Source organism: Paraburkholderia sp. HD33-4, assembly GCF_021390635.1.
Classification (GTDB): domain Bacteria; phylum Pseudomonadota; class Gammaproteobacteria; order Burkholderiales; family Burkholderiaceae; genus Paraburkholderia.
The window spans coordinates 1,479,126-1,594,468 of the sequence record NZ_JAJEJS010000002.1 but is presented as its reverse complement, the minus strand read 5'-3'; the positions used below and the strand labels follow the sequence as shown (position 1 = coordinate 1,594,468).

Genomic DNA, 115,343 nt, shown 5'->3' with positions numbered 1-115,343 from the left:
CCTCACCGGCGGCATCCTCGACGTGGCCGACGACGCGCGCATCCAGACCTTCATCAAGGACGGCTTGCGCGACGTGCTCGCGAAGGTCGATCTGTCGCAATCGCTCGGCGCGATTCTCGACACGCTGACGCGCGACGGCCGGCACCAGGAATTGCTCGACACCGCGATCGATCAGGTGATCGCGGTGCTGCGCGAGGCGCCGGCGCGCGAGTTCATTGCCGCGCGCATCGTCGATTGGGTGAAGAGCGAATACCCGACGATGGAGAAGTTCCTGCCGTCGGCGTGGCTCGGCGACAAGGGTGCCGAAGCGATCGCGAGCGCCGCGAACCGCATGCTCGAACAGATCGCGCAGAACCCCACGCACGAGCTGCGCGACAGGTTCGACGAGGCGGTGCGCAAGCTGATCGTGCGGCTGAAGACCGATCCGGCTTTCCTGCAACAAGGCGAAGTGCTGAAGCGCTATCTGGTCGAAGGCGAGGCTTTCAGCAGCTACGTGAAGGACATGTGGGGGGAGCTGCGCGCGTGGCTCAAGCGCGATTTGCAAAGCACCGATTCGGCACTGCATGCGCGGGTCGCCGCGATGGGCGCGTGGGTCGGCCGCGAACTCGCGCGCGATCCGGCGCTGCGGCAATCGCTGAACGATCATCTCGAGGAAGCGGCGCGCGCGATGGCGCCGGACTTCGCGCAGTTCCTGACGCGCCATATCAGCGATACCGTGAAGAACTGGGATGCTCACGAAATGTCGCGGCAGGTCGAGGAAAATATCGGCAAGGATCTGCAGTACATCCGCATCAATGGGACGATCGTCGGCGGGTTTATCGGCTTGTTGCTATATGTGAGTTCGCAGTTGCTGGAGATGCTGCGGGTGCATGTGGGGTGACGACCTGGCTGTAATACGTTGGGGGATATTCGGCCTTCCGTCGCGCTATGAACGGCCAGTTACACCAGCTTGTTTCGCCGCTGCCGGGAAGCGGTCAGGGAGAACCCAAAGACCGCTTTCCCTCGTGCAGCCGTCCCCCTTTATGTGACACGGCTCACAATGACGACGCCGTACGAGATTGCAGCGCTTGTCGCCGTGCGCTCATTTGCGCCTGATTGCAAACCTTGCCTGCTCTTATTGCCCTGCTGGCGACTTTGCGGACGGAGTGGCCAGTGTGTTGTTAACCCCGAAAGCGGGCATGGGAGTGGGAGACATCGTGCTATTGTTCGCGCCGGTGGGCTGGCTCGAATCCCGCGACCCGGAGCCGCTGTCAGTGTTGGTGACGGTAGGCGTGCCGTAGCCACTCGTTGCAGCGGCCGGCGACTTCGTGGTCGGGGTCGCCAGCGTGTTGTTCTGCGCATGGGCGCCGCCCGACAGCGTGAGTGCGGCGACCGCCGCGATTAATGTGCTGGTTACCTTGTTCATGACCCGTACTCCTTGGTTTGGAATGGTATGTCGACGCAACCGACCCTTTCGCATTTTCCCTGGCGGTCGTTATGCGCATGGCTAGCGGCGTTCAGACTCGAGTGACCATTTGCAGTGCCAGACGTGAAGCAAACCACAGATCACCGCTCAGGGCTTGCAACGAGACACTGACTTCATTCATTGAAATAATCTGCGCCCGCCTAACGCATATCCGGGTGACCGGAACTTCGTTTTAGACCACGATTTCTCGCTATGTCCGAATCAGTTCGAGCGGCGCGCGATCAGGCTTATCAAGCTCAAATTGCATGGTATCGACGTGATGCCGTTCACCGACAGCACGGGATCGAGTCCGTGCCACTTAATAGCAAGTTTAGGAAAGCTGTTTGCTGATAGTTACGCATTATTCGCAATGGTGAATTTCAATTTTCGGGCTAACCGGCCGGCGATCAAATTTGTAAACGAATAACAATTCATTATTACCGCAGACAGCAATGCTTTAGCCAATCCGTCCACCTGGTAATACAACGGTGGGTTTCCTATGCCGTTTTAATCCATTCTCTCTTTGCGCTGAAATCACGAATATGCAAAGCCTCGCAGCCGCCAGGCATGGAAAGTCATGCCGGAGCTTTCATTCAGATGCGACGAACCAGCAGTTGACGCTGCCACGGATAAAGTGCTCTGGCGCACCGCCGACCCGCAGCGGATGATGGCCACGTTTGCGATGTCCGAGGCGTAGCCGATGGCGAAGGACCCGCGCGCTAACCCTCAACCCTGTCAACGCGCACCACGCAGCGAAAACCGATATGGCTCGCCGACGTGTCGATCGCTTCGGCATGCCGTGCCGCTGGGCGGTAGCGACGGCAATAGTTCGGTGCGCAAAGGTGCGAACCGCCTTTCAGCACTCTGCGGGGAATTCGGATCTCGGGCTGGCAAGGGTCATAGCTGCGTTCCTGCGCGCCGCCGCGCGGGTTCTGAGGGACGCAGCACGCCTTGGGAGCGTCGGCCGTGTGGCGGGTCGACCAGAAATCCGCGGTCCATTCCCACACATTGCCGATCATGTCGTAGATGCCGTAACCGTTCGGCGGGAAAGACCTCACCGGCGAAGTGCGCTCGAAGCCGTCCTGCATCAGATTCTGGTGCGGAAAGGCGCCCTGCCATGTATTGGCCATCTGCTTTCCGGCTGGCGTGAACTCGTCGCCCCATGCGTATTCCGTGCCATCGAGGCCGCCACGCGCCGCAAGTTCCCACTCGGCCTCGGTCGGCAATTCCTTGCCAGCCCAGTGCGCATACGCCTCGACGTCGCACCAGGCGATATGCACCACGGGATGGTCGTCCTTTCCGCTTATCGAACTGCGCGGCCCGTAGGGCCTTCGCCAGTCAGCACCGAATTTGAAGCGCCACCATTGCGTCCAATCCTGCAGGTCGACGGGCCCCGTGGGAGGGGAGAAGACGAGCGACCCGGCCTGCAGCATGTGTGGAAGCGCGCCCGGATAGTCCTCCGCCTTCGGCGCGATCTCGGCGAAGGTCACATAGTTCGTGGCCTCGACGAACCTGCGGAACTGGCGGTTCGTCACCGGCGTACGGTCGATCCAGAACCCATCGACTCTGACCCGGTGCACCGGCGCCTCCTCGGGGTAGTGCCGGTCCGAGCCCATGCGAAATTCGCCGCCGGGGACAAAGACCATCTCGGCGAGCGGATCCCGCTGAGCGGATTGGATTCCTTTAGAAGGCTGGCTCTGTGAACTCATGGTATCCGGCTGTCCTGTCCGTCGTCGTGGCGTCCGTGTCGTTCGAACGCTGCGTTTTGAGGATCCCTACTGGACCGACATCATGGCTTTCGCCAAACCGTCGCGTAAACCCTTTTGCTCCTCTTCGCTGAGCTTCTGCGGTTGCAGTACCACGACGAATCGCTTGAGTTCGCCTGTGAACCTGAAAGGCATCTTGTCCGCGTAATCCTCGATCACGGGGGTTCCCGTATCCTCCCCGACGTCGAAGGTCTCATCAAGGGAAAATCTCACCCCCACCGTCCTTGAAATCTTGACTTGTCCAACCGGCTTTTCGTCCACCAGCAGCGTCGCCATGGCTCCTTTTCCGATGCCGCCGCCGTCGTAGTCGAATTTGGTCCGGATGATGTGATGGCCCGGGGCCAGCGGTCGATTGGACGACACCACGAACTTATGTTCCGGCTGGTTCGAGAACGCATAGGCGAATTCAGGCTTGCCATCCTGCATGAGCAGAGCCCAACCGCCGTACCTGCCGCCTATCGTTCCCAGTACCCCGTTGGCACCGCCTTCCGGGACGACCACTTCGGCAGCCACGGTCCAGGACTTGTTCTTGAAGTCCGGAGCCGATCCCTCCGGAATGCGGATCATGCCCGGAAAATAAGTGAACTCGCTACGGCCCCGGGTCAGACTTGGTCGAATCGCAGGATCAGCGCGTGACGCGAAACTCGAGTCGAGCGGATAGACGTTGTACTTTTTGGCCTCCACGTCAAAGGCGGCCTGAAGCTCCTTCAGCTTCTCGGGATACTTGCTGGCAAGATCATTAGCCTGGCTGAAATCCGCGTTGATATTGTAGAGTTCCCACTTGTAATCGTCGGGACTAGGCTCGGCGCCAACCGTCACCCAAGGCAGGCGAAGCGGCGTCGTGCTTGCCATCCAGCCATCCTTGTAGATCGCGCGGTTGCCCACCAGCTCGAAATACTGCACGGGATGCCGGGTCGGCACCTTGGCGGCGTCGAACGTGTACACCAGACTCACGCCTTCGATCGGCTTCTGCTTCACGCCGTCGAGCATGACCGGTGGCGTAATTCTGGCCGCCTCATAGATCGTGGGGGCAATGTCGATCACGTGGCTGAACTGTGAGCGCAGACCGCCCATGTCCTTTATGCGTGCTGGCCACGAGATCACCATGCCGTTGCGAGTGCCGCCGAAGTGGGACGCGACCTGTTTGGTCCATTGCATGGGGGCATCGGTGGCGTGCGCCCAACCGACCGGGTAGTGGTTATAGGTCTTCGGGCCACCGAGTTCGTCGATCATCGAAAGCAGAAACGGGATGCTTTCCGGGACGCTGTTTGCGGCGGTCCCGACCTCATTGGTTGTGCCTTGCAGCGTACCCTCGGCACTCGCTCCGTTGTCGCCCATGATGAAAATGACCAGCGTGTCGTCTTTCTGCCCCGTTTCCTCGACGGCGTCGAGCAAACGGCCAATGTGGTAATCGGCATGCGACAACGCGCCCGCATAGACTTCCATCATCCGCGCGTAGAGACGCTTCTGATCACCCGATAACGTATCCCAGGCAGGTATCTGCTCCGGCCTTCTGGTCAGTTGCGTATCGGGCGGGACAACGCCGAGCTTGATCTGTCGGGCGAGTGTCTCCTCGCGCACCTTGTCCCAGCCCTGATCGAACTGGCCCTTGTATTTTGCGATCCAGTCCTTCGGCGCATGGTGTGGGGCGTGCGCGGTGCCGGTCGCGTAGTAAAGAAGCCAGGGCTTGGTCGGCGCGAGTGCATGTTGCATCCGCATCCATGCAATCGCCTTGTCGGCAAGATCACGATCGAGTATGTAGGTTGGATCGCCGAGATAAGGCTCGATCGGCTTGGTGTTTTCGTACAGCGCCGGATGCCATTGGTCACTGTCGCCACCGATGAATCCATAGAAGTGTTCGAAGCCCAGTCCGTTCGGCCACAGGTCGAATGGGCCAACCTGACTGGACATCCAGTCCGGCACGTTGTGCATCTTGCCGAACCATGAGGTGTTGTACCCGTTCTCCTTGAGAACTTCGCCAATCGAGCCGGCGCTCTTTGGAACAAGCGAATCGTAGCCAGGATAGCCGGTCGCGAATTCGGTAATGACGCCGCTGGCGACTGAATGGTGATTGCGACCGGTGATCAGCGCCGCGCGCGTGGGCGAGCAAAGCGCGGTGGTGTGAAACATGTTGTAGCGCAGGCCGCTGTCCGCAAGCCGCTGGAAATTCGGTGTCTGGATCGGGCCGCCGAAAGTGCTGCTCGCCCCAAAGCCGACATCATCGGTCAGGATCAAAAGAACGTTCGGTGAACCGGCGGGCGCGGCGTATTCCTTAGGAAAGTCGGGTGTCGAATCCTTGGCCAGGCGTTCGATTTTGCCGTGAAAAGCTGGCGCAGGCCTCGGCAAGACGGACCCGTCCTCAGGTGTAGCGGCAGAGGGTGAGACCTCAGCGCCAGCGGATCGCGGCAGCGCCGCTGCCGCGGCGATGAGCGATGCGGATCCGAGCAAGCGGCGACGATTGATCCCGTCGGGTGACAGTTGCGAGTCCGAGTTCCCATCTGACTTGTTCTTGCCCATCATTTTCTCCTTCGATGTGCCACCTGGATGTGACTTCGTGCCACGTGCACGCCAACGCGCCGGGTCGACGACACTCACACTCCTCGAGAACCAAGACCTGGGCTTCTCACTCGCCACGCTTTCCTGTTCAACCTCCGCCGTTCCGTGGATACAGGACACTAATACTATGGAACAATTTCGCCTGACCGGCGGGCAAAATCTGGCGGCTTACCGCGCGTACCACTCGTGAGCCCGCCTCGCACCAAAGCGCCTACAATTCGGGCATATGTCTTGCTGACGACCTATGCTCCGCTCGGTCGTCTACGCGGCCCAACCGGAATTCCGTTCACATGAAAATATCGCTACCGCCGCCGCAAGGACGGCCGAACCGCGTTTACCCGCCGGGCACGCCGGGCTTGCATGGGCTCGTGTCGCTGATCACCGGCGTGGTGGTCGTGTGCGGGCTGTACTTCGGCCGGGAGGTATTGATTCCGATCACGTTGTCGGTGCTGCTGAGCTTCCTGCTCGCGCCGCTCGTGCAGATGCTGCGGCGTCTGCATATGGGCCAGTTGCCGTCGATCTTCATCGCGGTGCTGTTCGCGCTCGCCTCGCTGCTCGCGGTCGGCGCTCTGATCGGCGCGCAGCTCGTGCAGCTTGCGGGCGCCCTGCCGCAGTACCAGGAAGCGATCGAGCAGAAGATCGAAACGGTGCAGGAAAAGACCGTCGGGCGCGCCGATTCGCTGATGAGCAGTGCCGCCAGCGCGCTGCAGCGCATGGCGCCGTCGCCCCGTCCTGCCCCGCCCCGCCCGACTGGCCGCGCGGCGCGCAACGCGCCGCAGGTGCCGCAACAGGTCGAGGTGCACGAGCCCGCGCCGACGCCGGTGCAACTCGCGCAGCGCGCGCTGACGCCGGCCATCGCGCCGATCGAGACGACCTTCATCGTGCTCGTCGTGACCATCTTCATCCTGTTGCAGCGCGAGGATTTACGCGACCGGCTGATCAGCCTGTTCGGTTCGCGCGACCTGCACCGCACGACCACCGCGATCAACGACGCCGCGGGACGCCTGTCACGCTATTTCGTCGCGCAGCTGGGCGTGAATCTGAGCGCGGGCGGCATCATCGCGATCGGGCTGGCGATCATCGGCGTGCCGGGGGCGCTGCTGTTCGGCGTGATCGCCGCGCTGTTGCGCTTCGTGCCGTACATCGGCATCTGGATCGCGGCGATCCTCGCGGTGTTTCTCGCGGCCGCGATCCAGCCGCAATGGACGATGGCGGTGCTCACGCTGATTCTGTTCATCGTCGTCGACGTGGTCGCCGGGCAGATCGCCGAGCCGCTGCTGTACGGCCATCGCTCGGGCCTGTCGCCGCTCGCGGTGGTGGTCGCGGCGATTTTCTGGAGCTGGCTGTGGGGGCCGATCGGCCTCGTGCTGTCGACGCCGCTCACGCTGTGCGTCGTCACGCTCGGGCGCTACGCGGACCGGCTGAACTTCCTGACCGTGCTGCTCGGCGATCAGCCCGCGCTGTCGCCCGCGCAGAACTTCTATCAGCGCCTGCTCGCCGACGATCCGCACGAGGCGATCGTGCAGGCCGAGCGGCTGCTGCGCGAGATGTCGCTGATCGACTATTACGACAAGGTCGCGCTCGAAGGGCTGCGGCTCGCGCGCAACGACGCGCAGCGCGGCGTGCTGATGCCCGACCAGTTGCAGCGGATCAACGACGCGCTCGTCGATATCGTCGAGAACCTCGAAATCGCCGAAGGGCTGCGCGATGCGCTGTCGCCAGTCGAACCGGCGCACGCGGGAAACGCGCTGCTCGCCGCGACGCCGGACCTGGCGCCGCCGGGCGCCGGTGCCACGGAGCGCTATGGCGGCGATCCGCTCACGCGCTCGCAACAGCCGGGTGAAGCGGGCAAGGAGACGGTGTTGTGCGTGCCTGGCCGCGGCGCGTTCGACGAAGTGACCACGGCCATCGCCGTGCAACTGCTGAACCGTCAGGGCTTCGCGCCGCTGATGGCGACGCACTCCGGATATCGCAGCGCGCGCGCCGACGAGCCGAGCTTCAAGGACACGTCGATCATCTGCATCGTGTCGCTCGACGCGCCCGAGTCGCCGCCATATCTGCGCAACATGCTGCGCCGCACGCGCGAATGGCGGCCGCGCGCGACGCTGGTGGTCGGCGTCGGCGACGCGCCGGAGGGCAGCGTCGAACTCGATGCGGGCGGCGAACTGCATGCGTCGCCAACGTTCCGCGCGATGATCGAGGCATGTCACGCGGCGACCAGCGGGCAGGTGATACGACAGCCGTCGCAGGCGGCCGGCGCGGGCTGAGAGATGCGCTGGCTGACGCCGCGCCAAACCGACGGCGACAGTCTGCCCCCGGGACTCACTCCGAAAAGCTGAATCAGCCCGTGCGCCCACTGTTCAGCAATCGCTCGAGCGGTTCGGGCAGGCCCCGATTCGGCTTGACCGGCGGCTGGGCGAAACTGCCCTTGGTCGCCTTTTTCGGCCCCAGGCGGATAAGCCCCTCGAGCTGCGTAATCGCACTCGACACGCCATCGACCACCGGCACCGGCAATTCGTCACGGATCTCACGCGCGAGACCCGCAAGCGGCGCGCCGGCGATGATGATGACGTCGGCGCCGTCGTCGTCGACAACCTGATTGCACAGCGTCTTCAGTCTCGCCGCGTAGTCCTGCTGCACGCTGCCGATATCGCGCAACGGCTCATCGAGTGCGCGGATGCTGGCGAGCCGGCTCGCAAGATGACTGCGTTCGACAGTCTCGCGATACCACGCCTTGATTCGCGGCGAGATCGCGATGATCGAGAAGCGCTGCCCGAGCGTTGCAGCGGTGACGAGTGCGGACTCGGTCAGCCCCACTACCGGCACGTCGATGAGTTCCTTGATGCCTTGCAGGCCCGGGTCGCCGAACGCCGCGACCACGACACCATCGTAGGTGCCATGGCGTTCGGCCGCCACGCACGAGGTCGCGTACCCGCCGACCAGCGCTTCGAACCGGGTCTCGATGTAGGCGACGCCGAACGGCGCGGTCGCCACCTCGATCTCGGTGTCAGGCGAAGCACTGCGTTGCGCCTCGGCCTGAATCAGAGCCGAGACACTCTCGGAGATGTTGGGGTTGATCACCAGGATCTTCATGCTGCTCTCCAATGTCACAGGTCGACGTACTGCGGCTTGCCAGCGGCGAGAAAGCGGCCCCGGCCCGCCTCCGGATCAAGGTAGCGGCCACTCTCTACCAGCAGTTCGCCACGTGACAGACAATGCTTTGGCCACCCCTGCACGGTGCGGCCCTCGTATGGCGTGTAGTCGACGTTGTGATGCAGCGCGTCGTTCGCGATGATGATCTGCCTGTGTGGGTCCCAAAGCACGATGTCGGCGTCGGCGCCGACCGCGATCGTTCCCTTGCGCGGATAGAGGCCGTACAGCTTCGCGGGATTCAATGACGTCAGTTCGACGAACTTGTGCAGCGATAGCTTGCCGCGGTTCACACCATCGAACAGAAGCGCCAACCGGGTTTCGATGCCGGGGATGCCGTTCGGGATGTGCTCGAACGACACCTCATTGCCGCCAGGCTTTTTGCCCTGCGGATCGTCGTATGAAAACGGCGCGTGGTCGGACGAGAAAACGCTGAACACGCCACGCTTTAGTGCGCTCCACACAGCCTTCTGGCTGGACGCGTCGCGTGGCGGCGGACTGCAAACGCACTTGGCGCCGTGATATTCGTCCTCATGGCCAAGATCTTCGGCCGTCAGGTAAAGATATTGCGGGCAGGTTTCGGCGTAGATATTGAGGCCGCGCTGCTGCGCCCATTCGATCTGCTCGATCGCGTCCTCACCCGACACATGCACGATCAGGATCGGCACGTCGACCAGTTCGGAAAACGCAATCGCCCGATGCGTCGCTTCCCGCTCGACCACCGCCGGGCGAGAGAGCGCGTGGTACTTTGGCGCGTGCTTACCGGTTTCGGTGAGCCTGTCGGTCAGCCACGCGATGCAGTCCGAATTCTCGGCATGCACCATGACCAGCGCCTCGTTGCGGCGCGCAACATCCATCACTTCGAGGATCTCGCGGTCGCTGAGCTTGAGATCGTCGTAGGTCATATAGATCTTGAACGACGTATAGCCGGCGGCGATCAGTTCAGGAAGTTCGCGTTCCAGCACCTCGGGCGTCGGATCGGAGACGATCAGGTGGAATGCGTAGTCGGTTACCGCGCGGCCTTCGGCGCGGCTATGGTAGTCGGCCACCGCGGCCTTCAGCGACTGCCCCTTTGCCTGCGCGGCGAACGGGATCACGGTCGTGGTCCCGCCGCACACGGCGGCACGGGTGCCGCTGTTGAAGTCATCGGCCATCTTCAGCCCGTCCGGCATCGGTTGGTCGAGATGGCAATGGGCGTCGATACCGCCAGGCAGCGCCAACAGGCCGGTGGCGTCGATCTCGCGCCTGCCTGCGTCGAGATCGCGGCCCAGCGCGACGACGATGCCGTCCTTCACGCCAATATCGCAATTGAAGCGCTCGGACGCGGTGACCACGTCAGCGTTACGGATTACCAGGTCGTACAGGGTTGTCATGACAGTCCTCTCACGCGACTTCGGAGAACAGGCGGCCCCAGCCCGCAAGCCGGGTCGTATCGTAGCCAGCGAGCTTCAACGACTTCCACACCACGGTGGAGATCGTGTCGTAGAGCGGCACACCATGATGCCGCTCCACTTCCGAGGCCAGATGGGCGGCGTGCAGGTTGGTGCAGAAGGTGACGATCGCCTCCGGTCGGTGCTCGGCGACTTCGCGGATCTGTGCGCGCAGCGTCTCTTCGGTCACTTCGGAAAACTGATAGTTCACCTTCAGGCCGAGGTGGTTTTCGGAAGAGCAGTCGATGCCGTTGTCGCGGTAATTGGCGACGATCTTCTGCTGAACATCCTTCAGGTACGGGCTGACCAGACCGAATTTCTTCACGCCAGTCTTGTCCAGAATCTCGTTGAGCGCCAGCACCGACGTGGTTGCGCGGATGCCGGTCGCATCCTCGATTTCGCGGCACAGGCGGCGGTCGGTTTCGAAGCCGAGCCAGCCGGATGAAGTGCCGTTCCATGCGATCACGTCGACCTTGGCGTCGGCCAGCAGCCTGGCGGCTTGAATGATGTTGGTTGTGTCGAACTGCCCGAGCGCCTGGTCGGACAGCGAGATTTCGGTGACCCTGAAGCGGGAAAAATGGGCACTAACACCGGGCAACTGGGCCACCATCGCGCTCGTGATCGGTTCGAGCGCGGTGTTGGACGACGGTGTAAGCATGCCGAGCATGACGCGTTTGCTCATGATGAAGTCAGCAATCAAGTGTTAAGGGTGAAGAAAGTCCGGCTTAGACGGGCAATTTGCGTTCGTAGTCGATCAGCGTCGAACAGACGAGAAGTCCTACGCCTGCGGCGGCGAAAAACATCAGGGCCAGAAAATAGGAACCGGTGGTCTGCACGATCAGGCCGACGATGATCGGCACGAGAACGCCGCCGATATTGCCGCCCAGGTTCATGAAACCGCCCAGAAAGCCGACCTTGTTGCGGGTCCCGAGGATGGAAGGCAGGACCCAGAACAGACCGCACCAGCGCAGGAAGAACAGCGTGGAGGCCAGCAGCACCACCACCGTCGCCGGGTTCCCGACATAGGCGACCGAGAAGATCGACACGGTTGCCGCCACGGCGGCGATTCCGAACAGCGTGCGCATCACGCGGTTGGGAGAACCGCCCGCGGCCTTCCACTTGTCCGCGATCCATCCGCCGATCAGTTCACCCACGAAGCCGCTGAAGAAGATCGCGAAACTGGCGCCGCCCATCTGCTGGATGTTGAAGCCGTGAACCTTGTTCAGATAGTTCGGCATCCAGGTGAGCAAGCCGTAAAACAGCGAGTTGAAGCACATCCAGCCAAAGAACATGCCCCACACCGAGCGATACCGGAAAAAATCCAGGCTGCGGCCGCTGGCATGAACCGGCTCGCCAAGGTGTTCTTCCTGCAGGGACGCTTCGAGATAGTCTGCTTCGGCCTGATTCACGGCCGGATGCTCACTCGGATTGTTGCGGATGTAGTACCAGGCAAACAGGCCTGCAAGCATGGTTCCGATACCGGCCACCACGAACGAGGTGCGCCACGATCCGAATTCGGTGATCAACCCGGAGATGATCACCGCACCGAGTGCCGCCCCCAGCGGCGCGCCACCGTCGAGCAGCGTCGCGCCGCGGCCGCGTTCGTGACGCGTCATCCACATTGCGTTGAGCTTGCCGCCGGCCGGGTATATCGGTGCTTCGGCGGCGCCCAGACCCAGACGGGTGAAAATCAGCGCGGTCGCGCTCGTGCAGACGGCGGCAATGCCCTGGAAGAAACCCCAGAACAACGTCGCGCACGCGATCACGATGCGCGGCTTGAACCGATCAGCCAGCATGCCCCCCGGGATCTGCATGAGTGCGTAGGTCCAGAAGAACGAGCTGAGGATCAGTCCCTGCACGGCCGGGGCGATATGAAATTCCTTGGCGATAAGGGGCATCGCGACGGACAGCGAGGCCCGGTCCACGTAGTTGATCGAAATCAGCATCAACATGATGAGAAAGATCTTCCAGCGTACGCCGGTCCTGACCTCGGCCTGCACGGCCGCATTTACGGTTTGCATCTGTGTCTCCTCCGTTCGCCTGATCATGGCTGTCGGGTTTCATGTTCGCGTCCGGGACCGCTCCCGGACCGGTGCGCTGCATGCGCCAGCGCAGTATATGATGCCTAATTATGAATTACAAGCGTTGTATTTCATTGATTTTATTGAGTGTTTTATTTTTTGTGGATAGCGGGTCGAACCTGTAAGACAATTAAGCAACGACGGAAGATGCAATAACGGAAACAGGCGACATGGACCTCAAGTCACTACCGGCAGATACACGCAAGCGCGTCAGCCTGCGCGGCACGGGTATGTACGCGGCGATCGCGGAGCAATTGCGCGAGATGATTCTCGAAGGTGAATTGCCACCCGGCGGCCGTATCGACGAGAAAGCGCTGTGCGAGCGCTTTGACATCTCCCGAACGCCTTTGCGCGAGGCGCTCAAAACGCTGGTGACCGAGGGTTATGTGACCCACCGGCAGCACATGGGCTTTCAGGTCGCGCCGATCAACAAGGACGAGATCGCCGCCATCTTTGAAGTGCTGCATGGACTGGAGGAAACGGCCGGACGACTCGCTGCGCAGCGTATCGACGACAAGCAGATGAAGGTGCTGATGGAGCGCCATCGCACCATGGAGACATATCACCGCGACGGCAAGCGCACGGCCTACTACCGCGCCAACCAGAAAGTGCATCAGCACATCGTCGACGTCGCCGGCAATCCGGTGCTATCGGACATGTATGCATCGTTGATGAGCAAGATTCACCGCGCGAGAGGGGCGGCTAATGCTGATGTGCTGCGCTGGGCCGAATCCCTCGGCGAACACAGTGAAATACTGGACGCGCTATCCAGACGCGATGGAGCATGCCTCGCCCGGTTACTGCGCGAACATTCGGAACACACCGCCGCGGAAGTGATGAAAGTGCTCGAGACCACAAATGGGAACGAGTAGCGAAGGTCTGTGAAAGGACGCTCGGCGATACCGGATCATGTGTTCGCTATCGGAATAACAAAGGGCACCGCCTTACGGTGCCCGCGCAAGACTAGCGACCAGCGCTCTGACCGCCGTCGACGTGCAGAATTTCTCCCGTGATGAACGGCGCGGAATCAAGGAAAAGAATCGCGTCGGCGATATCGCTCATCTCGCCCATGCGCCCCAGCGGATGAAACGCGCCCAACGTCTCATGTGTTTGCGGCGCGTGCATCGGCGACTTGATGATCCCCGGCGCGACGGCATTCACGCGAATACCCTTCCTCGCATACTCGATTGCCAGCGACTTGGTGGCAGCGTTCAGACCGCCCTTCGTCAGGGCTGCCAGTGTCGAATACACACCGCTGATCGCCGCATCGACGGTGCTGGACGTCACGCTAACCACGTGGCCGCTCGAATGCTTTTCCATTTCGGCGATGGCGAGTTGGGTGATGTGGTAGAAGCCCGCCATGTTCACGTTCATCACCGCGGCGAAGTCTTCGGCAGTGTGTTCGGTGAAAGGCTTCCCGATGTAAATGCCGGCGTTGTTGACCAGCGTGTCGATCCGGCCGAATCGTGCGACGCCCTCGGAAATGACGCGCTGAGCAGTTGCCGGGTCACCAATATCTCCCGCGACGCTCAGAATGTTAGGGTCGTCCGACGGCTTGATCGAGCGTGCCGTCGCGACGATGCGATAGTCGAGCCTGCGAAATGCCTTGACGACTTCGGCGCCTATGCCTTGCGAGGCGCCGGTCACGACGACGACTTTCTGTGATGTGCTCATGCTTTGCCCAAAAGATTATTCGCTCGGCTTCGACGCCTACCGGGTCGATCGCCGCTATCAAATGAGACGCGGACCTGCCGATTCAGGGTTCGCAAAGACCTGAAATCACGCTTTCTTGTTTTGCGCCAGCCACTGGTCGAGGCTCACTCGGCCAATCCGCGCGTCGCCGAGCGGTACGAGCGACTGTTCCTCGACGCGACCGCCGTAGTAGCGCGCATCCTGATCCGTCACCACCGGGCGCGGGTCGCCGACAGACTTCAAATAACGTCCGACGATTGTGGCGAACGGTTCACGGTCCGGGCCCGCGATATCGACGGTGCCGTTCAGCGGCGCGGCGAGAGCGACCTGCGCGAGGCTCGCTGCGACGTCATCCGCGGCGATCGGCTGGAACAGTCCGTCCCCGACGCGCACCGTCCCGCCTTCCGTGCCGTAATCGGCAATAGCGCCGATGAATTCCATGAACTGGGTCGCGCGCACGATCGTGTAGGGCACGCCCGCCGCTTCAACCGCCTCTTCCTGCGCGACCTTGGCAACGAAATACGCGTTGTCCGGACTGCGCTCGCAGCCGACGATGGAAAGCGCGACGTGATGGCGTACCCCGGCAGCCACTTCGGCTTTGCCGAGGTTGCGCGTCGAGGTGCGGAAAAAGTCGAGCACAGCCTGAGGCTCCCACGAGGGCGCGTTCGCCACATCGACTACGACGTCCGCACCCGCTAGCGCATTGCTCAGGCCTTCGCCTGTCACGGCGTTCACACCGGTTCGCGGTGACGCGGCAAATGCGTCATGACCAGCCTTGCCAAGCAGTGTGACGACGCGCGAGCCGATCAGGCCGGAACCACCGATTACGACGATCTTCATGGCACATTCTCCAGATGAGAGTCAGATAGCACGAGTACGCGGCAGGCGACCGTTGCATCGCGGGGAAGCACTCGCGGCCGTCGCATCGTGTGAGGCTATTGTGGGAAGATCATGAACTATCGAAAAGTGCCAAGAATTGTCGATTCGACCAGGACATGCTGATTCCGGTCGACTTGCAGGCCAGACCGTCATGACCATGCCGTCCACCGAATTCACCGTCGATATCGATCGGCAACTGCAGTTGCCGATCTACCTGCAGATCTGTGCGCGCTTCAGAACCGCGATTACCGCGGGGCATCTGCGTCCCGGCGATCGCGTGCCCGCGCTGCGCAGCCTCGCCACGCAACTGAACACGGCGCGCGGCACGATCGAACTGGCGTATACGATCCTCGTCGACGAAGGCTATCTCCAGATGCGCGGTGCGGCCGGCACGTTCGTGTCGCCCTCGTTGCCAGCTTCGGTGACGCGCACGCGGACGCAAGGCGCAAAGGGCTCGACCGGCACGCAAAGCGCTAATGCGGCTGCCCCGCCTCAGAAGCCAGGCCAGTCGGACGGCGCTCCGCGCCAGCTTGCCATTGCCGCCGCCATGAGCGGCGAGCCCCGGCCGTTGCAGCCCGGGCTGCCCGCGCTCGACGCGTTTCCGGTCAAGGTCTGGAATCGTCTCGTTTCACATCGCGCGCGCAGCGGCGAGCGGGCGATGCTCGCGTACCCGGATCCTGCCGGCTACCGGCCGCTGCGCGAACACATCGCAACGTATCTTGGGCTGTCGCGCGGGGTGACCTGCCTGCCGGACCAGGTGTTCGTGACCAGCGGCTACCGTGCGACGCTCGAGCTCGTGTTGCGCAGTCTCGCCCGCCCGAACGACAGCGTGTGGTACGAAGATCCGGGCTATCTGCTCGCGCGCGGTTTTCTCGCCGAAACCGGCGTGCAGCTCGTCGCGGTGCCGGTGGACGAAGCAGGCATCGACGTCGAACGCGGCACCCAGCTGGATGCGCAGGCGCGCTTCGCGCTGGTCACGCCGTCGCACCAGAGCCCGCTCGGCCACACGTTGTCGCTGCCCCGACGCATGGCGCTGCTGGACTGGGCAGAGCAAGCGTCCAGCTGGATCATCGAAGACGATTACGACAGCGAGTTCCGCTATCTGGGCCGGCCATTGCCGGCATTGAAGAGCCTCGACCGCCACGATCACGTGATCTACTGCGGCACCTTCAGCAAGGTGATGTTTCCCGGCTTGCGGCTCGCGTATGCGGTGGTGCCGGAGCGCGCTGTCGAGCGCGTCGGGCGGGTGGCGCGCAGCATGAATGCCGGATCGTCGACGCTGTTGCAGGCCGCTTTGGCCGACTTCATCGAGCTGGGGCATTTTGCGCGACATCTGAAGCGCATGCGTGCGTTGTACGGCGAGCGGCGCGTGCTGGTGGTGCGCGCGCTGGAGCAGGTGTTCGGCGAACGGCTCAGCGTCGAGTTGCCACCTGGGGGAATCCAGTTCGCGGCACGCTTCGCCGAGGGCCCTGATGGCCCGGTCGACGACGTCGCGGTTGCCGCGCGCGCCCGCGACGCGGGGCTCGCCGTGCTGCCGCTTTCGATCTGGTACGCGAATGGCCGCACGCGTCTCACGCCGCGTGGCCTCGTGATGGGCTTCGCGAACGTCACCGATGCACGCGAAGCCGGCCGTCTCGCGCGGATCTTGCGCGCGTGTCTGGACGACTAACGAGGGGGCGAAAGTCCACTTCTCCACTGCCTGATCATAAAAAGCGAGCTTGCGAAGGGTCGGAGAAGCGTCGTACCCAAAATGAGGACAGTCGCGCACGAACGCTGACGCATACTGCGCCGATAACGCAAGCAAACTGGAGACACGCATGACCCGCCCGTTCAAGCCCTATCCGTTCGCGCCGCGCCGTTATCCGGCCGCGGTGCCGCTGCTGGTCGACGGACGCGAGCCGCAAACGCGCGCCGTCGCGATCGTCGGCGGCGGTCCGGTCGGCATGACGCTCGCACTCGCGCTCGCGCGCCAGGGCGTGCGCTCGGTGCTGATCGAAGCCGACGACAGCGTCTGCACCGGCAGCCGCGCGATCTGCATCTCGCGACGCAGCCTCGAAATCTTCAAGCGGCTCGGCGTGGTCGAAGGATTTCTGAAAAAGGGGCTGGCGTGGACCGGCGGGCGCAGCTTCTATCGCGACACCGAGGTGTTTCGCTTCGCGATGCATCAGGACGACGAGCAGTCGCTGCCGCCGATGATCAATATCGCGCAGTATCAGATCGAGCAGTTGCTGCTCGACGAGATCGAACGGCACGCCGATCTGATCGACGTGCGTTGGCAAACGCGGGTGACGGGCCTCGAACAACGGCCGCAAGGCGGCGCGAGCTTGACGCTGCGCAGCGCCGATCCGGCCGATCCGCAAGGCTCCAGCTGGCGGATGGACGCCGCATGGGTCGTCGCCTGCGACGGCGGCCGCAGCACGATCCGCGACCTGCTCGGGCTGAAGCTCACCGGCACGACCTACGAAGGGCGCTACGTGATCGTCGATATCGAACTCGACACCTCGCGCGCGACCGAACGGCTCGCCTATTTCGATCCGCCGTCGAATCCGGGCTCGACGGTGCTCGTGCACAAGCAGCCCGACAACGTGTGGCGCATCGACTACCAGTTGCGCGACGACGAAGACCCCGACGCCGCCGTGTTACCCGAGAACGTGATACCGCGCGTGCAAAGCCTGCTCGACTCGATGGGCGAAACCGGCGCGTGGTCGCCGATCTGGATCACGATCTACAAGGCCAACGCGTTGACGCTCGAACGCTATCGGCACGGCAGCGTGCTGTTCGCGGGCGACGCCGCGCATCTGGTGCCGATCTTCGGCGTGCGCGGCGCGAACTCCGGCATCGACGATGCCGACAATCTCGGCTGGAAGCTCGGCTGCGTGATCAATGGCAGCGCGTCGCCCGCGCTACTCGATAGCTATAGCGACGAACGTGTGTACGCGGCGCGCGAGAATCTTAGCTACGGGATGAAAAGCACCGAATTCATGGCGCCGCCGACCTTCGCGTTCGATCTGATGCGCACGGCCGTGCTCGGACTCGCCGAGCGGCACGCGGCGGTGCGGCCGCTGATCAATCCGCGCCAGACGCATGCGATCGCGTATCGGCAATCGCCGCTGAACTTCACGGGCGACGCAGCCGATGCGTTCGATCGCGGCCCCGCGCCGGGCACTGTGTTACCCGAGTGCAGGCTGCTTGAACAATCGCAAGATGGCGCACGGATCGGCATTCATCTAACCGACCTGCTCGGACCGTGCTTCACGGCGCTGCGCTTCGACGTAGAGCACACGAACGACGGCGACCCGTGGCAACCACTGCAAAGCACGCTAGCCGACCAGGGCATTCCGTTCAACCTGATCGATATCGCCAAAGCCGAAGCGCAATCGGCAAACGTCCCTCGAACCATCGACCCGACCGGCCGCCTGCACGACATGCTCGACGCACGACCGGGCACCGTCTATCTGATCCGCCCCGACGGCCACGTGCTCGCGCGCTGGCGCAACGGCAGCGCGGCGGCCGTGCGGCACGCGCTCGATGCCACGCTGACACAGCAGAACTAACGCACAAGGACCTTCGACATCATGACCGATAGCGATCTCGACCTCGTCTATACGACGCTGTGCAACACGCTGAGCCACGAAGGCGAAGCGCAGGCGTCGCTGTATCTGGCGCGCCTCGCGCTGTTGTGCCTGACCGAACTCGACGACTCGCGGCGCGCGTTGTCGCTGATCGAAGCGGCGAAGCTGCCGGATGCCGCCACGGCCTAGCGCGGGCAAAAAAAAACCGCGCGGTCGACGCGCGGCATTTCTTCGGTCCTCGAACCGAGGGGTGTGCGACAAGCTCACTGCTTCGGATACAGGCCCAACGTACTCGCATGCAGCCGCGCGAGACCGAGCAACGCATCCGTGTAAGGCGTCGGCACGCGCGTCAGTTGCCCGAGTTCGCGCACCGCGCCGACCAGCGCATCGAGTTCGACCGCCTTGCCGGCCTGCACGTCCTGCAGCATCGAGGTTTTCATCGCGCCGAGCTTCAGTGTGACCGCATGACGGTCCTCGGGCGCCTGGTCGATCGGGATGCCGAAGCGCGCGCCGATTTCCTTCGCCTCCAGCATGATGTGCGTGACGAAGCCGCGCACGAGTTCGTCGCCGAGAATCCGGTCCGTCGTGGCGCCGGTGATCGCGCTGACCGGATTCATCGTCATGTTGCCCCATAGCTTGAACCAGACGTCGCGCTGGATCTGCGCCGAGGCCGTCGTATGGAAGCCCGCCGCCTGCAGCAGCGCGGCGAGCAGTTCGACACGCTCGCTCGGCTTGCCCGACGCCTCGCCGACGATCAGCCCGTTGCCCTGGTGATGCCGGATCACGCCGGGCGCGTCGATCAGGCAACTGGCATGCACGACGCAGCCGACGGTCTGCGCGACCGGGATCGCGGCGGCAATGGCGCCATCGGGATCGATCGACTTCAGCCGCTGGCCGGCGAGTTCGCCGCCGAGGCCGTCGCAGAACCACCACGGCACGCCGTTCATCGCCGTCAGCACGATCGTCTCGGGGCCGAGCAGCGGCTTGACATGCGCGGCCACCGCCGCCATCGCCGGGCCCTTCACCGCGATCACGACGAGCTCCTGCACGCCGAGATCGGCCGGCTTGTCGCTCGCCTTCACCTGTTCGGCGTAGATCACGCCGCCTTCGATCAGCCGCAGACCATGCTGGCGCACCGCGTCGAGCGTCGCGCCGCGCGCGACCACGCTGACCTGGTGCCCCGCCTGCGCGAGCTTCACTCCCATCCAGCCGCCGATCGAGCCGGCGCCGTAGATCGCTACTTTCATCGCCTGAATCCTTGCTTGTTGCTGTGTTTATTGCAGCGTTGATTGTCGCGCTCTTTTACCCGTGGCTTCAATCATTGCCGGTAGCTCGCGTCGATCCGCTCGACCCGCCGCACCAGCGCATCGAACACGTCCTGCCCGGCGCCGTGGCGCGGGTCGAACTGCAGCGCGTCGCGCGAGCAGCGGATCGCGATGTCCTCCGGCACCGGACGCGCGCGGCCCATCGAAAACGTCGCCATCTGGATTTCGCAGGCGCGATTCAGTGTCCACAGAATCGCGAAAGCCTGCGGCAAAGTCCGGCCCCACGATAGCAGACCGTGGTTGCGCAGGATCACGGCTTGCCTGTCGCCGATATGCGCGAGCAGCCGCGGCCCCTCTTCCGCATGAATCGTGATGCCCTCGAAGTCGTGATACGCAATCCGGTCGTGCAACTGCGCGCTATAGAAATTGGTCTGCTGCAAGCCTTCTTCGAGGCAGGCCACCGCGACGCCCGCCGTCGTATGCGTGTGCATCACGGAGTGCGCGTCGGGCAAGCCCTCGTGAATCGCCGCATGCACGACGAAGCCGGCCGGATTCACCGGATAAGGCGAGTCGTCGAGCACCCGCCCCTGCGCGTCGATCTTCACCAGATTGCTCGCGGTCACTTCGCTGTAGTGCAGCCCGAACGGGTTGATCAGGAAGTGGCGCTCGGCCCCGCTGACGCTTTCGGGGACGCGCAGCGTGATGTGGTTGTAGATCATCTCGGTCCAGCCGAGCAGATCGAAGATCCGGTAGCACGCGGCCAGCTGCACGCGCGCCTGCCATTCGTCCGGATGCATCCCGGCCGAACTGGGCGGGCTCGCCGGTCGCGCTTCGAGGGTCGTGGCCATCGTCAGTATCTCCATGATTGTCATTGTGACGGCGCGTCAGCGCGCGCCGATCTTCGGTATTCATGCGTGCCGCGATAGCGGCCGAACCTCGGGACGGCTTCAGGCGTTCGACACCACCGCCGCGATCGACGAGGCGACATAGTCCGCGTTGCGTGCGTTCAGGCCGGCTACGCACATGCGGCCCGAGCGCAGCACGTACACCGCGTATTCGTTGCGCAGACGCTCGACCTGGCTTTCGGACAGGCCCGTGTACGTGAACATGCCGCGCTGCGCGACATAGCGCGCGCGCATCACCTCGTCGACACGTCCGTCGAGCCCCGCGTGGATCACGTTGCGCATCGCCAGAATGCGCTCACGCATCGCGCCGAGCTCGGCTTCCCACGACGCGCGCAGCGTCGCATCGGCGAGCACGTTGGCGACGAGGCGCGCGCCGTGCGTCGGCGGATTGCTGTAGTTCGCGCGCACCGCCGACATCAGTTGGCCGGCCACACGCGCGGCTTCGTCGGCGCTCTTGCAGACCACGCTCAACGCGCCGACGCGCTCGCCGTACAGCGAGAAATTTTTCGAGAACGAGTTCGCGACGATCAGCGGCACGTTCGCGTCGGCGAGCAGTCGCACCGGCGCGGCGTCTTCTTCGAGGCCGGCCCCGAAACCCTGGTAGGCCATGTCGACGAACGCGATCAGCTTGCGGCGCTGCAAAACCGGCACCAGCTCCGCCCACTGCGCCGGGCTGAGATCGACGCCGGTCGGGTTATGGCAGCACGCGTGCAGCAGCACCACGCTCTTTTCCGGCAATGCGTCGATTGCGGCGAGCATTTCGGCAAAGCGCAGGCCGCCCGTTTGCGGGTCGTAGTACGGATAGGTGTTGACCGTGAGCCCCGCGCCTTCGAACACCACGCGATGGTTTTCCCAACTCGGGTCGCTGATCCACATCTGCGAGCCGGGGAAATAACGCTTCAGGAAATCGGCGCCGACTTTCAGCGCGCCCGAGCCGCCGAGCGTTTGCAGCGTCGCGATCCGGCCTTCGGCACGCGCCGCGCTGTCGGCGCCGAACACGAGCGCCTGCGCGGTGTCGCGATAGAGCGGCAAACCCGCCATCGGCAGATACGAGCGCGGGCCGATCGCGTCGAGCAGCGCGGTTTCGGCGCGGCGCACCGCGTCGATCACCGGCAGCTTGCCGGCGTCGTCGAAATAGATGCCGATGCTGAGGTTGACCTTGTTCGGCCGGGGGTCCAGCTGAAAGTCTTCGTTCAGGCTCAGAATCGGGTCGCCCGGATAGGCGGGAATATGGTCGAACATGACGGGTCCTTGAAGACGGCCTCTGCAGGCCTGTTGTAGCGGTCATCCGCGCGCCGCGGGACGACAGGGCAAACCTTGAGTCTAAGCGGGTTTGCCGGGCTAAGTCGACCTGCACGAGTGTCGGTGGTCGGCGCGCCGCGCACAATCAATCGATTTTTCATGATTCGTAAGTTTTTCTTTAGAATCGATCGTATGCCTCTTACCCGCGTCACGATCCGCCAATTCGAAGCGTTCCTCGCCATCGTCGATCTTCATAGCATCGGCGCGGCGGCGCAGCGGCTCGGGCTGACTTCGTCGGCGGTCAGCCAGTTGCTTGCCGAGCTCGAAACGGAGCTCGGTTTCCGGCTGTTCGATCGCACCACGCGGCGCGTCGCGCTGTCCAGCGCTGGGCAGGACTTTCTGGCCTCGGCCGAATCGGTGCTGCGCCACGTGCGCGCAGCCGCTCAATCCGCGGACGATATCCGCAACCGCGCGGCCGGTATCGTGCGGGTCGGCGCGCCGCTCGTCATTGCGTCGACGGCGCTGCCCGCGGCGATCGCCGAATACGCGCGCGACAAGCCGAAGGTGGTCGTACGCGTGTGCGATACCGTAGTCGAGCAACTGGTGGAGCGTGTCGAGAGCGGCGACCTCGATCTGGCGATCGGCCCGGACCGGCAGAGCGGGGCACGCGTGCGCTCCGAGCCCGCGTTCGCGAGTCCGTGGGTCATGTGGTGCTCGGCCACGCATCCGCTCGCGGCGCGCCGCCGCGTGCAGTGGCAGCACCTGCGCGACGTGCCGATCGTCGCGACCGGCCGCGACCACGAGCGCGCGGTCGACCAGATGCTCGCCCATCTGCCGGTTGAGGCGCGCATCATCCCGGTCGATGTCGTCGACAATGTGACCACCGCATTCGGCCTCGCCGCGCAAGGGCTTGCCGTCACGCTCGCGCCAGCCTACGTCGCGCCGCTCGCGCGCACGTTCGGGCTCGTGATGAAGCGCATCGTCGATCCGGAAACGATTCGCGAGGTGTGCGTGTATCGCTCGACCAAGCGCGCGCTGTCTCCATCGGCCGATGGATTCGCGGATTTCGTCATGCCGTGGTTGAAACGCTGGGATCGGGAGACGCAGGCCGAGGCGCGGGGTAAGCGGAGTTGAAGCGCTGTTGAAGCGGACATGAAGCGGACATGAAGCACGCTCCGACGCCCGCTTCGACCGGAGTCCGGACACGAGCTTCGACAGATGCGCAGCTAAGGCTGCATACACAGCGCGAACAGCTGCCGTTGATTCGAAATCCCCAGCCGCGCGTACGCGCGCTTCTGATACGTGACGACGCTCGTGGGCTTCACCCCCATCCGCCCGGCGATCTCGGCGGCGCTCGCGCCTTCGAGCGTGCCACGCAGCACGTCGAGCTCGCGCGGCGTCAGCGCCGGACACGCGCGCCGCGCGCGCGCGAGCATCGCCGCGCCGGTGCCCTGCTGGTGTTGCCCGTTCAGCGCGTAATGGCCCTTCGCCGCATGCGCGAACAGCGGCGCGACGCTTTCGATCCGCTCCAGTTCGCCCGGTGCGAACACGCCGTACGCGCGATCGCGATACAGGTTGATCGACAGCCACACGCTATCCGCCGGCCGCACCAGCAACGACAGCCGGTCCGATACGTTCGGCTGCGCGTAGCACGCCGCGCGATACGCTTCGTTTTCGATTTCGTCGCCGCGCTGCTGATGCAGCACCAGCGCATCGCGCGCAGAAATGCCCCGCCTGCCGTCGGTCTGGCCGATGATCGCGCGATTGCCGTCCAGCACATAGAAATGCGCGGCGTAGCGCTCGGCGACGTCGCGCAGGAAATGCCCGCCGCGATGATCGGCCGCCGACACCGTACGGGGCCGCGCATCGAACTCATACGCGAAGATCGTGCACTGCGAGACCGGCAGCGACAACGACTCGCCAACCGTCTGCAGAATGCTCGCGGCGAGCGCGTCGGCATCCGGATCGGACATCGCCATGACGAGGTCGGTGGCGCGCGCGGTGCTGATCTGACCGCTGCGCTGCGATGATGCGAGGCGCCAGGAACGCATGATGGGGATTCGTGCTTGCGCTGCGTGGATTGGGTTGCGGCAAGCGTAGCACAGCGGGCGCGCGGCACAGGACTACCGGCGTTGTCGACGCCTCATCGCCGGGTAAACGACCCGCGCTGCAACGCCACCGCTCTCGGCAAGTCGATCGTGAAGGTCGTGCCCGCCTCGTCGCTGGATGCGACGCTGACGTCACCGCCATGCATGCGCGCGATCTCCTGCACGATATGCAGGCCGAGCCCGAGTCCCTCGCGCGAGCGCGCGCTGCTGCCGTTCGACGCGAACGCCTTGAACAGATGCGGAAACACCTCGGCCGGAATCGTGCCGCGATTGGACACCTTCAGACGCACGCAATCCTCGGCTTCGCCGTCCACCTCCACGCCGATATCGCCCTGCAGCGCGCCATGCTGCAGCGCATTGCTGACGAGATTGGACACCGCCTGCCACACGAGGTCGGTATCCCACGCGCCGGCCGTATTGCCGGTGCAGCTGAACACGATCTGCTTGCCGCTCTTTTGCGACGCGAACTCATCGATCACCGAGCGGCACAGCGTCGCGAGTTCGATCGAGCGCGGCTGCAACGGCAGACGTCCGCCTTGCAGACGCGCGAGGTTCAGCAACTGATCGACCATCCGCGCCATGCGCAGCGAGCTGTTCTTCACGCGCGCGGCGACGCTCACGGCCTGCTCGTCGACGGCCGTGCGCATCAGGTATTCCGCCGACGCCAGTACCGCGCCCAGCGGCGTGCGCAAATCGTGACTGAGCACCGCCATCAGCATTTCGTTCGCTTCGAGCATCTGGCGCGTCGTCACCAGTTGCGCGGCGAGCTGGCGCTTCTGCTGCTCCAGTTGCACGAACACGTCGACCTTCGACTGCAGGATGCGCGGATCGAACGGCTTGTACAGGAAGTCGACCGCGCCCGCCTCGTAGCCACGGAACGTGCGCGTCGCGTCCTGCGCGGTCGCGGTGAGGAAGATGATCGGCACGTGCGACGTGCGCGGGCTGCCGCGCATCAGCGCGGCCAGCTCGAAGCCGTTCATGCCGGGCATATTGACGTCGAGAATCGCCAGCGCGACTTCGTGCTTGAGCAGCAGATCGAGCGCGGCGGTGCCGGAGTCGGCGACCAGCACCGCGACGTCGGGCCGTGCGAGCAACGCTTCGAGCGCGGTGATGTTGTGGACGATGTCGTCGACGATCAGGATGTTCACAGGTGAGTTCGACATGGCACCGGATCAGAGGGAAGTCGGCAGCGCGGCAACGCGCTTGGCCAGGGTTTCGGGATTGTAGATCGCGTCGGCCGCGCCGCGTTCGATCGCCGCGCGCGGCATCTCCGGCGAACCGGCGCTGCCGGGGTCCTGCACCCACGCGGTGCCGCCGCACGCGCGCACGCGTTCGAGCCCGTACGCGCCGTCGTCGTTGGCGCCGGACAGCAGGATCGCCAGCAGCCGCTCGCCGTACACCGCGGCGGCCGATTCGAACAGCACGTCGATCGACGGCCGCGAGAAGCGCACCGCCGCATCGGTCGACAGCGCAACCGTGCGGTCCACTTCGACGAGCATGTGATACCCGGGCGGCGCGACGTGCACGCGGCCCGCCAGGATCAGCTCGCCCGCATCGGGTTCGAGCACCGGCAGTGCGCAGCGATGCGCGATCGCCGGCACCAGATAGCTCGGCGAATCGGCCGGCAGATGCGCAACGATCATCACGGCCGCCGCGAAGCGCGCGGGCAACGCGGCGAGCAGCACGTTGAGCACCTCGAGGGCGCCCGCCGAGCCGCCGATCACGACGAGGTCGTAACCGCGCGGCGCGTCCGTGCCCGTGTCCGTGCCGAACGCGCCGCTGGCAGCGGCGGCCCGGGTGACGGTGGGATCGACGTTCGAGCGTGGCATCGCGACCTCGCTAACGCTTCTGGTAAATGCGTTCGGTCGCACGGAACTCGTCGAACGCCGGATAGTGACGCGAAAAGCGCAGGCTTTCCTTGCTGCCCAGGCCGAGAAAGCCGCGCCGCACCAGCGCGTTCTCGAACAGCCCCAGTGCGCGATCCTGCAAGCCGCGATCGAAATAGATCAGCACGTTGCGGCACGACACCAGATGCGCTTCGAGGAACACTTCGTCGGTGGACAGGCTGTGATCGGCGAACACCACGCGCTCTTTCAGCGAGCCGGCAAAGCGCGCGCCGCCATACGCTGCATGATAGTAGTCCGACAGCGAACGCGTGCCGCCCGCCGCCAGATAGTTCTGCGTGAAGCCCTGGATGCGTTCCAGCGCGTAGATGCCCGCCTCCGCGCGCGCGAGCGCGTCGGGGTTGATGTCGGTCGCGTAGAAGAGCGTCCGCTCGGTGAGGCCCTCCTCGTCGAACAGGATCTTTAGCGACCACAGCTCCTCGCCGGTGCTGCATCCGGCGACCCACACCTTGATCGACGGATAGGTGCGCAGACGCGGCAGCACGTGTTCGCGCAGCGCGAGGAAATACGACGGGTCGCGGAACATGTCGCTGACCTGCACCGTCAGGTACTGGAACAGCCGCGAAAACTCGTTGCCGTCGCGGATGATGCGGTCCTGCAATTGCGACACCGTCTCCACGTTGAATTCGTCGAGCGCCTGCGTGAGGCGGCGGCGCAGCGACGACATCGCGTAGTGGCGAAAGTCGTGCTGATACTTCAGATAGATCGCCTCGAGCAGCAGCCGCAGCTCGATGTCGAAATCGCTGAGGCGGGCTGGGTTCATCGCGTTTCTCGCTTGCCTGCTCACGCTCGCGTCCTCAGCGCTGCCGCAGCCACACGCGGCACAGCGCGACGAGCTTGTCGACGTCGATCGGTTTCGACACGTAGTCGTCGGCGCCCGCTTCGAGGCAGCGCGTGCGATCGTTGGCCATCGCCTTCGCGGTCAGCGCAATGATCGGCAGATGCGCGAAGCGCGGATTGCGGCGAATCTCGCCCATCGCGGTCAGCCCGTCCATCTCGGGCATCATGATGTCCATCAGCACCAGATGCACTTCCGGTCCGTTCTCCAGTTCGTCGAGCGCCTCGCGGCCGTTGCGCGCGATCAGCAGTTTCGCGCCGAGCGGCTCCAGCACGTGCGACAGCGCGAAGATGTTGCGCACGTCGTCTTCGGCGAGCAGGATCGTGCGGCCCTCGAAGGCATTGTCGCGTTGCCGCACGGTGCGCAGCATGCGCTGCTGCTCCGGCGCGAGCGACGACTCGACGCTGTGCAGGAACAGCGTGACTTCGTCGAGCAGACGCTCCGGCGATTTCGCGCCCTTGATGATGATCGATTTCGAATAGCGGCGCAGCCTGTGCTCTTCTTCGTCGGACAGCATGCGGCCCGTGTAGACGATCACCGGCAGCGATGCCTGCGCGGTGTTCGCGGCGAGGCGTTCGAGCAGATCGTAGCCGGTGCCGTCGGGCAGCGCGAGATCGGTGACAACGCAGTCGAACGTCAGCGTCGACAGTTGCTCGAACGCCTCGGCGAGCGTCGCGACCGCGACGATCTCGGTGTTCTCGCTTTGCAGCAGCGCGCGGATGCTTTCGCGCATCGGCGCGTCGTCCTCGATCACCAGCACGCGCTTCAGGCGCTGTTGCAAGCGCGCTTCGAGACGGCGGATCGCGGCCTCCATGGTCGAGCGCGCGGTCGGCTTCAGCGTGTAGCCGATCGCGCCCAGGTGCAGCGCCTTGTCGGCGTGATCGGTGGCCGACACGATATGGATCGGGATGTGGCGCGTCAGCGGATCGTTCTTCAGCCATTCGAGCACGGTGAGGCCCGAGCGGTCCGGCAGTCCGACGTCGAGCAGCACCGCGGCCGGCCGCATGTCGCGCACCAGCGCGAGGCCGCTGGCGGCGTCGCTCGCGTGCACGAAGTCGAAGTCGAGTTCGTGCACGAGATCGCGCAGAATCGCGGCGAACGGCGGATCGTCTTCGACCGCGACGATCAGACGGCCCGCGCGGGTGCGGTTGTCGCGATCGTCGGCAATCGACGCGGCGGCGGGCTCGGCGGCGCGGGCCAGCAAAGCTTCGTACGATGCGCTGGGCGACGCCCGGCTTGCCAGACCATTCGCCGGCGAGATCACCGCGGCCGGAGCGGCGTCGAGCGGCGTGTGCAGCAACGGCGCTTGCGCCGTCGCGCGCGCCCCCGGGTTCTCCGCGTTGATCGCGGCGACGCTCGTCATCTCGCTGTCCGCGGCCGCGCGCGCATCGAGCGGCAGCCACAGCGTAAACACACTGCCCTTGCCGACTTCACTCGCGACCGTGATGCGCCCGCCCAAGAGCCGTGAGAACTCGCGCGAAATCGACAGCCCAAGGCCGCTGCCGCCATATTGACGGCTCGTCGAGCCATCGGCCTGCTGGAACGCCTCAAAGATCATGTCGAGCTTGTCGGCGGGAATGCCGATGCCCGAATCGCGCACGTCGAAGCGCAGCAGGTTGTCCTCGACCCTGGCGACCTCGAGCGTGACCTCGCCGCGCTCGGTGAATTTCACCGCGTTCGACAGCAGGTTGCGCAGGATCTGCGTGAGCCGCTGGCCATCGGTGACGAACGTATCGGGCGCGCCCGGCAGCTTGTCGAAGGCGAGACGCAACTGCTTGGTCGCCGCGATCGGCCGGAACATTTCTTCGAGCGACTGCAGCGTCGCCTCGATCGACACCGTTTCGTGCTCGACCGTCAGTTGACCCGCCTCGACCTTCGACAGGTCGAGAATGTCATTGATCAGCACGAGCAGATCGCTGTTCGACGCGTGGATCGTCTCCGCGTAGCGCACCTGCTCGTCGGTCAGATTGCCGCTGCGATTCTGCTGCAGCAACCTGGCGAGAATCAGCGAGCTGTTGAGCGGCGTGCGCAATTCGTGCGACATGTTCGCGAGGAACTCGGACTTGTAGCGGCTCGACTGTTCGAGGCGTTCCGCGTTGGCCGCCAGATCGCTCTGCGCGCGCAGCAGCTCCGATTTCTGCCGCTCCAGCCGCTGCGCGTATTCCTCGAGCTGCACGTTGGTCTGCTCGAGCTCGGCCTGCTGCGCCTCGAGGCGCCGTTGCGATTCCATCAGCGCGCGGCCGCGTTCCTCGAGCCCTTCGTTGGAGACCCGCAGCTCCTCCTGCTGGACCTGCAACTCCTCGTTCAGCTGCTGCGTCTCGGCGAGCACATCCTGCAGGCGTTCGCGATACAGCGCCGCTTCGAGAAAGTCGCCCATGCTGTGCCGGATCAGCTCCATGAACTCTTCGTCGCGGGGTGTCACCTCGCGCAGGAAGCCCATTTCGACGACGCCGTTGACCTGGCCGTCGTTGTCGATCGGCAGGATCAGCAGATTGCGCGGTGCGCCGCTGCCCGTCGCCGACATGACCCGCACGTAATCGGCGGGCACGTCGCGCAGCACCAGCGTGCGGCGCGAGCGCGCCGCCTGACCGACCAGCGTTTCGCCCTCCTCGAAAGTCAGGCCGGCCGTCTGTTCGCTATCGCGGCCATATCCGTACGCGGCGATCCGGCGCAGCGTGCCGCTCTGCCTGTCGCGCACGTACAGCGCGGCGACGACCGCATCGAGATATTGGGCAAGAAACTCGAGCATCGCGCGGCCGACGAGCGGCGCGCTCGTCTGGCCGACGACCTTGTCCGCGAGCAGCCGCTGACCCGAGCGCAACCACACCTGCTGCTCGAGCAGCGCGGTCTGTTCGCCCTGGCGGCGCAGTACGTCGTCATAGGTTTCGGACAGCTCCAGCAGTTCGCGGCGGCCCCGCCATGCGAGCAGGCCGCTGACGACGAGGCTGAACAGCAGGAACACGCCGACCAGCGTCGCCGTCACGTTGCGTGTCGCCTCGGCGCGCTGCTGGCGCAGGCGCAACTCGACGTCGAGAAAATCGTCGAATTCGCGGCGGGTTTCGTCGAACTCGACCTTGCCGCGCCCCGCCGCGATCGCGGTCTCATAGTCCTCGTTGCGGCGGCGCGCGTCGATGATCTCCTCGGCGAACCGTCCCCACCGCTGCTGCAGCGCTTCGATCTGCTTGAGCCGCTCGACCTGCGGCGGGTTGTCGGCGACCTGCTTCTCCAGGGTGTCGAGCTGTGCCTTGAATTTCGGGCCGCCGTTTTCATACGGCGCGAGGAAACTCTCGTTACCGGTGATCAGGAAGCCGCGCATCGACGATTCGCGATCCACCGCGAGCCGCAGCATTTCGTTGGCGTCGCCGATCACACGCTCGGAGTGCTCGACCCAGCTGATCGTCGACACGAGGTAGGCGATCAGCCCGACGAACAGCGCCATCGTGACGACGCCGACGCCCAAAGGCAGCGCGATATTGCGGCGAAGGATGCGGCGGAAACGGAGTTGATCGACGGCCTGCGATGCGGTCATTTTTTCTGTAGATGGCATGGCGAATCGGGTCGATGCGGAATATTTTTCGGGTCTGCGCACGGTGTTTGATGCCGCGACGCGACCGCCGTCATCATACAAGGACGTCACGCATCCTGTAACGGACAGTGCGTTCGTTGAGCCTTGCTGGGCAGGGCACGGAATGCAAAAAAGAACCTGGCCGGTTCGCACCCGCCAGGCTCTCGCAGCGACGCGCATCGGTGCGCCGCGTTTCAGCAACGCGCTGCACCGATCAGCGACTGACGCGGCAGCGCCTCGGCGCCACCGCGCCGGCCCGCTCAGGCCGGCACCGATTCCGCCTGCGCCGCGCGCGACCACACGCGATGCTGCCCGGCGGCCTCGATGAAGGCCTTCAACACGTCGGCGGACTGCGCGCCGTCTCCGGTCGCGACGCCGTCGGAATTCGCGGGCAACTGTGCGGCCGCGAGCAGGTCGCGCCCCGCGCCGAGCGCCGCGATCGCCTTCAGATGCTTGAACGCTTCGAGCACGAAGTGCCGCGCATCGCCTGATTGCGACAGCGCCTTCGCCCCCTTCTCCCCGCCGACGACGATCACCGCGTCGAACATGATCGACGGCAATCCAGCGATCGTCGCGTCGGGCGTGAGGCCGTCGATCCCGGCGAGCGTCGGCGCGATCAGCAGCGGCGTCGCGCCTTCACCCTCGAGCGCCTGCCGTAGCCGTTTGATCGTCGCGCCATCGGAGCCGGGCGCGGCGAGCAGCGCGATCTTGCGGGTCTTGATGCCGGGCTTCACGCGATTGAGCAGACTCAGCGCCGGCGACGACTTCGGCCCGACGAGTTTTGCCGTGCCCTTCTTCGGCGCCGGCAAGCCGAGTCCAACGGCCACCTTCGCGGCGAGGTCGGCGTCGAAGTTCGCGAGAATCTCGTTGACCTGGCGCGCGCGAATCTCGGGCTTCGTCACCTTGCCGAGCTCGAACTGATAGGCCGCCGCGATATGGTCCTTCTCCGGCTGCGACATGCTGTTGTAGAACAACGCGGCCTGCGAGAAATGATCGGCGAACGAGTCGCTCCGCACGCGAATCTTCGTGCCCTCGACGCGCTCCTGATAGCTGTCGAAGCCACCATCTTCGGCCGCCGGATCGGTTTCCTTCGGCCAGCCGTCGTTCAGCGAGTTCGGCTCGTACGACGCCTGGCCGACGTGGATCGTCTGCCGATGCATCGCATCGCGCTGATTGTTGACGGCTGGACAGACGGGCCGGTTGATCGGAATCTCGTGAAAGTTCGGGCCGCCGAGGCGGCTGATCTGGGTGTCCGTGTACGAGAACAGACGCCCCTGCAGCAACGGATCGTTGGTGAAATCGATGCCCGGCACGATATGCCCCGGATGAAACGCGGCCTGTTCGGTCTCGGCGAAGAAGTTGTCCGGATTGCGATTGAGCGTCATCTTGCCGATGATTTTCACCGGCACGAGTTCTTCCGGAATCAGCTTGGTCGGATCGAGCAGATCGAAATCGAATTTGTGCTCGTCGGCTTCCTCGACGATCTGCACGCCCAACTCGTACTCCGGATAATCGCCGCGCTCGATCGCTTCCCATAGATCGCGCCGGTGAAAGTCCGGGTCCTTGCCTGCGAGCTTCTGCGCTTCATCCCACAGCAGCGAATACGAGCCGAGCACGGGACGCCAGTGGAACTTGATGAAACGCGCGCGGCCCTCCGCATTGACGAAGCGGAACGTGTGGACGCCGAAGCCTTCCATCGTCCGCAAGCTGCGCGGAATCGCGCGGTCCGACATCGTCCACAGCACCATGTGGGCCGATTCGGGCACGAGCGAGACGAAGTCCCAGAACGTGTCGTGCGCGGACCCGCCGGTCGGCATTTCGTTCGGCGCCTCCGGCTTTACCGCATGCACGAAGTCGGGAAACTTGATCGCGTCCTGAATGAAGAACACCGGCATGTTGTTGCCGACCAGATCGAAATTGCCTTCCTGGGTGTAAAACTTCACCGCGAAGCCGCGCACGTCGCGCACGGTGTCGGCCGAGCCGCGCGGACCTTGCACGGTCGAGAACCGCACATACACCGGCGTTTCAGCGGCCGGGTTCTGCAAAAACGCCGCCTTGGTATACTCGCGCATCGATTCGTAGACCTGAAATACGCCATGCGCGGCCGAGCCGCGCGCATGCACGATGCGCTCGGGAATTCGCTCGTGATCGAAATGCGTGATCTTTTCACGCATGATGAAATCTTCGAGCAGCGACGGACCGCGCGGTCCCGCACGCAACGTGTTCTGGTTGTCGGCGATCTTGACGCCCTGATTGGTTCTCAGGGCCTCGCCTTGCGGCTTCACGCGATTGCGTTCGAGCTGGTTCGATTTCGCGTCGTTCGACGGCGCTGCCCCGTTTGCCTGGGCCGCGGGCTTCCGGGTATTCGCTTTACCTGCCATGGGGATCGACTCCTTGTGTTCGGGCGCGCGGCGACGAAGGCGTCGCGGCGCGCGAACACGGAGTCAGCAAGGGCTATACCCGCGAAGTCGCGCCGTGGCGGCTAAACCCTGGCTGTGAAGTTGCCGATATTGGCGAGACTGCAAAGCAAATGATGAAACACCACTCTTTCCCGAACACATGTCTAGCAATCCACACATGACTAACCACGCAGTTCTGATAGCCGCTCCGCTTGCGACGCCATCGATTGCCGCCCATGCACAAACGCGTTGCGCTGAACGATTGGACGCGGCGTGGCAGCCTGTCGCAAATGGCGTTTCTGACAAAATGCCGGCTACCAATCGCGGAGAACAGTGCGGATGAGCCGTGCACCAACAGAGATCGTTGCGCAAAGCAGCGCGGAAATCCCTCGACAGTATCGGCGTGATCTGCTGAAGACCGTCGTCGCAGCCTCGCTCGTGACAGGGCTCGAAATGTTCGACTTCACCGTCTTCGGCTTTTTCGCGGCGGTGATCGGCGATCGGTTCTTCCCGGCGAACGATCCGATGACTTCGTTGCTCTATGCCGTCGGCACATTCGGTGTCGGCTTTTTCATGCGGCCTGTCGGCGCGATGATGATTGGCGCTTACGCCGACCGTGTGGGACGCCGTGCAGCGATGACGAGAACCAGCTGGATGATGGCCCTGGGAACCGCCGCGCTCGTCCTGTGCCCGTCGTTTGCCAGCATCGGCATGATTGCGCCGCTCGTCGTGATCGCCGGTCGATCGTTGCAGGGCTTTGCCGTCGGCGGCGACATCGGAGTCGCCGCGGCCTTCGTGCTGGAGGCTGGCCCCGTGTCACGCCGCGGCTCTCTGGTCAGCTGGCAGCTCGTCAGCCAGGGCGCAGCCGCGTTGCTGGGCGCAACCCTGGGCCTGCTGATCACCAGCACGATGCCGCCGGCTGCCGTGGCTTCGTGGGGCTGGCGAATCCCGTTCGTGATCGGTCTGCTGATCGCGCCTGTCGGCCTCTACGTTCGCCGCCGGCTTCGCGATCGTCCGATAGCGACCAGCGCCGCCAGATATGCCGCCACGCCGCTCGCCGAACTGCGTCGCGAACATGGGACGACGATTCTGCTGGCGATGCTGATGATCATGGGGCAATCCATACCGGTATACGCGATCGTCTACTTCATGCCGAGCTATGCGACTCGCGTGATGCACATGCCCGCCGTCATCGGCTTTCGTGCTTCCGCGTTGTCCGCGCTGCTGCTCGTCGTCATTCCGCCGCTGGCCGGCCGTCTCCTCGACAGCATGCATCGCCGCAAACCACTGGCCCTGCTGGCCTCTGGATGCACGGCGCTGCTGGTCTATCCGGTCTTTGTGGTGATTACCCGTGCGACCAGCGCGCTGCCGGTTCTGTGCGGCGTCGCGCTCATTAGCACGATGGTGGCGTTTAGCGCCTGCGCGATCACCCTGCTCGTGCTCGAAGCCTTTCCTGCGCGGGTGCGCGGCAGCGGTATGGCGGTATCGCATGCGCTGCAGGTCGCGCTGTTCGGCGGTACGACTCAATTCATCCTGACGGGTTTGATCAAATGGACCGGCGATCCGATGTCGGCAGCCTGGTATGTAGCGCCGGCGTGTGCGGTCAGCTTCTGTGCGGTGATGCTTTTCAAGGAAAGAGCTTCGAAGCCGGAACCTTCCACGACACGCATCGAAGCATCGTGTGAAAAAAGCGCCGCAAGCAGCCCCTCCTCGTCGTCTCAACAATTGAGATCAATCAGAACCGGTAGTTGATCGACACGTCGGCGACGCCGGTCGCGCGGCGGCGCGTGATCGGACTGTTGCCCGCGCTGCCGACGAGTTGCTCGAACGCGCCGTCGGCGGTCGCGAACCAGTGCTTGCTGAACAGCCAGATCGCGCTGACGCCGAAGCCCACCGATTTGAAGCCGGCGCTCGCGTGGTACTGCGGATACTGCGAGTGCGCAGCCTGCTCCTGATTGACGCCCCACCAGCTGTTCATGTAATTGGAGTCCGCGATGGCCACGTTCGGACCCGCGAACCAGAAGAACTGCTTCGTGCTGCCGGGCATCGGCATATAGGCGCCGAGATCGCCGATCCAGCCATTCGATCCGCCGAAATACCGGCGGATATCGGCGCGCAGCACGAGCGGAAAATCCTTGGACACGACGTACTCGCCCGAGAGCTTCAGACCCAGCGCCGGGTTGATATTGCCGAGCCCGTTGAGTTCCTGCGGATCGTCCTGCCCGCGTCGTCCGAGGTCGTAGACCGCGGCGAGACTCATGCGCCAGTTCTCGCCCTGCGCGAAATTCACGCCAAAGCCTTCGCCGCTCGACAGAAACAACAGATCCTTGTAGCGCACGTCGATGCTCGGACCTGCCACCAGGTGATAGCGGTCCGAACCCTCGAAGCGCGGCTGGAACGACGTGGCCACACCGAAGCGCAGTTGCCACTCGGGAATGTTCGGCTGCCACATCTTCTGCAGCGGCACGCCCACCGAGTATTGCCATTCGCCGAGTGGCGACGGCGTCTGCGCGAAGGCGACACGAGGCATGCAGGCCATCGCACTCAAGGTCGCGACGACGAGCGTGCTCGCCGCGATGCCGGACTGTTTATGGCGAGGCTCGGTGCCTCGCTTCTTTCTACGGCTGTTCAACACCGGAAGCCTCCGATCTCGCTCCTCGCGATGAGGTTAGGTTTTCGTCCGGGGTCCAGCGCGAACCCAAAAGCGCGGACGACCGCCGCACCGTTACTTTACGGCGTGTAATTTTTCCAATCGATGACGCGGGCAACGCGATGCGCACGAAGCACGGTGGGCCCGCATGACCCACGCGCTCGTGTGGCCGCTGCGCATAGTGCTTGCACGCCGCGGTGAGGCGGACGGTGGCCAACGCAACCGTGGTGCGCAAGATATGCGCCACGTCCGTGGAGAATTGATGACGAGCGATGGAAGGCGCACTGCGAAGACGGGTCGGGCGCTGCGGCGGCGCCGCTGGCGCCGCCGTTCAGAGGGGTTCCGGAGGGGTTATTGCCCTGCTTCGACGAGCACCGGTTTGTCGCGATACAGGTTGGGGAACAGGCGCTTCAGGTTGGCGATTTTCGGCATGTCGTTGAACACGATGTAGGCCGAATCGGGATGCAAGGTCAAATAGTTCTGGTGATACGACTCGGCCGGATAGAAGCCCTTATACGGCTCCGTCTTCGTAACGATCGGTGCGGGAAACACGTGCGACTTGTCGAGTTGCGCAATATAGTTTTGCGCGACGCGCCGCTGCGCATCGTTAAGCGGAAAGATCGCTGAGCGGTATTGCGTGCCGCTGTCGGGACCCTGGCGATTCAGCTCGGTCGGGTCCTGAACCACCGAGAAATACACTTGCAGCAACTGGCCGTATGTGACCTTGCCGGGATCGAAGGTGACCTGCACCGATTCGGCGTGCCCGGTCTCGCCGCCGCTGACGGTCTCGTACTGCGCGGTGTCGCGTGAGCCGCCCGAGTAGCCCGACACCGCTCGCGTGACGCCGCGCACATGCTGGAACACGCCTTGGACGCCCCAGAAGCAGCCACCCGCGAGCACCGCGGTTTCCTCGTGCGCGGTACTGGCCGGAATCGGTTCGTCCAGCGCGGGCGGCGCGATCACGACCGCGTTCTCCGCCGAGAACGCGACGCGCTGCACGAGCGGCAACGCAAGCGCGGCCGCGCCGAGCAGCAACCACAGCGCGGCCGCGCGCGAGCGTCTGGAGGTGTCGCCGAACGATGTAAGGAATTGCGGTCTGTTGCGAATCATGATGGTCGCTCCGGAAAAGTGCCGACGCTCACCCGCCTTGGCACGGTGCCCCCAGGGCCGCGTGTGGGTGCGTCGATGCTTGGTCGCGCGGGCGCGGCATTTATGACAGCATGCGCGCTTTCGCCGCCGGCTGCGTGGCCGCGCGCTTGCGTTGCCGCACGGGTCACAGCGGAAATTTCGTGGTCGACAGGATTTCCTTCAGCACCATGAACGAGCGGATTTGCCGCACGCCCGGCAGATATAGCAACTGCTCGGCGTGCAGACGGTTGAAGCTGTCGCTGTCGCGCGTGCGGATCACCATGAAATAGTCGAACTCGCCGGTCACCACGTGGCACTCCATGCAACCGGCCACTTTCTGCGCGGCCTTTTCGAACTCGGCGAACGACTCGGGCGTCGAGCGATCGAGCACCACGCCGATGATCACGAGCATACCTGCGCCCGCCGCCTTCGGATCGAGCAGCGCGACCACGCCGCGAATCAGCCCCGATTCCTTCAGCCGTTCGACGCGCCGCAGACACGCGGGCGCGCTCAGTTTCACTTTCGCGGCGAGCGCCACGTTCGAAATCGACGCATCGCTCTGCAGTTGCCGCAGGATCGCCCGGTCGATGCGGTCCAGCGCGTGGTGGGAATCGGCCGGCGACGTGGAGAGAGCGAGGCTTCGATCGGAAAGTTTCGATCCAGCACGAACTTTTGTTGCGCTCATTATCGTAGATACGAAGTTTTGTTAGGAACGAGAGGTTCTTCGATTTCTAAAAATACGTCTGGTCGATTTTTTTCGCAAGCTCATTTCTGGCGGTTTTTCCTACCATGAACTCACGGAAATCACTCACCACGGAGCCGCGATGAACCTGCAACGATTCCCCCGCTACCCGCTCACCTTTGGGCCGACGCCGATCCAGCCGCTCAAGCGCCTGAGCGCGCATCTCGGCGGCAAGGTCGAGTTGTATGCCAAGCGCGAGGACTGCAATAGCGGCCTCGCGTTCGGCGGCAACAAGACCCGCAAGCTCGAATATCTGATCCCCGATGCGCTCGCGCAGGGCTGCGACACGCTCGTGTCGATCGGCGGCATCCAGTCGAACCAGACGCGCCAGGTCGCGGCGGTGGCCGCCCATCTGGGTCTGAAATGCGTGCTCGTGCAGGAGAACTGGGTCAACTACTCGGATGCGGTGTACGACCGCGTCGGCAACATCCAGATGTCGCGCATGATGGGCGCCGACGTGCGGCTCGTGCCGGACGGCTTCGACATCGGTTTTCGCAAGAGCTGGGAAGACGCGCTCGACAGCGTGCGCGCCGCCGGCGGCAAGCCGTACGCGATTCCGGCCGGCTGCTCGGATCATCCGCTGGGCGGGCTCGGCTTCGTCGGTTTCGCCGAAGAGGTGCGACAGCAGGAAGCCGAACTGGGCTTCAGATTCGACTACATCGTCGTGTGCTCGGTCACCGGTAGCACGCAGGCTGGCATGGTCGTCGGTTTCGCCGCCGACGGCCGCGCCGATCGGGTGATCGGCATCGACGCGTCGGCAAAGCCGGCGCAAACGCGCGAGCAGATCATGCGCATCGCCAGACGGACCGCCGAAAGCGTCGAGTTGGGCCGCGACATCACCGCGAAGGACATCGTGCTCGATGAGCGCTACGGCGGCCCGGAATACGGTCTGCCGAACGACGGCACGCTCGAGGCGATCCGTCTGAGCGCGCGCCTCGAAGGCATGCTGACCGATCCGGTGTACGAAGGTAAGTCGATGCACGGCATGATCGACAAGGTGCGCAACGGCGAATTTCCGCCCGGCTCGCGTGTGCTGTATGCGCATCTCGGCGGCGTGCCGGCGTTGAGCGCGTATAGCTTTATTTTCCGCGATGGTTGACAGGATTTAGCGGGTTGACCGACGGATGTCCGCGGTTCGGCTTCGGCTTCGGCTTCGGCTTCGACTTCGACTTCAAGCCGCGAGCTTCTTCCTCAGATGCTTGCGCAGAAACTCGACGAATGCCCGGATCGTGACCGAGCTCTGCCGATGCTGCGGATACACGGCGTAGACGCCCGTCGCCGTCGGCAGGAACGCTTCGAGCACGGGCACGAGCTGGCCGCTCGCCAGCGCATCGGCGACGATGAAATCGGGCAGCCGAACGATTCCAAGTCCCGCGACCGCGGAATCGCGAATCAGATCGCCGTTATTGGCCCGTAACGGCCCTCGCACCTCGACGCTTCTGAGCGCGCCGTCGACGCGAAACTCCCAGCTGACCGCGCCGCCGTGGCCGTACAGCAGACAGTCGTGGTTCGCGAGATCGGCCGGCACCGCCGGGCTGCCGCGCCGGCGCAGATAGGCGGGGCTGCAACACGCGAGCATCTTCACATCGATCAGCTTCTGCGCGATCAGCGACGAATCCGCCAGCGTGCCGATCCGGATCGCCATGTCGAAGCCCTCGCCGACCACGTCGACGGCGCGGTCGCTCAGTTCCATGTCGAAACGCACGTCGCGATGCTCGCGCAAAAACGCCGCGACGAGCGGCGATAGATGCATCATGCCGAACGACATCGGCGCGCTCACGCGTAGCAGCCCGCGCGGCCCGGCGCGGCGCAGCGACATCGCCTGCTCGGCGTCCTCGACCTCGCCGAGGATGCGCTTCGCGCGCTCGTAGAACTCCTGCCCCAGATCGGTCACCGCCAGCTTGCGCGTGTTGCGAATCAACAGTTGCACGCCGAGCGCCTCCTCCAGCGCCATCACCCGGCGGCTCACGAACTGTTTCGACAGCGATAGCCGGTTCGCCGCGGCGGTGAAATTGTGGGCGTCGACGGTCGCGACGAAGATCCGCATGTCATCGAGCTGCATCGTATTGTCTACTCCAATGCGACAGTGTTTCCATTTTCACCATGATTATAGCCATCTGAATTGACCTACACTGTCGTTCATGGATCGCAGCCAAACATCTGGCCCGGATCGCACGACAAAACTCAAGGAGAAAAGAGCATGCTCGAAATCAGACACGCCAACCAACGTGGCCGCGCGGAACACGGCTGGCTCAGCTCACGTCATACGTTTTCGTTCGCGCATTATCACGATCCGAAGCAGAACGGCTTCTCCGACCTGCTCGTGATCAACGACGACCGTGTGGCACCGGCGCAAGGCTTCGGCAAGCATCCGCATCGCGACATGGAGATCTTTTCGTACGTGCTCGAAGGCGCGCTCGAACACAAGGACACGATGGGCACGGGCTCGGTAATCGTGCCGGGCGACATCCAGTTGATGAGCGCGGGCACCGGAGTCGCGCACAGCGAATACAACCATTCGAAGAACGAGCCGGTGCACTTCCTGCAAATCTGGATCGCGCCGGCCCAGCAAGGCACGAAGCCGCGCTATCAGCAACAGCACTTCGGCGCGGCCGACAAGCGCGGTGTGCTGCGCCTCGTGCTGTCGCCGGACGGTGCGAACGGTTCGCTGGAGTTGCAACAGGATGCGCGCGTGTACGCCGGTCTTTTCAACGGCGACGAAACCGCACGGCTCGAACTCGCGAAGGACCGCTATGCGTATGTTCAAGTGGCGCGCGGCAGCGTCACGGTGAACGGTGTCGAGCTTGGCGAGGGCGACGGCGCGCGGGTGCGTGGCGAAGATGCGCTGACGTTCACGCAAGGCCGCGACGCGGAAGTGCTAGTGTTCGACCTGCGCAATATCGAAACCTCGGCGCTGTGGGCATAAGCGCTCCGCTCGCGCCGCCACTCACCCAACCTTGAACGCGGCTCGCTGGACGACGATTTCCAGCGAGCTTCACCCCTCTCCGCCATCGGGAAAAATCATGCGCTACACACTGTTTGAAAACCAGAAAGACACTATCGTTCTCGTCGCTCGAATCCTGCTGATGGTGCTGTTCGTGATGTTCGGCTGGTCGAAGCTGACCGGCTTTGCCGGCACCGTCGCTTATATGACGTCTTCCGGCGCGCCCGTGCCGGAGCTGTCGGCTGTTATCGCGGTGGTGATGGAGCTGGTCGTGGGCGTCGCGCTGCTGGTGGGATTTTTCACGCGACCGCTGGCGCTGCTGCTCGCGGTGTATACGCTCGGCACCGCGATCATCGGCCATCACTACTGGAACATGACCGGCGCGGTGCAGTACGACAACATGATTCATTTCTACAAGAACATCGCAATCATCGGCGGCTTGCTGTTGTTGTGCGTGACCGGCCCCGGCAAGTATTCGTTCGATCGACGTTGATACCGATTCCCGCGCTTTAACGAAAAGGCCCGCTTCCATGCGGGCCCGGGTTTCGCGCACAATGAAAAACGGCGACCCGCGGGCCGCCGTTTGCGTCTCTGGTCGACCCGATCAAACCGCTGCTTCAGCTTCCTCGTCGCTGAGCACCGCGACTTCTTCGCTGTTGCGGATCAGGTGATCGAATGCGGACAGCGATGCCTTCGCACCTTCGCCCACCGCGATCACGATCTGCTTGAACGGCACCGTGGTCACGTCGCCGGCGGCGAACACGCCCGGCACCGACGTCGCGCCGCGCGCATCGACGACGATCTCGCCATGCTTCGACAGCTCGACCGTGCCCTTCAACCATTCGGTGTTCGGCACGAGACCGATCTGCACGAACACGCCTTCGAGCTCGACGCTCTTCACTTCGCCCGAAGCGAGGTCCTTGTAGACCAGACCATTGACCTTCTTGCCGTCGCCGGTGATTTCGGTGGTTTGCGCCTGCGTGACGACCGTCACGTTCGGCAGGCTGCGCAGCTTGCGTTGCAGCACTTCGTCGGCACGCAGCGTCGCGCCGAATTCGAGCAGCGTCACTTCGCGAACGAGGCCCGCGAGGTCGATCGCCGCTTCGACGCCCGAGTTGCCGCCGCCGATCACCGCGACGCGCTTGCCCTTGAACAGCGGGCCATCGCAGTGCGGGCAGTACGCGACGCCGTGATTGCGATACTCGCGCTCGCCCGGCACGTTGATTTCGCGCCAGCGCGCGCCGGTCGCGAGGATGATTGTCTTCGCCTTCAGCACCGCGCCGTTCGCGAGACGCACTTCGTTGATGCGCCCCGGAATCAGCGCCTCGGCGCGTTGCACGTCCATGATGTCGACTTCATAGGTCTTCACGTGCTGTTCGAGCGCGGTCGCGAACTTCGGACCTTCGGTTTCGGTTACGGAGACGAAGTTTTCGATCGCCAGCGTATCGAGCACCTGGCCGCCGAAGCGTTCGGCCACGACGCCGGTCGCAATGCCCTTGCGCGCCGAGTAGATCGCTGCCGCCGCGCCCGCCGGGCCGCCGCCGACGATCAGCGTGTCGAACACTGGCTTCTTTTCCAGTTCCTTTGCGGCGCGCGCACCGGCGTTGGTGTCGAGCTTCGCGAGGATTTCCTTGACGCCGCTGCGGCCCTGGCCGAAGGTTTCGCCGTTCAGGAACATGGTCGGTACCGCCATGATCTGGCGCGCGTCGACTTCGTTCTGGAACAGCGCGCCGTCGATCGCGACGTGACGGATGCGCGGATTGATCAACGCCATCACGTTCAGCGCCTGCACGACTTCCGGGCAGTTCTGGCACGACAGCGAGAAATACGTTTCGAATTGGTAGTCGCCGTCGAGGCTGCGGATCTGTTCGATCACCGCATCGTCGAGTTTGACCGGATGGCCGCCGACCTGCAGCAGTGCGAGGACGAGCGACGTGAATTCATGCCCCATCGGAATGCCGGCGAAACGGATGCCGGTGTCCTTGCCCGCTTCGCCAATCGAAAACGACGGCTTGCGCTCGCTGTCGCCGCGACGCTCGATCACCGTGACGCGCTCCGACAACGTCGCGATGTCGTTCAGCAGAGCCAGCAGCTCCTGGGACTTCGCGCTGTCGTCGACCGACGCGACGAGCTCGATAGGCCTGCTAACTTTTTCGAGGTACGACTTCAGTTGAGTCTTGAGATTGGCGTCAAGCATGGCGTTGCGATTCCGTGACGAGGGGTGTGGGTGTCCCGGCGCCGCGCGCATCCGGATAGGAGGTGCGCGGCCCGGGGACGCGCGATACGCCGTATCAGGCGATTCGCGCGGGTGTTGCGCCGGGAAGATCCCGGTAGATGCAGACTGCGGGTGCAGCGTGAGCTGCGCGGACCTTAGATCTTGCCGATCAGGTCGAGCGACGGGGTCAGCGTTTCCGCGCCCGGCGTCCACTTGGCGGGGCACACTTCGCCCGGATGCTTCGCGATGTATTGCGCAGCCTGAACCTTGCGCAGCAGTTCGCCAGCGTCACGGCCGATGCCGTTGTCGTGGATTTCGCACAGCTTGATCTCGCCTTCCGGGTTGATCACGAACGTGCCGCGCAGCGCGAGGCCTTCTTCTTCGATCAGCACGTCGAAGTTGCGCGAGATAGCGAGCGTCGGGTCAGCCAGCATCGGGTACTTGATCTTCTGGATCGTGTCCGACGTGTCGTGCCAGGCCTTGTGCGTGAAGTGCGTGTCGGTCGAGACGCTGTAGATCTCAACGCCGATCTTCTTGAACTCTTCGTAACGATCGGCCAGGTCACCCAGTTCGGTCGGGCACACGAACGTGAAGTCGGCCGGGTAGAACACGAAAACCGACCACTTGCCCTTCAGGCTTTCTTCAGTGACGGTCTTGAAATCGCCGTTGTGGTAAGCCTGTGCTTTGAACGGTTTGACTTGACTGTTGATGATCGGCATTTGCTGAATCCTCTCTGTGAGGGGGGTTGGAAAGTGGAGTCAGTATGTCAGACTGCGCTTAATAGGTAAAGTGGATTGTATTAATGAGATCAATAGTCTGACCCTATTCACTTTACCGGTCCAGACTATCGGAATGATTTGCCGGGCGGTTCAGCCCTTCAGAAGCCGCCACAGCGTGGTGCGGCCGATGCCGAGCGCGCGGCTCGCGGCGGCGCGATTGCCGCCGGATCGTTCGAGGGCGCGCAGCGCGTCCTCGCGGCTGGGGGTGGCGCGGGTCGCCGAACTGCCGGGCGGAGAGCCCTGAGGCGCCTGCGTAACACGCTCGACGCCGGCCGGCCTGACCCGGGTGAACTCGGGAAACACAGCCTGCCAGTCTGGCAATGCGTCGGCGGTCGAGTTCCCGGACATCTCGCCGGTCACGTCGCCCATATAAATCGCCGCGCGCGCCAGCAGATTTTCTAGTTCGCGGACGTTGCCGGGCCACGCGTAGTTCGCAAAAAGCGGGGCGAGAAACGCGAGCACCCGCTCGAGCGCCGCCGCCGACAAGCCGTACTGCAGCGCGCTGCGCTCCAGCAGATGGCGCGCCAGCGGCGCGATGTCGGCGCGGCGTTCGCGCAGCGGCGGCAATTTTATCTGAAGCAGATTTAATCTGAAATACAGATCCGCGCGAAACGAGCCCTGCTCGACGAGCGCGTGCAGATCGCGATGCGTCGCGGCAATCACTCGCACATCGACCGGCGTCGCGCGGCCCGCGCCGAGCTTCATCACCTCGCGCTCCTGCAGCACGCGCAACAGCCGGCTTTGCAGCGCCGCCGGCATCTCGCCGATTTCATCGAGAAAAATGGTGCCGGTGTGCGCGATTTCAAACAGCCCCGGCTTGCCGCCGCGCCGCGCCCCCGTGAACGCCCCTTCCTCGTGCCCGAACAGTTCGCTTTCGATCAGCCCCTCGGGCAGCGCCGCGCAGTTGAACGCGACGAACGGATTGCCGCGCCGCCGGCTCGCGTTGTGGATGCCCTGGGCGACCAACTCCTTGCCGGTGCCGCTTTCGCCGCTCAGCAGCACGGTCGCGTCGTGCGCGGCGCCTGCGCGCGCGAGCCGGCGCACCCGTTCGAGCGCCACTGAAGCGCCGATCAGATCGTCGAGCCGATGCCGCGCGACCAGATGCCTCGGGCGCTGGCTGGTACGCAGCGAACGGTCGATCCGCTGCGCAACGAGCGCGTCCTGCGCGGTCACGACGAAACCGGCGCGCGCGCCCTGCTCGACGATCGGCACACAGCTGACGATCAGCGCGCGGCCGCCGATCTGCTCGATGCGTTCGTCGACGGGCTGCTCGGCGGTGCGCGTCTCGCGCAGCAGCGGCGCGAGCGCACGAGCGACTCGCGCCGGGGTGTCCTCGTCGCCTTTGGGAAACTGCTGGGCAGCGCCTGGACCGAGCAGTTCGAGCATCGCCGGATTGACCGCTTCGAGCTGGCCGGCTTCGTCGAACGCGGCGACGCCGTCGCGCAGATGAGCGACGATCGTGTTCAGGCGCACCCGCTTCGATTCCTTCTGGCGGCTCACGCGCGCGAGTTCGACCGAGCGCTCGAACGCTTCCTCGACCGCGGCGAGCGAGTACAGGAACACGCTTTCCATGCCGGCCTGCTGCGCCAGATCGCAGGCCATGCCGGCGCCGACCACCACGCGGCAGCCTTGCGCGGCGAGTTCATCGACCGCGAGCCGCACTTCGTCGATCGACCGGTACGCGCGTTGCCGCAGATCGACATTCAGCAGCGGGCTCAGGTCGGCCAGTTCCTGCGCGATCGCTTCATGCAGCACGAGCCCGATGCGCGCCTGCGGCCACGTAGCGGTGGCGCGCGTGATCGCGCTCAACACGTCGAAGCCGTTCACCTTGACCATGACGACCGGCACGCTGAGGTTCTCGCGCAGGTACGCGCCGTTCGACCCGGCGGACAGTACGACGTCGACGGAACCCGCGTCGACGTATGCCTGCAGCGCGGCGACGGCGGCCCCGTAGCCCTCGCGCACCGTGAAGAATTTCGCCCGGCCGGCATAGCGCGGCGCTACCGCCTCGCAAAGCGATTGCAGTCGGCTGATACTGACGAGTGCGACGCCGGGGCGGCCGGCATCGACGGCGGGACTCGGGTTCGCGACGAATGGTGTGAACGTGGACACCGCGGCTCTCCTTGATTGAAACGTTCCGAGAAACGTTTCATGAAACGTTCCAGCGATTGTGCCACGAACCTTCAGGTCGAGCCCATTTCGCGCAAACCCTTGTTGCAGCGGCCCGACCCGCACAACGCCAGCTTATGGCACGTTTCCTGCGGAAGGTCGCCCGCGTTCCACTAACGATTGCTCTTCTGGAGACCCGCATCATGACCACCACTTCCGCCACCCGCCGCGCCGCCTTCCGCGCCAAGGTCAATCAGCGTCAGGGCCTGCTCGTGCCCGGCGCGTTCAATGCGATGAGCGCGCGCGTGATCGAGGACGCCGGCTTCGAGGCGGTCTATATCACCGGCGCGGGCGTCACCAACATGTCGCTCGGCCTGCCCGACCTCGGCTTCATCGGCCTCGCCGAGGTCGCCGAGCACACCGCGCGGATCCGCGACGCGGTCGCGCTGCCGCTGATCGTCGATGCCGACACCGGCTTCGGCAACGCGCTGAACGTGCGCCAGACCGTGCGCGTGCTCGAGCGCAGCGGCGCCGACGTGATCCAGTTCGAAGACCAGGTAATGCCGAAGAAATGCGGCCACTTCTCGGGCAAGGAAGTCGTCGCGACGAGCGAGATGGTCGGCAAGATCCGCGCGGCCGTCGACGCGCGCGAAGACGCGAACCTGCAGATCATGGCGCGCACCGACGCGGCGGCGGTCCACGGCATCGAGGACGCGATCGAGCGCGGTCATCGCTTCATCGAGGCGGGCGCCGACATTCTGTTCATCGAGGCGACCGAATCGCTCGCCGACATCGAGCGTTTGCCGGGGCTGTTCGACGTGCCGCAGCTGATCAACATCGTGATCGGCGGCAAGACGCCGGTGCAGTCGCGCGACGCGCTCGGCAAGCTTGGCTACGGCATCGTGCTGTACGCGAACGCGGCGCTGCAAGGTGCGGTGCTCGGCATGCAGCGCGCGCTCGGCACGCTGCAAAGCAACGGCCGCCTCGACGAGGACGCGACGATCGTCGCGCCGTTCAGCGAGCGCCAGCGGCTCGTCAACAAGCCGCTGTATGACCGGCTGGACAAGGAGTATGCGGCGAAGGACTGACGCACCGGCGGCGGCGCGGCGGTGCGACGCGCTGCACGCCACCGCGATATGGGACTCTTTATTGCGTTAGGATTCAGGGCTGGCAATCAGGGCTGGCAATCAGGGCTGGCAATCAGGGCTGGCAATCGGGGCTGGCAATCGGGGCTGAAAATCAGGCAAGCTGATGTTCCCGCCAGCCCGGCGCGACCGTTCGCGGCCCCGGCCTCTGTCGCCCGGCCCGTTTTCCCGGATGACGGCCGAAACACCCAACGCAATCAAAAGGTAGTCGCAAGCATCATGACGTCGAACTCTTCGCGCGGCCCGCGCCGACCTGTCCATGGTCTTTCCGCCCTCAGGCGCCTGGCAGAGGAGCTTGCGCGATGAGCACGAGCGGCACGCGCACCGCGCACGTCGGCTGGCTGCCGTACATCGTCGCGGCCACCTTCTTCATGGAGTACCTCGACACCACGGTGATCGCCACCGCGCTGCCGCAGATGGCGCGTTCGTTCGGCGTCGGCCCGAACAGCCTGAGTCTCGGCATGACCGCCTACATGCTCGCGCTCGCGATCTTCATCCCGGCGAGCGGCTGGGTCGCCGACCGCTGCGGCGCGCGCACCGTGTTCGTCAGCGCGATCGGCGTGTTCACGGTCGCGTCGATACTGTGCGGGCTGTCGCAGAACGTGCCCGAGTTCACGGCCGCGCGGCTGCTGCAAGGCATCGGCGGCGCGATGATGGTGCCGGTCGGCCGTTTGATCGTGGTCCGCAGCACCGAGAAAGCCCGCATGATGCAGGCGATCTCGACAATCACCTGGCCGGCCATCGCGGCGCCGGTGGTCGGCCCGCCGATCGGCGGCTTCATTACGACCTACGCGTCGTGGCGCTGGATCTTCCTGCTGAACGTGCCATTCGGCCTCGCGGCGATCGCCGTCGCGCTCGCCATCGTGCCGAACCTGCGCGGCACCGAACGCAAGCCTCTCGACGTCGTCGGCCTGCTGCTCAGCGGCGTCGCGCTGACCGCGATCCTCTACGGCGCGGAGCTCGCGAGCCAGCCGGCCACCAACCCGTGGCTCGCAATCTCGATCGTGGCGGGTGGTCTGCTGGTCGGTGTGGTCGCTTTCCTGCACGCGAAGCATCATCCGAATCCGCTCGTCGACGTGTCGACGCTGAAGGTGCCGACGTTCTCGGTGACGGTCATCACCGGCTCGTTCACGCGCATCGGCATCGGCGCGGTGCCGTATCTGATGCCGCTGCTGTTCCAGGTCGGCTTCGGTCTGTCGGCGTTCCGCTCGGGTCTGCTGCTGCTCGCTAGCGCGCTTGGCAACCTCGGCATGAAGGCGCTGACCACGCGCATCCTGCAACGCTATGGCTTCCGGATGGTGTCGATCGTCGACGTGGCGGTGGCCGGCATTTTCATCATCGCGTGCGGACTGCTGACGCCGGATGTGCCGCTCGTGTTCGTGCTGATCGTCGTATTCGTGTACGGCGTCGCGCGCTCGATGCAGTTCTCGACGCTCGCGACGCTCGCCTACGCCGACATCCCGCAGCCGCAGATGAGCGCAGCCAGCACGTTGTGGAGCGCGGCCGCGCAGATGACGATCGGTCTAGGCATCGCGTTCGGCGCGGTGTCGCTGCGCGTCGCGGCGCTGTTCAACGGCGAGACGACCGGCCACGTGTTCACTCTCGACGATTTCCGCCTCGCGTTCCTGTTCGCCGGCGTGCTGACGCTGCTGTCGGTGCTCGGTTATATGGGGCTCGCGCGCAACGCCGGACAGAGCATCGGCGGAGGCTCGCGCGGCGGCGAGACCACGGCGAAGAGCTGACGGGCACACGCTACCGCTACGCGAACCAGGGAGACGCGACTTGCAAGCAGGCGAACTGACGATTTCCAGCCGCAACGACGATCTCGACCTCGACATGGTCTACACGTTCCTGTCGCGGGAAACGCCGTGGGCCAAGGGCATGCCGCGCGCGACCTTCGAGCGGGCCGTCGCCGGTTCGCTGTGCTTTGGCGGCTTTGTCGACGGTAAGCAGATCGCGTTCGCGCGCCTCATCACCGACGCGGCGACCTTCGCTTACCTGTGCGACGTGTTCGTACTGCCGGTGTATCGCGGCCGGGGGTATGCGTCGGTGTTGATGAAACACATCTTCGCGAGCCCCTCGCTCGCCAGCCTGCGCAGGATCGTGCTGGTCACGACCGACGCGCATCACGTCTATGCGCCGCATGGGTTCACGTCGCTCGCGAACCCCGAGCGGTATATGGAGCTGCACCGGCCGGACGTTTACAAAACGGCCGACTAGGCGCCGTGTCAGCACGCTTACCACTCGCGGAATTCAGCCTCAGCCGTACGCGCGCTCGCGCATCCACTTCGTCATGATCCATTTGTCGCCGGCCAGCACCGGCGCGCCGCCGTGCAGTGTCGACGGATCGAGCTGGCGCTCACCGTTCATGTAGCGGAAATACACCGCGCCGCCCGCGCGCGCCGCGACCGACAGGCCCGCCGCGGGAAACACCGTCTCGCCGCCGTCGGCGACGTCGTTCAGATAGATGATCAGCGTCGCGACGCGTTGGCCGCCCTGCGCGGTGTGCACCGCGCTGCCCGGCTGATCGGGCGAGAAGAAGTCGAAATGCGGGCTGTATTCGCCGCTCGTGTCGTAATGCAGCACCTGCAGGCCCTCGCCGTTTTCGAGCGGCCAGTTCGTCAGGCTCTCGATGCGCCGTTCGATTCGCGCGATCAACTCGTCCTCGCCGCGCCGATACCAGACGCCCTCGCTGGTGCGATTGCGGATCACGTCCTCGTGGCCGGTCAGCGGATTGACCGTCGTCGAGCGTGCCAACCGATCCCGCGAGCGTTCGATCAGCTCGGCGCATTCGGCGACGGACAGCAGGTCGGCGAACACCACGAGCTGCGGATGCTCGCAGCGCAGCAGCACGCGAACGGCGCGGTCGTCGGTGTGGATCAGGTTGCCGCGCGCGACTGGCGCGTCGTCGTATCGATAAGGCTGGGTGGCCGGATCGGCGACGGCGACCATCGTGGCGGAGTCGGCCGTGCGCCGGTCGAACGCATGATGGACGGCAACGCGGGCGTCGCCGTCGGCAAAACCGGCCTGCACCATCGCGTCGATCATCGAGCCCGGCGTGCAGCCGCGCGCGACATTGCTGCTCAGCCAATCTTGCCAGGCGGCATCGACGACTCGCATAGCGCTTCCCTTGCAGCGGCCCGGCAACGAGTGCCGGCACGCTCGTGCTTCGATGATAGCCAGCGCGATGGGCGCGGCGCCCGCACGCGCCTATTCGCGCTCGCGCTGCAACTGCCCGCGATAGTGCAGCAGGCCCCGGCGCGCCTGCTGCCTCAGCAGCCGCTGCACGAACGGCGACCAGCCGAACAGCGTGCCGCGCACGCCCATCGCCTGCCGCATCCACAGCCACAGATCGAAGCGGTCACGATGCTCGACGATGAGCCCGTCGCGGAACACGAAACGCGCCTCGATCCGGTTCACGACGTCGCGCCCAGTCTGGACGAAACGGTAGCGAGCCACCCACTGCGCGCGGCCGGTGCGGTCGTCCGCTTCGATATCGCTGAAGGTCAGCGTGAAGTCCTGCGCATGCTTGACGAGCATGCGCCACATGTCGCGCGCTTCGTCGCCGACCAGCTCGCCAAAGGCGGGGTCGCTGAAGACGACGTCGTCGGCATAACAGGCGACCATGGTCTCGGCGTCGCGTTGCTGGAAGGCGGTGTAGAAGCGTTCGATCAGCTCGGTGTTGGGATGGCTCATTGATCTCGTATGGTGTATTGCGGGAGCGCATGATGCATGCGCGCAGTCGCGCCGCGCTCCGGAAAAACAGCCCGCGCGCGGTAGGCGGCGGGCATGGCGCACACGATATAGGAAAACGGGAAGAATGGGGGCAGCGCGAGCCGGTGATGGCTTTACTTTTCCTGCCGCACGATTCCTGCCGCACGATCACCGCCGCACGATTCCGGCTTCCCGCTTCACCCCTCCGATACCGCGCCCGTCATCCGCACGACCTCCGTCCGCCCGGCCAGCCCCCACACCACCACGGCCACCGACGCCGCGACGAGCGCCGCCACGCCCAGCGCCGCAGCAAAACCCGCGGCGAAGCTTGCCTGAGCGGCCGCCGTCAGCGTCGCGCGTAGCGCGGGCGCCAGTGACACAGTGGCCTGCGCGGTGTCGCCCGCCATCACGCGCGACATGAACCCGGCGTCGAGCGCGGCGCGCACGGCCGGCGTCAGTGGCGTGGCCGCGACGAACGCCGCGCGCGTGTGCGCGGCCAGTACCGCGCCGAGCACGCCGACCGAGGTGACGATCGCGGTAAAGCGCGTCGTCGTGCTGATCCCCGAAGCCATCCCGGTCCGCTCCGGCGGCACGCACGCCATGATCGCCTTCTGGGTGTCGCCGTTCAGCACGCCCGCGCCGAGTCCGGTCACGAACATGCCGCCCGCGACCCATGCGTAGCGCGCGCCGCCGGCCGCGAACGCGGTCAGCAGATTGCCGAGCGCGATCAGCAGCAGGCCCGCGCTCAGCAGCAGCATCGGCGGAATCCGTCTGCCGAGCGCCGCGCCAACGTAGGGCCCCACGACCATCGCAAGTGCGAACGGCAGCATGCCGATGCCCGCGGCCACCGCCGACAAGCCGAACGCGTTCTGCAGATACAGCGGCAGGAACGTCATCATCACTTGCGCGCATGCGGCATAGCCGAACATCGCGAGCACCGCGGCGACGAAACGCGGCTGGCGGAACAGCGCGAGATCGATCATCGGATGCGCGCGGCGCCGCTGCAGTTGCACGAACGCGCCGCCCAGCAGCGCGCAGACCGCGAGCCGCGCGCCGGTGGTCCAGCTTGCAAAGCCGTGCGACGGCGCGTCGATCAATGCCCAGATGCCGCTGGCGAGCGCGAGGCCGAATAACAGGCTGCCGGCGCCATCGAGCGGACCGGGCGCGGGGTTGCGCGACTCGGCGAGCTCGCGCGACGCGCACCAGCCAAGCACGGCGCACACCGGAAGATTGAGCAGAAAGATCCAGCGCCAGCCGAGCCATTGCGTGATCACGCCGCCGACCAGCGGCGCGATCGTCGTCGCGACGCCCATGCAGGTGCCCCACACCGCCCACGCGCGTACGCGGGCGGGGCCGTCGTGAAAGGTGTTGGCGATGACCGCGAGCGCGGCCGTCAGCAGCATCGCGGCACCCACGCCTTTGACCGCGCGCGCCACGTTCAACACGAGCGCCGATGTCGCGAGCCCGCAACCAAATGACGCCAGGCTGAACACCGCGAGCCCGACGAGCAGCATGCGCTTGCGGCCCACGCGATCGGCGAGCGCACCCGCGCACAGCAGGCACGACGCGAACGCGACCATGTAGGCGCTGACGACCCATTCGACCTCGGCGAAGCTCGCGTGGAACGAGCGCGCAATCGACGGCAGCGACACGGCGACCACATTGGTATCGAGCACGATCAGCGCGCAGGTGGCCGACGCGATGGCCAGCACGAAAGCGGGACGGGCGGCGGGCAGCGGCGTTGCCGACGCATGGCGGTGGCGGACAGATGACATAGGGATCGTTCGCGAAAACGCGAAGGACGGAGCGGAAGTGACGTCATCGTAACCGCCGTACTATTGCCTGTCATTCACCTAAAATCACAGAATAATTAGCAATTCGATCAATACTGGAAAAGCATGCGACAACTTGAACTGCGTCATATCCGTGCCTTCGTGTGCGTCGCTCAACAGCTGCATTTCGCGCGCGCCGCCGACGAACTCGGCATCGCCGCGCCGTCGCTGACGCGGCTGATTCAGGAGACCGAGCGCCTGCTCGGCGTGCGGCTGTTCTATCGCACGAAGCGTTCGGTCGCGTTGAGCGCGGCGGGCAGCGCCTATCTCGCCGAAGCGCTGGTCGCGCTCGATCATCTCGAGCGCGCCGCGCAGCGCGCGTTGCTCGCCGGACGTGGCGAAGTGGGACGCATCGAGATCGGCTATGTGGCGTCGGCCGCCTATGCGGGCGTCTTGCAGAAAGCGGTCGGCGGCTTTCGCGGCACCCATGCGGGCGTCGAGGTATCGATCCGCGAAGTGCCGATGGACGAGGTCGCCGCGATGCTCGGCGACGGTCTGCTCGACGCTGCCTACGTGCGTCCGCCGATGCCGCTCGCGAGCGGCATTCAGGCCACGACCGTGCATCGCGACCGATTCGTGCTCGCGCTGCCGGCTGATTCTCCACTCACGAGCTCGGCCAGCGTGCGTCCCGCGCAGTTGCGCGACCAGTGTTTTGTCCTGCCCGAACAGGAGTCAGGCACCTTCGAAGTCGCGCGGCGCGGGCGTTTCTCGGCGCGGCTCGGCCCGCGTCCTGGCACGCTCGCGGCCGTGCTCGCCTGCGTGTCGCTCGGCGGCTACGTGTCGGTCGTGCCGCATACGCTCGCCGATTGCATTGCGCTGCCCGGCGTCGTCTACCGCGACATCGCTGGTCAGCCGATCAGGTCCGAAATCGCGCTCGCGTTCCGTCAGCACGAGCGAGCGCCGGCCGTCAAGGCGTTCCTGCGCTTCGCGCGTGGTGGTAAAGACTGAGGCTGACGGCAGCGCCGCTACGTGAATCCAGCTCGGTGATAGCGAACGGTCGTCAGGTTTCGCGTCCACACAGCGGCGGCCTTTCGTTATATCCTCTCGAATATTACGGTAGGGCTTGCCGACGAGCGGCGAAGTTCAACGAAGCACAGGAGCCGCCGAATGACCGCTATTCTCGCGTACCGTTATATCAACGCGAATACATCGACGACGATGAATTTGCAGTGAACGGGTGCCACGCACGCGTTCGGCACGACTGACACGAACCGGATTCGAGACCGACATGCATACGCCCCCGTTTCCAATGGCTCAGCCTCAGCGCCTCAAGCTATCAGGCGACGAGCTTGCGAGCACCGGCATCCGCGCGCCGCACGACGCCTGCTGCTCGCCAGTCAATGCAGCGCCGGCGAACGTCAGACGTCGCGCGCGTCTGTCCGAACTCGACTGTCATCTGCATTGCTCGATCATCGGCACCTGTCTGGGCACGCACGAATTGCGCAAGCTGGTGCCGAAATTTGCCGCCCTCGATCGCCACGACTCGACCGATCTCGAGATCCACCACACGGCGGTTGAACTCGCGATCGCCGGCGGTCCGGGTGCGAAGGCGCTGCACAAGCTGCTCGACGAACGCTATGCAATCGCGATCCGCCGCTTCGCCAACGCCGCCGACGATACCGGGCTACTGACGCTGTGGGACGAAGCGCTCAAAAGCGGCGACATCCCATCCGCTTACTGGGCGCTGATGACCCATCCGCTCGCAACGATGCCAGTCCGCCAGAAGGCATTCGGCGACTTGCACATGCTGTCGCATCTGGTCGGCGCGGCCAATCGCGCGGACATACGCCGGCTCGTCGCGCTGGAGGAAGAAAACGCCGCGCTGAAGGAGAAAATCGACCGGCAACAAAGCCGCATGCAGCAACTATGCATCGAGCGCGATGCGTCGATCGCGGCGCTCAACGATCAGATCGCGCGACTGCAAGCAAACCCGTTGCCCGCTGACACCATCGGCCTCGAAGCCCAGGTGCAGCAACTACGCGAGTGGCTCGCCGTCGCCGATCAACGCGTTGCGCTGCATACGAGCCGGCGCGAGGCGGCCGAGCAACGTATGCAGCAGGAACAGGACGCGGCTGCGGCGCTGCGTCAAAGCCGCGATCACGCGCTCGCGCTGCTCAAACTCGTACAGAACGAGTGCGACGCGCTCGAACGTGCGACCGTCGAGGCCGCCGATGCCGAGAACGCCACCGGCCCGCGCCGCGCGAGCCTCGTCGGCGTGCAGGGCAAACGGATCATTTACGTGGGCGGCCGGCCCGGCTCCAATGCCGCGCTCAAGCGGCTCGTCGATGCGGCCGGCGGCGAACTGGTGGTGCATGACGGCGGCATCGAGGATCGCAAGGGGCTGTTGGCCGCCGCGCTGCCGGGCGCGGATATCGTCGTGTTTCCGGTTGATTGCGTCGATCACGATTCGATGTCCACGCTGAAGCGGATCTGCGAGCGTCATGGGATCGACTATCACCCGCTGCGCACGGCGAGCGTCGCGAGCTTCGTCGAGTTGATCGCGCGGCTGCATCCGGAGCACGTCGCGCAGCTTCGCAATCCGCCGCCTTCGGCGTTCTGTTTGCGGCACGGCTGAGCGCCTGTCTCTCAGGCGCGAACGAAACCCTTCACGGGCGAATCAGTTTCATCAGTTCGGCGATCTGCTTCGCACAGCTTCGCCGCGCCTCTTCCTCGACGTCGCGATACAGGCGGATGATGGTTTCGCCGACCGGCGTCAGCGTGCAGCCGCCGCCGCTCTGACCGCCCTGCTCCGAATGCGTGGCCGGCGATTTCAGCGAGCGGTTCAACTCGTCGATCAACAGCCACGCGCGCCGGTACGACATGTCGAGACTGCGCGCCGCCGCCGAGATCGAACCACATTCGCGCACCGCTTCGAGCAGATCGACCTTGCCTGGCCCGAGTGCAACCGCATCGCCGTTGCGGATGCGCATTCTGAAGCGCACTTCGGGACGCGTCTTCGTGGACTTCGTCGCCGGAGCGGCTTTGGTTTTCGTGGGTTTTGCGGTGTCGGTCATGCGCGCAAGCATACACGAACGGTTTCGCGCCGCGACCTCCGGGGACGCGCGTCAAAGCCGCCCTGGAAAGCAGTATCCGTAGTCTTCACAGCCTGGGCAACCCGGCGCTGGTCCCGGCTCCTGGCCCAGAGAAAGCGCGCATTGCGCGGCGAGGAATTTCTTCCAGCGCAGGTTATCGACGTTGCGCGCGACCAGTGCCGGAAAGTAGCGCGTGAGCATCCACGTCACGTCATCGCGGCCCGCGAGGCCGAGGTCGCGCCATAGATGATCTGGACGCAAACATGCATGGGCGATGATCGTCGCGAGGCAATGCGCGTCGTCGGGATCAACCGCGCTGCTCGCGTTCGCGACGAGCAGCGCGTGCAGTGCGTGGACGAAGTTCGCGTGTTCGCTGGGAACCACCGAAAGCGGCAAGGCCGGAATGCGCGCACCAACGAAGTGCCTCGCTAGCAGCGCGCGCCATGCGTGCGCTGGCAGGCCGAGCAACGCGAGTTCATTGCGAACCTCGCGCGCGGCGATCAGTCGGGCGAACAGACGCGTATCGGCGCACCCGGGTTCGGCGGCCTCGCCTAGCCATGCGCGCATGCAGTCAGTGCTCAACGGATCGTCAGACATGGCTGAACCCGCGCCAGGAGAAGTGAATCAAGCCTCGTCCGCATACGCGCGGCTTCGAATCTCGGCCAGCGACGCATCCACCAGCAAGCGGCCCGCATCGAACACCGTCTCGAGCGCTTCGTCCCACTCGCCCGCCACCGTGCGCACGTCCCACACGATCGGCAACGTCACCGTCCGGTACTCGCCGCTGCGGCGATGGCGCAGCAACGTGAGCCGGCCTTTCATCGAGCGCTTGGCGTGATCCGTGACCGGATCCTTCGACACGTCGTGCCACGTGTCGCCTAGCCGGATCGCCGAGCACTTCATCGCGAAGCGCTGCGTATCGCGGTTGATCTGCTGCAATAGCGCGCCACCCATGCCGAACACGATGTTGTCGGCGGCGAAGCCGGCCTCGTCCATCGCGGCGAGGATCGCGACGATCGAATCCGGGTTCACGCCGTCGCCCTGAATCACACGCACATGGTCGAGCACGCGCCGCCCCTTGCTGTTCGTCTGGGAGCCGAACGACGCCTCCAGCGAGCGCAGCGTGTGCAGGACGATCGTGCACGGATCGCCGGAGTCCGGCCGAATCACGAGCGTGCCGCCGGCATCGAGCACGGCCTGCTTCAACTCGCCGCCCCAGGCGTTCAGCGCGGCGAACAGGTCGTAGGAATCGGACACCACCGATACGATCGCGCCCGGCTTGCCGAAGCGGGCGATCATGTTGCGATACGCATCGACCTCGCGCTCCCGGCCCCACGACGTGATCGTGCTGTGCTCGGCCGCCGGCACCGAGAACGCCGCCATGCTGTCGTGATAGTAGTGATTGGCCGCAACCACGCCGAGCACCGTATCCGAACCCATGAAGCTGACCAGATGCGCCGCGCCGCCGATCGCCGCCGACTCCGCGCTCGACACGCCGCGCGCGCCGAAATCATGCAGCTTGAACGGCAGTTGCGACAGGTCGTCGCTGCTTTTCAGCAGATACTCACGGATCGTCTGGCGCAGATGCCAGCTTTGCGTTGCAACCGTGATCGGATACCAGACGCGCATCAGCATCGTCTCCAGATACGACGCGAGCCAGAACACCTCGGGGTCGTCGCATTCGACGGTGACGAGCACGTTGTGGGTCGGCACGACGGAGCCTTCCGGCACCGCGCGAATCCGCACGGGAAGATAGCCGCCGTATTGCTGCACGACGTAGCGCCAGCCCGCTTCGTTGAACGGCTCGCCGTGCGCGCCGAAGAAGCCGCGGGCCTGGTCGATCATCGCGCCGGTCACCGGCCGGCACAGATACTCCTTCAGCAGCATCTGCAGGCCGAAGAACAGCGTGCGCTCGTAACGTCCGCCGCGCGATTCGATGTACGAGAACATCCCCGTCGCGTCGGGCGGATATTGCAGATAGTGCGATGCCTTGTACGAATCCGTATTGAGAATCGGATTGGCCAGGATCGACGCGAGGTCGCTGAAACCCTGCGCGTGTTGCATGGACGGTACTGCGCTCACGTGATTTTCCTGCTTGATTGACCGGACGGCGCGAGCCTGCCCATCGCTTTCGAAACGCTGACGCCGCCGCTCCAGACCTTCAGAATATGCCGGGGATGCCCCTGTGTCTCACCTTACTACGGTATGCGCGATAGCGCTCGTCGTCGGACAGCAGCTTCTCTTCGAGCAGGATGCGACCAACTTGCAGCGCGGACTGGCAACCATAGAAGATCAGGTTGCCAATCCCGAAGTTCACGAGCAGAAAGCCGCGCCGGCCGTTTCAGGGATCAGTTGCACGCCGGGCGAAAGCCGCACCGCGGCAGCCGCACCGGATGTGCTTCCGATCGCGGGCAGTAGCCGGCAAGCAGGCCGCCTAGACACCGGGCTTCAATTGCGGCGGCTGATTCGGCCACGTTGCCAGCAGCCGGCCGAGCACGCTCCTGCGGCGCTCGGCACCGGCGGGCCACAGCATCTTCGCCAGCAGGACGATGCCTTGCGCAAGCCCGCTGTCGCGCGCACTAGTGACGAGCGGCACGCCGCGGCTCAGCGCGTCGTTGACGTGCTGATCGTCGCGCGGCAGTTGATGCGCGACCTTCGCGCCGAGCGTGCGTTCGAGCATCGGCAGGTTGATCTGCGCATCCTTGTCGTACTGGTTGACGACGATCCGCACCTTGCTGGCCGGATGTCCGAGTTCGCGGAAGATATCGAGCATGCGGCGCGCGCCATGCAGATACAGCGGGTTCTGCCGCACCACCATGCAGATCGCGTCGCTATGCGCGAGCGCACGGATCGTCAACGGATTCAGGCTCGGGCCGATGTCGATCAGCACCGCGTCATAGCGCTCGCGCACCAGCGTCAGAATCCGGTCGAGTTGCCCAGGCAACAGTTCCGCGGCCTTCAACGGATCGCCTGCGCCGGCGAGCAGATCGAGGTTCGGGCGCACGTGCATCGCGCACGCGTCGAACAGCGCCGCGTCGAGTTGCTCGTTGCGCGAGCACAGATCGGCGAGCGTCATGGGCGGCGGGCGATTCGCCATCAGCAGGCTCGCGTCGGCGAATTGCTGGCTCAGGTCGATCAGCAGCACGCGACGCTCGCGCTGCGCGGCGAGCGCGCACGCGAGGTTGACCGCGATCAGCGTGGTGCCGCTGCCGCCCTTGCTCGACGCCAGCGTGACCACGCGCGCGCCGCGCCGCTCGGGCTCGCGGCGCCACGCCTCGATCTGCGCGAGCGCATCGGCGACGTCCTGACGATCGAGCGGCCACGACAGCACATGCCGCACGCCGGCGCGCAGCGCCGCGCCGATCAGAGCGGTGGACGGCGCCGGCGTCACCAGCATGCAATGGAGCGTCGGCGCGCAGGCGAGCGTTTCCTCGATGCCGTCGAGTCCCCGGACGTTCAGATTGGCGTCGTCGACGATCAGCAGGTCGGCGCCGCGGACCATGCGCAGATGCATCGGCAGTTGCCGGGCCGAACCGTACGCGGTGTGCAGCCGGTAGCGCACACCGCTCTCTTCGAGCCGCACGACGATGCGCTGCGCGTTTTCAATGCTCGCGGCAATCAGGAAGATGTCGATCATGGCAGCTCTTCGGCGCTTGGCGCGTCATGCGCGGGTTTTTATTCAAGTCGTCTGTTCACGATCGGCGCCCCCAGGCTTCGGCGCGAGCGCCTTACCGCGGCGCTCCTCCGTGAAGACCATGCGCCGGCAAACGATGTTATCGGGCTCCCTGTGCGGCCGTCGTGAGGCTCCGCCGAGGGCCGGGCATCACGCGTCGGTGTCACCGTCGGCTTCATCGTCGTCGCGCCGATGGGCTGCGCTGCGCTCGGCGCGCGCCGGCATGTCGTACAGCGCGTCGCGCAGCACGCCGCGGCGGATCTCGGCCTGCGCGCGGCGCTCGAGCGCCTCGGCGACGACGAGCGTCAGCAGGTCGACCGACGAACCCGCCGACTGGGCGAAAAAGCGCGCCCGCGACGCCGCGACATAGCGCCGGTAAGTGTGCCCCGTTCCCTCCGATGCGGCCGGCCTGCGATTCAGTTGTGGTTTCATGACAGCCCCCGATTTCGATCAGATCTGCGCCAGGTCTCGCCGTTTCGTCGCAGCGCCCCAGCCACTGGGCCAGGTCGCCGTGCCCGTGCCAACCCACGGACACGGCCCCTGGTTCACCTCGTACATTCGTCTCTCTGTGGAGACTATGGCCTCTCTCCCCGCTTCATCGCGCCGGGCGGTCCTGGTCCGGCGCTGCCCCTTCCCTTTGCGGCGCGTCGCTCGCAAACGTTGCCAGCGCGCTGCCTGTCGTTATCGCCAACCTTTTCGCGTCGTCAGGACAAAAAGTCGAAAAGGAAAAACGGCGAAGTCAATGCCTTTTTTCGTCCGGTTTTGAATGGCCGGCATACCGGTCCGCCACTCCCCCGCTTTATTGACGTATTTAAGAAGGCCTCGCCGCGCTCCCGCAAACACCTGATGGCTTCCCCGACCTTGTCTGCGAGTGACATTTTTACCGCTGGTCATTTCTTAATCCGGTTTTCCCCGTACCGTCGACCAGGCGGCAAAACATTTTTCTGTGCAGACCTTATTGCAACGGTTATGCCAACTCGCGTTCCAATCGGTAAGGCGCCCGTCAAAGCTTCACGCCACCGTGAAGTCGGTTTGCTTTTGACGCGGCGCGAACCTGCCCGAATTTTTAGTGCGGCGCGTATTGATTCGTTTCTGACACGCCAATTCGCCGTGCGCCGGTCGCAAAGCGCGTGCGCGGCCCCGTCCCGCAGGGCCGCCGGGCGGCCGCGATCCCAGCCGCACGCGGCTTCGCCGCCCCTCCCGGTCGGCGAGGCACCCCGCCCGGGGCGGCAAAACGCATTCGACTCGCGCCGTCCGATCTGTCGCAAGTGTGAAACATGACGGCTCGCTCCCCGTCCGTTTTAGTCACGCCTTAATACCAGGGCAATTGCTATGAAATGTGCGATTCCTCGCATAAGCGGCCTTGACCTCTTATTCATTAGTGATCCGCGTTAATCCGAAATCCAACAGGCATGCTTCATCCATGTTTCTTTGTCTGGCACTTTCAGGCGCTTTAGCTTATCGTTAGGCCATGCGCCAATCAGAGCGCTTGTATCAGGTCAACGAGGCAAGCCACGGTTCAAGTGGTTTTCACGATTCGGGGATAAAGTCGCCGGGCAGTTTCAGCAATGAACGACAAGTTCGCCGCCATTGCATGAATCGGTCCGCCATGCAGCGCGTTGCGGTTCGCGCCGCGCTTGCAGTGTGTCCCTTGTTCGTGAGTACTGCTGCCGTGAATGCGTCGCAGCCGGAGTGCCGCGACTGGCCGCCTGAATCTCACTACGTCGCACAGCAGTCCTGAGGATCGAACGGGGGAACCATGACTACGACTTGCACGCCGGCCGACATGGAACGCACGGTTCTGTACGTGGCGAACGCGCCCGACCAGAAACTCGCCGAGTTTCTGGCCGCGTCGGGATGGCAAGCCGTGCACGCAAAAAGCACGGCCGTAGCCGAACGCATGATCGAACGCGGCAACATCAAGGTCGGTCTGGTTCAGCTGCCCGAAGATTGCACGTCACAACAGCTGTCCGCGCTCGCGCTGTGCATGCGCCGCGTCGAAACCAACTGGGTCGCGCAGATCGTGCCGGGCCAGGCCGACAACGAGCTGGTCAGCCGCTTCATCCTCGATTACTGCTTCGACTTCGTCACACAGCCGTGGCTCAACGAGCGGCTCGTGTTCGCACTGGGCCACGCGCACGGACTGTCGAGCCTGCGTCAGCCGCGCGTCGCGCCGGAACCGTCGCTCGGCCGTCACGGCATGGTCGGACAATGCGAGCCGATGCAGCAGCTCTACCGGCGCATCGACAAATGCGGCGTGACCGACGCGCCGGTGTTCATCGCGGGCGAATCGGGCACTGGCAAGGAGCTGACCGCTCGTGCTATTCACGACCGCTCGCCGCGCGCGGGCCGCACGTTCGTCGCGATCAATTGCGCGGCGATTCCGCCGAGCCTGCTGCAGGCCGAACTGTTCGGCCACGAGCGCGGCGCGTTTACCGGCGCGCTGCAACGCAAGATCGGCCGCATCGAGAGCGCGCATGAAGGCACGCTGTTTCTCGACGAAATCGGCGACATGCCGCACGAGTGCCAGGCGGTGCTGCTGCGCTTCCTGCAGGAAGGCACGATCGAGCGGCTTGGCGGCAACGGTCCGATCAGCATCGACGTGCGCGTGATCTCGGCGACCCACGTCGATCTGGACCGCGCCGTCGAAGACGGGCGCTTCCGCTCCGACCTCTATCACCGGCTGTGCGTGCTGCGCCTCGTCGAGCCGCCGCTGCGCGAGCGCGGCGGCGACATCAAGCTGCTCGCCAATTACGCGCTCAGCATGTACAAGCAGGACGGCGCGCGCAAATTGCGCGGGCTGTCGAGCGACGCGATCGTCGCAATGTCGAACTATCCGTGGCCCGGCAACGTGCGCGAGCTGATCAACTGTGTGCGCCGCGCGGTCGTGATGAGCGAGGGCCGCTTCATCACCGCGAGCGACCTCGGTTTGCCCGAGGCCGACAATGGCCCGGCGATCACGCTGGCGGAAATCCGCAGCAAGGCCGAAAAGGACGCGATCGAAAGCGCGCTGCTGCGGCACGGCTACAAGCTATCCGACGCGGCGGCCGAACTCGGCATCTCGCGCGCGACGCTGTACCGGCTGATGCACGCGAACCGCCTGCATCAGGAGCCGACGGGACGCGGCGCGAGCAGCGGCCCCGATGCCGACGACGAAGCCCAGCGGCACACCTCGTCAGTGGCATGAGCGCGGATTTAAGCGTTTTTTGCAGTGAACGCTTAGCAGCGCATGCTCACGGCGATTGATTATTCCGGCCTTACAACACCCTGTCGACACGTAACGTAGTCGTCCAGGACCTCCCCGCGCCAGCGCCAGCCTTGCCATCCGGCAAGCGGCCTCCTACCTCGCGCTCCGCCCCGCCCACGGTGCTCTCAGGGCAGGCGTTCTGCTGCCTTCGACAGGCCTGCCGGCCAGCATAGGCTATCCTGTCGCATCAACGCCACGCCCGGCGGGCGCCGTCCTCGCGGCCCTTTCGCCCGTCCGGCGGGCCTCCGCCGCAGGAACTTCGCCCCCCCGACCCGTGTCGGTCCCGGGTCGCCCGGCTGAATCAGTCCCACGTTCCGGCACATTCGACCGCCCTGGTTTCATCCCGCTTTACACCCTATGCAAAAAATTCTGCGTGTCTGTTTCCTGATTTTTCTGCTCGCCGGCGCGGCGCCCGCCTTCGCCGCCGCGCCGCAGCCCGCCCACCCTACGCCCGCTACGCCCGTCGCGCCCGCGTCCGCCGCCGTTACCCTGACTCCTCAGCAGGCCCACGACGCGCTCGCCGTGCTGAACGACCCGAAACGTCGCGCGCAAGTCACCGATACGTTGCAGGCGATCGCCGCCGCCGGCGCTTTGAGTGCGCCGCCCGCTTCCGCGCCGGCGGCGGCGTCGGCGCCGGCCGCCGCCAGCGGCGCCGCGTCGCTCGTGCCGACTGCGTTCAAATCCAATGGTCTCGCCTCGCAGATCGCTCGCCAGGGCGCGCATTACGCGAGCTATCTCGCGACCTCGCTGCGGGGCTCGATTGGCGCGCTGCTCGACGTCGCATCGGTGCGCGCGTGGTGGAACTGGCAGTTCGCCAACCCGCACGCGCGCATGGTGCTGTTCCAGGTGCTGTGGTCGCTGCTCGCTGCACTGATCCCCGCCTTGCTGCTCGAATGGCTGGTGCGGCGGCTGCTGCGGCGCGTCTATCGGGCGATCGCCGCGCGCCGCGAAGCCGCGCAGCAGGATGACTACGACAGCGCGCCGCCGCCCGCGCACGGCGCCGCCGGCGCTGCGCCGACCAGCACGCCGCCGCTGCCCCCAATGTCGTCCTTGCCGTCGGTGCTCGAAGCGGAAGCGCAGGCCGTCGCGACCGGACCAGCCGCGCCGTTCGCGACGCCATCGGAGAAAGGTCGCGCGATCGAAGCCGAAGGCAAGCGCAATGCGACGCACCACTGGACGCTGCTGCAACGTCTGCCGCGCGCGCTGCTCATTACGCTGGTGCGGCTCATCCCGATTGCCGTGTTCGTCGCCGCGGCGAGCGCGCTGATTTCGATCGTCGCCGACAACGGCACGCCGCAGGATCGCGCGCTCGATTCGCTGATCGACGTCTACGTGGTGTGCCGCTGCGTCGTGATCGTCGGCGCGTTCTTCCTGCAGCCGAGCGCGCCGCGTCTGCGGCTGCTGCGCATGGGTGATGCGTGGGCCAGGTACATACTCGACTGGATCGTGCGGATCGTCAGCGTGGTCGGCGCCGGTGTCGCGCTCGCCGAGGTCGCGCAGGCGCTCGGCATGAACGATGCCGCGCATCTCGCGCTGCTCAAAGTAGTCGCGCTCGTCGGTCACGTAATGATTTCGATCCTCGTGTTGCGCTGCGCGAAGCCGGTCGCCAACCGGATTCGCAATCGCGTTGCCGCGCACGAGTCGTTGGAGATGTTCGGCAATGCGTTCGCCGATGCGTGGGCCTGGGTCACGGTGACGATCGTGATGGCGCTGTGGTTCGTCTGGGCCTTCGACGTGCAGAACGGCTACCACGCGCTCGTCAATATCGGCGGCATGACGCTCGCGGTCCTGATCGGCGCGCGGCTCGTGTCGATCGTGATCTTCGGCGCACTCGCGCGCCTCTTCCACGTGCAGGACGAAGAGTCGCGCTCGCTCGTGCATCAGCACGCGTACCGATACTATCCGGCGCTGCGGCGCGTGATCGGCTGGATCCTCGGCGTCGTCACCGCGCTGGTGCTGTTGCAGGCGTGGGGCGTCGACGTCGTCGATCTGTTCCGCAGCGGCACGATCGGGCACCGGCTCGCCTCGGCGCTCGCGACGATCGCCGTGGCCGCGGTCATTGCGCTGGTGGTATGGGAGGTGGTCAACGTGTCGGCCGAACGCCGCCTCGACAACTGGACGAGCCGCGGCGATCTGGTGCGCGCCGCGCGTCTGCGCACACTGATGCCGATGCTGCGCAGCGCGCTGTTCTGCGTGATCGCGCTGATCGTCGTGCTGACCGGCCTGAGCCAGCTCGGTGTGAACATCGGGCCGCTGCTCGCGGGCGCGAGCATCTTCGGCGTCGCGCTCGGCTTCGGCTCGCAGAAGCTCGTGCAGGACTTCATCACCGGCATCTTCCTGCTGATGGAAAACGCGATGCAGGTGGGCGACTGGGTCACGCTCGCGGGCGTGTCGGGCACGGTCGAATATCTGTCGATTCGCACCGTGCGGCTGCGCGGCAGCGACGGCTCGCTGTTCACCGTACCGTTCAGCTCGGTGTCGACCGTGAACAACACGAATCGCGGCATCGGCAATGCGGCGGTGCGCGTGAACATCGTGTTCGGCCAGGACGTCGAGCGCGCAATCGACACGCTGAAAGAAATCGGCGCATCGCTGCGCGCGGACGACAAGTTCAAGGACGGCATCCTGTCGGACTTCTCGTTCTGGGGTGTCGATGCGGTCGACGGTTCGGCGGTGACGCTGGCCGGTCAGATGCAATGCCGCGATACGTCACGCTGGGGCGTGCAACGCGAATTCAACCGGCGCATCCTCGAGCGCTTCAGCAACCTCGGCATCGAGATCGCGAATCCGCAGCGTCATTTGCTGACGTGGGACCCGGCGAGCAAGGCCAAGGTCGTTTCGGCCGTGCCGCGCATGCGCCAGGGCGGACGGCCGGATGGCGACGCCGCGCGCGACGACCACGCTCCGCACAAGGGCGACGCGCCGCTGGACGATCAGATCCCCGTCGATCCGCACCCGGCCGGCGGCCCCGGTACGCCCGGTAACCCGGGCTCGACCTCGCCGCATGCTTGAGGCGTGAGGCGTGAGGCGTTATGCGTGACGCGGCGCCCGCAGCGCGCGTAGAGGTTCGCTAGCGCGGCGCCGCTTTAGCGAACCTGCCACCAGCGCGGCAACAGCCGCCGCACCTCCGGCCTGCGAAAGCGGTCGTCGATCAGATGCACGACGCCGCGGTCCTCTTCGGTGCGGATCACGCGCCCCGCCGCCTGCACGACTTTCTGCAATCCCGGATACAGGTACATGTAGTCGTAGCCGTTGCCGAAGCGCGCATCGAGCGTGCGGCGCATCTGCTCATTGACGTCGTTGACCTGCGGCAGACCGAGAGTCGCGACGAACGCGCCGATCAGTTGCTGCCCGGTCAGATCGACTCCTTCCGAAAACGCGCCGCCGAGCACCGCGAAGCCGATGCCCTGATTCATCGTCCTGAAGCGCGCGAGAAACGCATCGCGCGCGGCTTCGTCCATGCCGGGCTCCTGCACCCACACCGGCAAGCCGGGATACCGCTCGCGCAGCAGCGCAACCACGCGTTGCAGATAGTCGAAACTGCTCAGGAACCCGAGATAATTGCCGGGCTGCGTGTCGTACTGCTTCGCGATCAGCTCGACGATCGGCGCGAGCGAGCGTTCGCGGTCGCGCCAGCGCGTCGACACATGAGCGGCCACGTGCACCTGCAACTGCTCCGCGCGAAACGGTCCTTCGACGTCGAGCCATTGCGTGTCGTCGGCGAGCCCAAGTGTGTCGCGATAGAAGTGTTGCGGATTCAGCGTGCCCGAGAACATCACCGTGGTACGCGCGCCCGCATAGCGTGGCGCGAGGAACGGCGCGGGGATCACGTTGCGCACGCATAGTGCCGCACTGATTTTGTCGCGCGGCGCGTAGCGGTCAGCGCTCAAGGTCACGTCGAACATCGAGTGCTCGCCGAACTGCTCGGCCAGCGCGACGAAGTGCATCGCGTCGAAGAAAAACCGCAGCGCGTGCTCGTCGATCGACAGCGGCGCGTCGGCGAGCTGATCCGTTACCGCGCCGATCAGATTCTGCGCGGCGGACAGCAGTTTGCCGGGCACCTTCGCATACACCTGATAGCTGGCCGTCTGAGCACGCTTTAGCGCATTCCACTCGCGCTGCAAGCGTTCGAGCGGCTTTTTCAGCGCCGCCGGCGCGTTGTTGCGCGCGAGCCGGAACGCGCTTTGATCGAGCGACGCGGTATACATGCGGCGCGCGCGTTCGAGCAGGTTGTGCGCTTCGTCGACCAGCACGCCGACGCGCCACTGGTTGATCTGCGTGAGCGCGTACAGCATCGCGCTGCCGTCGTAGTAGTAGTTGTAATCGCCGACGATCACATCGGCCCAGCGCGCGAGCTCCTGCGCCAGATAGTACGGACAGACGTCGTGCGCGAGCGCGGCCTCGCGCACCGCCGCGCGATCGAGCCGCGGCGTCGCCAGCGCGGCGGCGCGCGCCGCATCGAGACGGTCGTAAAAGCCGCGCGCGAGCGGACAGGACTCGCCGTTGCAGGCTTTGTCCGGATGCTCGCAGGCTTTGTCGCGCGCGACGAGTTCGAGCGTTCTGAGCGGCAACGGCGCCGCCTGGTGCAGCGAGTCGATCGCATCGAGCGCAAGCGCGCGCCCCGGTGTCTTCGCGGTCAGAAAGAACACGCGATCGAGCCGGTCTTCGCCGCAGGCTTTCAGCAACGGAAAAATCGTCGCCAGCGTCTTACCGGTGCCGGTCGGCGCCTGCGCCATCAACGGCTTGCCGTCGCGCGCCGCGCGATACACTGCCACCGCCAGCTCGCGCTGCCCACTGCGAAACTGGCCGTACGGAAACTGCACCGCGACGAGCGCCGCATTGCGCGCGACGCGATGCGCGTCTTCCTGCACGGCCCAATCGAGAAATCGTTCGCACTGGTCGACGAAGAAGATTTCGAGCTCGCGCGCGCTGTGCTGCTGCGTCAGCACGGTTTCCTTCTGAGTGCCGATATCGAAGTACACCAGCGCGACCGTCAGCTCGCCGAGCCCGCGCGCCCGGCACAGCAGATGCCCATAGACGAGCGCCTGCGCCCAGTGCAGCACGCGATGATTGGCGGGCATGCGAGCGAGATCGCCGCGATAGGTCTTCACTTCTTCGAGCCGGTTGGCGATTCCGTCGTAGCCGTCCGCGCGGCCACGCACGGTCAGACTGCGATGCGTGCCCGTCAGCGTGAGTTCGGTCTCATAGCCGCTCGCGCGACGGCCGGCGACCATCTGATGACCGGCGATGCCTTCGAGCGACGTCGGCGCGGGCGTGAAGCGCAGATCGAGATCGCCGCGCCGCGCGGTGAATTCGCACATCGCGCGCACGGCCACCACGTAGCTCATACGACGCGCTCCGCCTCGGCCTGCGTCGCGACGTCCGCTTCGCTCTGCGCCTGTTGCCCGGCCCAGCGCACGTCGACGACGCGCACCGGCATGCCGTGCTGCACGCAGTACGCGAGCCAGCGGATCTGGTTGTCCTGCAGACGATCGCCGGGGCCTTTCACCTCGATCAATTCGTAGCGACGCTCGGCCGGCCAGAACCGGATCAGGTCCGGCAAGCCCGAACGATTGCCGCGAATGTCGCGCAGCAAGCGCTCGAACCACAGCTTCAGATGCGCGGCGGGCAGACAGTCGAGCGCGAGCGCGACGAGCTCCGGGCTCAGCAGTCCCCAGAACACGAACGGCGACTGCATGCCGGCCTTGTCGTGCAGATGACGCAGAATCGTCTCCCGATAGACGCCGCTGTCGAGCTGCGCGAAACACGCGGCGAACTGCGGGGCGCGACGCGCGTGAAAATCCGGCGCGTGCAGATCGGCCGGTCCGCGCTGGAACGGATGAAAAAACGCGCCGGGCAACGCCGCGAAAACCGGCTCCCAGCACAGCAGGCCGAACAGCGAATTGATCAGCGCGTTCTCGACGTAGTGCACCGGCGCGGCGTCGCTGCCCAAATGATCGCGAACCAGGTATTCGACGGCCACGGGCGTGTCGGGCTTCGGCAGCACCAGCGTGCCGCGCTCCACAGGCCGCACCGCCGCGGCGCGCTGCACCGGCTCGCCGCATTTGCGCCGCAAGCGCGGCAACATCCGGGCGACGCGCTGCGCCTCTTCCTCGCTCTCGGGCACGGTGTCCGCCTGCGACGCCAGCGCGAGCGCTTCGCCGTGACGCTCACTGCGTTCGAGCACGCGCATGCGCCGATGACGCGCGCCGGGCCATGCGCAGGCCTCGTACACCGCGAGCGCGATGTCCCACTGGGCGCGCCGCTCGCAATCCTGACCGATCCGGAACAGCAGTTTCGCCCGGCGCGTTTCGAGCCACGGATTTGCGGTGTCGATCGAGCGAACGGTTGCAATCAGTTCGTCAAGGTGGCTGGTGTCGTTGTCGACCGGTAGCCATTCCAGCGCTTCGCGGCAAGCATGCAGCGCGAGATAGACGTCGACGTCCGCGCGTTGCTGGAACGCGCGCGACGACGGGCCGAACGCGACCTTCTCGTACTGGAACACGCCAAGATCGGCGAGCACGAACTCCGACCAGTCCTGATGCAGATTGCCAAAGAACATCAGCCGCAAACGATCGCACAACGGCGCGATCGCGACGTGCAGCACGCGGTCTGTCGTAGTTTCGTGCCACGCGGCGAGCGGACGTGATGTGCGTGCAGGCTCATCGCCGCTTTCAGTTTCGTAAAACGCGCGCAGCGTTGCGAGCAGATCGGGTTTGCGCAATGCCTTCGCGCCGGGAATCCGCGCGATCGCGTGCGCGAACATGTCCATCAACTGCGCTCGCGTGCTGAGCGCAAACAGATCGTCGAGAGACAGAGCGGGCTCGGTGTCGATCCAGCGATGCACGGCCATCGGCATCGCCGCCTGCAACGGACAGCCGATCTCGTCGTAAGTCAGGCGGCTCGCGCGAAACAGCATGCCTTTGCGCATCAGCATGCGCACCAGCAACGCACGCGATGCCTGCGGCAATTCCGCGAAAGTTTGCAGAAAGGCGTGCTCTTCGTCGTCGAGCAGGTCGTCGTAACGCGCGGCGAGCCACGCCAGCGCGCGTTCGAAATTCAGCAGGTAGTAAGGGACGTCAGAGCGGATCTCTGAGCGAGCGTCGGTTGCCACGGGCTTTTTGCAGAACCTGTATGTTTATACAGTGATGATAGCAAAGTCCGGCGCGGCAACCGCCGCGGATCAGCCCGCGAGCCACACGACCGTCAGCGAACGCACGCCCTGCGCGCCGCGAATCAGTACGCCCTCGATATCGGCCGTCGCCGATGGTCCGGTAACGAGCGCCGCGTAACGCGCACTGCGGAAATCGTCGCGACGATAGACGTCTTGCAGTCCATCGAGCAATTGCGTCGGATCGAGCAGCACCACCAGATGCTGGACGATGTAGCCCAATGCGTTGACCACATATTCGCGCTCGCTGAACCACACCGAGCCGGTTTCGGCGACGCCGAAGCGCGCCCGCACCACACCGACGTCGACGTCCTGCAGCGATGCGGGGTCCGTATCCGCGCCGATCGCGCGCGTGCCCGGCACTTCGGCGCTCGCCGACGCAATCGATGCCGCCGCGCCAAAACGTTCGCGAATCAGATCGCCGACGTCGCTCGCGCTTGTCGCTTCGACACAGGTGCCGCCCATCGTTTGCAACGCCGCCGTAAAACGCGCCCGCAGATCGCCGCCCACCGCATCGAACAGCGGCACGTCGGGACGCGGCTGCGCGGCCGGTTGCGCGGCGCGCACTTTGGCGAGAAAAGCCTCACGTGTTGCCATCGCCGCCTCCGCGATTCTTTTTGTACCAGGCATGAAAAGTCATCTTCGGCGCGGCCGGCAATTCGCGTTGCCGGCCCCAGATATTCAGCGGGTTGTACAGCACGAAATTCGGCAGCCGCCGCAACGCGCTGCCCATCGACGACACCGTCGCGCGATACAAGGTTGGACTCGATAGCAGCCGCCCGGCCATCTTCAGTACTTCCTGTTTGACGAACGGCACTTCGTGCTGCTCGGCGATGACCGCGCGCCACTTATAGATCTGCTCGTGAATGTTGATCTTCACCGGACACACGTTCGTGCAACTGCCATTGAGTGTGGACGCGAACGGCAATGCGCTATAGCGTTTCAGATCGTAAGTCGGATTGATGATCGCGCCGATCGGTCCCGAATAGGTGCCGCCATACGACAGCCCGCCGCTGCGCCGATAGACCGGACACGTATTCATGCACGCGCCGCAGCGTATGCATTTGAGCGAGTACCAGAAGTCCTCCATGGCGAGCCGCTCGGAGCGGCCATGATCGACGAGGATGAAATGCATCTCGGTGCCCGGCCGCGGCGCCCGAAAATGCGACGTGTACTGCGTGATCGGCGAACCCAATGCGCTGCGCGACAGCATGCGCACGAACACGCCGAGATCCGACACCTTCGGGATCAGTTTCTCGATTCCGATCGATGCGATATGCAGCGGCGGCACGTTCGCCGAAAGATCCGCATTGCCTTCGTTCGTGCAGACGACGACCGTACCCGTTTCCGCCACCGCGAAATTACAGCCGGTCATGCCAGCGGTTTTCTCGCGCACGAAATACGGCCGCGTGTTCATGCGCTGACTTTCGGCCAGATAGTGGATGTCACTATTCGTCGGATCGGTGCCGATGGTGCGGCCGAACAGCTCGGCCACGTCCGCGCGCAGCTTGTGCACGGCCGGCACGACCATATGGCTCGGGTCCTGGTGATCGAGCTGCTGGATGCGCTCGCCGAGGTCCGTCTCCATCACGGTAATGCCGCGCGGTTCGAGATACTCGCGCATCCGGCATTCGTCGGTCAGCATCGACTTGCTCTTCACGAGCGTCGTCATGCCGCGCTCGGCCATCAGGTCGTGGACGATTGCGTTGTGCTCTTCCGCGCTCGCGGCCCAATGCACGACCACGCCATTGGCCTCGGCCGCCGCCGCGAACTGCTCCAGGTAGTCGGCCAGATGCGACAGCGTGTGTTCCTTGATGCCCGAGGCCAGCGAGCGCAAGGTTTCCCATTCGGCAATGCCGTGCGCCTGCGCGTCGCGCTTCTCGCGCAGGTCCCACAGACGTTTGTCGTGAAACGCGACGTGCTCGGTCTTGCCGATGAACGAACCCGCCGCTTTGGCGTGATCGACGCGATGATGGTCGCCGCTCATGCGCGTGCTCCATTGAGAACCTGCGCGATATGAATGAAGCGCGCGTCGGCCTTCATGCGCTCCGCGCAACCCTGCTGGTGCATCAGGCACGACATGTCGCCCGAAACGATGTACTCGGCACCCGCATTCAGATGGTCGCGCACCTTGTCCTGGCCCATGCGCACCGAAACCGCTTCCTCGGTGACCGAGAACGTGCCGCCGAAGCCGCAGCATTCGTCGGGCCTCGCGGGCTTCACGAACTCGATGCCCTTCACGCCTTCGAGCAGCGCGCGCGGTTTCGAAAACGACGGACCGGCGATTTCCGACGCCGACGCCTGCTTCAGATGACGCAGCGCGCTGCAACTGGTGTGCAGGCCGACGCGATGCGGAAACTCGGCCCACGGAAATTCGCGCGCGCCGATCACGTCGTGCAGAAACTCGACCAGCTCGTAGGCGCTTGCGCGCACTTTCCTCACTTCGTCGGTCTGCTCGAGCGCGGTGAGATGCTCGCGCACGTGATGAATGCAGCTCGCGGACGGACCGACGATGTAGTCGTAGCCGGCGAAGTTGCGCGCGAACAGCCGCTCGGTGGCGGCGGCGTCCGCGTGTGCGCCGCTATTGGCCATCGGCTGGCCGCAGCAGGTTTGCTGCTGCGGATAGTCGACCTCGATGCCGAAACGTTCGAGCAGTTCGAGCGTCGCGATACCGACCTCGGGATAGAACGCGTCGATAAAGCACGGGATAAACAGTGCGACTTTCATAGGCTCTTCAGGAAAAGCGGCGGGGACGATGTCGGTTGACCGGTGCGGCCGGTTTGGTCGTCTTGGTCATGTTGGTCTGACCAAGACTATAAAAAAGTCCGTCAGCGGTGTCAATTCGGACAGCCTGCGTAGCGCGCCAGAGAATGTGCAACTGGCGTCATAGCATTGGCCGCCTGGCGGCGCAGTGGCTGCGACCCGCCGCCATTGCCATGAAGCCGACCGCTCAAACCGACTCCCGCAGCACCAGCCGATGCTGCAGGATGCGCGGCGCGGGGCGTTCGCCGTCCAGCAGTGCCAGCAGCATTTCGGCCGCCGCGGCGCCCAGTTCGACCATGGGCTGGGCCACGGTGGTTAGCCCCGGCTCGAAGATGTCGGCGATGGGCACGTCGTCGAAGCCCATTACCGCCACGTCGTGCGGCACCCGCCGCCCGGCTTTGCTGAAGCACTTGATCGCGCCGATGGCCAACGTGTCCGACACGGCGAACACCGCAGTCGGCGGATCCACCACCGCCAGCAGACTTGCCGCCGCCTGGCTTCCGGCGGCGTAACTATTGTCGCCAGTGACACAGACAAGCTCGGGCGCAGGCGCGAGGCCTGCGCGCAGTAGTGCTGCCTCATAGCCCTCGCGGCGCTGACGCGCATACAAAAAGCGCTCATCGCTGGTGATGAAACCGATGCGCCGGTGGCCCTTGTTGATCAGGTACTGCACGGCATCCGTAGCGGCCTGGCGGTGGTCGATGCTGACATAAGGCACATCGCTACCGGGCAAGAATTCCGAACAATTGACCCACGGTTTGCCATTCGCCGCCTCGCGCCGGGCTGCCTGGTCGGACATGGGCACGAGATTGATGACGCCGTCGCTCAGACTGCCGACCAGCGTCGGCAGCGACGCGTCCGCCGTGCCGGTCCAGGCTTCCAGGTCCGCCGGCAGCAGCGTGTAACCGGCCTGGCGACTGACCGCCGCGGCCCCGCGGACGATCTCGGCGTAATAGGGGTTGGCGAAATCCGGCATGAGCATCAGCAGAATGCGACTCTGGCCGGTACTCAGACTGCGGCCGAACGGATTGACCCGGTAATCCAGTGCGCTGACGGCTGCCTCGACCCGCTGCCGCGTGGCCGCCGACACGGGCTTGGTCCCGTTGAGCACACGCGACACCGTGGCGATGGATACGCCAGCCTCGCGGGCAACGGCTTCGATAGAGGGTTTGCTTCGCATGGTGTGGGTTCAGGCGGCGGCGGACCCGACGTCGGCAAGGAGGTAACAATTCTAGCACCGCCGGGAAAATATTTTCCTATCATGCGTTATCGGACCTCCAAACTGAGCGGGGATTCTGACGTGACTTGCGGGAGGCCATGGTGTTGCCGCAAACCGCGGATTTATACAATCCGCATCTCAAGCGACTTTGCGCTTACTCTTGTTTGAACCGATCCCCGCCGGCCTGGGGTAAAGCCGTGTTCCAGAGAAACAGGAAAGCGCTTACCTTCTGATCTGCACGCAGTCCCGCGGCGGAAGCTGTTCGTCACCTGAGCAGCCTGCCATCCGCGCCGCATCCACCTTGACTCTTTGGATTGACGACCATGAATCAAGCCTTGCCCATTTCCATCCAGATTTACAGCCTGCGTAAAGCAGGCGACTTAGACCGGCAGTTCGACATTGCAGCCCAGGCGGGATTTCGCCAGGTGGAGCTGATCGGGTCCTTGCTGGAAGATGCGGCCGACACCCGGAACAAGCTTCAAGCGCACGGCCTGAGCGCCTCCTCCAGCCACCTCAGCATGGCCATGCTGCGTGAGCGTCTGGACGACGTAACCGCGGCGTGCGAGACCATCGGGTTCACCCAGTTGATCATGCCCGCGGTGCCGCCAGCCGAGCGCGACAGCGACGCCGCCTATTGGCGGGCGCTCGGCAACGAGTTGGGCGAGTTCGCCCAGCGGCTGGCCGATCGGGGCATCGCCCTCGCTTACCACAACCACGATTGGGAACTCCGCGCCAAGGAGAACGGCGCAACGGCGCTGGAACTGCTGTTCGAGTCCGCCGGGGCAAGCCCGCTCGGCTGGCAGGTGGACGTGGCCTGGCTCGTGCGCGGCGGCGCCGATCCTCTGCCCTGGCTGCGTCGTTATACGGGCCGCGTGGTCTCGGCCCATGCGAAAGACCTCGCGCCGGCGGGTGAAAAACTGGACGAGGACGGCTGGGCCGACGTGGGTCACGGCGTGATGGACTGGCCCACGCTGTCGGCGGCCTGCCGCGCAGCGGGGGCGCGTTTCCTCGCCGCCGAGCACGACAATCCCAGCGACGCGGAACGCTTCGCCCGCAATGCCTTTGCCTATCTGCACCAGCTCGGAGCCTGATCCATGAAACCTGTCCTCATCGGCATCATCGGTTGCGGCAACATCAGCGATGCTTATTTCACCGGCGCGGCGAATTCGGAGTTCGCCCGCGTCAAGGCTTGCGCCGACTTGCGTCCGGAGGCCGCCCAGGCCAAGGCCTCGCAGCACGGCGTTGCCGCGATGACGGTGGACGCGCTGCTGGCCGACCCCGACATCGAAATCGTCATCAACCTGACGGTGCCGCACGCGCATGTGCCGGTAAGCCTGCAGATTCTGGAGGCGGGCAAGCACGTCTACCTCGAAAAGCCTTTGGGTACCGACTTCGCGTCCGCACGCGCGATGTTGGCGCGAGCCGAGGCGGCGGGATTGCGCGTGGGCTGCGCACCGGACACCTTCTTCGGCGCGGCCCATCAGGCTTGCCGCGCGGCGCTCGATGGCGGCCGCATTGGGCGTGCGATTGGCGGGGCCGTGGCCGTGTTGTCCCGCGGCATGGAGTCCTGGCATCCCAATCCGGAGTTTTTCTTCAAGCCAGGCGGCGGTCCCATTCACGACATGGGCCCGTATTACGTGACCCAGCTGGTGAACCTGCTTGGGCCGGTGGCACGCGTGTCTGCTTGCGCGACCATTGGTTTTCCACAGCGCATCATCTCCAGTGAGCCGCTGAAGGGCCAGGTCATCGAGGTCGAGGTGCCCACCACGGTCAACGGTATCCTGCAATTTGCGAGTGGGGCCAACGTGACGATGACTGCCTCGTGGGACGTGTGGGCTCATCAGCGTTCGCCCATCGAAATCTATGGCACGGAAGGCAGCCTGTTGGGCGTCGACCCGAATTTCTTCGGCGGAAGTCCGCGCCTGGCTGAACGGGACGGCGGCTTCAAACCGCTCGACACCCAGCTCCATGCCTTCGGCGTCGACAACTTCACGTTAAGGAGTGGCGCGCGCGTGGCCAACTACCGCGCGGTGGGCGTGCTGGATATGGCGGTGGCATTGCGTCGAGATCGGCCCCATCGCGCGAGCGGCGAACTGGCGCTGCATGTGCTGGAGGTGCTGGATGCTTTCGAACGCTCTTCGCGCGAGGGGCGGCACATCGATATCGAGACCCCGGTGCAGCGACCTGCCGTCGTGTCGTTGGGGCGAGGCGAAGAGGTGTTGCTCGCCGACTGACTCACCTGACCTTGATGTTCTCGAGCCCGCGACGACACTCGGCCGCGGGCATCGAAACCGGCAAACTCAGGAAATCACCGCGGACGACGGCTTCGTCGCATCGTCCTTGTAAATCTCGCGCACGAAGGCCAGATGCCGCTCGGCGGCCTTGCGTGCTTTGGGCGCATCGCGCGCGACGACGGCGTCGTAAATCGCCTGGTGCTGGCTCATCAACTGCTTTTCCATCGCGTCGTCGTAATCGATCAGCCGATGATACTGGCGCATGCCCTCGCGAATCAGCGTATGAATGCCGTGCATCACATGCGCCAACGCGACGTTGTGTGTGGAATCCGCGATCGCGAGATGGAACGCGGCATCGAGTTCGGCGAGATTCGCGCGATCGCGCGACAGTGACGCAGCCTTCAACGCGTCGAACGCCGCGTGGATTTTCTTCAGGTCGGCGGCGGTTGCGCGCTGCGCGGCATAGACCGTCGAGATCGCTTCGAGCCCCTGGCGCAACTCCAGAATGTCGGCACTGGTACGCGGATTCTGCAGCAGCAGCTCGGCAAGCGGCTTCGAGATGATCGGCGCGGTCACGTCGACCACCGTGAACCCTCCGCGCCCCGACGTTTCGATGTAACCGTCCGCCTCCAGCCGGATCAGCGCCTCGCGCAGCGACGGCCGCGACACACCGAGCTGCGCCGCGAGATCGCGCTCGGCCGGCAGCCGGTCGCCGGGCATCAGCGTGCCCTCCGAGATCAGTTGCTTGATCTGGTCGGACACCACGTCGGAAATGCGCTTGCGCGCGAAGGACGGAATCGGGGTGAATGGCATAAGCGGCAAACGATGAAGCCGGTTGACGGAGCGCGCGGCTACTCCACGGTGCGTGGAATTATACCGTTCGACACCGTGCGCCGATTCGCCGATCTCACCGCGGCTGCGCGGTATAAAAGCTCACGAGATCACGCTTCATCGCGTGCAACGCGGCATCGTCGAGATACACCATGTGGCCGGTCGGATAGTAGGCGATGCTCACGTTCTCGCGCAGTGACCGATCGAGGCCGAGATGCGCCAGCGCATATTCGGTCGCGAAGAACGGCGTGGCGAGATCGAAGTAACCGTTCAGCGACAGCACGCGCAATTGCGGATTCTGCCGCATCGCTTCGGCCAGATCACCGCCCGCGTACGGCAGCTGCAGCCGTTCGCCCCACCATTCGCGATGTTTCCAGTCCCATTGCTTCAACGCGTCGTCGCTGAACACGACGTAGCGGTCGGTCGGCGTGTAGTGCAGGTCTTCCGACAGATGCTGATGAAGCGCCGCATTGAACGCATTCGACACGCCGCTGACCGACGCATCGAAGTCGGGATCCTCCGCTGCATCGTCGTAGTTCAGGCCTTCGAAACGGCCATCGTAGCGGCCCACGCTGCGCGACTCGTTGCGCAGCAACTCGTTTCGGAATCGCGACGGATAGAGACGCAGACGGTTGCGCTTCACGAAACCCACGTCGAGTCCGGTGAAGTACGCGATGCGCGCGGCGATCGCGTCGCGCTGCGCGGCGGGCAGCGCATCGCCCTGTTCGAGCGCCTGCGCATAGGGTCCGCGCGCGAACGCGCGCGCTTCGTCGAGAAAGGCCGGCAGGCTCGCGGGCTTCGGCGTGACCTTGTCGTGATACCACGCGATCGCCGCGAAACTCGGCAGATAGCTCTCGCTTTTGAAATCGTTGCCAGGCGTGAACGCCGCCGAATTGAGCACCGACGACAGCAGGATCACGCCGTTCAGCGCGATATTGTTCTGCCCCAACTGATAAGCGAGCATCGCGGCGCGCGCGGTGCCATACGATTCGCCGAGCAGGTACTTCGGTGAATTCCAGCGCTGATTCACCGTCAGATAACGGTCGATGAATTGCGCAAACGCGCTGAGGTCCTGATCGACGCCCCAGAAGTCTTTGCCGGTGCCATGCCCGACCGGTCTCGACAGGCCCGCGCCGACCGCATCGATGAACACGAGGTCCGAGATGTCGAGCAGGCTGTCGGGGTTGTCTTCGAGCGTGTACGGCGCGGGCGGCGTGCTCGCCGGGCTCGCGGTGCGCACGCGCTTCGGGCCGACCGAGCCCATCATCAGAAACAAGCTGCCGGCGCCTGGGCCGCCGTTGAACAGAAACGTGACCGGACGCGTCGCCGGCGTTCTGGTCGGCACCGTGTACGCAACATAGAACACGCTCGCGTTGGGGGCGCCGGTCTTGTCGTGCAACAACAGATTGCCGGCCGTCGCCGTGTAGTCGAGCTTGCGGCCGTTCAGGCGAAGCGAATGCGTGGTGACGCTGGTGACTTCGGGCGGTACGGGAATCGCGGGCGTCGATGCCCTGTCGTTGCGAGCCCTCGCCGTCGCGTCGGCCGCATCCGTCGGATTCGATGCAGCTTGCGGGTCGCCGCGCGCAGCCGTCCGCTTGCGCGGCTCGCCGTTCGGGCGCGCTGTCAGCGCGTGTGGCTCGTGCGCATTGCCGGGAGGCGACGCGCTCGCCTCCATGCCCTGGCGAGGCGCGATGGGCGCGGATGCGGCGTCCGCGCTCTCCCCCGTAGCTGCGCTGTCCGCGGTACTCGACGCATCGGCCTGTTCGGATGCCATACACCGTTCGCCGAACGGCACCGCACCGGCCACGCAGAGCGTCACGGTCAGCACGGTGGCCGGGAACCCCGCTGTCAGCAAGCGGTGCAACACAGGAGAGAAGCGAAGGATCATGAAGTTGTCCGCGACGAGTCGAAACGCGCTGGAGTCCGTCTAGCCGGATTCTGGAGCAAACCCGGCGCTCGATTCTTGACGCAAGTTTGCCCGGCGTCAACCTTGCGCATGCTTGCATGCCCAACATTACAAAGCGCTTTTCTTCGACGTGGCGTACACCTGCGCAGTCATGGCAGAATCGACAGCGCCTTCGTCGCCTTGTCGAGAATACCCAATGGCCCAACTGGTACTGGATGCATTCGACGCTGCAGCGCTGATCCCCGGCTTTCGCGCGCCGCAACTGCCGCAGGAACTGCCGGACCCCTCGACCCTCGACGCCGCCGACCACGCGATGCGGCACTGGACGAGCGCCGTCAGCGGCCCGCTGCCGCCGGGCTCCGACACGCACCGGCACGAAATGTGCCGCATGTTTCGCGAAACCTTCAATCCATATCGCCCGTCCGTGCTCGCATGGCCGCAGCTCGAAGCCTCCACGCTCCAGCGCATCGTCGAACTGCCCATCTGGGACATCGCCGTGCAAACCGAAGGCAGGGCACGCCTGCGCATGGCGGCCTACGCGGCCTCGCTCGACACGCCGGACCTGCGCGACGCGCTGGCGCTCAACGCGTGGGAAGAAAACCGCCACAAGGAAGTGCTGTCGCGCATGGTGCATGCGTACGGCATCGCGCTCGCGAGCGAGCCGGCTTACGTCTATCCGAAAGACACGGAACGCGCGTACCTCGTGACCGGCTACAGCGAATGTATCGACAGCTTCTTCGCGTTCGGCCTGTTCGAGGTGGCGCGGCGCTCAGGTCTGTTCCCACCGGAGCTGACCGAGACGTTCGAGCCGGTGATGCAGGAAGAGTGTCGCCATATTCTGCTGTTCGCGAACTGGGTCGCCTGGCATCGCGCGCAGCTTTCATGGTGGCAGCGCATCCGCTTCGAGATCAAGGTGGCGGGCGTGTGGGCGTTTCTGATCTGGGAGCGTATCGGGCTCGCGCGTGCGATGGATGCCGAGGGCAACGTCCACGAGCACGATAACAACTTCACGGTCAACGGCGCGCAGTCGGTGACGGATGTCGATATCAGCGTGCCGGAATTGATGCAACTGTGTCTTCAGGAGAACGAACGTCGATTCGCCGGATATGACACACGGCTGTTGCGGCCCGAAACGATGCCGCGGCTGGTGCGCTTCGGCTTGAAGTTCGCGCGCAAGAAAAAATAAGCCACGCCGACGCACACGCTCTGCTCGTGCGCGCCACCATTCGAGAATTGCGAATCGCTGCCTGACGGGCGACGTCACTCGTGTCAAAGCGAGTGGCGCGGGAGTCATGCCCGCGTCAGGTTGACGCCATGCTGCTTGCGTAAGCTGGGAACCAAAGCGAACGACAAGGAGCGCGCAATGGAGTCCTTCCCGCTGTTCATCATTGGCTCGCCCCGGTCAGGAACGACCTTTCTCTGTTCCGTGCTGAACGCGCATCCTCTGATCCAGCTGACCAACGAATGCCGCGTCTTCGCATTGCTGAAGGACTTCCTCGAAGTCGGCTGCCATCGCGCCGATCTGCTCGGCGAGACTTCGCGCGATCGCCTGTGCACATTCGGCCGTCGGACGCTCGGCGGATGGGTCGAACGCTTCTATCGCGAAGAGCTGAAGTTCGGCGCGCCGATCTGGGGCGACAAGCATCCCCCGTATGCCGACCCCACGGTACTGTCGGGCCGAACGGGTTCGGTCGAACGCCTGCCGCGCTCGGGTTCCTGTTTGCGTCTGATCCGCGAACTGCTGCCGCAGGCGCGCTTCATTCATATCCACCGCGATCCTCGCCACGTGGCCAATTCGCTCGTCCACAAGCATTGGACTGGATCGATCGAAGACGGCATCCGCGTGTGGGGGCAATACGTCGGCGAGATCAACGCATTCTTCGAAGAGATACCGGCGGCTCACGCGCTGAGCGTTTCGTACCGGAAGGTGATCGAAGAACCGCGCGCGACGGCGGCCAGCATCGGGCAGTTTCTCGGCCTCGCGGATGCATCGCCGATCAGCGACTTCCTGATCTCGCAACGCAGTTCACCGACGCCGTTCAGCGATCCGGTGACCGATATCGGCGATCTTTATCTGATTCCCGATACCGCCGCGAGCGACGACACGCTCCTCGCTCTCGCGGGAACCCAGGCGCGACGGCTTGGTTATGCGGCCGCTTGAGGTGGCCGCTTGAGGTGGCCGCATCGACTGGCGGCATCCGATGCCGATATGACGCGGAGTTGCCCGGCCACCTTCGGGGCAACTCCGCTTGCAGCACTTACACGTCGGCGTAATCGATACCGGTCAGCGGACCGAGATGGGCAACCGTGGTGAAGTGCGCCGCACGCTTCGTATCGATGTCCAGTTCCCGCACGTTGCCGCCCAGGTCCGTCACGAACGCGCGGCGCCCGCGCCGATCCAGCGATACGCCGATGCCTTCCTGCAGCTCACGCGCGAGCACTTCGCGATCCGCGAGGCCCGACGCGGTGATCTTCGCGCGATTCAGCGTGTTGCCGTCGTACCTGTCGTCGCCGCGATCGGTCCAGTAGAGGACGCCGTCGCGATGATCGATGTCGAGATCGATCGGCTCGGGCAGACGGTCGAGCAGGCACTCGAGATCGGGACGCGCATCGGGTTGCGCGCCGGCAGGCAAGTCGATGCTCGCCCGGAAAATCCGGCCCTCGCCCGCATCCGGCGGTCCCTTCTGCGTCCAGTAGAGGTGGCCGTTCGGCTTGTCGAGCGCAATGCCTACGCAATGCCGGGTGGCATCGCCGGTATCCTCCGGGAAATTGCCGGTGCGCACGAGTTCCGTCACCTCGGTGCCGTCCATGCGCGCGCGCATCACGCGCATGCCTTCGCGGTCGCACCAGTAGAGGTATCCGCCCTCCATGTCCAACGCGAGTTCCTTCGGCGTTCCCGCGGCACCTGATGGCACCAGCACACGATGCTCGCTGCCGTCGAACTTCGCGCTTTCGATCGTGCCGTCGTTCGGCGGCACCGCGCCGGCGACCGGATCGCCGTCGATCAGATGGATGCCGCTACCCATGTTGGTCCAGTACACCGTCTGGCTTTCGGCATCGACCTTGATGCCGTCGGGTGTACGCATCAGATTCGCGAGCACCACCTCGTGCGAACCGTCCGGCCACAGCGCGATGATCGCCGGTGGACGTGCCTGCAGGACGTACAACGTACCGCCATTCTCCGTAGCCACAATAAGTACCCTCCATCTGATCGTCAGAACGTCGTCGGATTGCTGGAGCCGGTCCGTGGACCCGCCACTGCGCGCGCAGTGGCCGACAGGCTAACGCAGGTTGCGTGAGAACTTTGTGAATATGCGGCGCAGGATCAGACCGGGGGGCGAGGCGGGCGGTATTGCGATGTTAGAACGGCGTCTTTTCGGCGGGCTTACCTGGCACTGGCCAGGTAAGCCCGCCCGATTCTCCACAAACGCCGACTCACGCCCTCTCAGCCCCTCGTCCCTTCGACGAACCGCGCGATCCTCTCGCATGCCTCGATCAACCGATCCTCGCCCACCACCAGCCCCAGCCTGACGAATCCGTTCGCGGTCTCCCCGAACGCACTCGCGTCGAGCACGGCCACGCCTTGCGCGCGAAACAGCTGCCACGTGAACTCGGTCGTATCGAGCCCGGTCCCGCTGACGTCGACCATCACGAACATGCCCGCCTCGGGCAACAGGCACCGCAAGCCCGGCACGCGATGCAGGCGCTCGAACACGACGTCGCGCCGCCGCCGGTAGATCTCGCGGATATCGGCAACGATCTCCGCCCTGTTCTCCAAAGCCGTCAATGCAGCCTGCTGGATGAAACCCGGCAAGCCATACAGCATTGCGAGCGCGAGCCGCGCCATGTGCTCGATCAGCGTCTCGGGCCCGATTGCCCAGCCGACGCGCCACCCCGCCATCGCATGCGACTTCGACAGGCTGCCGAGCGTGACCGTGCGTTCAGCCATGCCGGGCAGCGACGCAATGCTCACGTGATCGCGCTCGAACGTGAGCTCCGCATAGACCTCGTCGGACAGCACCCACAGGTCGTGCTCGCACGCGAGCCGCGCGATCCGCTCGAGATCCGCTCGCTGCATCACGACGCCGGTCGGATTGCACGGGGTCGCGAAAAAGATCGCTTTGGTGCGCGGCGTGATCGCCGCTTCGAGCGCGTCGCAGTCGACGTGAAATGCGCGCGCCCGGTCGACCGGCACCGCGACGAGCGTCGCGCCCGCCGCGCGCACGCAGGCCTCGTAGGTCAGATACATCGGTTCGGGAACGATCACTTCGTCGCCCGCTTCGAGCAGGCACAGCGACACCGCGAACACGCCGTTTTGCGCGCCGGCGGTCAGCACCACGTTGGCGGCGCTCGTGTCACGGCCCGTCGTGCGCGCGTGCTCGGCGGCGATCGCGGCGCGCAGCGGCTCGCGACCGGCCATCGCCGTATAGTGCGTATCGCCGGCGCGCAACGCATCGACGGCGCGCTCGACGATCGGTGCGGGCGTCGAAAACTCGGGATCGCCGACGCTCAGCACGATCACGTCTTCGCCCCTGGCAGCCGCCTGCTGCGCGACCCGATGAATTTCCCACGCCGACGTGCGCCGCCCTTGCAGTCGCTCGACCAGATTCGAATACTTCATTGCGCTCATCCGTTGTTGTGCCGATCCGTTGCGCGGATCTCTTTCCATTCGACCCGCCAATGTAAAGGCACGCCGACGAAACGTCCAGATACGAAAAAGGGTCATGCGAGCTGAGAACCTCGCATGACCCTGTGCGCAATGTACTGCTGTTTGAATGACTACCTGGTTTCCCCCCCGCCAAACTTCATTGCCAACCCCCGTCAAAGCTTCGCCGCATCAAAGCTGCCGGCGTAGTTCCGCAGGCGGCACCTTCATCAGGTGCCGGTATTTCGCCACCGTGCGCCGCGCGACCAGTACACCCTGATCCGCGAGCATCTTCGCGAGCGTCACGTCCGACAGCGGATCGCGCGTGTTCTCCGCGGCAATCATCTCCTTGAGCAGCGCGCGCACCGCGGCGGCCGAGCAGGTGCCGCCGCTTTCGGTGCCGAGCTCGCGCGGAAAGAAATGCTTGAACTCGAAGATGCCGCGCGGCGTCGCCATATATTTGTTGCCCGTCGCGCGCGAGATCGTCGATTCGTGCAGGCCCAACTCGTCGGCCACGTCGCGCAGCACCATCGGCTTCAGCGCGATTTCGCCGTACTGGAAGAACGCCTTCTGATGCGCGACGATGCATTCGGCAACCCGCTGAATCGTATCGAAGCGCTGTTGCGCGTTGCGGATCAGCCAGCGCGCTTCCTGCAACTGCTGCGCGAGCGGCGAACGGCTCGCGCCGGCCGACTGCGCGAACAACTGCGCATACATGCGATGGATGCGCGCCCTCGGCTGCACCGCCGGATTGATCGACACGACCCACTTGTTGCGCGCTTGACGCACGATTACGTCGGGTACCACGTAGTTGTCCTCGGCACGGCCGTAGCAGTTGCCCGGCTTCGGATCGAGCTTGCGCACCAGCGCGCAGGCCACGCGCAATTCCTCCGCGCTGCAGCCGATCTGCTTTTGCAGTTCGGCCTGCTCGCGGCGCGCGAGACGTTCCAGATGATGCTCGGCGATTTGCCGCGCGACGTCACGCCCCGGCGTACTCGCGGACAGCGCATTGATCTGCAGCGCGAGGCATTCCGACAGCGAACGCGCGCCGAGCCCAGGACGATCGAGCGACTGCACGAGGCGCAACGCCACCAGCAGTTCTTCCTCGGTCAGTTCGGGTTCGAGATCGACGCTGTCGGCCAGGTCTGCGAGCGACTGCCGCAGATAGCCGTCGTCGTCGAGCGCCTCGATGATGAACCGGGCCACCGCGCGATCGCGGTCGTCGAGCCGGTACAGCCGCAGTGCATCGTGCAACTGCTCGCGCAACGTGGGTTGCGAGCGAGCCCAATCGGCGGGGTCGCTGCCGTCCGCGTCACCGTTCTGGCGCGTCGAGCTACGCGAACCGTAGTCGCCGGAAAAGTCGGCGGGCATGTCGTCCTGACCCGCGCTGTCGAGCGTTTCGGTACCGGCGCCTTCGGCCTGCTGTCGGTCCGGCCCGGCGGCGGCAAGCGTATCGGCGGCGGGCAGCGCGCCGGCGTCTTCGCCCGGCGTCGTGCTGGCGAGCGCGACGTCCTCCGTTTCGGATGAGTCGTATTCAAGGAACGGATTGGTATCGAGCGCCGTGCGCAATTCCTGCTGGAACTCGAGAGCCGACAATTGCAAGAGCCGCACCGACTGCTGTAGACGAGGCGTTAGTGCAAGAGACTGCCTTGTGCGTAGTTCGATTGAAGGCATTGCTGTGATCCCGTTCGTTAGTAGTCAAAGACTCAATGAGCCGAGTTCACTCTCCAACGCAACGTCCGTACCAGCTTGCGCAAGACGCTGTTTTGATTGCGCTTTGTTTATTCGGGCGAATGAATTGCGCGCAGCGCGCGCGCCCGTTTTTACAAACAACAGGCAATTTCCGGTCCCTTTCTTTACACCCTCGGTGACCACGCGCGTTACCGCGCCGAAATCCGATTCATCAGTCGAAAATCCCTGCCAGTCGCGGCTGTCCCGGCCGGCATGGATTGGCGCAATACCCTCGGGCACGATGGTTGCGGAGCATTGGTGTGTGGACGGACGCCGCCCTTCGCAAACGCGCCGATCAGGAGCGGATACGAGCCCAGCGTCCGGTGTCGAGAAACGGGCCCCCTGAAGGTACCGTAGCGGCGACGCCCCCACGTGTGTCATCAGCGGCTTCGGCCGCGATCGGCCACCGGCAACAAGACCGCCATTTTTCATCAACACCTGAAGGAGAGAACCATGAAGACGATCCAGCTTCTGAAGACCGCGGGCAGCATCGCCGTCGTCGCGTTCGCGTTGAACGCGAACGCCCAGACCAGCACTTCGGCCCCGCCCGCGGCGTCGGAGAGCGTCGGCCAGCATATCGACGACGGCACCATCACGACCAAGGTCAAGGCCGATCTGCTTGCCGCGAAGAACGTCAAATCGACGCATATCCACGTGAAGACCCGCAAGGGCACCGTCTGGCTCACGGGTTCGGTGCCTTCAGCCGACGACAAGACCGCCGCCGAAGATGTCGTGCAGAACGTCAAGGGCGTGGCCAGTGTGAAGAACCATCTGAAGATCGCGGCCGACTGATAGCCGCGATTGGCCGACGCCGATTCGACTGAGTGGAACGAAAAAGAGCCGGCAGTGCCGGCTCTTTCCATTGCAATGACGTGTCGATCAACGCTTCATCGCCGCATACTGGTCGCGCAGGTCGCGCACGCGATCGTGCATTTGCAGCACGCCCTGATACTGCCGCTCGACGATTGCCCGCACGTCCGCCGGCAAATCCTTTTCGAGCGCGTCGTGATAGCGTTTCTTCGCGACGTCTTCGCCCTTTTCGCACTCGGCGAGAATTGCATGGTCGCTGCGATCCGACACCGCCGATTTCACGTCGACCCAGCCGCGATGTAGCGCACCGCTCATGCTGCCGCCGGTTTCGGGCTTGCCGCCCAAGCTCTGAACGGCATCCTGCAACTCACGCGCGCCGCGCGAGCAGTCTTCGGCGCTCGAGCGGAACAGCATCTTCAACTGGTTGTCGTGCGCATCGTCGGCTGCCTTCATAAAGCCCTTTTCGCCATCCTTCGACGTTTCGACCAGATCATTCAATACGGAAACAACGTTGGTAGCCATTCATTACCTCCAAGGGTTTCGTTGATCGCGGAATCCGCCGCGCGGAGCTTTTTATGTGCCTCGCGATAAACCGGTTCGGCGCGCGGCGGGCGGCATTTGATAGTCCGCATGACGCGTGCCCGACATAAGCTCGGCAAAACTCATCTAGCTTCGAATGGCACAGCAGTTGCTGCTCGAATGCGCTCGGCAATCTATAACGACAGGGAGAATTACGATGAAAAAAACCGGCAGCTTGATGTTCTTAGCGGCGGTCGCGGTCGTCAGTTCGGCTACCGCGATGCAGATTCGCGCGCACGTTGCACTGCCCGACCCGGCTGCTGCCCAGCCGCGAGCCACGATGTCGACGTGCGGCCGCGCGAACGACGGCATTACGCCGGCTTCATGCGAGCCAATGCATGGCGAAAGGCAACTCGAACGATGGCAGGCGCCGCACGATGCGCGGCAACTTTGGGTGTAGCGCGACGGCGAAACGGCGCGAGAAACGGCAAACGCAAAACGGAAACGGAAACGGAAACGGAAACGGAAACGGCCCGATGATCGTCACCAGGCCGTTTTTCGGAGGTTTGCCGCGTCGCCTAAATCACGCGTGCTTCTCCGCGAATTCATTGATCGGCTCGGGCGTCTTCCGCGGATCGAAATCGGCCCAGCGGCCCTGCTGCCAGCGCCCGGTCGCCTTCTCGATCGACGTGCCGCCCGCTTCACGCAGCACGCGCGCGGCGTCCAGCTGATTGTCGGGCGACACGTGGGCGGCGACGAGCACGCCCGAATCGCGCACCTCCTCGTGATACGGTACGCGATGGTCCGATTTGGCGTGCTCCCTGGTACGCGACATCGCGCCGACCAGCGAGCCGACATACGCGCCGACGCCCGCCGCGATCAACGACACCAGCAGCGGCGCTGAAAACGCCGCGAAGATCGCCACGCCAACTACCGCGCCGATCACCGCGCCGATCGTCACGCCCATGCCCGCGCCCTTTGGCGCTTCTCGCGCGCCGGGGTCGGTATCGGTGTCGCCGCCGATTGCGAAACGCGCATGCTGGCCGCGCGGATTGACGAAAAACAGCGTGACGTCCTCTTCCACGAAACCTGCGTCGAAAAGCTTCTGCGCCGCACTTTCGGCAGCCGGAAAAGTCGTGAAACGTGCTGCGACGATGAGTGACATAAGGCCTCCTTATCGTTAACTAGCGTTCGCGGACCCTACCTTCGCCCGGTGGCGCGCGTCAGGAGCAGCGCGCCCGGTCAGCGCGGCACGCGGCAGCGTTACGCCGCGGCGCCGCGATCCGGCTCCATGCCTTCCACTCTGAACAGTCCGCTATGCAACACTACGCCTTCTCCATTGTTCTGGTCGAGCGCTTCCGCGCAGACCGAGCGGATACGCTGACGGCCTTTATCGAAAGCGGCCATCAGTGCGGCTTCGAGCGCGGATTGCGCGCCGAAATGATCTTCCAGAGCCTCGGCGGTGATCGCGCAGACCACCGGCTCGCCATCGACTCGCGCTAGAAAGCGCACTGTCAGATTGGCGCCGTCGAAAACCGGTTCGTCGTCAGGAAAAGTGATCTGCATCAGAGAGTCCTCATAAGCAGGCCGTGGCAGGATCGCGTTCATGACGAGCCTTTCAATTTGCCGGCCAGTTGCTGCGCCATCTCGAGGTGATGCTTGATGGTCGGCAGCGCTTGCGCGGCCGCGGCCTTCAGTTGCGCGTCGGTGCCGCTGCCGCTTTGCTGCTGGAACAGGTCCACCGCGCGCTGGTGCGCTTCCACGCCGATCTGCTCGACGTAGGCTTCATCGAACTCGGTGCCCTTCAACGTCTGCAGTTTGCCGACCAGCGCGGAATCCGCCGACGGCGTCGGCTTGAAGCCCTTCTTCGCGACCAGCCCAGCCATCGCGTGCGACAGCTTCGTGTGGTCGGTGATCATCTGTTGCGCGAACTTTTTGACCGCCGGATTACTGGAGTTCTTCAGCGCGATTTTGCTGGCGGCGATTTCAGTGGCGTCCGACTTCGATGCGTCGAGCACGAACTGCTGATCGGCAGGCGACAGCGTCGTGCCACCGGCTGGCGCGGCACTCGCGGGCGCGTCGCTCGCCTGCGCGCAGGCTGTGCCGATCGACGCCGCGCTCATGCCCAGCAAGGCAAGCGCGCTAATCAGCACTTGTACGGAATACCGGAATTTCATGCATTTTCTCCCTGTCGAATCACCGATGCGCAGGCGCCCTAGCCAACGCGCCGCCTTCGATCAAGCCGCCTTGCGCTTCGTCAATTGCCCGATCAGCGTCTTGTTGAACGCGGGAAGGTCGTCGGGTTTGCGGCTCGAAATCAGATTGCCGTCTTCGACCACTTCCTGATCGACCCAGGTGCCGCCCGCGTTGCGAATATCGTCCTGCAGGCTCGGCCAACTCGTCACCGTGCGCCCCTTGATGATCCCCGCGGAAACCGGCAGCCATGTGCCGTGGCAGATCACCGCGATCGGCTTGTTCGCTTCGTTGACCGACTTGACGAAGGCCTGCGCCTGCGGCAGCAGTCGCAGTGCGTCGCCGTTCACGACCCCGCCCGGCAGCACCAGCGCGTCGTAGTCGTCGGGACTGGCCTTGTCGAGTGTCGCATCGACGTCGACGGCGTCGCCCTTGTCGACGTGTTTGAAGCCCTGGATCTTGCCCGGCTTCGCCGAAATGACGTGGACCGTCGCGCCCGCCTCGGTGAGCGCGCGTTTCGGCTCGACGAGTTCTGCCTGCTCGAAACCGTCTACCGCGAGTACCGCTACCTTGCAGCCATTCAGTGCGTCAGTCATGCGTCCTCTCCTTGCGGCGCCGCGCTCATGCGGTTGCCCGTTATGCATGTGCATAGCGCGGTGCCTTCGCTAAAGGGTTGATCCGCAAAACACGTGCCCGGGTCGGAACCGGTGTTCAGCGGGCTTCGTTACGTTGGCGTTGCATCGACGCAGCGGTTGCGCCCGTTTGGCGCGAGCCGCTTCAGGTGCAAAGCGCGGGTGCAAAGCGCGGGTGCAAAGCGTCGCGGTCAAACGTCGGTTTCGTCTTCGCCGGACCGCTCGGCGCCCGGCGGCACTTGTGGATCGACGAGGTGGTCCGTGTCGATATCGCGGTCGAACTCCAACGTCGAATCGCCATCGGCCGACGCGCGCTCGCCCGTACCCGAGCGATCGGTATCGCTGCCGAGTTCGGCGTCGCCGGTTTCGAGCGCGTGATTGTCGAGTTCGGTATCGACGTCGAAAGCGTGACGCTTCGCGCCCGCCACGTCGCTGCCGCTATCGGACGAGTCGCTCGGACCCAGCGCGCCCGTCGTGCCGGACGTTTGCCTGACGGTCTGCTGCGGCTCTTCATCGGGGTCGAGTGTGCTGCTCATAAAGGCTCCGATTCCGGTTGGTCACATCGGCATTTCCGCAAGGACCGTTCCGCGTCGGCGCTCGGGGTGCTTGTCAATGGCATCGCCCTTGCTTCACGGCGATCAGACGGCACGCATCGGCACGCATTGCGCCGACTCGCTGGACCGATCCGAACCACGCTTGAAACTTCTACCTGCAACGATGGCTACCGCGACTCATTCCGCGAACGCACCACGCAACCCGACGACCGCGAACGGCACCACCGCGCCGCCACAGATGCCGCCGGGACTGCGCCATGCCGACGACACCAGGCCCGGCTATACACGCAAACTCGACCGCGACGGCTTCATCTATTTCGACGTGAACGGCAAGCGCATCGTCGACGAGGACGAGATTCAACGCATCAATTCGCTCGCGATTCCACCCGCCTACGAAGACGTATGGATTTGTCCCGATCCGCGAGGTCATCTGCAGGCCACCGGTCGCGACGCGCGGGGCCGCAAACAGTACCGCTATCACCCGCGCTGGCGCGAAACGCGCGACGCCGACAAGTACGATCGGATGGCCGAGTTCGGTCGCGCGTTGCCGAAGATCCGCGCGCGCGTCGCGCGTGATCTGAAGCTGCCGGGCATGCCGCTCGACAAGGTCGTCGCCGCCATCGTGCAGTTGCTCGACACGACGCTGATCCGCATCGGCAGCGCCGAATATGCGCGCGATAATCAGTCGTACGGATTAACGACGCTGCGCAAGAAGCACGTGAAGATAAAGGCCGGCCAATTGCGCTTCCAGTTCCGCGGCAAGAGCGGCATCGAGCACGACGTGACAGTGGAGAATCCGAGCATCAAGCGCATCGTGCGACGTTGCGCGGAGCTGCCCGGTCACGACCTGTTCCAGTATCTCGACGAGGACGGCGCACGACACAGCGTCGGCTCGACCGATATCAACGACTACCTGCGCCGCGTGAGCGGCGCTGACTTCACCGCGAAGGACTACCGCACGTGGGCCGGCAGCGTGTACGCGCTTGCGGCGTTGCGCCGGTTGATGTGCGGCAGCGCCGCCGAGGCGCGTCGTCATATCGTCGCGACCGTCAAAGAGGTGGCGACGCTGCTGCGCAATACGCCCGCCGTGTGCCGGCGCTGCTATATCCACCCGGCGATCATCAGCGCGTTCGAAGCCGATGAGTTGCAGAGCCTGGCTCCTGGCCAATCGCGCCGCGGACTGAAGGTGGATGAACAGGCCTTCGCCGTTCTGCTCGCGCTGGCGGAAAAACGCGCGGCGAAACTCGCGCGCGCATCTGGTGCGAAAGGACGCAAGACGCGGGAATCGTCGGTCAACGACAGCATCAACGGCTCGCTGACGAGTCTGCTGAAAAAATCGCGCGTGGTGCGCAAGCAATCCGCCGCCGCGAAACGGAAAAGCGTCGCGGCGCATCTGCACGCCGGTGCCCGCGTTCGTACGCCTCGCGCCGCGCGGGAAACGCCATCCGATCCGAAACCGCCGACCCGGTGACGGATTCAAGGATCAAGCGACAACGTCTCTCAAACATCTTCCTCGAACGCCGCCATCACTAGCCACACGTCGCGTTCACCATCGCGTATTTCGGCCGCCAGCGCATAGGCATCGCGTGCCGAACACGCGCGAGCGAGCGTGTTGTGCGCGACTTCACCGTTGTCGAACACACGCTCCGAGAACCGCCGCACTTCCTGCTTGCCTTCGAACATCGGCTGTTGCCGGCGATACACGAGCGTCTCGGACTTCCAGTTGCGGAAGCACTCACGAACGTGCGCGAAGTCCCCGCCGCAAATGTTCGCCTGATAATGAATCTTCTTCGTCACGACTTTCTCCCCCTCGATGCGGAGCGCGGCATCGCCGGCGCGTTACGGTGAACGCAACGGCGCATTGCCGCGACCGCATCGATCCAGCGTTACTGTCCCTTCGTATCGCTACTGGCATCGGCGCCGGGTGTGTTCGTCGTATCGGTCATCGGCTTCTTTGCCTTCGACTTCTTTTGATGATGCTTCATCGACGAAGTCGAACCCGCGGTGCTGCCCGTGGCATTCGACGCGGGCGCGTTGCCCGCCGTGGGCGCGGCGGTCGCGGCGCTATGCGAGTTGCCGCCGCCCGCGCCGCTATTGCCGTTGCCGCCGCCCGCCTGCGCGAACGCGGCGCCCGACGCGAGGGCGCCCGACGCGACCACACATGCCGCGGCCAGCCATGCTTTCGGATACTTGCTCATCTGAGTTCTCCCTGAAGTAAAAAGGACGGGTGTGATCCTTCTGTTCCCCACTGCCATCGCTGCACGTCGAGCAAGGCCTATGCCGCGCGATGGACTCAACGCATGCTCGCATCACGTTTTTTTGTGGTCGGCGCTTGCGTCGGCATGGACGAAATAATTGCAATCGCGCTCGCATCCTTTACGCATGCGGCGCCTCGTCGCGCGGATGCGTCGCGCGCCAAGGCGCAATGGCGCCGCACGGATCGATGGAACGGCCGTTGCTAAATGCCTCGGTACATTCACCCCTTCAAAGGAGTCCATCATGATCATGCAGACCCAGACGCAAGGTGCCGACATCGTTGGCAAAGGCGCCGCAACCGCGGAAGGCCCAGGCCCGGATGTCATGGCCGCGGCGACGCTCGACGGCAACAAGGTGATCAGCAGCGACGGCGAGCACATCGGCAAGATCAAGGACATCATGCTCGATGTGCGTTCGGGCCGCGTCGCTTATGCGGTGCTGTCGAGCGGCGGCTTTCTCGGCATCGGCGACAAGCTGCTCGCGATTCCGTGGAATGCGCTGACGCTCGATACGGAGGAAAAATGCTTCGTGCTGAACATGGTGGCCGAGCGCGTGCAGAACGCGCCGGGATTCGATAAGGATCACTGGCCATCGATGGCGGATCAGACGTGGGCCACCACCGTGCATCAGTACTACGGCAGCGAACCGTACTGGGGCGGCGACGTCTATACGAGCCGCGACGACCTGGCGGTCCGTGACATTCCTCCGGGTTCGGCGGAGCTGCCGGAGTCCGGCGGCGTGAAACTCTGATCGCCAGACCGACCGTTTTCGAGGCGTGGCCCGTTCGACATTTCGCTTCAGGGAGAACACAATGGCGACCCGAAAGTCCAGCAGCAGATCGAAACGCCCTGTGTCGCGCGGCAAGTCGGGACGGCCACCGCGGCAGCGCCACGCGCAGGCGCGAGCCGCGCATCGCGCGAAAACCGCGAAGTCGAACGGCGCCTCAGGCGCGAACAGATGGTCGCACCACGTCATGGAAACGAGCGACGCGATGGACATCCAGAAGGATATTTTCAAAACCGGCAGCGCGGGGTCCATCGCGCGATCGTTGAAGCATTCGTCGACGGCGAGTCGTCGACGCAAGGGCTCGCCGTTTCAATCGGCGATGTCGATGCTCAATTTCTACATCAATCGAGCGGGCCGAAACCTGCCGAAGGAGCGGCGCGATACGTTGCAACGGGCCAAGCGCAAGCTGCGTGAAGCATTTGGACGCGAGCCGCGATGATGTGAGCGGGTGGCGGCGCAATCAGGCCGCGCAGCGCTTCAGTCGGCCCCGGGCTGAATGCCGAAGGCACTCTGCACGGCCTCGAATCGCGAATTGACGTTCAGTTTTTCGAACACGTTCTTCATGTGCCATTTGACCGTCTCGGGCGCCAGATTCAACGATCGCCCGATTTCCTTGTTGGACAGCCCGCGAGCGACGTAGCCCAGTATTTCGAGTTCTCGCGCGCTCAGTGTGCCCGGCGTTATCTTCGTGTCGGCATAGCTCGACGACGAAGATGGCGTGTTATCCGCATCGTCGAAAGCCGACAGCAACGTGTCGATATAGGTGGTGTGCCCGGTCGCGATTTCCGATGGCGTACGGCGAAAACGTTCAAGCAACGCACGCATCGGCGGCCCCTCGTCCACGAAGCTGCCGATCAAGCCCATCGCACCGCCGATCCTAAGCGCGCTTGCCAGCGCGGCGAACGCCTGTTCCGAAGCGCCGTTCTGCTCATGCGCGAGAGCAAGCAGCAGCGAAACGCAGGCCTCGGCATAACGCCAGCCCAGCGCAACCAGATCGTCGAGTGTGCGCGTAAGAGAACCAATGGCGTCCCCGGCGGCATTTTCAGCGAGCAGTACGCGGGCTTGCAGCACACAGTAGCTTGCCCACGTTTCCATGGCCGAGCCCCGTCGTCCTTCGCACATCATCGGTACGCTCGCGCTCAGTTCGTCGGCGACCTGTCGCGCCTCGATCACTCTATCGTCGGCAAGGAGCTGCCTGACGGTCTCCGCGTCGCAGGCGAGTTTCAGACGCAACCAGCGACGCGTTATCGCAACCTGCCGTCCGTCTTCGAGAACGGCCAGTGCCGGCCCCTTCTCCCCCTCCCGCCACAGCAGGCGCGACGCGGTAAGCATATAGCGCATCAGCGCAGCGAGCGGTGCGGTCTCCAGAGCGATGGTCATGCGACCGTCGATCAACTTCCGCGCCTTGGACAACTCGTTGCACTCGTAGTAAATCGACCCGAGACAACCGGCTACCGCGGCCGCGCCCGCCGACCACTCCCCCAGCTTGTCTTCGGAGTACCGCAGCGCGACCTCCATCACCCGTCGCGCATCCGGGAGTTCACCGTGGATCAGCGCGGCAATGCCGTACACCGCGTCGCGCAGCATATCCGCGCTGTTCGGCTTCCGGCTGAGGCCCACCTGATCGACTCGCGCTCTCCACACGCGGGATATGTAGGCGAACTGCCCTCGATACATCAGACCGAAGATCTCCGCGGTTTGCCCATATTGGCGTACCCAGGGCTCCGCAGGCGCAGTCGATGCCTCGACGGCCCGCCCGAGTTCCAGCGCATGTTCGCTGTCGTCGTTCACACAAGCGATCACCGCGCGGATCGCGGTGATCTCCGCCCATGCGCTTTGGTCGGCTACCGTCCGCTGATCACGGGCCATCCGCTCGAACTCGTCGGCAATCTCGCCGATCTCCTTCGACGCGCGCGCTGTTTCGAGCGACATCGCGAGCGCCCATGCTTTCGCGAGACGCAAGCGCAGTCGACCCACGATCACATCCGGCGGAAGTTTGCGAATCCAGCCCGGCAGCATGAACGGGTCGCCGCGATGGAGCATCTCCATCGCACAGTTTTCGGCCCACTGCGCTGCCTGCCCGATATCGCCCGCGGCCAGCGCATGTCGCACGGCCTCGGCCCACAGGCGCGCCCGCGCGAACCAGAGGCTGGCCCGGCGATGCAGCAACGGAACCTGTCGAGGCGTCTGACGCATCAGACGGCGGCGAAGCGCATCGCTCAGCAACGCGTGATAGCGATACCAGTTCTGCGTTTCATCGAGCGGCCTGATGAACACGTTATGTCGCTCGAGCCAGTCCAGTTTCTCCCCGCTCTCCCCTTCACCGCCCATGACTTCGTCGCACAGCGATGCGGAAAGCCGTTCGAGAATCGACGTGTACAGCAGAAACGTCAGCATGTGCGGCGGCAAATGCGCAAACACCGTATCGTCCAGATACCGATCGATACCGAGGCGGGAACCGGCGAGATGACCGGCGAGCGCGGCCACGTCGTCGACCCGTTTCAGTCCGAGCGAAGCCAGTTGCAAACCGGCCACCCATCCTTCGGTCGCGCTGTTCAGCAACTCGACGCTGTGGCGGTTGAGCAGCGCGTTACCAGTGTGGTCGAAAAACGACTGGGCTTCGTCGAGCGAAAAGCGCAAATCGTCGACATTCACGCGCGAGAGTTGGTCGGGCGAGCGCAGCCCGCTCAGCGACAGCGCCGGCTCCCCGCGCGCGCCGAGCAGCACGTGCAGGTTCTCGGGTGCGTAGCGCAGCAGGCGTGACACGATCGCGAGAACCGGTTTCGCGCTCAGACGGTCGACGTCGTCGAGCACGAGGAAAACGCCGCGGCCATATGCGGCGATGCCATTGAGCAACACTGAAATGACCGTTCTGACCGGCGTGTGGGCATCGTTATCGAGGAGTTGCTGTGCCTGCCACGCGACATCCTTCGACGCACGACAAAGTGCCGCCACCAGATAGGCGCCGAGTTGCTGCGGATCGTCGTCCTCTCCATCGAGACTCAGCCACCCGACGGGACGCTTCTTTCTTGCTTGCGCTTCGCTCCACGCGGCAAGCAAAGTCGTTTTGCCGAAACCCGCGGGCGCGGTAACGAGCGTAATGTGACGTGGGCGTCGTTCATCGAGTCGCCGAAGCAATCCCGGCCGTTGCACGCAACCCGCGGGAAGACGCGGCGGCATCATCTTGGTCTGGATCAGCGACACGATCCATTCACGCTCGAAGCTATCTGCGGGTGTATTCATGAGTGGTCCTCTCACCGGCTATCCGTGAGAGGCATCGAAGAATTTTTGTGAATTGTTTTTTAAGATACGCCGAACCGTGTGACGACTCAACGCGGAGTTGCGCGACGAGGCGCGGCGACCGGAATCCGCTTCAGGTCGCACATGGCCTCATGTCGAATCGCTAGCGGAGATTGCTTTGCGCGCGCTGCTCGGGCGTGTCGTTCTCCGCGATCGGATCTTCCAACTCGGAGCTCACCGGCGTTGGCGCGTCCACGCTGCCGGCATCGACCTCGTCGAGCCGGTAGCCGTGCGTATAGACGGTCGTCAAACGCACGCCATTGTCCGGACGCAGGGCGAGCTTGCGTCGAAGCCGGTAGATATGCGTGTCGATCGTGCGCGACGTACTGTCCAGTTCGCGGCCCCAGGCAAGCTTCGCCAGCAGACGTTTGGACACGACCCGTCCGACGTTCGCGAAGAAATAGGCGGCCACATCGAATTCCTTTTCCGTCAGCAGGATAGATTCGCCGTGCAGAAAAACACTGCGCTGCGTGACGTCGAAGATATACGGTCCAACGGCGATTGCGCTTTCGACTTTTATGCTGCGCCGGGTCCGACGCAACAGCGCGCCGACTCGCGCCATCAGCTCTTTGGACCGGAACGGCTTGACGACGTAGTCATCCGCACCGGCGTCTAGCGCCTGCACGATGTCCACCTCGAGAAGGCGGCTGGTCACGAACAGCACCGCGGGTTCGCGGCCCAGATGACGGCGTATCCAGTACAGCACCTCGAAGCCGCTCATGCCCGGCAATTCCCAATCGAGCACCACGAGATCGACCTCGTTGGCCTGAAGAAAGGCAATGGCGTCCTTGCCCCGTGCGACCTTGCTGATTCGATGCCCGGATTGCCCGATTTCCCTTTCGACCGAATCGGCGTGCGCGGGATCGTCTTCCACCAACAGGATATTCATTTATCACCTTTTGCTTTCGCCCGACTGGAAGACCGCCCCCCGACGAATACGGCGAAAGACATTTGCATCTGGAATTCCATTCACACGAGCAACCAGTTCAAGCAGACCGAAACACCCAACATAGAAATCGCAAACGGCACAGGGTCGACGTGAGCGGCCCGCGGCATCGGCCTCGTATGCTTTGTGAATTTTGAGAAGAAAGATAGAGCCAGTCGCTTTTCAAATCCCCCCCTACGGGGAGGGGGGATGGCGTTTTCAGCGGGGGGGGCATATTGCGGACTCAGCCCCCCCCTTATGGACGATTCGATCTGACGCGCGAGCATCGGGCGGCGCGTCGGCGGCGGTAATCGATCGAAATCGTCGAGGACACACCGCCGGTTTCCCAAACTATGGACGAACGGTCCATGTCACCACTGATATCCGACGCCGGCGCCCACCACGCTGCCCGAGGCGCTCGTACTGACACCGCCCTTGACCTTCAGGTTGTCGGTCACGCGCGCGGAGAAGCCGATTGCGACGGCCGTGTAGCCCTTGTAGTTGCCCGAGCCGATCCCGACCGCGAGGGTCTTGCCGGGGTCGACGTCCGGGATCATCGTCAACGCGGTCGCACCGGCGACGCCGGAATAGGCCTGACGCGCCACCGCGTTCACCCCCTGCTGAACCGAGTTCAGCTGCTGCATGTTGACCGCGTCGGTCGGATTGACGCCCGGCGCGACGTTCGCGATCGTCCGCTCGTGACCCAACGAGCCGACCGACACCGAGTTCGCGTCGCTGGCGACCGAGCCCGCACCGAGCGCGACCGAGTTCGGCGCGGCTGCAACCGCATTCGCGCCGACCGCCGAAGAACCCGCGCCGCTCGCCTGCGCGCCAGACCCCACCGCAACGCTGTTGCCAGAGCTCGCGGTCGCATTGCCGCCGATCGCCACCGATTCCGCCCCCGTCGCGCTAGCCGCGCTGCCGCTCGAATTGACCGCGACGTATTTCGAAGTCGCCGCATTGCCGGATGACGCCGGCGCCCCTTGCGGTGCCTGACCGGCCAGCGAGCTGCTGCCGAGCGAGGTGATTTGCGCCTGCAGCGCGAACAACTGGCTGCCGTTGACGGCATCCGTGCTGGTTGCCGTAATCGCACCGGCAGCGACATTGGTCAGCGCAACGGCCGAACTGGCGCCGACACCGCCGAGCGTCACGATTGCATGGGACGCGTTGTCGTACAGCACCGCATCGTTGGCGACCGAGGCCACCGCCTGCAACTGGCTAACGTTGACCGCATCGGTCGGCGCGGTGCCCGCGGCGACGCCGGTCAGCTGGCGCGCGCCCGCCGTGCCGGTGAAGTCGACGACAGTGCCGCCGGTGTTCGCGCCGACCGTGATCGTTCCATTGCCCGGCGCGCCGCCGACCTGCTGGACGAGGCCGACGGTGCCGTTGGCGATGCCCGTCGACAGCGCGCTCACGCTGCTCGAAGCCGTGGTGAGACCGGTGGACAGCGACGCGAGGTTGCTGTTGGTGGTGCTGAGTCCGGTCGACAGTGACGCTACGCCGTTCTGCGCGGTGCTGATCGCTGTCGACGTCGAGGTCGACAGTTGGGTCAGGTTGCTGTTGGTCGTGCTCAGTCCGGTCGATAGCAGCGTGACGCCGCTTTGTGCGGTGCTGAGGCCCGTCGCGGTCGAGGTCGACAGCGAGGTCAACTGGCCGAAGTTGGCTGCGTCGGTTGGGTTCACGCCGTTGGCGACGTTGGTGAGCGTGACGGGAGTGGTCGAGCCGGCGCCGCCGAGGGTGATTTTCGTGTGCGATGCGTCGTCGTACTGGACGGAGTCGCCGAGGCCGGTGGACAGCGAGGCCAGGCTGCTGTTGGTCGCGGTCAGCGCGGTGGAAAGGGAACTCAGGCCGGTCGAGGTCGAGGTGGACAGTGCGGTTACGTTGCTGTCGGTCGTGCTGAGCGCGGTGGAGAGCGAGGTTACGCCGCTTTGCGCGGTGCTGATGCCCGTCGATGTCGAGGTCGACAGGGAGGTCAGCTGGCTGAAGTTGACCGCATCGGTTGGGTTCACGCCGGCGGCGACGTTGGTCAGTGTGACGGGCGTGGTCGAGCCTGCGCCGCCGAGCGTGACTTTCGTGTGCGTTGCGTCGTCGTACTGGACCGAGTTGGTAAGGCCGGTGGACAGCGACGCCATGTTGCTGTCGGTCGTGCTCAGCGAGGTGGACAGTGAGGTCACGCCGCTTTGTGCCGTGCTGATGCCGGTCGATGTCGAGGTCGACAGTACGGCCACGTTGCTGTCGGTTGTGCTCAGCGCAGTGGAGAGCGAGGTGACGCCGCTTTGCGCGGTGCTGATGCCCGTCGATGTCGAGGTCGACAGGGAGGTCAGCTGGCTGAAGTTGACCGCATCGGTTGCATTCACGCCGGCGGCGACGTTGGTCAGCGTGACCGGCGTGGTCGAGCCAGCGCCGCCGAGCGTGACTTTCGTGTGTGACGTGTCGTCGTACTGGACAGAGTTGGTGAGGCCGGTGGACAGCGACGCCATGTTGCTGTCGGTCGTGCTCAGTGCAGTGGACAGCGAGGTCACACCGCTCTGTGTCGTGCTGATGCCGGTTGAGGTCGAGGTCGACAGCACGGCCACGTTGCTGTCGGTTGTGCTCAGCGCCGTTGACAGCGAGGTCACGCCACTCTGCGCGGTGCTGATGCCCGTCGATGTCGAGGTCGACAGCGAGGTTAGCTGGCTGAAGTTGACCGCATCGGTTGGGTTCACTCCGGCGGCGACGTTGGTTAGCGTGACCGGCGTGGTCGAGCCGGCGCCGCCGAGCGTGACCTTCGTATGCGATGCGTCATCGTACTGAACCGCGTTCCCGAGACCTGTTGACAGCGAAGCGATGCCCGTCGAAGTGGAGGTCGACAGCGAACTCACACCCGTGGACAGCGACGCGATACCCGTCGAGGCGGATGTCGACAACGAACTCACACCCGTGGACAGCGAAGCGATACCCGTCGAGGCGGATGTCGACAACGAACTCACACCCGTGGACAGCGAAGCGATGCCCGTCGAGGCGGACGTCGACAACGAACTCACACCCGTGGACAGCGAGCTCACCCCTGTGGACAGTGAAGCGATGCCCGTCGAGGCAGACGTTGACAACGAGCTCACGCCAGTGGACAGCGAGCCCACACCCGTGGACAGCGAGCTCACGCCGGTGGACAACGAGCTCACACCCGTGGACAACGAAGCCATGCCCGTCGAGGCGGACGTCGACAGCGTGGTCAACTGGCTGAAGTTGACCGCATCGGTCGGGTTCACGCCGTTGGCGACATTGGTCAGCGTCACCGGCGTTGTCGAACCTGCGCCGCCCAGCGTGACCTTCGTATGCGTTCCGTCATCGTACTGAACCGCGTTCGCGAGACCTGTCGACAGGGAAGCGATACCCGTCGAGGCGGACGTTGACAGCGAGGTCACGCCGGTGGACAGCGAAGCGATGCCGGTCGAAGCCGAAGTCGACAGCGAGCTCACACCCGTGGACAGCGAAGCGATACCCGTCGAGGCGGATGTCGACAACGAACTCACGCCAGTGGACAGCGAAGCGATGCCCGTCGAGGCGGACGTCGACAGCGAGATCACGCCCGTGGACAGCGAACTCACCCCCGTGGACAGTGAAGCGACGCCCGTCGAGGCGGACGTCGACAGCGAACTCACCCCCGTGGACAGCGAAGCGATGCCCGTCGAGGCAGACGTTGACAACGAGCTCACGCCTGTGGACAGCGAGCCCACACCCGTGGACAGCGAGCTCACGCCGGCGGACAACGAAGCCATGCCCGTCGAGGCAGACGTCGACAGCGTAGTCAACTGGCTGAAGTTGACCGCATCGGTCGGGTTCACGCCGTTGGCGACATTGGTCAGCGTCACCGGCGTTGTCGAACCTGCGCCGCCCAGCGTGACCTTCGTATGCGTTCCGTCATCGTACTGAACCGCGTTCGCGAGACCTGTCGACAGCGAAGCGATACCTGTCGAGGCGGACGTTGACAGCGAGCTCACGCCGGTGGACAGCGAAGCGATGCCGGTCGAAGCCGAAGTCGACAGCGAGCTCACCCCTGTGGACAGCGAAGCGATACCCGTCGAGGCGGACGTCGACAGCGAGCTCACGCCGGTGGACAGCGAAGCGATGCCGGTCGAAGCCGAAGTCGACAGCGAGCTCACTCCTGTGGACAACGAAGCGATGCCCGTCGAAGTGGAGGTCGACAGTGAGCTCACTCCCGTCGACAGCGACGAGATGCCCGTCGATGCAGACGTCGACAATGAGCTCACTCCCGTCGATAGCGACGAGATACCCGTCGACGTGGATGTAGAAAGCGAGGTCAGTTGAGAAAAATTGACCGCGTCGGTCGGATTCGTACCTGCCGCCAGGTTGGTGATCTTGTTCGAGTTGAGAGACGTTACGCCGTTCAGCGTTATTCCCGCTGTGCTATTCAGCACAATCCCGGCGGGACCATACAGCGTAATCGCTCCCGTTGCGTTATTCGCTGTCTTGCCGATATACATGTAGGCGTCGGAACCAGTCGTACCGCCGGTCGCGTTTGGGGATTCCGAGAAAATTAGCCCCGTTCCTCCGCTTATGCAGGCACCCTCAGCACTGGCAGCATTGTTATTGGTTACCCACGCGCCGCTAGAGTAGCTACCGGCCGAGGTGGTCCCGGTGCCCGAACAACTGGTGACACCACCAGCCCATGCGAGATCTGGCAGGAATCCGGCCACGACCAGTACCGCGAATCCGAAAGAGACGGGCGTCATCCCCCTGCGTCGCGATGCGTCGCCAGAGCCAACGCTGGCACTCTTTGAAGGCTTACCCCGAGCCCGCGTCAACTCCGACGCCGCGACCCACGTGCCCAACACCTCACTCCAAATGCTTCGATATGTTTTATTCATGTCTGACAGACCCCTATTTTTATCGAGCGTCGATTAAGCACGTCGCCAGGACGGCCATATCTGATTTGAAGTAAATGTTTTAAACGCCGGCAATTCCCCATAATCGCCGGTCGCACCCAGCAATAAGCCGCGAGCTAACGCCCGCATTCCCGCGACTTAACCTGGATAGATTCGTTAATGACCCGATTCGGGTGCCACGTCTAAGCAGATAAACTGAAAGAGGCCTGAATATCCGACCTATTAATTCGCCGTTTAAATGCCACCGATTTAGTTGTTTTTAGGCCAACCCCCGATTGACGACGATCATATCGACGCCAGTTTTTTCCGTTGCGAATCTTTGTGAAATCTGACGGTTTATGACGATCTACGACGCAATTCACGAATGTTCACAGTGACGCGGCGTCCGTTATAAATTCACGCGACGAGTGCCAATTCAACGTGAATCAATTGCAAACTCCCCAATTCACCATCCGCAAGGTCGGTTTTTCAATAATTCACAGCGCCGCATAACGGGATTCGATACGATCCCAACAAGAATGGCAGTCATCGAATGGCACGCCTGCCAACACAAGGATCGGGAATAGACGGTGACAAATAGCGCGCGAATTCACAAATAATTAACGTCAAAAGGCGTTCAATCGTGAATTCAAATTTCGCGCGTCACGGAATTGACACCGGCAGGTCGATCGACCCGGCAGGTGGTTTGCAGCACACGTGCATCAGAGGTAAACATGGAACGCATCGCCACGGACGCTCGCACCCTTTGCACGATCGCCGACGCCAAACGCGGTCTGGCAGCACGAGAGTTCTTCTTCGTCTATCAACCGAAATTGCGTATGGGAGAAGGCCGGTTGTCGGGCTTTGAATCGCTGTTGCGATGGAACCATCCGTCACGCGGCGTCTTGACACCGGGCTCGTTTATCGACGTCGTGGAAGACTCTCCGTTGACCGGGAGTTTTACGGATTTCATCACGGCGCAAGCAGCTCGAACGCTCGCCGATTGGACCGTGCGCGGGTACGACAGGCTCTCGCTGTCCGTTAATCTCCCCGCGGCCGAAATCCGGCGACCCGGCCTTGCGAACAAGGTGTCCACCCTGCTTGGCAACTGCTCGATCGATACCTCGCGCTTGCAGATCGAACTCACCGAGAACACGGATCCCGGTTCAATCGAAACGCTCGCGTCGTCAATAGAATCACTAAAGGAATGCGGTGTAAGCGTCGCGATCGACGACTTCGGCGCGGGGTGCTGGTCGCTCGCCATTCTTCACCGTCTCGGCATCGACACATTGAAGCTCGACCGCAAGTTCATGCGCGATGTTCAGGACAATGCGGATTCGAAGCTCGTCGTCGAATCGCTGATCGAGCTCGGACAACGACTTGGCAAGCGGGTCGTTATCGAAGGTGTCGAAACTGAGGAGCAGTTCGCATGGGTCAAGACAATCGATCAGATAGATTGTCAGGGATACTATATTTCGGCCCCGATCCCAATCGAGCAGATCGACAAGCTCGTTGCGAGGCACGGGCTCGTGCATTGATCAGCACGCGCCTGATGCATCTATTGGCATTGTGCTGTTCTGATGGCGTGATGATTCCGGCCGGCGTCCGCAACAGCGCGCTACAAAGTCGCGCCGTTGCGACAGCCGGCCCGGTGTGAGTCAAAATCACACGCCACCACTCCCGCCCACGGTCCGCTGGCTCTTCCACTGCCCCTGCTGCACCTCGAACAGCGTATAAGGCGGCTTGATCAGATCCCCATGCGGATCGAACGCGATTTTCCCCGTCACGCCAGTCACGTTCACCTTCGGGAAAGCCGCGACGATCTTCGCGCGATCGAGCGAGTCCGCGTCCTGGATCGCCTGAATCATCGCGAGCGCGGCGTCGTAGGCGAACGGCGCATAAAGCTCGACATCCTGATTGAACCGCGCCTTGTAGCGCTTGCCGAATTCCTGCGCGGCCGGCAGCTTGTCGAGCGCCGGACCGGGCTCGAGATCGCGCGTACCCTCGCCCGCGTTGCCTGCAATCTGCAGGAAGGCATTGCTCTTCAGCGCGCCAGCGCCGAACAGTTGCGCGGGCATGCCGAGAGAGCGCATCTGCTTGACCAGCATCGCGCCCTGCTCGTCGAGTCCGCCGAAGAAGATCAGGTCCACGTTTTTCTGTTTCAACGAAGTCAGGATCGCGCGCAGATCGACCGCCTTGTCGTTCGTGAACTCGCGATCGACGATATTGCCGTTCGCCTGCTTCGCGCCCTTCTCGAATGCATCGGCGAGGCCCTGGCCGAACGCGGTGCGATCGTCGATGATGCCGATGCGCTTAGCCTTCAACTGCTGCACCGCGAACTCGCCCGCGATCACGCCGCCCACCCCGTCGTGCCCCATCGTGCGAAACACGTTCGGAAAGCCCTGCGCCGTGAGCGCCGGATTCGTGGAGCCCGGCGTGATCATCGCGACGTTCGCTGTGTGATAGACGGCCGAGGCCGGAATACTGCAGCCCGAGTTGTAATGGCCGATCACGCCGACCACGCCGTCGTCGACGAGCTTCTGCGCGACCTGGATCGCGATGCGCGGATCGGCCTGATCGTCTTGCACGTCGAGCACATATTTGACGGGTTTGCCACCGATCATCGGATGCTTCGCGTTCGCTTCGTCGATCGCGAGCTGCGCGCCGTTCTGCAGATCCTTGCCGACCCGCGCGACCGGTCCGGTCAGCGGTCCGACGAAACCGATCTTGACGATTTGCGGGTCGGCGCCGTACGACGGCGCGTGCGCGCACAACATCCCAAGGGCGAGTGCGACAACCAGGTTTCTGCGTTTCATGATGTCCGTCCTTTTCCGTGCAACAGTTGCGGTGGTTAAAAACGACGCGCGCTAAAAGGCGCGAGATCGACCGGCGGCAGGCGCCCCGCCACCAGATCGGCGACGACGCTGCCCGTCACGCCGCCCAGCGTGACGCCCAGATGCTGATGACCGAATGCATAGACGACGCGTGGCGACGCGCTCGATGGCCCGACGACCGGCAGGCCGTCGGGCAAACTGGGCCGGAAACCGAGCCAGTCGCTATCCGGTTGCGGCAATTGCGGCAGCGCGTGCTGCGCGGAGCGCGTGATCAGATCGAGTAGCGCGGCATTGCGCTGCGGTCCATAGCCGCCAAGTTCGACGGTGCCCGCCGCGCGGATGCCGCCGTCCATCGGCACCATGTAGAAGCCGCGCTCGGCCCAGCCGCACGGCCGCGAAATCAGCGATGACGTGCCCGGGAATCGCACGTGATAGCCACGCTCGGTATCGAGCGGTACGCGGTCGCCGCATTGGCGCGCAAAGCGGCCCGAAAACGCGCCGGCACAGACGACCACCTGCGCCGCGTCGTATGCGCGCCCCGCGTCGTCGACGATGCGCACGCCGGTTGCGCCCGGCACGAGTGTGCGAACCGCGATGCGCTCATGCCTTAGACCGCGAGCGAGCAGCGCCGCGTGCAGCGTCTGCAGGAAGCCGCGCGGGTCGCTGAGGAACCAGCTGTCGTTGAACAACGTGCCGTGCGCAAAGATCGGTGCGAGATTCGGCTCGAGTGCGGCGATGCCGGCGCGGTCGAAGTTTTCGAAGCGCACGCCGAGCGAGCGGCGCAACGCGAGCGACGGCTGGGCCGCCTCGAACGACGCCGCATCCGAATACAGGTACAGACATTCGCGCGGCCGCACGAAGCGCGACAGGTCGTCGCTCGCGAGCATCTCGCGGTAGCCTTCGAACGCGCGCGACAGCAGGCTTGCAAGTGCCTGCGCGCTGTGCTCGTAGCGTCGCGGCATCGATGCGCACAGAAAGCGCGCGAGCCACGGCGCGAGCTGCGGCAGATAGCGCCAGCGAATCCGCAGCGGACTCGTCGGCGAAAACAGGAAGCGCGGCAGATTGCGGAACACCGCCGGGTTGTTCACCGGAATGCAGCCGTAGTTGGCGAACGTGCCCGCATTGCCGTACGACGTAGCCTCGCCCGGACCGAGCGCGTCGAACAGCGTGACGCGGTGACCGTCGCGCATCAGCCAATAGGCGCTCGACAGGCCGATAAAGCCCGCGCCCAGCACGGCGACTTCGCTCATGGCGTTCGCCGGCCGGCCGACCCGGCCGTCCGACCCGAACCCGCACCGGATGCACCGGCCGACGGGAGCGTGCTCTGAAGCTCTATCACGACCGTCCCTCCTGTACTACAGTTGCGCGTCGTCTTTCGACACAACGCCATACAAATCATGTTTTAATACTCACACAAAGTTTTTTTGTGTGCAATTAATTTGGCTTTGTGTGGACTTAGGTACTTTCCCCGAGCGAAACGGGCCGAAATTGTGCAGGTGACGTGCTTTCGCTTGCCGATCGGATGACAAACGGGTTTAGTATTGGCTTGTCCGGTACGGCCGAACGAGTTTTTGTATGGAGATTCACGCTGGATGAAAAGCGCAATTGACCACACAAACGGTGAAGACAACCTCCAGACAAAGGGGCGTCAGCCGACTTATCTCGAAGTCTCGCGTGGCCTCGAAGAAAAAGTCCGCAGCGGCCTCTACCCGCCCGGCAGCCGTCTACCGCCGCAGCGCGAGCTTGCGTCGGAGCTGGGTCTGAATGTCTCCACCGTGTCGCGCGCGTACAAGGAGTTGCAGGCGCGCGGGCTGATCGTCGCGAGCAAGCGGCGCGGCTCGATCGTCACTGGCGGCGCCATGCCGGCCGTGCATGCCCGCAGCGACAGCGCATCGGCGAACGGCAGCGCCAACCCGAACGCCGTGATCGACCTGACCGTGAACAGGCCGGCCACCGGCGAATTCCTCACGCAGCTCGCGCGGACCATGCCGTTGATCGCGCACGATCCCCGCTACCCGGAGACTCAGGAATATCAGCCGCCGCAAGGCCCCGAATGGGCGCGCGCCGCGGGCGCGCAGTGGCTCGCCGCGCCCGGCTTCACACCCGCTGCCGACAGCGTGGTCGTCACGAGCGGCGCGCAGCATGGCCTGTATGCGGTGCTGAGCAGCCTGATGGGTCACGAGGGCGTGATTCTGTCGGATCAGCTGACCTACTACGGCCTGAAAGCCCTTGCGCCGGTGTTTCAGTTCGAACTCGTCGGCATTCCGAGCGACGACGAAGGACTGCTGCCCGACCGTCTCGAAGACGAGTGCCGGCATCGGCGCGTGAAGGCGATCTTCACGGTGCCGAATCTGCAAAACCCGACCGTCGTGACGATGAGCCTCGCGCGCCGCGCGGCGCTCGCCGACATCGCGCGTCGGCATCACATCGTAATCATCGAAGACGACGTATACGGCCCGCTGCTGCAAGCGCGCCTGCCGACGATTGCGAGCCTGTGTCCGGAGCTGACTTTCCACATCACATCGACGTCGAAGATCCTCGCACCGGGTCTACGCATCGGCTATCTGCACACACCGCCGCATGGCGCGGCACTGGCCGCGGAAGCGGTGCGCACGACAGCGTGGATGCCCGCGCCGCTGTCGACGCTGATCGCGACACGCTGGATCGAGGACGGCACCGCGCAGACGATCCTCGACGCGCAGCGCGCCGAGTTGCGCGCGCGCCAGGAAATCGCGCGCGAACTATTGCCCGCCGAGCATCTGGTGAGCGATCCCGCATGCATGTTCGTGTGGTTGCGCGTGCCGCCGCCGTGGCGCTCGGACGACTTCGCGGCCAATGCGCTCGCGCGCGGCGTCAACACGATGCCGGCCTCCGCGTTCGCGGTCGATCGCTCGACGGTCGAGCACGGCGTGCGCATCAATCTCGCCTGCGCCGCGTCGCGCGAGCAGTTGACGCGCGGCCTGCAGATTCTCGCGCACACGCTGCGCGACCGGCCGCGCGCGCTGTTCGGCACGATCTAGATGACGGCGGAAGCGTGAAGCGGAGCGGCTAGAATACGGCACTACCCTGCCCCGCCGAGCCGCCCTGATCCGATGACTCCGTCCGACGATTCAAGCCCATCCTCGCGCACGCACGCCGCCGATGCGCTGTTCGCTTTCCTGAAGACGCTGCCGCTCGGCGACCGCCTGATCGAGGGCGGCTTCATGGCAGTCCAGGCGGTTGCGGGCGCGAGTCTCGCGTTCGGCATCGGCCGCGCGCTGCATACGGAGCAGGCGTTCTGGGCCGCGATCACCGCGATCGCGGTGAGCCAGCATAGTTATATCGACACCCGCAAGCTGTCGCGCGATCAGTTCATCGGCGCGATGGTCGGCGGTATTTGCGGGCTGATCGGCACGCTCGCTGGCGGCGGTCATTTCGCTGCCTATGCGGCGACCGTGGCGGTCGCGATCCTGATCTGCTGGATCGTCAACGTCGGCAGCGCGGCGCGCCTGGGCGGCATCACCGCGACGATCATGCTACTGGCGCCAGGCATCGGCCCCGCGTGGGACAAGGCTTTCGTGCGGCTCGCCGAAGTGACGCTCGGCACGGTTTGCGCGCTGGTGATCGCGCGATTGATGGCGTCGCTCGAAAGACGTGCGTTCAGCAAGGGCGAATCGCCCAAATAGAATCGCACGCGCTGCGAGTTTTTAATCAGTCGTCCGGAGCATCGTCCGCTTGCGTGCGACGCCGGTAGCGTCCCGGCGTCACGCCGACGCTTTGCGCAAACGCCTTGCCGAACGCCGCTTCCGATTGATAGCCGACCGCCTCGCCGATGTCCGCCGCGCTGCGTTGCGTGCGCAGCAGCAAATCGCTGGCGATCGCCATGCGGATCTGCGTCAGAAAATCCATCACCGTCACGCCCGCGCGTTCGTTGAAGTGGCGCGCGTAGGTGGCGCGCGACATCGCCGCGCGTTCGCCGAGTTCGGAGATCGTCCATGCGCGCTCGGGTGCGTCGAGCATGGCCTGCACCGATGCGCCGAGGCGCGCGTCCGACAGCAACGCGAGCATGCCGGCGCTGTTCGCGTTGCGCTCGCCGTGCACGCGCAGCGCCATTGCGAACAGCGCGTGGCTCAAGGCCGTGACGATTGCGAGCGCACCGGGCTGACGCCGCTCCGCTTCGCCTCGCATCAGCGCGATCACCGTTTGCAACGCATCGAGCGTTTGCGCATCCGCGAGCGACACGTGCAGCGGATCGGGCAGCACATTGAGCAGCAGAGCCGACGAACCGGGCGCATAGACGAAGCGGCCGCACAGCAGATCGACGCCGTCACGATTCGCGGTGTGCCCGGGCGCGGGCGCGGACGTGGCGGTGGTTTCATGGCCATCGTTGCGCCGCACCGGGAGCATGCCGTCGTGCCCGAGCGTCAACGGCAACCCGCCGACCGAGCGCTTCGCGTCGCGCACGCGATGCGCGGCGCCACGCGGAAACAGCATGAAATCGCCGGCCTGCAATTTGAGCGGCTCGCCGGTGGCGGTCTCGACCACGCAACTGCCGTCCAGCACCAGATGAAACGGCGCGACGCCCGCCTCCAGCGGCGCGTGATCGATATCGAATGCGCCCGAGAGCAGGCAGCGGAGATCGAGGCTCGCTTGCGGCCGGGCAAGGTCGAGCAGGCGGCTGAGCGTGTCCATGAGACGAGCGCGCTAAAAGTTGAGTCGAATCAGTATTCAGGATATCGCGGCGCGGCGCAATACTTTGTCCCACGACGCCGGCAACCGCCGACGCGCAACGGACCAAGGAGCTCTACCATGTTGAACTGGATCGATTACCGCAAGGAACTGTTCGGCCGTATCGGCGAAATGTCGAAGCTCGCGCCGGATAGCGTGAAGGCGTATCAGGCGATGTCGAGCGCAGGTCAGAAGACCGATCTGCTCGGCGCGAAAACGCGCGAGCTGATTGCGCTCGCGGTCGCGGTCAGCCTGCGCTGTGACGGCTGTATCACGGTCCATACGGCCGAAGCACTGAAGCACGGCGCGACCCGCGAGGAAATCGCCGAAGCGCTCGGCGTCGCGATGGCGATCAATGCCGGTGCGACGCTGGTGTACTCGGCGCGCACGCTGGACGCGGTCGCCGCGCATACGCAGGGGTGAGCGGGCCGATGACTCGCCGCTAGTCGCGGCAATCGGCAAGTCATGGCGCTTCGTTACGCGCCGCATCGGCCGGGCAGGTTCGGCGATGCGGCGCGAGGCGCTTGTCGAAGCGATCGATCAAACGCCTGCCAGCTTGATGACCATTCGTCCGCTGAACGTCAGAACTGAATCGTCGTGCGCAAGCCGAGAACCGCTTCGTTCTTGATGCGCTGGGATGAATCGTTCGGGTCCGGAATCCCGCCACCCGGCAGCCAGAAATACTGAAAGTCCGCTTGCAGCATCCACCACGGCGCGACCTGGTACTGGTAGGTGGCTTCGAGCACCGTCTCCGCGCTGCGCGACGGATAGCCTGGCGTGTAGAGCGCCTGCGCGCTCGCGAGATCCTGCGCGTGCGGGCCGATCTTCGCATAGCCGAGCGCTAGCCCGACCACGTCGTTGTCGCGTCCCTTGAACGGCGCCTTGAGTGTCACGCCCGCGTTCACGCCGAGATCGACCAGATTGCGGTCGCCCGGCGCGCCCATGATGCGCGCGAACACGCCGAGCGATTGCGGACTGTCGGGGCCCGCGCGCCACACCATCTGATCGGCGACCGCGTAGATGCTGTAGTTGCCGCGATGACTCGCCGGCACACCGTTGCTCGCCGGATTCGCGAGCGACAGTCCGTTCGTGTCGAAACCCTGATCCGCGAAGTGGTTGCTGTTGTACCAGAAGCCGAGCTTGTAGGTGCCCGGCAGGCCAGCCGGCTTCGGGTCGGACGGATTCGCCGACGGCTGGTTGATCGCGTACTGCAGTTCGCCGATCACGAGCGCGCCGTTACCGAGATTGAAATTGGTGCCGCTCGCGTTGAGCTTTTGCGGATCGCCGACGCCAGGCGCAGGATTGCCGTCGAATACGCCGCCCAGCACGGTTACCCCATTCGCGAACGACGCCCGGGCCCTCACGCCGAGCGACGACAGCGGATAAGCCGGTCCGCCCGCCGGCAGATCGACGGCTGGCAGCACTGGCCAGCCGAACGTCGCGTTCATGAAGGTTGCCGCGTACTGGCTGATCATGAACTCCTGGTCGAGACTCTGCTGACCGATCTTCACGTCGACGTTGCCGAGCGACTGCTGATACCACAACTCCCACAGACGGGTCGCGGCGTCGGCTTCTATGCCGCTCGCGGTTTGCAGCGTTTGCAGATTTCTGGCGGTCAGGCTCGTGCCGTGAATCTGCAGACCGGATACGTTGAAGGTGCCGCCCGGCAATCCAAAGGCTTTCTGCGTATCGACGACGAGCCCGAACTCGGTCAAGCCCTGATAAGCGCCGCCGCGATTCGTGCCGCCCGACACGTTGCCCATGTACTCGCTGGTTTCCTGCAGATTGAACGTCACACCATAGTTGCCGAGCCAGGGACGCAGGCCGCCCATGTCGCCGAGCAGGTTCGAGCGCTCCCACAATCCCGTCGGCGCGGCCGCGCTTTGGTCGGCGGGCGCCGCATTGTCCGTGGCACCGGGAGCCGATGCGGCCGGTGCAGTCGATGGCGCAGCTTGCGCCGGCGCGGCTTCGCCGGATGTCTGCGCGAACGCGCAAGGAACGAGGCCGAGAGAAAGAATGGCACTCACGGCAACCGGGCCACCGCAGCCCAGCAGTCTGCGCTTGTAGATTTTTTCCATCACGTATTTGGGGATTGAAGTTATAGGCGGATCGCTCCGTTGTTATTCGCACACGCACATGGCAAACGTGTGTTCAATTCATTGCCGGCATGCAAAGTTGCGCGAGCCACCAACGCTGCCGTAACGCACTCTCCGGATCGTCGCAGGTCGATGCTGACAGCGTCGCGAGTACCGTGCCGACGGCCACGGCCGTCGCGAGAATCGCGTAACCGGTCGGCGTCAGCGGACGCCCGGCATGAGCCGCGCGCAGCGCGGCACGAGCGGCCATTCGCGTCGCCCGCTCCAGCAGACGCAGCGACTTGCGATCCGTGCCGCATGGCAGCGCGACACCTGCATCGGACGCAGTCGACGACAGCGGTGCATGGGTGAGCGCCGACATGCAAACGGACAGTAAGGAAACATGCAGGTATGCGAAAGAGTCGGCACACCGCGAGCGCAACGCGCTTACGTGTCCCGAGCGCAACAGGCGTTGCCGCAATTGATGAAACAGATAGACAAGCATCATCCCTCCGCGTCGCTCGCCTCGAAGGCGAGCGCGATGCGCAAGCGCAACCGCATCTGCAAGCAGAGGTTGCAGACGACGGTCAGAACTGAGGAAGCGTGCTACGGAAAACCGGCGGCAAGGGCCGGTCAGAATTGAAGCGCGCTAACCCGACTGGGGGCGAGTTAGCGGCGAAGGAGTGAACCTGCGTCGACTATCTCGCGGTTGTGCTGCCGGCGCTGGCCGGCATCGGACTTCCACTGCCTGAACATGCGTCCATGGACGACTCCTTCGATACGTTGGGGCGGATTGTATTGACACCGCCCGCAAAAGCGCAAGTAAAAAACGCATAAAGATCACATCGGATTCTCTGGACATCAAACAACGCTTCTCGAACTCGTTGCGCAAGCTGAGTCGATGAATGTTGGCTCTGCTTAAAGAATCTGGTTGACTCCTGGTTTTTACCGCGTCTAGAATTCGCCCGTCTTCTCAACTGGGGCTGATGCCTTGGACACCTGCAGTAGTCGATCTTCGAACAGTTTCGCTGCCTGACCGGCAGAACGTCCGCGCCTCTTCCCCGCGCCGCCGTTCCGCCAGCAGGCAGAACGGTGCGCGCCGTAGCAAATCTTCTCCGTGTACCTCGATCACCAGCGCCATGTGGCCGCGGCCTTCGCTCGTCCGCACTGGCACGCCCTCGCAAGCCTTCGGGTTTGCGGCCGACGCTCGCCCATTCCCCGCGCCTCGTCGCGGCTTCGGTCGAGGGCCGGTAGAACCGCGCTGCGCGCCTGAGCGCAGCTCAACCCGACGAGGAGCCCACATGCCCGACAGTGACAGTTGTTGTTTATGCCCCTTCCATTCAGCCTTACAGAAGGAAAGCCGCTAGCACCCTGACGCCGCGCCAAGCGTGCGACGTCGGACCGTCTGCCCGCTTTCCGCTTGCCGCGTCACACACGACGCGCGGAGAAACGTCATGAATTTCGCTCTGCTTTTGCCGCATCTGCCTTGTCGCAACGAGTCGCGCGCTCACTACGAGTCGCTGCTGTCGCTCGATCCGGTCCGTTCAAATCGGCTCGCCACGCTCTGGCGCCGCATCGGATCGCTACTCTCTTAAGCTCTGCCAAGTTTCCGTCACGAATCAACGTCATGATCGAAAGATTGTGGCGTTGATTCGTCGTGACCGTTGCTTGCCGAATAAACCCTTACAACTTGCGTTTCGTCATGTTCCAACTCAACGATCCGCCGCGAATCGATGCGCATGTCGCCGCCGTGCACGCCGGCACGACTTCGCTGCGGGCAAATACTTACGGCCCAGGAGATTACTGATGGAGTTCGGTTTCAACCTGAACCGCACCGCCAATGCATCCGCCCGGCGGCTGCTTCCAAACGGCTGGGACTTCGTTGCCTTTCCGCTGATCATCTGCCTGATCGCGATGGCGTCGATCGGCTTTCATCAGACTCTAGCGCCGATGTCGACGCTCAACACGCAGGTGATCTCGCTCGATCCGCTCAACCTGCCGGAGTACGCGATGCGCACCACGCTGCGCATGCTCGCGGCGATGGTCGCGTCGCTCGTCTTCACGCTGGTCTATGGCACGCTGGCCGCGAAAAGCGGCCGTGCCGAGAAGGTGCTGGTGCCGATCCTCGACATCCTGCAGTCGGTACCGGTGCTTGGCTACATTTCGTTTACGGTCACCTTCTTCCTCGCGATGTTTCCGGGCCGCGTGCTCGGCGCCGAGCTCGCCGCGATCTTCGCGATCTTCACGAGCCAGGCGTGGAACATGACGTTCAGCTTCTATCAGTCGCTGCGCACGGTGCCGCGCGATCTCGACGAAGTGTCGCGCGGCTTTCATCTGACCTCATGGCAGCGCTTCTGGAAGCTCGAAGTGCCGTTCTCGATGCCGGGCTTGATCTGGAACATGATGATGTCGATGTCGGGCGGCTGGTTTTTCGTGGTGGCTTCCGAGGCGATTACGGTCGGCAATCATACGGTTACGCTGCCGGGCATCGGCGCCTATCTGGCGCAGGCGATCAGCGACCAGAATCTGCATGCGGTCGGCTGGGTCATTCTGACGATGACGATCGTGATCCTCGCGTATGACCAGTTGCTGTTCCGTCCGCTCGTCGCGTGGGCGGACAAGTTCCGCATGGAGACCACGAGTTCGGGCAACGCGCCGCAGTCCTGGCTGCTCGACATGATGCGGCGCACGCGTCTGATTCACCAGTTGCTGACGCCGGCGGGCGTGATGCTCGCGACCACCGCCCGCCTGCCTTTCCGGGTGCCATTCGCGAGGGTCCGGCGCGCCGGCCGGGCGCGCAGCGAGAAGTCGACGCGCATCGGGGACATCGTGTGGGGCGTGCTCGTATTCGTGCTGACGGTCTATGTGATCTATCGCGTCGTCGCCTATGTGCGTACCGGCGTCACGCTCGACGAGGTCGGCCACGTGTTCGTGCTCGGGCTCATCACACTGCTGCGCGTCGCGCTGCTGATCGCGATCTCGTCGGTGATCTGGGTGCCGATCGGCGTTTTGATCGGCCTGCGGCCAGCGCTCGCGGAAAAAGTGCAGCCGCTCGCGCAGTTTCTCGCCGCGTTCCCCGCGAACCTGCTGTTCCCGGTGTTCGTGATCGTGATCGTGCGCTTTCATCTGAATCCGGATATCTGGTTGTCGCCGCTGATCGTGCTCGGCACGCAGTGGTACATCCTGTTCAACGTGATCGCGGGCGCCACCGCCTATCCGAACGACTACCGCGAGGCGGCCACCAATTTCCGCATTCGCGGCTGGCAATGGTGGCGTCAGGTGATGCTGCCGGGCGTGTTCCCCTACTACGTGACCGGCGCGATCACCGCATCGGGCGGCGCGTGGAACGCGAGCATCGTGTCCGAGTTCGTGCAGTGGGGCGACACCAAGGTGGTCGCGCACGGCCTCGGCGCCTATATCGCCGAGACGACCGCGGCCGGCGACTTTCCGAAGATCATCCTTGGCGTCGCCGTGATGTCGCTCTTCGTCACGCTGTTCAACCGTTCGTTGTGGCGCCCCCTGTATGCCTTTGCCGAATCCAGGCTCCGACTCGACTAGGAGTGAACCCATGCAAAACGTCATTCAAGCCGTTCCCGCCGACCTGCTGCAGTCATCGCCGCGTGTTGGCGCGCAAGTGCTCAATATCGAGCACGTGAGCCGGGGCTTCCATAAAAACCAGAGCGAGCTGCTGGTGCTCGACGACGTCAATCTGACGCTGCACGAGGGCGAGATCGTCGGACTGCTGGGCCGCTCGGGCTCCGGCAAGTCGACTCTGCTACGCATCATCGCCGGCTTGATCCGGCCGACGAGCGGCCATGCGACCTACCTGGGCAAGCCGCTCGACGGTCCCGCCGAGGGCGTCGCGATGGTGTTCCAGACCTTCGCGCTGTTTCCGTGGCTGACGGTGCTTCAAAACGTCGAAGCGGGGCTGGAGGCGCTCGGCGTCGGCGTCGAGGAGCGGCGCACGCGCGCGCTCGCGGCGATCGATCTGATCGGCCTCGACGGTTTCGAAAACGCGTACCCGCGCGAACTGTCGGGCGGCATGCGGCAGCGCGTCGGCTTTGCGCGCGCGCTCGTCGTCGATCCGACCATCCTGCTGATGGACGAGCCGTTCTCGGCGCTCGACGTGCTGACCGCCGAAACGCTACGCACCGACCTGCTCGACCTGTGGAACCAGGACCGCATGCCGATCAAGTCGGTGCTGATCGTCACACACAACATCGAGGAAGCCGTGTTCATGTGCGATCGCATTCTCGTGCTGTCGTCGAACCCCGGGCGCGTGGTGGCCGAGACCGTGGTGCCGTTCGCGCATCCGCGCAACCGGCTCGATCCGGATTTTCGCGCGCTCGTCGACGAGATCTACGCGAAGATGACTGCGCGC

Annotated in this window: 94 protein-coding genes and 2 pseudogenes (2 of these 96 cut by a window edge); 34 read left to right on the top strand and 62 right to left on the bottom strand. The window is 64.5% G+C overall.

Features of this window, described 5'->3' with window-relative positions:
- Positions 1-880: the 3' portion of a DUF445 domain-containing protein gene (locus tag L0U84_RS27370; protein WP_233854592.1), read on the top strand. The gene continues 401 nt to the left of window position 1, outside the view; 880 of the gene's 1,281 nt are visible here — the last part of the coding sequence; its start codon lies off the left edge, out of view; its stop codon occupies positions 878-880.
- Between the two features lie 234 nt (positions 881-1,114).
- Here L0U84_RS27370 and L0U84_RS27365 read toward each other — a convergent pair whose 3' ends face one another.
- The 3 genes from L0U84_RS27365 to L0U84_RS27355 form a co-directional block, all read right to left on the bottom strand.
- Entirely contained in the window at positions 1,115-1,405 is a 291-nt protein-coding gene (locus tag L0U84_RS27365; protein WP_233854590.1) for a hypothetical protein, read from the bottom strand.
- Positions 1,406-2,163: 758 nt separating this feature from the next.
- Complete coding sequence (locus L0U84_RS27360) at positions 2,164-3,153, bottom strand: formylglycine-generating enzyme family protein (RefSeq protein ID WP_233854588.1); 990 nt, start codon at positions 3,151-3,153, stop codon at positions 2,164-2,166.
- Positions 3,154-3,219: 66 nt separating this feature from the next.
- Complete coding sequence (locus L0U84_RS27355) at positions 3,220-5,727, bottom strand: arylsulfatase (protein WP_233854586.1); 2,508 nt, start codon at positions 5,725-5,727, stop codon at positions 3,220-3,222.
- 329 nt (positions 5,728-6,056) lie between these two features.
- Between L0U84_RS27355 and L0U84_RS27350 the strand changes: the two genes are divergently transcribed.
- Complete coding sequence (locus tag L0U84_RS27350; protein ID WP_233854584.1) at positions 6,057-8,033, top strand: AI-2E family transporter; 1,977 nt, start codon at positions 6,057-6,059, stop codon at positions 8,031-8,033.
- Positions 8,034-8,106: 73 nt separating this feature from the next.
- Here L0U84_RS27350 and L0U84_RS27345 read toward each other — a convergent pair whose 3' ends face one another.
- From L0U84_RS27345 to L0U84_RS27330, 4 genes are read right to left on the bottom strand one after another with little or no spacing between them, the layout of a single operon-like run.
- Positions 8,107-8,859: an aspartate/glutamate racemase family protein gene (locus tag L0U84_RS27345; protein ID WP_233854582.1), complete on the bottom strand. Its 753-nt coding sequence runs from the start codon at positions 8,857-8,859 to the stop codon at positions 8,107-8,109.
- Between the two features lie 14 nt (positions 8,860-8,873).
- Positions 8,874-10,289: a dihydropyrimidinase gene (hydA, locus tag L0U84_RS27340; RefSeq protein ID WP_233854580.1), complete on the bottom strand. Its 1,416-nt coding sequence runs from the start codon at positions 10,287-10,289 to the stop codon at positions 8,874-8,876.
- Positions 10,290-10,299: 10 nt separating this feature from the next.
- Entirely contained in the window at positions 10,300-11,028 is a 729-nt protein-coding gene (locus L0U84_RS27335; RefSeq protein ID WP_233854578.1) for a maleate cis-trans isomerase family protein, read from the bottom strand.
- Positions 11,029-11,071: 43 nt separating this feature from the next.
- Positions 11,072-12,367: an MFS transporter gene (locus L0U84_RS27330; RefSeq protein ID WP_233854569.1), complete on the bottom strand. Its 1,296-nt coding sequence runs from the start codon at positions 12,365-12,367 to the stop codon at positions 11,072-11,074.
- Between the two features lie 290 nt (positions 12,368-12,657).
- Here L0U84_RS27330 and L0U84_RS27325 point away from each other — a divergent pair, with 290 nt between their 5' ends.
- Entirely contained in the window at positions 12,658-13,299 is a 642-nt protein-coding gene (locus L0U84_RS27325; RefSeq protein WP_233854559.1) for a GntR family transcriptional regulator, read from the top strand.
- Positions 13,300-13,390: 91 nt separating this feature from the next.
- On the opposite strand, the gene L0U84_RS27320 is transcribed toward L0U84_RS27325, so the two are convergent.
- On the bottom strand, positions 13,391-14,101 hold the full coding sequence (locus L0U84_RS27320; protein WP_233854557.1) for an SDR family NAD(P)-dependent oxidoreductase: 711 nt from the start codon (positions 14,099-14,101) through the stop codon (positions 13,391-13,393).
- A gap of 105 nt (positions 14,102-14,206) precedes the next feature.
- Positions 14,207-14,959 (bottom strand): SDR family oxidoreductase, encoded by a 753-nt coding sequence (locus L0U84_RS27315; protein ID WP_233854555.1) that lies wholly within the window; start codon positions 14,957-14,959, stop codon positions 14,207-14,209.
- Positions 14,960-15,149: 190 nt separating this feature from the next.
- Here L0U84_RS27315 and pdxR point away from each other — a divergent pair, with 190 nt between their 5' ends.
- The 3 genes from pdxR to L0U84_RS27300 all read left to right on the top strand — a co-directional run bounded on the left by pdxR (position 15,150) and on the right by L0U84_RS27300 (position 18,759).
- Positions 15,150-16,667, top strand: coding sequence for a MocR-like pyridoxine biosynthesis transcription factor PdxR (pdxR, locus tag L0U84_RS27310; protein ID WP_233854553.1), 1,518 nt, complete (start codon positions 15,150-15,152; stop codon positions 16,665-16,667).
- Between the two features lie 148 nt (positions 16,668-16,815).
- On the top strand, positions 16,816-18,552 hold the full coding sequence (locus tag L0U84_RS27305; RefSeq protein ID WP_233854551.1) for an FAD-dependent oxidoreductase: 1,737 nt from the start codon (positions 16,816-16,818) through the stop codon (positions 18,550-18,552).
- A 21-nt stretch (positions 18,553-18,573) separates the two neighbouring features.
- Positions 18,574-18,759, top strand: coding sequence for a hypothetical protein (locus L0U84_RS27300; RefSeq protein ID WP_233854549.1), 186 nt, complete (start codon positions 18,574-18,576; stop codon positions 18,757-18,759).
- A 74-nt stretch (positions 18,760-18,833) separates the two neighbouring features.
- On the opposite strand, the gene L0U84_RS27295 is transcribed toward L0U84_RS27300, so the two are convergent.
- From L0U84_RS27295 to L0U84_RS27285, 3 genes are all read right to left on the bottom strand, one after another.
- Positions 18,834-19,817 (bottom strand): 2-dehydropantoate 2-reductase, encoded by a 984-nt coding sequence (locus L0U84_RS27295; protein ID WP_233854547.1) that lies wholly within the window; start codon positions 19,815-19,817, stop codon positions 18,834-18,836.
- Between the two features lie 71 nt (positions 19,818-19,888).
- A complete protein-coding gene (locus L0U84_RS27290) occupies positions 19,889-20,683 on the bottom strand; it encodes a class II aldolase/adducin family protein (protein WP_233854546.1) in 795 nt (264 codons plus the stop codon).
- Positions 20,684-20,782: 99 nt separating this feature from the next.
- Positions 20,783-21,982 (bottom strand): amino acid aminotransferase, encoded by a 1,200-nt coding sequence (locus tag L0U84_RS27285; RefSeq protein WP_233854538.1) that lies wholly within the window; start codon positions 21,980-21,982, stop codon positions 20,783-20,785.
- A gap of 192 nt (positions 21,983-22,174) precedes the next feature.
- Between L0U84_RS27285 and L0U84_RS27280 the strand changes: the two genes are divergently transcribed.
- Complete coding sequence (locus L0U84_RS27280; RefSeq protein WP_233854536.1) at positions 22,175-23,116, top strand: LysR family transcriptional regulator; 942 nt, start codon at positions 22,175-22,177, stop codon at positions 23,114-23,116.
- A gap of 92 nt (positions 23,117-23,208) precedes the next feature.
- On the opposite strand, the gene L0U84_RS27275 is transcribed toward L0U84_RS27280, so the two are convergent.
- The 6 genes and pseudogenes from L0U84_RS27275 to katE all read right to left on the bottom strand — a co-directional run.
- A complete protein-coding gene (locus L0U84_RS27275) occupies positions 23,209-24,033 on the bottom strand; it encodes a helix-turn-helix transcriptional regulator (RefSeq protein ID WP_233854534.1) in 825 nt (274 codons plus the stop codon).
- A 92-nt stretch (positions 24,034-24,125) separates the two neighbouring features.
- The gene (locus L0U84_RS27270; protein ID WP_233854532.1) at positions 24,126-25,253 is read right to left on the bottom strand and encodes a hybrid sensor histidine kinase/response regulator; all 1,128 of its coding nucleotides are present in this window, start codon (positions 25,251-25,253) and stop codon (positions 24,126-24,128) included.
- A 9-nt stretch (positions 25,254-25,262) separates the two neighbouring features.
- Positions 25,263-25,919 (bottom strand): chemotaxis protein CheB, encoded by a 657-nt coding sequence (locus tag L0U84_RS27265; protein WP_233854530.1) that lies wholly within the window; start codon positions 25,917-25,919, stop codon positions 25,263-25,265.
- Between the two features lie 10 nt (positions 25,920-25,929).
- Positions 25,930-26,757, bottom strand: coding sequence for a CheR family methyltransferase (locus L0U84_RS27260; protein ID WP_233854528.1), 828 nt, complete (start codon positions 26,755-26,757; stop codon positions 25,930-25,932).
- Between the two features lie 34 nt (positions 26,758-26,791).
- Positions 26,792-30,361: a response regulator gene (locus L0U84_RS27255; protein WP_233854526.1), complete on the bottom strand. Its 3,570-nt coding sequence runs from the start codon at positions 30,359-30,361 to the stop codon at positions 26,792-26,794.
- A gap of 296 nt (positions 30,362-30,657) precedes the next feature.
- Positions 30,658-32,793: pseudogene (gene katE, locus L0U84_RS27250) on the bottom strand (catalase HPII); the annotation flags it as partial.
- Between the two features lie 342 nt (positions 32,794-33,135).
- Between katE and L0U84_RS27245 the strand changes: the two are divergent.
- Entirely contained in the window at positions 33,136-34,548 is a 1,413-nt protein-coding gene (locus tag L0U84_RS27245; RefSeq protein ID WP_233854522.1) for an MFS transporter, read from the top strand.
- Here L0U84_RS27245 and L0U84_RS27240 read toward each other — a convergent pair.
- From L0U84_RS27240 to L0U84_RS27230, 3 genes are all read right to left on the bottom strand, one after another.
- Positions 34,532-35,431 carry a MipA/OmpV family protein gene (locus L0U84_RS27240; RefSeq protein WP_233854520.1) on the bottom strand — a complete coding sequence of 300 codons (900 nt, stop codon included), beginning with the start codon at positions 35,429-35,431 and terminating at the stop codon, positions 34,532-34,534. The two genes, L0U84_RS27245 and L0U84_RS27240, sit on opposite strands and share 17 nt — an antisense overlap.
- Before the next feature lie 366 nt (positions 35,432-35,797).
- Positions 35,798-36,556, bottom strand: a complete 759-nt coding sequence (msrA, locus tag L0U84_RS27235; RefSeq protein ID WP_233854518.1) for a peptide-methionine (S)-S-oxide reductase MsrA — start codon at positions 36,554-36,556, stop codon at positions 35,798-35,800.
- A gap of 163 nt (positions 36,557-36,719) precedes the next feature.
- Positions 36,720-37,259, bottom strand: coding sequence for an Lrp/AsnC family transcriptional regulator (locus L0U84_RS27230; RefSeq protein WP_233854516.1), 540 nt, complete (start codon positions 37,257-37,259; stop codon positions 36,720-36,722).
- 139 nt (positions 37,260-37,398) lie between these two features.
- On the opposite strand from L0U84_RS27230, the gene L0U84_RS27225 reads away from it, so the two are divergent.
- The gene (locus L0U84_RS27225; RefSeq protein WP_233854514.1) at positions 37,399-38,415 is read left to right on the top strand and encodes a 1-aminocyclopropane-1-carboxylate deaminase; all 1,017 of its coding nucleotides are present in this window, start codon (positions 37,399-37,401) and stop codon (positions 38,413-38,415) included.
- A gap of 72 nt (positions 38,416-38,487) precedes the next feature.
- Here L0U84_RS27225 and L0U84_RS27220 read toward each other — a convergent pair whose 3' ends face one another.
- Positions 38,488-39,378: a LysR family transcriptional regulator gene (locus L0U84_RS27220; protein ID WP_233854513.1), complete on the bottom strand. Its 891-nt coding sequence runs from the start codon at positions 39,376-39,378 to the stop codon at positions 38,488-38,490.
- 138 nt (positions 39,379-39,516) lie between these two features.
- On the opposite strand from L0U84_RS27220, the gene L0U84_RS27215 reads away from it, so the two are divergent.
- Entirely contained in the window at positions 39,517-40,242 is a 726-nt protein-coding gene (locus L0U84_RS27215; protein ID WP_233854511.1) for a pirin family protein, read from the top strand.
- 97 nt (positions 40,243-40,339) lie between these two features.
- Positions 40,340-40,753, top strand: coding sequence for a DoxX family protein (locus L0U84_RS27210; RefSeq protein WP_129958338.1), 414 nt, complete (start codon positions 40,340-40,342; stop codon positions 40,751-40,753).
- A gap of 111 nt (positions 40,754-40,864) precedes the next feature.
- Here the strand turns inward: L0U84_RS27210 and ahpF are convergent, their stop codons facing one another.
- The 3 genes from ahpF to prpR all read right to left on the bottom strand — a co-directional run bounded on the left by ahpF (position 40,865) and on the right by prpR (position 45,366).
- On the bottom strand, positions 40,865-42,457 hold the full coding sequence (gene ahpF, locus L0U84_RS27205; RefSeq protein ID WP_233854509.1) for an alkyl hydroperoxide reductase subunit F: 1,593 nt from the start codon (positions 42,455-42,457) through the stop codon (positions 40,865-40,867).
- 173 nt (positions 42,458-42,630) lie between these two features.
- On the bottom strand, positions 42,631-43,194 hold the full coding sequence (gene ahpC / locus L0U84_RS27200; RefSeq protein ID WP_129958340.1) for an alkyl hydroperoxide reductase subunit C: 564 nt from the start codon (positions 43,192-43,194) through the stop codon (positions 42,631-42,633).
- Between the two features lie 150 nt (positions 43,195-43,344).
- A complete protein-coding gene (gene prpR / locus L0U84_RS27195) occupies positions 43,345-45,366 on the bottom strand; it encodes a propionate catabolism operon regulatory protein PrpR (protein WP_233854500.1) in 2,022 nt (673 codons plus the stop codon).
- A gap of 200 nt (positions 45,367-45,566) precedes the next feature.
- Between prpR and L0U84_RS27190 the strand changes: the two genes are divergently transcribed.
- The 3 genes from L0U84_RS27190 to L0U84_RS27180 all read left to right on the top strand — a co-directional run bounded on the left by L0U84_RS27190 (position 45,567) and on the right by L0U84_RS27180 (position 48,728).
- Positions 45,567-46,451, top strand: a complete 885-nt coding sequence (locus L0U84_RS27190) for an isocitrate lyase/PEP mutase family protein (protein ID WP_169499042.1) — start codon at positions 45,567-45,569, stop codon at positions 46,449-46,451.
- A gap of 359 nt (positions 46,452-46,810) precedes the next feature.
- Positions 46,811-48,250 carry an MFS transporter gene (locus tag L0U84_RS27185; protein WP_233854498.1) on the top strand — a complete coding sequence of 480 codons (1,440 nt, stop codon included), beginning with the start codon at positions 46,811-46,813 and terminating at the stop codon, positions 48,248-48,250.
- 40 nt (positions 48,251-48,290) lie between these two features.
- Positions 48,291-48,728, top strand: coding sequence for a GNAT family N-acetyltransferase (locus L0U84_RS27180; protein ID WP_233854496.1), 438 nt, complete (start codon positions 48,291-48,293; stop codon positions 48,726-48,728).
- A gap of 39 nt (positions 48,729-48,767) precedes the next feature.
- Here the strand turns inward: L0U84_RS27180 and L0U84_RS27175 are convergent, their stop codons facing one another.
- The 3 genes from L0U84_RS27175 to L0U84_RS27165 form a co-directional block, all read right to left on the bottom strand.
- Complete coding sequence (locus L0U84_RS27175) at positions 48,768-49,628, bottom strand: 2OG-Fe(II) oxygenase (protein WP_233854494.1); 861 nt, start codon at positions 49,626-49,628, stop codon at positions 48,768-48,770.
- Positions 49,629-49,718: 90 nt separating this feature from the next.
- Positions 49,719-50,204, bottom strand: a complete 486-nt coding sequence (locus L0U84_RS27170; protein WP_233854492.1) for a nuclear transport factor 2 family protein — start codon at positions 50,202-50,204, stop codon at positions 49,719-49,721.
- Between the two features lie 215 nt (positions 50,205-50,419).
- Positions 50,420-51,997, bottom strand: coding sequence for an MFS transporter (locus tag L0U84_RS27165; RefSeq protein WP_233854490.1), 1,578 nt, complete (start codon positions 51,995-51,997; stop codon positions 50,420-50,422).
- A 123-nt stretch (positions 51,998-52,120) separates the two neighbouring features.
- On the opposite strand from L0U84_RS27165, the gene L0U84_RS27160 reads away from it, so the two are divergent.
- Together L0U84_RS27160 and L0U84_RS27155 are read left to right on the top strand one after the other, a co-directional pair.
- Positions 52,121-53,002, top strand: a complete 882-nt coding sequence (locus L0U84_RS27160) for a LysR family transcriptional regulator (RefSeq protein WP_233854474.1) — start codon at positions 52,121-52,123, stop codon at positions 53,000-53,002.
- 280 nt (positions 53,003-53,282) lie between these two features.
- Positions 53,283-54,629 carry a DUF2325 domain-containing protein gene (locus L0U84_RS27155; RefSeq protein WP_233854472.1) on the top strand — a complete coding sequence of 449 codons (1,347 nt, stop codon included), beginning with the start codon at positions 53,283-53,285 and terminating at the stop codon, positions 54,627-54,629.
- Positions 54,630-54,660: 31 nt separating this feature from the next.
- Here the strand turns inward: L0U84_RS27155 and L0U84_RS27150 are convergent, their stop codons facing one another.
- The 5 genes from L0U84_RS27150 to L0U84_RS27130 all read right to left on the bottom strand — a co-directional run bounded on the left by L0U84_RS27150 (position 54,661) and on the right by L0U84_RS27130 (position 59,191).
- Positions 54,661-55,080 (bottom strand): winged helix-turn-helix domain-containing protein, encoded by a 420-nt coding sequence (locus L0U84_RS27150; protein ID WP_442794052.1) that lies wholly within the window; start codon positions 55,078-55,080, stop codon positions 54,661-54,663.
- 39 nt (positions 55,081-55,119) lie between these two features.
- Positions 55,120-55,683 (bottom strand): nitrogen fixation protein NifQ, encoded by a 564-nt coding sequence (locus L0U84_RS27145; protein WP_442794051.1) that lies wholly within the window; start codon positions 55,681-55,683, stop codon positions 55,120-55,122.
- Between the two features lie 27 nt (positions 55,684-55,710).
- The gene (locus tag L0U84_RS27140; RefSeq protein WP_233856825.1) at positions 55,711-57,150 is read right to left on the bottom strand and encodes a nicotinate phosphoribosyltransferase; all 1,440 of its coding nucleotides are present in this window, start codon (positions 57,148-57,150) and stop codon (positions 55,711-55,713) included.
- 370 nt (positions 57,151-57,520) lie between these two features.
- Positions 57,521-58,723 carry an AAA family ATPase gene (locus tag L0U84_RS27135; RefSeq protein ID WP_233854468.1) on the bottom strand — a complete coding sequence of 401 codons (1,203 nt, stop codon included), beginning with the start codon at positions 58,721-58,723 and terminating at the stop codon, positions 57,521-57,523.
- A gap of 186 nt (positions 58,724-58,909) precedes the next feature.
- Positions 58,910-59,191 carry a hypothetical protein gene (locus tag L0U84_RS27130; protein ID WP_233854466.1) on the bottom strand — a complete coding sequence of 94 codons (282 nt, stop codon included), beginning with the start codon at positions 59,189-59,191 and terminating at the stop codon, positions 58,910-58,912.
- 1,327 nt (positions 59,192-60,518) lie between these two features.
- Here L0U84_RS27130 and L0U84_RS27125 point away from each other — a divergent pair.
- Together L0U84_RS27125 and L0U84_RS27120 are read left to right on the top strand one after the other, a co-directional pair.
- The gene (locus tag L0U84_RS27125; protein WP_233854464.1) at positions 60,519-61,946 is read left to right on the top strand and encodes a sigma-54-dependent transcriptional regulator; all 1,428 of its coding nucleotides are present in this window, start codon (positions 60,519-60,521) and stop codon (positions 61,944-61,946) included.
- A gap of 417 nt (positions 61,947-62,363) precedes the next feature.
- Positions 62,364-65,018 carry a mechanosensitive ion channel domain-containing protein gene (locus L0U84_RS27120; protein WP_233854456.1) on the top strand — a complete coding sequence of 885 codons (2,655 nt, stop codon included), beginning with the start codon at positions 62,364-62,366 and terminating at the stop codon, positions 65,016-65,018.
- Between the two features lie 74 nt (positions 65,019-65,092).
- Here the strand turns inward: L0U84_RS27120 and L0U84_RS27115 are convergent, their stop codons facing one another.
- The 6 genes from L0U84_RS27115 to L0U84_RS27090 form a co-directional block, all read right to left on the bottom strand.
- Positions 65,093-67,354, bottom strand: coding sequence for an ATP-dependent DNA helicase (locus L0U84_RS27115; protein WP_233854446.1), 2,262 nt, complete (start codon positions 67,352-67,354; stop codon positions 65,093-65,095).
- Positions 67,351-69,120: a VRR-NUC domain-containing protein gene (locus L0U84_RS27110; protein WP_233854444.1), complete on the bottom strand. Its 1,770-nt coding sequence runs from the start codon at positions 69,118-69,120 to the stop codon at positions 67,351-67,353. Before L0U84_RS27110 ends, L0U84_RS27115 begins: the two co-directional genes overlap by 4 nt.
- Positions 69,121-69,189: 69 nt before the next feature.
- The gene (locus L0U84_RS27105) at positions 69,190-69,774 is read right to left on the bottom strand and encodes a LutC/YkgG family protein (RefSeq protein ID WP_233854442.1); all 585 of its coding nucleotides are present in this window, start codon (positions 69,772-69,774) and stop codon (positions 69,190-69,192) included.
- A complete protein-coding gene (locus L0U84_RS27100; protein WP_233854424.1) occupies positions 69,761-71,164 on the bottom strand; it encodes a lactate utilization protein B in 1,404 nt (467 codons plus the stop codon). Before L0U84_RS27100 ends, L0U84_RS27105 begins: the two co-directional genes overlap by 14 nt.
- Entirely contained in the window at positions 71,161-71,904 is a 744-nt protein-coding gene (locus L0U84_RS27095; protein ID WP_233854421.1) for a (Fe-S)-binding protein, read from the bottom strand. Before L0U84_RS27095 ends, L0U84_RS27100 begins: the two co-directional genes overlap by 4 nt.
- Before the next feature lie 223 nt (positions 71,905-72,127).
- Positions 72,128-73,120 (bottom strand): LacI family DNA-binding transcriptional regulator, encoded by a 993-nt coding sequence (locus tag L0U84_RS27090; RefSeq protein WP_233854419.1) that lies wholly within the window; start codon positions 73,118-73,120, stop codon positions 72,128-72,130.
- A 362-nt stretch (positions 73,121-73,482) separates the two neighbouring features.
- Between L0U84_RS27090 and L0U84_RS27085 the strand changes: the two genes are divergently transcribed.
- Complete coding sequence (locus L0U84_RS27085; RefSeq protein WP_233854417.1) at positions 73,483-74,250, top strand: sugar phosphate isomerase/epimerase family protein; 768 nt, start codon at positions 73,483-73,485, stop codon at positions 74,248-74,250.
- A 3-nt stretch (positions 74,251-74,253) separates the two neighbouring features.
- Positions 74,254-75,393 carry a Gfo/Idh/MocA family protein gene (locus L0U84_RS27080; RefSeq protein ID WP_233854415.1) on the top strand — a complete coding sequence of 380 codons (1,140 nt, stop codon included), beginning with the start codon at positions 74,254-74,256 and terminating at the stop codon, positions 75,391-75,393.
- 66 nt (positions 75,394-75,459) lie between these two features.
- Here the strand turns inward: L0U84_RS27080 and L0U84_RS27075 are convergent, their stop codons facing one another.
- Both L0U84_RS27075 and L0U84_RS27070 read right to left on the bottom strand, forming a co-directional pair.
- Positions 75,460-76,206 (bottom strand): FadR/GntR family transcriptional regulator, encoded by a 747-nt coding sequence (locus L0U84_RS27075; RefSeq protein ID WP_233854413.1) that lies wholly within the window; start codon positions 76,204-76,206, stop codon positions 75,460-75,462.
- Between the two features lie 94 nt (positions 76,207-76,300).
- On the bottom strand, positions 76,301-78,112 hold the full coding sequence (locus tag L0U84_RS27070) for a S10 family peptidase (protein ID WP_233854411.1): 1,812 nt from the start codon (positions 78,110-78,112) through the stop codon (positions 76,301-76,303).
- A gap of 214 nt (positions 78,113-78,326) precedes the next feature.
- Here L0U84_RS27070 and L0U84_RS27065 point away from each other — a divergent pair, with 214 nt between their 5' ends.
- Both L0U84_RS27065 and L0U84_RS27060 read left to right on the top strand, forming a co-directional pair.
- Complete coding sequence (locus L0U84_RS27065; protein WP_233854409.1) at positions 78,327-79,316, top strand: ferritin-like domain-containing protein; 990 nt, start codon at positions 78,327-78,329, stop codon at positions 79,314-79,316.
- Between the two features lie 177 nt (positions 79,317-79,493).
- Positions 79,494-80,291 (top strand): sulfotransferase family protein, encoded by a 798-nt coding sequence (locus L0U84_RS27060; protein WP_233854407.1) that lies wholly within the window; start codon positions 79,494-79,496, stop codon positions 80,289-80,291.
- Positions 80,292-80,388: 97 nt separating this feature from the next.
- On the opposite strand, the gene L0U84_RS27055 is transcribed toward L0U84_RS27060, so the two are convergent.
- The 4 genes from L0U84_RS27055 to L0U84_RS27040 all read right to left on the bottom strand — a co-directional run bounded on the left by L0U84_RS27055 (position 80,389) and on the right by L0U84_RS27040 (position 84,746).
- On the bottom strand, positions 80,389-81,321 hold the full coding sequence (locus tag L0U84_RS27055) for a YncE family protein (RefSeq protein WP_233854399.1): 933 nt from the start codon (positions 81,319-81,321) through the stop codon (positions 80,389-80,391).
- Between the two features lie 254 nt (positions 81,322-81,575).
- Entirely contained in the window at positions 81,576-82,751 is a 1,176-nt protein-coding gene (locus L0U84_RS27050) for a pyridoxal phosphate-dependent aminotransferase (RefSeq protein ID WP_233854396.1), read from the bottom strand.
- 216 nt (positions 82,752-82,967) lie between these two features.
- Positions 82,968-84,449, bottom strand: coding sequence for an RNA polymerase factor sigma-54 (locus L0U84_RS27045; RefSeq protein WP_233854388.1), 1,482 nt, complete (start codon positions 84,447-84,449; stop codon positions 82,968-82,970).
- A gap of 24 nt (positions 84,450-84,473) precedes the next feature.
- Positions 84,474-84,746, bottom strand: a complete 273-nt coding sequence (locus tag L0U84_RS27040) for a hypothetical protein (RefSeq protein WP_233854386.1) — start codon at positions 84,744-84,746, stop codon at positions 84,474-84,476.
- 213 nt (positions 84,747-84,959) lie between these two features.
- Here L0U84_RS27040 and L0U84_RS27035 point away from each other — a divergent pair, with 213 nt between their 5' ends.
- On the top strand, positions 84,960-85,298 hold the full coding sequence (locus L0U84_RS27035) for a BON domain-containing protein (protein WP_129958370.1): 339 nt from the start codon (positions 84,960-84,962) through the stop codon (positions 85,296-85,298).
- An 87-nt stretch (positions 85,299-85,385) separates the two neighbouring features.
- Here the strand turns inward: L0U84_RS27035 and L0U84_RS27030 are convergent, their stop codons facing one another.
- On the bottom strand, positions 85,386-85,838 hold the full coding sequence (locus tag L0U84_RS27030; RefSeq protein ID WP_233854384.1) for a PA2169 family four-helix-bundle protein: 453 nt from the start codon (positions 85,836-85,838) through the stop codon (positions 85,386-85,388).
- 214 nt (positions 85,839-86,052) lie between these two features.
- Between L0U84_RS27030 and L0U84_RS27025 the strand changes: the two genes are divergently transcribed.
- The gene (locus L0U84_RS27025; RefSeq protein ID WP_233854374.1) at positions 86,053-86,295 is read left to right on the top strand and encodes a hypothetical protein; all 243 of its coding nucleotides are present in this window, start codon (positions 86,053-86,055) and stop codon (positions 86,293-86,295) included.
- Positions 86,296-86,418: 123 nt separating this feature from the next.
- Here L0U84_RS27025 and L0U84_RS27020 read toward each other — a convergent pair whose 3' ends face one another.
- From L0U84_RS27020 to L0U84_RS27000, 5 genes are all read right to left on the bottom strand, one after another.
- Positions 86,419-87,000: a glycine zipper domain-containing protein gene (locus tag L0U84_RS27020; RefSeq protein ID WP_233854372.1), complete on the bottom strand. Its 582-nt coding sequence runs from the start codon at positions 86,998-87,000 to the stop codon at positions 86,419-86,421.
- Between the two features lie 98 nt (positions 87,001-87,098).
- Positions 87,099-87,443 (bottom strand): DUF1488 domain-containing protein, encoded by a 345-nt coding sequence (locus tag L0U84_RS27015; RefSeq protein WP_233854370.1) that lies wholly within the window; start codon positions 87,441-87,443, stop codon positions 87,099-87,101.
- Positions 87,440-88,012, bottom strand: coding sequence for a DUF4142 domain-containing protein (locus tag L0U84_RS27010; RefSeq protein ID WP_233854368.1), 573 nt, complete (start codon positions 88,010-88,012; stop codon positions 87,440-87,442). Before L0U84_RS27010 ends, L0U84_RS27015 begins: the two co-directional genes overlap by 4 nt.
- A gap of 60 nt (positions 88,013-88,072) precedes the next feature.
- Complete coding sequence (locus tag L0U84_RS27005; RefSeq protein ID WP_233854366.1) at positions 88,073-88,624, bottom strand: type 1 glutamine amidotransferase domain-containing protein; 552 nt, start codon at positions 88,622-88,624, stop codon at positions 88,073-88,075.
- A gap of 227 nt (positions 88,625-88,851) precedes the next feature.
- A complete protein-coding gene (locus L0U84_RS27000; protein WP_233854364.1) occupies positions 88,852-89,196 on the bottom strand; it encodes a chemotaxis protein in 345 nt (114 codons plus the stop codon).
- A 181-nt stretch (positions 89,197-89,377) separates the two neighbouring features.
- Here L0U84_RS27000 and L0U84_RS26995 point away from each other — a divergent pair, with 181 nt between their 5' ends.
- Positions 89,378-90,685: a DNA topoisomerase IB gene (locus tag L0U84_RS26995; protein WP_233856823.1), complete on the top strand. Its 1,308-nt coding sequence runs from the start codon at positions 89,378-89,380 to the stop codon at positions 90,683-90,685.
- Positions 90,686-90,714: 29 nt separating this feature from the next.
- Here the strand turns inward: L0U84_RS26995 and L0U84_RS26990 are convergent, their stop codons facing one another.
- Positions 90,715-91,011, bottom strand: a complete 297-nt coding sequence (locus L0U84_RS26990) for a hypothetical protein (RefSeq protein ID WP_233854362.1) — start codon at positions 91,009-91,011, stop codon at positions 90,715-90,717.
- An 89-nt stretch (positions 91,012-91,100) separates the two neighbouring features.
- Entirely contained in the window at positions 91,101-91,412 is a 312-nt protein-coding gene (locus tag L0U84_RS26985; RefSeq protein WP_233854360.1) for a hypothetical protein, read from the bottom strand.
- Between the two features lie 301 nt (positions 91,413-91,713).
- On the opposite strand from L0U84_RS26985, the gene L0U84_RS26980 reads away from it, so the two are divergent.
- The gene (locus L0U84_RS26980) at positions 91,714-92,220 is read left to right on the top strand and encodes a PRC-barrel domain-containing protein (protein ID WP_233854358.1); all 507 of its coding nucleotides are present in this window, start codon (positions 91,714-91,716) and stop codon (positions 92,218-92,220) included.
- 61 nt (positions 92,221-92,281) lie between these two features.
- Complete coding sequence (locus L0U84_RS26975) at positions 92,282-92,695, top strand: DUF3175 domain-containing protein (protein ID WP_233854356.1); 414 nt, start codon at positions 92,282-92,284, stop codon at positions 92,693-92,695.
- Positions 92,696-92,733: 38 nt separating this feature from the next.
- Here L0U84_RS26975 and L0U84_RS26970 read toward each other — a convergent pair whose 3' ends face one another.
- The 4 genes and pseudogenes from L0U84_RS26970 to L0U84_RS26955 form a co-directional block, all read right to left on the bottom strand.
- On the bottom strand, positions 92,734-95,499 hold the full coding sequence (locus L0U84_RS26970) for a LuxR C-terminal-related transcriptional regulator (protein WP_233854353.1): 2,766 nt from the start codon (positions 95,497-95,499) through the stop codon (positions 92,734-92,736).
- 160 nt (positions 95,500-95,659) lie between these two features.
- Positions 95,660-96,445: a response regulator transcription factor gene (locus L0U84_RS26965; protein ID WP_233854351.1), complete on the bottom strand. Its 786-nt coding sequence runs from the start codon at positions 96,443-96,445 to the stop codon at positions 95,660-95,662.
- Between the two features lie 407 nt (positions 96,446-96,852).
- Positions 96,853-99,342: a YadA family autotransporter adhesin gene (locus L0U84_RS26960; protein ID WP_233856821.1), complete on the bottom strand. Its 2,490-nt coding sequence runs from the start codon at positions 99,340-99,342 to the stop codon at positions 96,853-96,855.
- A gap of 345 nt (positions 99,343-99,687) precedes the next feature.
- Positions 99,688-101,349, bottom strand: a pseudogene (locus tag L0U84_RS26955) (ESPR-type extended signal peptide-containing protein); the annotation flags it as partial.
- 731 nt (positions 101,350-102,080) lie between these two features.
- Here L0U84_RS26955 and L0U84_RS26950 point away from each other — a divergent pair.
- Complete coding sequence (locus tag L0U84_RS26950) at positions 102,081-102,884, top strand: EAL domain-containing protein (RefSeq protein WP_233854349.1); 804 nt, start codon at positions 102,081-102,083, stop codon at positions 102,882-102,884.
- A gap of 126 nt (positions 102,885-103,010) precedes the next feature.
- Here the strand turns inward: L0U84_RS26950 and L0U84_RS26945 are convergent, their stop codons facing one another.
- Complete coding sequence (locus L0U84_RS26945; protein WP_233854347.1) at positions 103,011-104,162, bottom strand: branched-chain amino acid ABC transporter substrate-binding protein; 1,152 nt, start codon at positions 104,160-104,162, stop codon at positions 103,011-103,013.
- Positions 104,163-104,197: 35 nt separating this feature from the next.
- Positions 104,198-105,430, bottom strand: coding sequence for an NAD(P)/FAD-dependent oxidoreductase (locus L0U84_RS26940; protein ID WP_233854345.1), 1,233 nt, complete (start codon positions 105,428-105,430; stop codon positions 104,198-104,200).
- Positions 105,431-105,772: 342 nt separating this feature from the next.
- Here L0U84_RS26940 and L0U84_RS26935 point away from each other — a divergent pair, with 342 nt between their 5' ends.
- Together L0U84_RS26935 and L0U84_RS26930 are read left to right on the top strand one after the other, a co-directional pair.
- The gene (locus tag L0U84_RS26935) at positions 105,773-107,200 is read left to right on the top strand and encodes an aminotransferase-like domain-containing protein (RefSeq protein WP_233854342.1); all 1,428 of its coding nucleotides are present in this window, start codon (positions 105,773-105,775) and stop codon (positions 107,198-107,200) included.
- Between the two features lie 72 nt (positions 107,201-107,272).
- The gene (locus L0U84_RS26930; RefSeq protein ID WP_233854340.1) at positions 107,273-107,845 is read left to right on the top strand and encodes an FUSC family protein; all 573 of its coding nucleotides are present in this window, start codon (positions 107,273-107,275) and stop codon (positions 107,843-107,845) included.
- A 25-nt stretch (positions 107,846-107,870) separates the two neighbouring features.
- Here L0U84_RS26930 and L0U84_RS26925 read toward each other — a convergent pair whose 3' ends face one another.
- Positions 107,871-108,851: a cupin domain-containing protein gene (locus L0U84_RS26925; protein ID WP_233854338.1), complete on the bottom strand. Its 981-nt coding sequence runs from the start codon at positions 108,849-108,851 to the stop codon at positions 107,871-107,873.
- A 117-nt stretch (positions 108,852-108,968) separates the two neighbouring features.
- Here L0U84_RS26925 and L0U84_RS26920 point away from each other — a divergent pair, with 117 nt between their 5' ends.
- A complete protein-coding gene (locus L0U84_RS26920; RefSeq protein WP_129958387.1) occupies positions 108,969-109,310 on the top strand; it encodes a carboxymuconolactone decarboxylase family protein in 342 nt (113 codons plus the stop codon).
- A 158-nt stretch (positions 109,311-109,468) separates the two neighbouring features.
- Here the strand turns inward: L0U84_RS26920 and L0U84_RS26915 are convergent, their stop codons facing one another.
- Both L0U84_RS26915 and L0U84_RS26910 read right to left on the bottom strand, forming a co-directional pair.
- Positions 109,469-110,965, bottom strand: coding sequence for a carbohydrate porin (locus L0U84_RS26915; protein WP_233854336.1), 1,497 nt, complete (start codon positions 110,963-110,965; stop codon positions 109,469-109,471).
- 73 nt (positions 110,966-111,038) lie between these two features.
- Entirely contained in the window at positions 111,039-111,470 is a 432-nt protein-coding gene (locus L0U84_RS26910) for a hypothetical protein (RefSeq protein WP_233854334.1), read from the bottom strand.
- 946 nt (positions 111,471-112,416) lie between these two features.
- On the opposite strand from L0U84_RS26910, the gene L0U84_RS26905 reads away from it, so the two are divergent.
- The 3 genes from L0U84_RS26905 to L0U84_RS26895 all read left to right on the top strand — a co-directional run.
- Positions 112,417-112,557 carry a hypothetical protein gene (locus L0U84_RS26905; RefSeq protein ID WP_233854331.1) on the top strand — a complete coding sequence of 47 codons (141 nt, stop codon included), beginning with the start codon at positions 112,417-112,419 and terminating at the stop codon, positions 112,555-112,557.
- Positions 112,558-112,768: 211 nt separating this feature from the next.
- A complete protein-coding gene (locus tag L0U84_RS26900; protein ID WP_233854329.1) occupies positions 112,769-114,520 on the top strand; it encodes an ABC transporter permease in 1,752 nt (583 codons plus the stop codon).
- A 10-nt stretch (positions 114,521-114,530) separates the two neighbouring features.
- Positions 114,531-115,343: the 5' portion of an ABC transporter ATP-binding protein gene (locus L0U84_RS26895; protein WP_233854320.1), read on the top strand. 525 nt of this gene lie beyond the right edge of the window; only the first 813 of its 1,338 coding nucleotides appear in the window; its start codon is at positions 114,531-114,533; its stop codon lies beyond the right edge, outside the window.

Excerpts from the sequence above, each read along its gene's own strand:
- L0U84_RS26975 (WP_233854356.1), top strand. The coding sequence starts at position 92,282 with ATGGCGACCCGAAAGTCCAGCAGCAGATCGAAACGCCCTGTGTCGCGC.
- L0U84_RS26910 (WP_233854334.1), bottom strand. The coding sequence starts at position 111,470 with ATGATGCTTGTCTATCTGTTTCATCAATTGCGGCAACGCCTGTTGCGC.
- L0U84_RS27190 (WP_169499042.1), top strand. The coding sequence starts at position 45,567 with ATGACCACCACTTCCGCCACCCGCCGCGCCGCCTTCCGCGCCAAGGTC.
- L0U84_RS26925 (WP_233854338.1), bottom strand. The coding sequence starts at position 108,851 with ATGGACACGCTCAGCCGCCTGCTCGACCTTGCCCGGCCGCAAGCGAGC.
- msrA (WP_233854518.1), bottom strand. The coding sequence starts at position 36,556 with ATGATTCGCAACAGACCGCAATTCCTTACATCGTTCGGCGACACCTCC.
- L0U84_RS27220 (WP_233854513.1), bottom strand. The coding sequence starts at position 39,378 with ATGCAGCTCGATGACATGCGGATCTTCGTCGCGACCGTCGACGCCCAC.
- L0U84_RS27075 (WP_233854413.1), bottom strand. The coding sequence starts at position 76,206 with ATGCCATTCACCCCGATTCCGTCCTTCGCGCGCAAGCGCATTTCCGAC.
- L0U84_RS27245 (WP_233854522.1), top strand. The coding sequence starts at position 33,136 with ATGAGCCGTGCACCAACAGAGATCGTTGCGCAAAGCAGCGCGGAAATC.
- L0U84_RS27280 (WP_233854536.1), top strand. The coding sequence starts at position 22,175 with ATGCCTCTTACCCGCGTCACGATCCGCCAATTCGAAGCGTTCCTCGCC.
- L0U84_RS27185 (WP_233854498.1), top strand. The coding sequence starts at position 46,811 with ATGAGCACGAGCGGCACGCGCACCGCGCACGTCGGCTGGCTGCCGTAC.
- L0U84_RS26930 (WP_233854340.1), top strand. The coding sequence starts at position 107,273 with ATGACTCCGTCCGACGATTCAAGCCCATCCTCGCGCACGCACGCCGCC.
- L0U84_RS27060 (WP_233854407.1), top strand. The coding sequence starts at position 79,494 with ATGGAGTCCTTCCCGCTGTTCATCATTGGCTCGCCCCGGTCAGGAACG.
- L0U84_RS27175 (WP_233854494.1), bottom strand. The coding sequence starts at position 49,628 with ATGCGAGTCGTCGATGCCGCCTGGCAAGATTGGCTGAGCAGCAATGTC.
- L0U84_RS27315 (WP_233854555.1), bottom strand. The coding sequence starts at position 14,959 with ATGAAGATCGTCGTAATCGGTGGTTCCGGCCTGATCGGCTCGCGCGTC.
- L0U84_RS26950 (WP_233854349.1), top strand. The coding sequence starts at position 102,081 with ATGGAACGCATCGCCACGGACGCTCGCACCCTTTGCACGATCGCCGAC.
- L0U84_RS27160 (WP_233854474.1), top strand. The coding sequence starts at position 52,121 with ATGCGACAACTTGAACTGCGTCATATCCGTGCCTTCGTGTGCGTCGCT.
- L0U84_RS27335 (WP_233854578.1), bottom strand. The coding sequence starts at position 11,028 with ATGAGCAAACGCGTCATGCTCGGCATGCTTACACCGTCGTCCAACACC.
- L0U84_RS27010 (WP_233854368.1), bottom strand. The coding sequence starts at position 88,012 with ATGAAATTCCGGTATTCCGTACAAGTGCTGATTAGCGCGCTTGCCTTG.
- L0U84_RS27255 (WP_233854526.1), bottom strand. The coding sequence starts at position 30,361 with ATGACCGCATCGCAGGCCGTCGATCAACTCCGTTTCCGCCGCATCCTT.
- L0U84_RS27105 (WP_233854442.1), bottom strand. The coding sequence starts at position 69,774 with ATGGCAACACGTGAGGCTTTTCTCGCCAAAGTGCGCGCCGCGCAACCG.
- pdxR (WP_233854553.1), top strand. The coding sequence starts at position 15,150 with ATGACCATGCCGTCCACCGAATTCACCGTCGATATCGATCGGCAACTG.
- L0U84_RS27330 (WP_233854569.1), bottom strand. The coding sequence starts at position 12,367 with ATGCAAACCGTAAATGCGGCCGTGCAGGCCGAGGTCAGGACCGGCGTA.
- L0U84_RS26970 (WP_233854353.1), bottom strand. The coding sequence starts at position 95,499 with ATGAATACACCCGCAGATAGCTTCGAGCGTGAATGGATCGTGTCGCTG.
- L0U84_RS27290 (WP_233854546.1), bottom strand. The coding sequence starts at position 20,683 with ATGGCCACGACCCTCGAAGCGCGACCGGCGAGCCCGCCCAGTTCGGCC.
- L0U84_RS27015 (WP_233854370.1), bottom strand. The coding sequence starts at position 87,443 with ATGAACGCGATCCTGCCACGGCCTGCTTATGAGGACTCTCTGATGCAG.
- L0U84_RS27050 (WP_233854396.1), bottom strand. The coding sequence starts at position 82,751 with ATGAAGTATTCGAATCTGGTCGAGCGACTGCAAGGGCGGCGCACGTCG.
- L0U84_RS27005 (WP_233854366.1), bottom strand. The coding sequence starts at position 88,624 with ATGACTGACGCACTGAATGGCTGCAAGGTAGCGGTACTCGCGGTAGAC.
- L0U84_RS27135 (WP_233854468.1), bottom strand. The coding sequence starts at position 58,723 with ATGATCGACATCTTCCTGATTGCCGCGAGCATTGAAAACGCGCAGCGC.
- L0U84_RS26905 (WP_233854331.1), top strand. The coding sequence starts at position 112,417 with ATGAATTTCGCTCTGCTTTTGCCGCATCTGCCTTGTCGCAACGAGTCG.
- L0U84_RS27215 (WP_233854511.1), top strand. The coding sequence starts at position 39,517 with ATGCTCGAAATCAGACACGCCAACCAACGTGGCCGCGCGGAACACGGC.
- L0U84_RS27275 (WP_233854534.1), bottom strand. The coding sequence starts at position 24,033 with ATGCGTTCCTGGCGCCTCGCATCATCGCAGCGCAGCGGTCAGATCAGC.
- L0U84_RS27130 (WP_233854466.1), bottom strand. The coding sequence starts at position 59,191 with ATGAAACCACAACTGAATCGCAGGCCGGCCGCATCGGAGGGAACGGGG.
- L0U84_RS26980 (WP_233854358.1), top strand. The coding sequence starts at position 91,714 with ATGATCATGCAGACCCAGACGCAAGGTGCCGACATCGTTGGCAAAGGC.
- L0U84_RS27070 (WP_233854411.1), bottom strand. The coding sequence starts at position 78,112 with ATGATCCTTCGCTTCTCTCCTGTGTTGCACCGCTTGCTGACAGCGGGG.
- L0U84_RS27325 (WP_233854559.1), top strand. The coding sequence starts at position 12,658 with ATGTACGCGGCGATCGCGGAGCAATTGCGCGAGATGATTCTCGAAGGT.
- L0U84_RS27080 (WP_233854415.1), top strand. The coding sequence starts at position 74,254 with ATGAAACCTGTCCTCATCGGCATCATCGGTTGCGGCAACATCAGCGAT.
- L0U84_RS26985 (WP_233854360.1), bottom strand. The coding sequence starts at position 91,412 with ATGAGCAAGTATCCGAAAGCATGGCTGGCCGCGGCATGTGTGGTCGCG.
- L0U84_RS26900 (WP_233854329.1), top strand. The coding sequence starts at position 112,769 with ATGGAGTTCGGTTTCAACCTGAACCGCACCGCCAATGCATCCGCCCGG.
- L0U84_RS27355 (WP_233854586.1), bottom strand. The coding sequence starts at position 5,727 with ATGGGCAAGAACAAGTCAGATGGGAACTCGGACTCGCAACTGTCACCC.
- L0U84_RS27100 (WP_233854424.1), bottom strand. The coding sequence starts at position 71,164 with ATGAGCGGCGACCATCATCGCGTCGATCACGCCAAAGCGGCGGGTTCG.
- L0U84_RS27145 (WP_442794051.1), bottom strand. The coding sequence starts at position 55,683 with ATGTCTGACGATCCGTTGAGCACTGACTGCATGCGCGCATGGCTAGGC.
- L0U84_RS27020 (WP_233854372.1), bottom strand. The coding sequence starts at position 87,000 with ATGTCACTCATCGTCGCAGCACGTTTCACGACTTTTCCGGCTGCCGAA.
- L0U84_RS27165 (WP_233854490.1), bottom strand. The coding sequence starts at position 51,997 with ATGTCATCTGTCCGCCACCGCCATGCGTCGGCAACGCCGCTGCCCGCC.
- L0U84_RS27320 (WP_233854557.1), bottom strand. The coding sequence starts at position 14,101 with ATGAGCACATCACAGAAAGTCGTCGTCGTGACCGGCGCCTCGCAAGGC.
- L0U84_RS27345 (WP_233854582.1), bottom strand. The coding sequence starts at position 8,859 with ATGAAGATCCTGGTGATCAACCCCAACATCTCCGAGAGTGTCTCGGCT.
- L0U84_RS27295 (WP_233854547.1), bottom strand. The coding sequence starts at position 19,817 with ATGAAAGTAGCGATCTACGGCGCCGGCTCGATCGGCGGCTGGATGGGA.
- L0U84_RS26995 (WP_233856823.1), top strand. The coding sequence starts at position 89,378 with ATGGCTACCGCGACTCATTCCGCGAACGCACCACGCAACCCGACGACC.
- L0U84_RS27365 (WP_233854590.1), bottom strand. The coding sequence starts at position 1,405 with ATGAACAAGGTAACCAGCACATTAATCGCGGCGGTCGCCGCACTCACG.
- L0U84_RS27030 (WP_233854384.1), bottom strand. The coding sequence starts at position 85,838 with ATGGCTACCAACGTTGTTTCCGTATTGAATGATCTGGTCGAAACGTCG.
- L0U84_RS27125 (WP_233854464.1), top strand. The coding sequence starts at position 60,519 with ATGACTACGACTTGCACGCCGGCCGACATGGAACGCACGGTTCTGTAC.
- L0U84_RS27300 (WP_233854549.1), top strand. The coding sequence starts at position 18,574 with ATGACCGATAGCGATCTCGACCTCGTCTATACGACGCTGTGCAACACG.
- L0U84_RS27350 (WP_233854584.1), top strand. The coding sequence starts at position 6,057 with ATGAAAATATCGCTACCGCCGCCGCAAGGACGGCCGAACCGCGTTTAC.
- L0U84_RS27025 (WP_233854374.1), top strand. The coding sequence starts at position 86,053 with ATGAAAAAAACCGGCAGCTTGATGTTCTTAGCGGCGGTCGCGGTCGTC.
- L0U84_RS27000 (WP_233854364.1), bottom strand. The coding sequence starts at position 89,196 with ATGAGCAGCACACTCGACCCCGATGAAGAGCCGCAGCAGACCGTCAGG.
- L0U84_RS26920 (WP_129958387.1), top strand. The coding sequence starts at position 108,969 with ATGTTGAACTGGATCGATTACCGCAAGGAACTGTTCGGCCGTATCGGC.
- L0U84_RS27210 (WP_129958338.1), top strand. The coding sequence starts at position 40,340 with ATGCGCTACACACTGTTTGAAAACCAGAAAGACACTATCGTTCTCGTC.
- L0U84_RS27095 (WP_233854421.1), bottom strand. The coding sequence starts at position 71,904 with ATGAAAGTCGCACTGTTTATCCCGTGCTTTATCGACGCGTTCTATCCC.
- L0U84_RS27065 (WP_233854409.1), top strand. The coding sequence starts at position 78,327 with ATGGCCCAACTGGTACTGGATGCATTCGACGCTGCAGCGCTGATCCCC.
- L0U84_RS27035 (WP_129958370.1), top strand. The coding sequence starts at position 84,960 with ATGAAGACGATCCAGCTTCTGAAGACCGCGGGCAGCATCGCCGTCGTC.
- L0U84_RS27265 (WP_233854530.1), bottom strand. The coding sequence starts at position 25,919 with ATGCCACGCTCGAACGTCGATCCCACCGTCACCCGGGCCGCCGCTGCC.
- L0U84_RS27260 (WP_233854528.1), bottom strand. The coding sequence starts at position 26,757 with ATGAACCCAGCCCGCCTCAGCGATTTCGACATCGAGCTGCGGCTGCTG.
- L0U84_RS27140 (WP_233856825.1), bottom strand. The coding sequence starts at position 57,150 with ATGCAACACGCGCAGGGTTTCAGCGACCTCGCGTCGATCCTGGCCAAT.
- L0U84_RS27230 (WP_233854516.1), bottom strand. The coding sequence starts at position 37,259 with ATGAGCGCAACAAAAGTTCGTGCTGGATCGAAACTTTCCGATCGAAGC.
- L0U84_RS27150 (WP_442794052.1), bottom strand. The coding sequence starts at position 55,080 with ATGCTTGCGCGCATGACCGACACCGCAAAACCCACGAAAACCAAAGCC.
- L0U84_RS27045 (WP_233854388.1), bottom strand. The coding sequence starts at position 84,449 with ATGCCTTCAATCGAACTACGCACAAGGCAGTCTCTTGCACTAACGCCT.
- L0U84_RS27085 (WP_233854417.1), top strand. The coding sequence starts at position 73,483 with ATGAATCAAGCCTTGCCCATTTCCATCCAGATTTACAGCCTGCGTAAA.
- ahpC (WP_129958340.1), bottom strand. The coding sequence starts at position 43,194 with ATGCCGATCATCAACAGTCAAGTCAAACCGTTCAAAGCACAGGCTTAC.
- L0U84_RS27155 (WP_233854472.1), top strand. The coding sequence starts at position 53,283 with ATGCATACGCCCCCGTTTCCAATGGCTCAGCCTCAGCGCCTCAAGCTA.
- L0U84_RS26965 (WP_233854351.1), bottom strand. The coding sequence starts at position 96,445 with ATGAATATCCTGTTGGTGGAAGACGATCCCGCGCACGCCGATTCGGTC.
- L0U84_RS27170 (WP_233854492.1), bottom strand. The coding sequence starts at position 50,204 with ATGAGCCATCCCAACACCGAGCTGATCGAACGCTTCTACACCGCCTTC.
- L0U84_RS26940 (WP_233854345.1), bottom strand. The coding sequence starts at position 105,430 with ATGAGCGAAGTCGCCGTGCTGGGCGCGGGCTTTATCGGCCTGTCGAGC.
- L0U84_RS27360 (WP_233854588.1), bottom strand. The coding sequence starts at position 3,153 with ATGAGTTCACAGAGCCAGCCTTCTAAAGGAATCCAATCCGCTCAGCGG.
- L0U84_RS27285 (WP_233854538.1), bottom strand. The coding sequence starts at position 21,982 with ATGTTCGACCATATTCCCGCCTATCCGGGCGACCCGATTCTGAGCCTG.
- L0U84_RS27225 (WP_233854514.1), top strand. The coding sequence starts at position 37,399 with ATGAACCTGCAACGATTCCCCCGCTACCCGCTCACCTTTGGGCCGACG.
- L0U84_RS26935 (WP_233854342.1), top strand. The coding sequence starts at position 105,773 with ATGAAAAGCGCAATTGACCACACAAACGGTGAAGACAACCTCCAGACA.
- L0U84_RS27115 (WP_233854446.1), bottom strand. The coding sequence starts at position 67,354 with ATGAGCTACGTGGTGGCCGTGCGCGCGATGTGCGAATTCACCGCGCGG.
- L0U84_RS26945 (WP_233854347.1), bottom strand. The coding sequence starts at position 104,162 with ATGAAACGCAGAAACCTGGTTGTCGCACTCGCCCTTGGGATGTTGTGC.
- ahpF (WP_233854509.1), bottom strand. The coding sequence starts at position 42,457 with ATGCTTGACGCCAATCTCAAGACTCAACTGAAGTCGTACCTCGAAAAA.
- L0U84_RS27270 (WP_233854532.1), bottom strand. The coding sequence starts at position 25,253 with ATGTCGAACTCACCTGTGAACATCCTGATCGTCGACGACATCGTCCAC.
- L0U84_RS27120 (WP_233854456.1), top strand. The coding sequence starts at position 62,364 with ATGCAAAAAATTCTGCGTGTCTGTTTCCTGATTTTTCTGCTCGCCGGC.
- L0U84_RS27090 (WP_233854419.1), bottom strand. The coding sequence starts at position 73,120 with ATGCGAAGCAAACCCTCTATCGAAGCCGTTGCCCGCGAGGCTGGCGTA.
- hydA (WP_233854580.1), bottom strand. The coding sequence starts at position 10,289 with ATGACAACCCTGTACGACCTGGTAATCCGTAACGCTGACGTGGTCACC.
- L0U84_RS26915 (WP_233854336.1), bottom strand. The coding sequence starts at position 110,965 with ATGGAAAAAATCTACAAGCGCAGACTGCTGGGCTGCGGTGGCCCGGTT.
- L0U84_RS27305 (WP_233854551.1), top strand. The coding sequence starts at position 16,816 with ATGACCCGCCCGTTCAAGCCCTATCCGTTCGCGCCGCGCCGTTATCCG.